This window comes from Pseudomonas sp. XP1 (assembly GCF_053557675.1).
Genome location: NZ_JBNRIJ010000003.1, coordinates 51,437 through 145,766, shown reverse-complemented (window position 1 = coordinate 145,766; position 94,330 = coordinate 51,437). Strand labels below are relative to the sequence as shown.

89 protein-coding genes and 1 pseudogene are annotated in these 94,330 nt (G+C 65.2%); 68 read left to right on the top strand and 22 right to left on the bottom strand.

Annotated features, from left to right (window positions below):
• Nucleotides 1-37 precede the first annotated feature (37 nt).
• Both ACK1U9_RS04555 and ACK1U9_RS04550 read right to left on the bottom strand, forming a co-directional pair.
• A complete protein-coding gene (locus ACK1U9_RS04555; RefSeq protein WP_449109728.1) occupies nucleotides 38-631 on the bottom strand; it encodes a hypothetical protein in 594 nt (197 codons plus the stop codon).
• A gap of 278 nt (nucleotides 632-909) precedes the next feature.
• Nucleotides 910-2,697 carry a thiamine pyrophosphate-requiring protein gene (locus ACK1U9_RS04550; protein WP_135002491.1) on the bottom strand — a complete coding sequence of 596 codons (1,788 nt, stop codon included), beginning with the start codon at nucleotides 2,695-2,697 and terminating at the stop codon, nucleotides 910-912.
• A gap of 314 nt (nucleotides 2,698-3,011) precedes the next feature.
• Between ACK1U9_RS04550 and ACK1U9_RS04545 the strand changes: the two genes are divergently transcribed.
• The 15 genes from ACK1U9_RS04545 to ACK1U9_RS04475 all read left to right on the top strand — a co-directional run bounded on the left by ACK1U9_RS04545 (nucleotide 3,012) and on the right by ACK1U9_RS04475 (nucleotide 14,705).
• Entirely contained in the window at nucleotides 3,012-3,302 is a 291-nt protein-coding gene (locus ACK1U9_RS04545) for a con-10 family general stress protein (RefSeq protein ID WP_085600893.1), read from the top strand.
• Nucleotides 3,303-3,360: 58 nt separating this feature from the next.
• A complete protein-coding gene (locus tag ACK1U9_RS04540; RefSeq protein WP_046614123.1) occupies nucleotides 3,361-4,239 on the top strand; it encodes a manganese catalase family protein in 879 nt (292 codons plus the stop codon).
• Nucleotides 4,240-4,449: 210 nt separating this feature from the next.
• Complete coding sequence (locus ACK1U9_RS04535) at nucleotides 4,450-4,668, top strand: hypothetical protein (RefSeq protein ID WP_449109727.1); 219 nt, start codon at nucleotides 4,450-4,452, stop codon at nucleotides 4,666-4,668.
• 18 nt (nucleotides 4,669-4,686) lie between these two features.
• Nucleotides 4,687-4,989 carry a hypothetical protein gene (locus tag ACK1U9_RS04530; protein WP_046614125.1) on the top strand — a complete coding sequence of 101 codons (303 nt, stop codon included), beginning with the start codon at nucleotides 4,687-4,689 and terminating at the stop codon, nucleotides 4,987-4,989.
• 58 nt (nucleotides 4,990-5,047) lie between these two features.
• On the top strand, nucleotides 5,048-5,761 hold the full coding sequence (locus tag ACK1U9_RS04525; RefSeq protein WP_135002492.1) for a DUF72 domain-containing protein: 714 nt from the start codon (nucleotides 5,048-5,050) through the stop codon (nucleotides 5,759-5,761).
• A 111-nt stretch (nucleotides 5,762-5,872) separates the two neighbouring features.
• The gene (locus ACK1U9_RS04520; RefSeq protein ID WP_046614127.1) at nucleotides 5,873-6,169 is read left to right on the top strand and encodes a DUF6555 family protein; all 297 of its coding nucleotides are present in this window, start codon (nucleotides 5,873-5,875) and stop codon (nucleotides 6,167-6,169) included.
• Nucleotides 6,170-6,276: 107 nt separating this feature from the next.
• On the top strand, nucleotides 6,277-6,801 hold the full coding sequence (locus ACK1U9_RS04515; RefSeq protein WP_046614128.1) for a hypothetical protein: 525 nt from the start codon (nucleotides 6,277-6,279) through the stop codon (nucleotides 6,799-6,801).
• 242 nt (nucleotides 6,802-7,043) lie between these two features.
• On the top strand, nucleotides 7,044-7,631 hold the full coding sequence (locus ACK1U9_RS04510) for a hypothetical protein (RefSeq protein WP_449109726.1): 588 nt from the start codon (nucleotides 7,044-7,046) through the stop codon (nucleotides 7,629-7,631).
• Complete coding sequence (locus ACK1U9_RS04505) at nucleotides 7,631-8,059, top strand: phage holin family protein (protein WP_449109725.1); 429 nt, start codon at nucleotides 7,631-7,633, stop codon at nucleotides 8,057-8,059. Before ACK1U9_RS04510 ends, ACK1U9_RS04505 begins: the two co-directional genes overlap by 1 nt.
• Complete coding sequence (locus ACK1U9_RS04500; RefSeq protein WP_135002495.1) at nucleotides 8,056-8,862, top strand: DUF3618 domain-containing protein; 807 nt, start codon at nucleotides 8,056-8,058, stop codon at nucleotides 8,860-8,862. The genes ACK1U9_RS04505 and ACK1U9_RS04500 overlap by 4 nt, the downstream gene beginning before the upstream one ends.
• A 305-nt stretch (nucleotides 8,863-9,167) precedes the next feature.
• A complete protein-coding gene (locus ACK1U9_RS04495) occupies nucleotides 9,168-11,219 on the top strand; it encodes an ATP-binding cassette domain-containing protein (protein WP_449109744.1) in 2,052 nt (683 codons plus the stop codon).
• An 8-nt stretch (nucleotides 11,220-11,227) separates the two neighbouring features.
• Nucleotides 11,228-12,274: an ABC transporter substrate-binding protein gene (locus ACK1U9_RS04490; protein WP_449109724.1), complete on the top strand. Its 1,047-nt coding sequence runs from the start codon at nucleotides 11,228-11,230 to the stop codon at nucleotides 12,272-12,274.
• Nucleotides 12,271-13,194, top strand: coding sequence for a homocysteine S-methyltransferase family protein (locus ACK1U9_RS04485; protein WP_342248068.1), 924 nt, complete (start codon nucleotides 12,271-12,273; stop codon nucleotides 13,192-13,194). Before ACK1U9_RS04490 ends, ACK1U9_RS04485 begins: the two co-directional genes overlap by 4 nt.
• The gene (msrA, locus tag ACK1U9_RS04480) at nucleotides 13,191-13,649 is read left to right on the top strand and encodes a peptide-methionine (S)-S-oxide reductase MsrA (protein WP_135002498.1); all 459 of its coding nucleotides are present in this window, start codon (nucleotides 13,191-13,193) and stop codon (nucleotides 13,647-13,649) included. The genes ACK1U9_RS04485 and msrA overlap by 4 nt, the downstream gene beginning before the upstream one ends.
• Entirely contained in the window at nucleotides 13,650-14,705 is a 1,056-nt protein-coding gene (locus ACK1U9_RS04475; protein WP_322492790.1) for a LysR family transcriptional regulator, read from the top strand. It abuts the gene before it with no gap.
• Between the two features lie 49 nt (nucleotides 14,706-14,754).
• Here ACK1U9_RS04475 and ACK1U9_RS04470 read toward each other — a convergent pair whose 3' ends face one another.
• Nucleotides 14,755-15,762 carry a zinc-binding alcohol dehydrogenase family protein gene (locus ACK1U9_RS04470; RefSeq protein WP_085600904.1) on the bottom strand — a complete coding sequence of 336 codons (1,008 nt, stop codon included), beginning with the start codon at nucleotides 15,760-15,762 and terminating at the stop codon, nucleotides 14,755-14,757.
• Between the two features lie 168 nt (nucleotides 15,763-15,930).
• The gene (locus tag ACK1U9_RS04465) at nucleotides 15,931-16,728 is read right to left on the bottom strand and encodes an SDR family NAD(P)-dependent oxidoreductase (protein ID WP_046614136.1); all 798 of its coding nucleotides are present in this window, start codon (nucleotides 16,726-16,728) and stop codon (nucleotides 15,931-15,933) included.
• 107 nt (nucleotides 16,729-16,835) lie between these two features.
• Here ACK1U9_RS04465 and ACK1U9_RS04460 point away from each other — a divergent pair, with 107 nt between their 5' ends.
• Nucleotides 16,836-17,789, top strand: coding sequence for a GlxA family transcriptional regulator (locus ACK1U9_RS04460; protein ID WP_108481064.1), 954 nt, complete (start codon nucleotides 16,836-16,838; stop codon nucleotides 17,787-17,789).
• Between the two features lie 60 nt (nucleotides 17,790-17,849).
• On the opposite strand, the gene ACK1U9_RS04455 is transcribed toward ACK1U9_RS04460, so the two are convergent.
• From ACK1U9_RS04455 to ACK1U9_RS04440, 4 genes and pseudogenes are all read right to left on the bottom strand, one after another.
• The gene (locus ACK1U9_RS04455) at nucleotides 17,850-18,227 is read right to left on the bottom strand and encodes an NUDIX domain-containing protein (protein WP_108481063.1); all 378 of its coding nucleotides are present in this window, start codon (nucleotides 18,225-18,227) and stop codon (nucleotides 17,850-17,852) included.
• A gap of 66 nt (nucleotides 18,228-18,293) precedes the next feature.
• Nucleotides 18,294-18,611, bottom strand: a complete 318-nt coding sequence (locus ACK1U9_RS04450; protein ID WP_108481062.1) for a hypothetical protein — start codon at nucleotides 18,609-18,611, stop codon at nucleotides 18,294-18,296.
• Between the two features lie 244 nt (nucleotides 18,612-18,855).
• Nucleotides 18,856-19,230: pseudogene (locus tag ACK1U9_RS04445) on the bottom strand (helix-turn-helix domain-containing protein); the annotation flags it as partial.
• A gap of 171 nt (nucleotides 19,231-19,401) precedes the next feature.
• Complete coding sequence (locus tag ACK1U9_RS04440; protein WP_003258732.1) at nucleotides 19,402-20,088, bottom strand: hydrolase; 687 nt, start codon at nucleotides 20,086-20,088, stop codon at nucleotides 19,402-19,404.
• Nucleotides 20,089-20,351: 263 nt separating this feature from the next.
• On the opposite strand from ACK1U9_RS04440, the gene ACK1U9_RS04435 reads away from it, so the two are divergent.
• On the top strand, nucleotides 20,352-20,813 hold the full coding sequence (locus ACK1U9_RS04435) for a Rid family hydrolase (RefSeq protein ID WP_196182611.1): 462 nt from the start codon (nucleotides 20,352-20,354) through the stop codon (nucleotides 20,811-20,813).
• Between the two features lie 20 nt (nucleotides 20,814-20,833).
• On the opposite strand, the gene ACK1U9_RS04430 is transcribed toward ACK1U9_RS04435, so the two are convergent.
• On the bottom strand, nucleotides 20,834-21,811 hold the full coding sequence (locus ACK1U9_RS04430) for a LysR family transcriptional regulator (protein ID WP_329604113.1): 978 nt from the start codon (nucleotides 21,809-21,811) through the stop codon (nucleotides 20,834-20,836).
• A 244-nt stretch (nucleotides 21,812-22,055) separates the two neighbouring features.
• On the opposite strand from ACK1U9_RS04430, the gene arfB reads away from it, so the two are divergent.
• A complete protein-coding gene (gene arfB / locus ACK1U9_RS04425; RefSeq protein WP_108481060.1) occupies nucleotides 22,056-22,469 on the top strand; it encodes an alternative ribosome rescue aminoacyl-tRNA hydrolase ArfB in 414 nt (137 codons plus the stop codon).
• A gap of 76 nt (nucleotides 22,470-22,545) precedes the next feature.
• On the opposite strand, the gene ACK1U9_RS04420 is transcribed toward arfB, so the two are convergent.
• Both ACK1U9_RS04420 and ACK1U9_RS04415 read right to left on the bottom strand, forming a co-directional pair.
• Nucleotides 22,546-23,865, bottom strand: coding sequence for a spinster family MFS transporter (locus tag ACK1U9_RS04420; RefSeq protein ID WP_173015098.1), 1,320 nt, complete (start codon nucleotides 23,863-23,865; stop codon nucleotides 22,546-22,548).
• Nucleotides 23,862-24,845: a flavin reductase family protein gene (locus ACK1U9_RS04415; protein WP_108481059.1), complete on the bottom strand. Its 984-nt coding sequence runs from the start codon at nucleotides 24,843-24,845 to the stop codon at nucleotides 23,862-23,864. Before ACK1U9_RS04415 ends, ACK1U9_RS04420 begins: the two co-directional genes overlap by 4 nt.
• Nucleotides 24,846-25,029: 184 nt before the next feature.
• Here ACK1U9_RS04415 and ACK1U9_RS04410 point away from each other — a divergent pair, with 184 nt between their 5' ends.
• From ACK1U9_RS04410 to ACK1U9_RS04390, 5 genes are all read left to right on the top strand, one after another.
• A complete protein-coding gene (locus ACK1U9_RS04410; protein WP_196172784.1) occupies nucleotides 25,030-26,466 on the top strand; it encodes a coniferyl aldehyde dehydrogenase in 1,437 nt (478 codons plus the stop codon).
• A 32-nt stretch (nucleotides 26,467-26,498) separates the two neighbouring features.
• Nucleotides 26,499-28,070 (top strand): amidase, encoded by a 1,572-nt coding sequence (locus tag ACK1U9_RS04405; RefSeq protein WP_230384990.1) that lies wholly within the window; start codon nucleotides 26,499-26,501, stop codon nucleotides 28,068-28,070.
• A gap of 123 nt (nucleotides 28,071-28,193) precedes the next feature.
• Nucleotides 28,194-29,915: an FAD-binding protein gene (locus ACK1U9_RS04400; protein WP_196172785.1), complete on the top strand. Its 1,722-nt coding sequence runs from the start codon at nucleotides 28,194-28,196 to the stop codon at nucleotides 29,913-29,915.
• Nucleotides 29,912-31,588: an FAD-binding protein gene (locus ACK1U9_RS04395; protein ID WP_108481055.1), complete on the top strand. Its 1,677-nt coding sequence runs from the start codon at nucleotides 29,912-29,914 to the stop codon at nucleotides 31,586-31,588. Before ACK1U9_RS04400 ends, ACK1U9_RS04395 begins: the two co-directional genes overlap by 4 nt.
• Nucleotides 31,585-32,352, top strand: a complete 768-nt coding sequence (locus ACK1U9_RS04390; protein WP_108481054.1) for an SDR family oxidoreductase — start codon at nucleotides 31,585-31,587, stop codon at nucleotides 32,350-32,352. The genes ACK1U9_RS04395 and ACK1U9_RS04390 overlap by 4 nt, the downstream gene beginning before the upstream one ends.
• A 23-nt stretch (nucleotides 32,353-32,375) precedes the next feature.
• On the opposite strand, the gene ACK1U9_RS04385 is transcribed toward ACK1U9_RS04390, so the two are convergent.
• Nucleotides 32,376-33,161 carry an enoyl-CoA hydratase gene (locus tag ACK1U9_RS04385; protein ID WP_108481053.1) on the bottom strand — a complete coding sequence of 262 codons (786 nt, stop codon included), beginning with the start codon at nucleotides 33,159-33,161 and terminating at the stop codon, nucleotides 32,376-32,378.
• A gap of 135 nt (nucleotides 33,162-33,296) precedes the next feature.
• Between ACK1U9_RS04385 and ACK1U9_RS04380 the strand changes: the two genes are divergently transcribed.
• From ACK1U9_RS04380 to ACK1U9_RS04335, 10 genes are all read left to right on the top strand, one after another.
• Nucleotides 33,297-34,070, top strand: a complete 774-nt coding sequence (locus tag ACK1U9_RS04380) for an SDR family oxidoreductase (RefSeq protein WP_108481052.1) — start codon at nucleotides 33,297-33,299, stop codon at nucleotides 34,068-34,070.
• Between the two features lie 57 nt (nucleotides 34,071-34,127).
• Nucleotides 34,128-35,096, top strand: coding sequence for an OB-fold domain-containing protein (locus ACK1U9_RS04375; protein WP_108481051.1), 969 nt, complete (start codon nucleotides 34,128-34,130; stop codon nucleotides 35,094-35,096).
• A 10-nt stretch (nucleotides 35,097-35,106) separates the two neighbouring features.
• Complete coding sequence (locus ACK1U9_RS04370; protein WP_108481050.1) at nucleotides 35,107-36,240, top strand: acyl-CoA dehydrogenase family protein; 1,134 nt, start codon at nucleotides 35,107-35,109, stop codon at nucleotides 36,238-36,240.
• Entirely contained in the window at nucleotides 36,212-36,631 is a 420-nt protein-coding gene (locus tag ACK1U9_RS04365) for a MaoC family dehydratase (RefSeq protein ID WP_108481049.1), read from the top strand. The genes ACK1U9_RS04370 and ACK1U9_RS04365 overlap by 29 nt, the downstream gene beginning before the upstream one ends.
• A gap of 14 nt (nucleotides 36,632-36,645) precedes the next feature.
• The gene (locus tag ACK1U9_RS04360; protein WP_449109723.1) at nucleotides 36,646-37,824 is read left to right on the top strand and encodes a lipid-transfer protein; all 1,179 of its coding nucleotides are present in this window, start codon (nucleotides 36,646-36,648) and stop codon (nucleotides 37,822-37,824) included.
• Between the two features lie 10 nt (nucleotides 37,825-37,834).
• On the top strand, nucleotides 37,835-39,004 hold the full coding sequence (locus ACK1U9_RS04355; RefSeq protein WP_196182608.1) for an acyl-CoA dehydrogenase family protein: 1,170 nt from the start codon (nucleotides 37,835-37,837) through the stop codon (nucleotides 39,002-39,004).
• An 86-nt stretch (nucleotides 39,005-39,090) separates the two neighbouring features.
• Entirely contained in the window at nucleotides 39,091-40,296 is a 1,206-nt protein-coding gene (locus ACK1U9_RS04350; protein ID WP_108481046.1) for an acyl-CoA dehydrogenase family protein, read from the top strand.
• Entirely contained in the window at nucleotides 40,293-41,447 is a 1,155-nt protein-coding gene (locus ACK1U9_RS04345) for an acyl-CoA dehydrogenase family protein (protein WP_196172788.1), read from the top strand. Before ACK1U9_RS04350 ends, ACK1U9_RS04345 begins: the two co-directional genes overlap by 4 nt.
• Nucleotides 41,448-41,469: 22 nt before the next feature.
• On the top strand, nucleotides 41,470-43,158 hold the full coding sequence (locus ACK1U9_RS04340) for a class I adenylate-forming enzyme family protein (protein WP_196172789.1): 1,689 nt from the start codon (nucleotides 41,470-41,472) through the stop codon (nucleotides 43,156-43,158).
• Nucleotides 43,159-43,265: 107 nt separating this feature from the next.
• Nucleotides 43,266-44,624 carry a DUF1329 domain-containing protein gene (locus ACK1U9_RS04335; RefSeq protein ID WP_108481043.1) on the top strand — a complete coding sequence of 453 codons (1,359 nt, stop codon included), beginning with the start codon at nucleotides 43,266-43,268 and terminating at the stop codon, nucleotides 44,622-44,624.
• 201 nt (nucleotides 44,625-44,825) lie between these two features.
• Here ACK1U9_RS04335 and ACK1U9_RS04330 read toward each other — a convergent pair whose 3' ends face one another.
• Nucleotides 44,826-46,151, bottom strand: coding sequence for a spinster family MFS transporter (locus ACK1U9_RS04330; RefSeq protein WP_108481101.1), 1,326 nt, complete (start codon nucleotides 46,149-46,151; stop codon nucleotides 44,826-44,828).
• A 239-nt stretch (nucleotides 46,152-46,390) separates the two neighbouring features.
• Here ACK1U9_RS04330 and ACK1U9_RS04325 point away from each other — a divergent pair, with 239 nt between their 5' ends.
• From ACK1U9_RS04325 to ACK1U9_RS04280, 10 genes are all read left to right on the top strand, one after another.
• A complete protein-coding gene (locus ACK1U9_RS04325; RefSeq protein WP_153670882.1) occupies nucleotides 46,391-47,473 on the top strand; it encodes an alkene reductase in 1,083 nt (360 codons plus the stop codon).
• Complete coding sequence (locus ACK1U9_RS04320) at nucleotides 47,470-49,323, top strand: long-chain-acyl-CoA synthetase (RefSeq protein WP_108481204.1); 1,854 nt, start codon at nucleotides 47,470-47,472, stop codon at nucleotides 49,321-49,323. Before ACK1U9_RS04325 ends, ACK1U9_RS04320 begins: the two co-directional genes overlap by 4 nt.
• Entirely contained in the window at nucleotides 49,316-50,464 is a 1,149-nt protein-coding gene (locus tag ACK1U9_RS04315) for an MBL fold metallo-hydrolase (RefSeq protein WP_108481208.1), read from the top strand. The genes ACK1U9_RS04320 and ACK1U9_RS04315 overlap by 8 nt, the downstream gene beginning before the upstream one ends.
• Nucleotides 50,442-52,109 carry a DUF1302 domain-containing protein gene (locus ACK1U9_RS04310; RefSeq protein ID WP_108481203.1) on the top strand — a complete coding sequence of 556 codons (1,668 nt, stop codon included), beginning with the start codon at nucleotides 50,442-50,444 and terminating at the stop codon, nucleotides 52,107-52,109. The genes ACK1U9_RS04315 and ACK1U9_RS04310 overlap by 23 nt, the downstream gene beginning before the upstream one ends.
• A 49-nt stretch (nucleotides 52,110-52,158) precedes the next feature.
• Nucleotides 52,159-53,370, top strand: coding sequence for a thiolase family protein (locus ACK1U9_RS04305; RefSeq protein ID WP_108481202.1), 1,212 nt, complete (start codon nucleotides 52,159-52,161; stop codon nucleotides 53,368-53,370).
• Between the two features lie 5 nt (nucleotides 53,371-53,375).
• Nucleotides 53,376-54,320 carry a bifunctional OB-fold nucleic acid binding domain-containing protein/MaoC family dehydratase gene (locus ACK1U9_RS04300; RefSeq protein ID WP_108481207.1) on the top strand — a complete coding sequence of 315 codons (945 nt, stop codon included), beginning with the start codon at nucleotides 53,376-53,378 and terminating at the stop codon, nucleotides 54,318-54,320.
• Nucleotides 54,321-54,553: 233 nt separating this feature from the next.
• Entirely contained in the window at nucleotides 54,554-56,956 is a 2,403-nt protein-coding gene (locus ACK1U9_RS04295) for an efflux RND transporter permease subunit (RefSeq protein WP_108481201.1), read from the top strand.
• Between the two features lie 123 nt (nucleotides 56,957-57,079).
• On the top strand, nucleotides 57,080-58,309 hold the full coding sequence (locus tag ACK1U9_RS04290) for a helix-turn-helix transcriptional regulator (protein ID WP_108481200.1): 1,230 nt from the start codon (nucleotides 57,080-57,082) through the stop codon (nucleotides 58,307-58,309).
• A gap of 93 nt (nucleotides 58,310-58,402) precedes the next feature.
• The gene (locus ACK1U9_RS04285) at nucleotides 58,403-59,170 is read left to right on the top strand and encodes an SDR family oxidoreductase (RefSeq protein WP_108481199.1); all 768 of its coding nucleotides are present in this window, start codon (nucleotides 58,403-58,405) and stop codon (nucleotides 59,168-59,170) included.
• A 12-nt stretch (nucleotides 59,171-59,182) separates the two neighbouring features.
• The gene (locus ACK1U9_RS04280) at nucleotides 59,183-60,016 is read left to right on the top strand and encodes an SDR family NAD(P)-dependent oxidoreductase (RefSeq protein ID WP_449109722.1); all 834 of its coding nucleotides are present in this window, start codon (nucleotides 59,183-59,185) and stop codon (nucleotides 60,014-60,016) included.
• Nucleotides 60,017-60,056: 40 nt separating this feature from the next.
• Here ACK1U9_RS04280 and dmpG read toward each other — a convergent pair whose 3' ends face one another.
• The 4 genes from dmpG to ACK1U9_RS04260 form a co-directional block, all read right to left on the bottom strand.
• Nucleotides 60,057-61,079: a 4-hydroxy-2-oxovalerate aldolase gene (dmpG, locus tag ACK1U9_RS04275; protein ID WP_108481197.1), complete on the bottom strand. Its 1,023-nt coding sequence runs from the start codon at nucleotides 61,077-61,079 to the stop codon at nucleotides 60,057-60,059.
• Between the two features lie 10 nt (nucleotides 61,080-61,089).
• A complete protein-coding gene (locus tag ACK1U9_RS04270) occupies nucleotides 61,090-62,010 on the bottom strand; it encodes an acetaldehyde dehydrogenase (acetylating) (protein WP_108481196.1) in 921 nt (306 codons plus the stop codon).
• 21 nt (nucleotides 62,011-62,031) lie between these two features.
• Nucleotides 62,032-62,823, bottom strand: a complete 792-nt coding sequence (locus ACK1U9_RS04265) for a fumarylacetoacetate hydrolase family protein (RefSeq protein ID WP_108481195.1) — start codon at nucleotides 62,821-62,823, stop codon at nucleotides 62,032-62,034.
• Between the two features lie 109 nt (nucleotides 62,824-62,932).
• Nucleotides 62,933-63,706, bottom strand: coding sequence for a glucose 1-dehydrogenase (locus tag ACK1U9_RS04260; RefSeq protein ID WP_085677279.1), 774 nt, complete (start codon nucleotides 63,704-63,706; stop codon nucleotides 62,933-62,935).
• A 192-nt stretch (nucleotides 63,707-63,898) separates the two neighbouring features.
• Between ACK1U9_RS04260 and ACK1U9_RS04255 the strand changes: the two genes are divergently transcribed.
• The 5 genes from ACK1U9_RS04255 to ACK1U9_RS04235 are packed head-to-tail and all read left to right on the top strand — an operon-like array spanning nucleotide 63,899 to nucleotide 70,707.
• Nucleotides 63,899-65,086: an acyl-CoA dehydrogenase family protein gene (locus ACK1U9_RS04255; protein WP_108481194.1), complete on the top strand. Its 1,188-nt coding sequence runs from the start codon at nucleotides 63,899-63,901 to the stop codon at nucleotides 65,084-65,086.
• Nucleotides 65,087-65,112: 26 nt separating this feature from the next.
• On the top strand, nucleotides 65,113-66,135 hold the full coding sequence (locus tag ACK1U9_RS04250; RefSeq protein WP_108481193.1) for a ferredoxin--NADP reductase: 1,023 nt from the start codon (nucleotides 65,113-65,115) through the stop codon (nucleotides 66,133-66,135).
• 20 nt (nucleotides 66,136-66,155) lie between these two features.
• A complete protein-coding gene (locus tag ACK1U9_RS04245; protein WP_108481192.1) occupies nucleotides 66,156-67,763 on the top strand; it encodes a FadD3 family acyl-CoA ligase in 1,608 nt (535 codons plus the stop codon).
• Between the two features lie 45 nt (nucleotides 67,764-67,808).
• Entirely contained in the window at nucleotides 67,809-69,449 is a 1,641-nt protein-coding gene (locus tag ACK1U9_RS04240; protein ID WP_153670886.1) for a DUF1302 domain-containing protein, read from the top strand.
• Between the two features lie 28 nt (nucleotides 69,450-69,477).
• Complete coding sequence (locus tag ACK1U9_RS04235) at nucleotides 69,478-70,707, top strand: NADH:flavin oxidoreductase (protein ID WP_108481190.1); 1,230 nt, start codon at nucleotides 69,478-69,480, stop codon at nucleotides 70,705-70,707.
• Nucleotides 70,708-70,785: 78 nt separating this feature from the next.
• On the opposite strand, the gene ACK1U9_RS04230 is transcribed toward ACK1U9_RS04235, so the two are convergent.
• Nucleotides 70,786-71,619 (bottom strand): alpha/beta fold hydrolase, encoded by an 834-nt coding sequence (locus tag ACK1U9_RS04230; RefSeq protein WP_108481189.1) that lies wholly within the window; start codon nucleotides 71,617-71,619, stop codon nucleotides 70,786-70,788.
• A gap of 175 nt (nucleotides 71,620-71,794) precedes the next feature.
• On the opposite strand from ACK1U9_RS04230, the gene ACK1U9_RS04225 reads away from it, so the two are divergent.
• The 3 genes from ACK1U9_RS04225 to ACK1U9_RS04215 are packed head-to-tail and all read left to right on the top strand — an operon-like array spanning nucleotide 71,795 to nucleotide 73,949.
• Nucleotides 71,795-72,529 carry an SDR family NAD(P)-dependent oxidoreductase gene (locus tag ACK1U9_RS04225; RefSeq protein ID WP_449109721.1) on the top strand — a complete coding sequence of 245 codons (735 nt, stop codon included), beginning with the start codon at nucleotides 71,795-71,797 and terminating at the stop codon, nucleotides 72,527-72,529.
• A 14-nt stretch (nucleotides 72,530-72,543) separates the two neighbouring features.
• Nucleotides 72,544-73,314 (top strand): SDR family NAD(P)-dependent oxidoreductase, encoded by a 771-nt coding sequence (locus tag ACK1U9_RS04220; RefSeq protein ID WP_108481187.1) that lies wholly within the window; start codon nucleotides 72,544-72,546, stop codon nucleotides 73,312-73,314.
• Nucleotides 73,311-73,949, top strand: a complete 639-nt coding sequence (locus ACK1U9_RS04215) for a nuclear transport factor 2 family protein (RefSeq protein WP_108481186.1) — start codon at nucleotides 73,311-73,313, stop codon at nucleotides 73,947-73,949. The genes ACK1U9_RS04220 and ACK1U9_RS04215 overlap by 4 nt, the downstream gene beginning before the upstream one ends.
• 131 nt (nucleotides 73,950-74,080) lie before the next feature.
• Here ACK1U9_RS04215 and ACK1U9_RS04210 read toward each other — a convergent pair whose 3' ends face one another.
• Both ACK1U9_RS04210 and ACK1U9_RS04205 read right to left on the bottom strand, forming a co-directional pair.
• Entirely contained in the window at nucleotides 74,081-75,271 is a 1,191-nt protein-coding gene (locus tag ACK1U9_RS04210) for an acyl-CoA dehydrogenase family protein (RefSeq protein WP_108481206.1), read from the bottom strand.
• Nucleotides 75,268-76,428 (bottom strand): acyl-CoA dehydrogenase family protein, encoded by a 1,161-nt coding sequence (locus ACK1U9_RS04205; protein WP_449109720.1) that lies wholly within the window; start codon nucleotides 76,426-76,428, stop codon nucleotides 75,268-75,270. Before ACK1U9_RS04205 ends, ACK1U9_RS04210 begins: the two co-directional genes overlap by 4 nt.
• A gap of 232 nt (nucleotides 76,429-76,660) precedes the next feature.
• Between ACK1U9_RS04205 and ACK1U9_RS04200 the strand changes: the two genes are divergently transcribed.
• From ACK1U9_RS04200 to ACK1U9_RS04120, 17 genes are all read left to right on the top strand, one after another.
• Complete coding sequence (locus ACK1U9_RS04200) at nucleotides 76,661-77,551, top strand: VOC family protein (RefSeq protein WP_108481205.1); 891 nt, start codon at nucleotides 76,661-76,663, stop codon at nucleotides 77,549-77,551.
• Nucleotides 77,552-77,564: 13 nt separating this feature from the next.
• On the top strand, nucleotides 77,565-78,440 hold the full coding sequence (locus ACK1U9_RS04195; protein WP_108481184.1) for a CoA transferase subunit A: 876 nt from the start codon (nucleotides 77,565-77,567) through the stop codon (nucleotides 78,438-78,440).
• Between the two features lie 11 nt (nucleotides 78,441-78,451).
• On the top strand, nucleotides 78,452-79,249 hold the full coding sequence (locus tag ACK1U9_RS04190; RefSeq protein WP_108481183.1) for a CoA-transferase subunit beta: 798 nt from the start codon (nucleotides 78,452-78,454) through the stop codon (nucleotides 79,247-79,249).
• Between the two features lie 10 nt (nucleotides 79,250-79,259).
• Entirely contained in the window at nucleotides 79,260-80,177 is a 918-nt protein-coding gene (locus ACK1U9_RS04185) for an enoyl-CoA hydratase (RefSeq protein WP_108481182.1), read from the top strand.
• The gene (locus ACK1U9_RS04180) at nucleotides 80,174-81,298 is read left to right on the top strand and encodes an NAD(P)H-dependent flavin oxidoreductase (RefSeq protein WP_258229938.1); all 1,125 of its coding nucleotides are present in this window, start codon (nucleotides 80,174-80,176) and stop codon (nucleotides 81,296-81,298) included. Before ACK1U9_RS04185 ends, ACK1U9_RS04180 begins: the two co-directional genes overlap by 4 nt.
• Entirely contained in the window at nucleotides 81,295-82,047 is a 753-nt protein-coding gene (locus ACK1U9_RS04175) for an enoyl-CoA hydratase family protein (protein WP_108481180.1), read from the top strand. Before ACK1U9_RS04180 ends, ACK1U9_RS04175 begins: the two co-directional genes overlap by 4 nt.
• Before the next feature lie 9 nt (nucleotides 82,048-82,056).
• Nucleotides 82,057-83,220, top strand: coding sequence for an acyl-CoA dehydrogenase family protein (locus ACK1U9_RS04170; protein WP_449109719.1), 1,164 nt, complete (start codon nucleotides 82,057-82,059; stop codon nucleotides 83,218-83,220).
• Between the two features lie 10 nt (nucleotides 83,221-83,230).
• The gene (locus ACK1U9_RS04165) at nucleotides 83,231-84,289 is read left to right on the top strand and encodes an acyl-CoA dehydrogenase family protein (RefSeq protein WP_153670887.1); all 1,059 of its coding nucleotides are present in this window, start codon (nucleotides 83,231-83,233) and stop codon (nucleotides 84,287-84,289) included.
• 3 nt (nucleotides 84,290-84,292) lie between these two features.
• Nucleotides 84,293-85,444, top strand: coding sequence for an acetyl-CoA C-acetyltransferase (locus ACK1U9_RS04160; protein ID WP_108481177.1), 1,152 nt, complete (start codon nucleotides 84,293-84,295; stop codon nucleotides 85,442-85,444).
• A gap of 35 nt (nucleotides 85,445-85,479) precedes the next feature.
• Nucleotides 85,480-86,358 carry an SDR family oxidoreductase gene (locus ACK1U9_RS04155; protein WP_108481176.1) on the top strand — a complete coding sequence of 293 codons (879 nt, stop codon included), beginning with the start codon at nucleotides 85,480-85,482 and terminating at the stop codon, nucleotides 86,356-86,358.
• A 39-nt stretch (nucleotides 86,359-86,397) separates the two neighbouring features.
• Entirely contained in the window at nucleotides 86,398-87,183 is a 786-nt protein-coding gene (locus ACK1U9_RS04150; RefSeq protein WP_108481175.1) for an SDR family oxidoreductase, read from the top strand.
• A gap of 10 nt (nucleotides 87,184-87,193) precedes the next feature.
• The gene (locus ACK1U9_RS04145) at nucleotides 87,194-87,664 is read left to right on the top strand and encodes a MaoC family dehydratase (protein ID WP_108481174.1); all 471 of its coding nucleotides are present in this window, start codon (nucleotides 87,194-87,196) and stop codon (nucleotides 87,662-87,664) included.
• Between the two features lie 6 nt (nucleotides 87,665-87,670).
• Nucleotides 87,671-88,879, top strand: coding sequence for an acetyl-CoA C-acyltransferase (locus tag ACK1U9_RS04140; RefSeq protein WP_153670888.1), 1,209 nt, complete (start codon nucleotides 87,671-87,673; stop codon nucleotides 88,877-88,879).
• 174 nt (nucleotides 88,880-89,053) lie between these two features.
• Nucleotides 89,054-90,049, top strand: coding sequence for a WD40/YVTN/BNR-like repeat-containing protein (locus ACK1U9_RS04135; protein WP_108481042.1), 996 nt, complete (start codon nucleotides 89,054-89,056; stop codon nucleotides 90,047-90,049).
• 192 nt (nucleotides 90,050-90,241) lie between these two features.
• A complete protein-coding gene (locus ACK1U9_RS04130; RefSeq protein ID WP_375136303.1) occupies nucleotides 90,242-91,570 on the top strand; it encodes a DUF1329 domain-containing protein in 1,329 nt (442 codons plus the stop codon).
• A gap of 129 nt (nucleotides 91,571-91,699) precedes the next feature.
• Nucleotides 91,700-92,740 carry a Rieske 2Fe-2S domain-containing protein gene (locus ACK1U9_RS04125; protein ID WP_108481040.1) on the top strand — a complete coding sequence of 347 codons (1,041 nt, stop codon included), beginning with the start codon at nucleotides 91,700-91,702 and terminating at the stop codon, nucleotides 92,738-92,740.
• A gap of 53 nt (nucleotides 92,741-92,793) precedes the next feature.
• Nucleotides 92,794-92,967, top strand: coding sequence for a hypothetical protein (locus ACK1U9_RS04120; RefSeq protein ID WP_153670889.1), 174 nt, complete (start codon nucleotides 92,794-92,796; stop codon nucleotides 92,965-92,967).
• A 62-nt stretch (nucleotides 92,968-93,029) separates the two neighbouring features.
• On the opposite strand, the gene ACK1U9_RS04115 is transcribed toward ACK1U9_RS04120, so the two are convergent.
• Both ACK1U9_RS04115 and ACK1U9_RS04110 read right to left on the bottom strand, forming a co-directional pair.
• Entirely contained in the window at nucleotides 93,030-93,986 is a 957-nt protein-coding gene (locus ACK1U9_RS04115) for an electron transfer flavoprotein subunit alpha/FixB family protein (protein ID WP_153670890.1), read from the bottom strand.
• Between the two features lies 1 nt (nucleotide 93,987).
• Nucleotides 93,988-94,330 (bottom strand): electron transfer flavoprotein subunit beta/FixA family protein (locus ACK1U9_RS04110; RefSeq protein ID WP_449109718.1); only part of this gene is annotated, 343 nt, incomplete at its 5' end.

The following is a 94,330-nucleotide window of genomic DNA, read 5'->3' as shown; positions in this document are numbered from 1 at the left end:
GCGGGTTCACCCGCGAAGAGGCCGTTACGGCAAACGGCTATTTCTCCTGCAATCGCCACACCTGGCTGGTCAGCACCATCGCCCGGGTTTCCTTGAGCGGCGTGTCATTGCTGGCCACCGCCTTGCCCAGTTCGGCAATGCTGGCCTTGACCCCCTCGTCCCCGGCCCAAGCCGGTAACCCGGTGATCTTGTAGGCATAGGTCACGTTCGAAATCTTCTGCCCGGTCACCTCGCTCGGCTTGCTGAACTGCTCGATGGCGGTGACCTGCGCCTTGCCGAAGCAGAGCCCGTTATCTGCCTTGTAATACCTGCGCCCTTCGTCGGTGAGCTCATAGGCGTAATAGATGTCCGTGCGTGCCGCTTGCCACAGGCGGGCAGGCACCTCGGTCCGCGAGATCTCCTTCTCGCTGACCACACCTACCCGGGCCAAGGCATGCAACGCCTTGTTGGTGCCATGCAGGTCGAAGTCCTGGGTCTTGGCAGGGAATGAACTGATGACGAAGCAGCGGGGGTACTGGGTATCGAGGTAGGCCTGGGCGGCCTTCTGGAAACTGGCCTCGCTGGTGTCCTCGCTGTTCGAGCAACCGGCCAGGGTTGCAAACAGCGCCAGCGGCACGATCTTCCTGTACATGGTGACACTTCCTTGAGTGACAAAGGCAAACGGGTCGTGCGCGATTAGAACCTACGGGCTAGAGCGGCGCAATCATGGCAAGACGGCATCTCCGTGTGGGCTGCTACGGCCCAATCGCCACTGGCGCCAGTTCCAGACATTTCGCTTTACCGTCGCTGCCTGCATACCCCGGAGGTAACTCATGGCTTCTGCACCTGAGGGCCGTGCGACCAGGTGATCTGTTGCGTTTGTCCACAACCATAAGGGCAGACGCGTAAAGCCCCGCTGCAGCGCACATCTCATTTCTTGCCCGGCAATACCGAACCGAGAACTTGCCTGGCCGTCTGCACGATGACCCCAGCCTGGTCCGGGTCGCCCTTGAGCAGGCTGCTGGCGAAGTTCTTCGCCTGCTCAAGCTTGATGTGCGGCGGCAAGGGCGGTACGTCCGGATCGGTCTTGAACTCGATCAACACCGGGCGGTCAGCCGCCAGGGCCCGCTCCCAGGCGTCGGCAATGTCCTCTTCGCGCTCTACATAGATGCCTTGCAAGCCGATGGAGATGGCGAACAGGTGGTAGGGCACATCAGGAATCGCCTGTGAGGCCTCGAATTTGGGGTCGCCCTCCATTACCCGTTGTTCCCAGGTCACCTGGTTGAGGTCTTCGTTGTTGAACACCGCGCAGATCCACTGGGGGTTCTCCCACAGCCGCCAATACTTGGCGACGGTGATCAGCTCGGCCAGATTGTTCATCTGCATCGCCCCGTCACCTACCAGTGCCACCACGCTGCGCTGCGGATGGGCGAACTTGGCGGCGATGGCATAGGGTACCGCCGCGCCCATGCTGGCCAAGCCGCCGGACAATGAGCATTGCATGCCCTGGCGTATCTGCAGGTCGCGGGCAAACCAGTTGGCGCAGGACCCTGAGTCACTGGTGATGATCGCGTGGTCGGGCAGGCGAGGGGATAGCTCGTGCACCACGCGCTGGGGGTTGATCGGGTCGGCCTTGGCCAGTGCGCGTTTCTGCAGCGTCTTGTCCCAGTGCGCGCGCCAGGCTTCGACCTTGTCGCGCCAACGGCGCTCGGTCTTGTGCTCGAGCAATGGCAGCAGGGCCCGCAGCGTTTCGCTGGCGTCGCCGACCAGGTTGACCTCCATGGGGTAGCGCAGGCTGAGCATGTCTGGCTGCAAATCGATCTGCACGCCACGGGCCTGGCCTTCCTGAGGCAGGAACTCGGCGTAGGGGAAACCGGAGCCGATCATCAGCAAGGTGTCGCATTCGCTCATCAACTGATAGCTCGGTTCGGTACCGAGAAGCCCGATGGCGCCGGTGACCCAGGGCAGGTCGTCTGGCACCACGGCCTTGCCCAACAGCGCCTTGGCCACGCCTGCACCAAGCGTTTCAGCTACCGCGATCACCTGTTCGGTGGCTTGCAATGCACCGGCACCGACCAGGATCGCCACTTTTCGTCCAGCGTTGAGTACCTCGGCGGCACGTTGCAGGTCCTGCTCGAAAGGTACCACCCTGGGCCTGCTGTAGCCGATGCCGGAATGCACCGTGCCATGGGCTTTTGGTGGTTCGTGGTAGGGCAGGTCCTGCAGGTCGTTGGGCAGGATGATGGCGGTGACCCGGCGTTCGCCGATGGCAGTACGTACTGCGCGGTCGAGCAAGTGGCGCACCTGCTCCGGGGTCGAAGCCTGCTGGACGAAGGCGCCTGCGACGTCCTTGAACATCGACAGCAAGTCCAGCTCCTGCTGGTAATGCCCGCCAAGCGCTGCTCGCGCCTGTTGGCCGACGATGGCCAGTACTGGCTGGTGATCCATGCGCGCGTCATACAGGCCGGTAAGCAGATGTGAAGCGCCGGGGCCGGAGGTGGCAATGCACACGCCCAATTCGCCGGTGAACTTGGCATGGGCGCTGGCCATGAAGGCCGCCATTTCCTCGTGGCGTGCCTGGATGAACTGGATCTTGCCCTCGGCCCGGCTCAACGCCCCGAATACGCCGTTTATGCCGTCGCCGGGGTAGCCGAAGATGCGCCGAACCCCCCATTGATACAAACGCTCCACCAGAAAGTCGCCTACCGTGCTGGTCATTGCCTTCTCCCATCCCGTGACCGATAGGGGTCTGGACTTGGCTCGGGTCGTGAAAGTTTCAAGCATGTGCGTATCGGTCTACCGACCGGAACCTTTGCAACAGCACAGCCCAAAAGGCTGGGCAATCACCTATGGAGGCGCCATGGACCGGGCGCAGGCAGGCACGACCTGTTCTTGTTTCGTCTGAATGTCTGGTGCCCATTTCCTTAAAGCATTTCGTCAGAGCGTGGGAAAACTTTTTCACTGCGCAACCTCTGCCGCAGGTCATCAATGAACACAGACCATCCTGTGTAAACGACCTGAGGTAAAAGATCATGGCCAATAACCAAGACCAGAACCGCGGCAACCAGGGCGGCAACGCCAACACCAATCCAGGCAACTTCGCCAACGACCGCGAGAAAGCGTCGGAAGCCGGCCACAAGGGAGGCCAGGCATCTGGTGGCAACTTCAAGAACGATCCGGAACGGGCCTCCGAAGCCGGGCAAAAAGGCGGCCAGGCATCCGGTGGCAACTTCGCCAACGACCGTGAAAAAGCCTCCGAGGCTGGTCGCAAGGGCGGCGAAAACAGCCATGGCGGCGGCCGCAAGAGCGATGACAACCGCTGATCAACGTTGAACCGACCGGGGCGGCTAACCGCCCCGGTTCGCTGATGAGGATTTGCCAATGTTCATGCACAACAAGCGATTGCAATATACCGTCCGTGTTGCAGAGCCTGACCCTGGGCTTGCAAACCTGCTGTTGGAGCAATTCGGTGGCCCGCAGGGCGAACTGGCTGCAGCGATGCGCTATTTCACCCAGGCCGTCACCGAGGATGATCCGGGGCGCAAGGACATGCTGTTCGACATTGCCACCGAAGAACTCAGCCACCTGGAAATCATCGGCTCGATCGTGGTCATGCTCAACAAAGGCGCCAGGGGGCGGCTTGCCGAAGGTGTCGAGGCTGAAGGCGAGCTGTATCGCTCGCTGACTGGCGCTGGCAACGATTCGCATATCACCAGCCTGTTGTATGGCGGCGGCGCGGCACTGGTAAATTCCGCAGGCATCCCCTGGACCGCAGCCTACATCGACACCATCGGCGAACCCACCGCTGACCTGCGCTCGAACATTGCCGCCGAAGCCAGGGCCAAGATCGTTTACGAGCGCCTGATCAACGTGACCGACGACCCGGGTATCAAGGATGCGTTGGGGTTCTTGATGAGCCGTGAAATCGCTCACCAGATGTCCTTCGAAAAAGCCCTGCATTCCATTCAGCCGAACTTCCCTCAAGGCAAGCTACCCGGCGACCCGGAACTCAACCGGACCTATTTCAACATGTCTCATGGCGGGGAAATGCGCGGGTCGTGGAACGAAGGACAGGACTGGATCTACGTCGATAAGCCTGAACCCGCCGTGGATGGTGGCGATGGCCTGGCGACTGTAGAGCTGGATAAAGCATCGGCCGCTGCTGCAGAGGCGATGAAGCTGAGAACCGAGTCCAACCCGCAGGCGCAGCCATTGACCGGCGCCGAACTGGGCAAGGTCAACGGTGACCAGCCGGCCTAGCAGAAGAGCCACAGCGGATCGGCGATCCGCTGTGGGGGCTGCAACTAATGTCGAAGTACCGCCGCCCAGCCGTTCGGTCATTCGAAGCGGACGTATGGCAGCTTCTCTCCTGCGCCAAGCCGGTCGTCGTCGCTGCTGAACGGCTGCAGGCAACCCAGGATCAATCGAGCTGAGTCGCCCGATTTCATTCAGCCAGCAGGAGTTACAGCGATGGCCAAGTACCTGTATCTGATCAGTTTCATCCTCGACAACCAACCCGGAACCTGCGAATTACGCAGCGACCAGGAAGACCTCAGCCGCGAAGCGGCGCGTGATTACCTGCAAGGCCTGCACCGCAACGAGGCGTCATCGTTCACCGATGTACAGGTGCAGCGCCTGGAACATGATCATGAACCAGGCACATCGCCGGGGCATTATCAGCAGCCATGAAAGGGGGAGGGCTGGCAGATGAAAAGAAGAGGTGAAACCTACAGGCAGTGGTGCGACCCGATTCTGCACCATCAAACCCATGAGGAAACGCTCGACAGCGGTACCTGCATCGATGTGCAGACGCGCCTGTCACGTACGGGGGCGACCCAGTTGTTCATCGGTGTCTATCGCAGCGACGGTTCAGTGGTGTGCGAACAAGCCTACGACCAGCGCGCCGGCGAAACCATGAGCCGGGCGCTGGTATGGGGGGTGAGGCATGCCAGGCGCGTGGCATGCGAGGATGAGGACGAGGCGTGCTGTGGCGAATCGGCCGGTAGCTGAACCGGGCGACGCAGACACTTGGTGAATACAGCTGCGACGGTTTGCGACGGGGGCGGTGATGATTTATCTGGGATGCGCTGGCTGGAGCTTGTCCAGCCATCATGCCGAGGCATTTGCGCAGCCCGGCAGCCACCTGCAACGCTACGCCAGCCGCTTCAATGCGGTGGAAATCAACAGTTCTTTCTACCGGCCCCATCGCCCCGAAACCTATGCCCGTTGGGCTGCGTCCGTGCCTGAGCATTTCCGCTTTGCGGTGAAGCTGCCCAAGGCCATCAGCCATGAGCAGCGGCTCATCGGGTGCGAGGACGCTCTGGACAGGTTTCTTGCCCAATGCGGGCAGTTGGGCGATCGCCTGGGTTGCCTGCTGCTACAACTGCCGCCATCGCTTGGCCATGAAACCGAGCACGCACGACGTTTCTTTGAAAGCCTGCGGCAACGGTATGAGGGGCCGGTAGCGCTGGAGCCCAGGCACGCCAGCTGGCAATCGGCGCAGCCGATGCTGGTCGATTTGCGCATCGCCCAGGTCGCGGCAAGCCCTGCGCGTTTCGTTACCGATGCGCACCCGGGTGGTTGGCCTGGGCTGGTCTACTGGCGTCTGCATGGCGAACCGAGGATCTACCACAGCGAGTATTCCGACGAGTATTTGCAGCGTCTGGCTGAACGCTTGCAGCACAGCCGTGCTTCTGGAGTGCCCACCTGGTGCATTTTCGACAACACCGCGTCCGGTGCTGCGATGGCCAACGCACTGGCTCTGCAGCGGCTTTTGCGCTGAGAAGGGTGCGGAAACAAAGCGATGGAAGAGAGCGATGACCAACCGGTCAAAATAAATGAATCTTTTCCAGGTCGCCGGCTCCATTGGTCTGAATCGCTGAAGGAGATAGCAATGGCGGGACAGCAGTTGTATGTGATCGAGTACGAGCTTCACGGGGAATTTCGCACCTTCATCATCCGGCTCGAGCGTATGGACAACGCCGAAGCCTGGCACTGGGCAAGTTGCGATGCGGGGGTGGGCATCATTCCACGGTTCGGCCAGCACAAGATCAAGAAGGTCAGCCGGCCGATGGCTGAGCGCTACGGCATCAACAATGTGCGCTGGCGGGCATCGGGCGATGGGCCGGAGTTCGTGGCACCGACCATTGATGTGAAGAAATTCTCCAATAGCGGTACCGGCAATACGTGACGCATGTTGTGCGCAAGGCCTGCGTGAAATCTTCAGGCAGGCCTTCGCTCTTGGGTTCGCTTCTCAAGTTTCGAGACACGATCATCCTCACTTTCAGGAGCCAGCACGTGCCGCGAATCATCACTCCAGCCACCCCTGAGCACGAAATCAATGCGCAGAACGCCCGCATGTTCGGCTCGCCAAAGGAGCGCCTGGATTTCTACCGCCGTGAAATCCAGTACGAGACCAGCATCCTTGCCAACCGCACTGATGCCTATCTGGCTGCCCAGTCGTTTCTGGTGATCGCCTTCGTGTCGTCGATGGGTAACCTCAACCAGAGCTGGGGCGAGATGTTCACCCTGGTGGTTCCGCCGTTTCTCGCCTTGCTGGGCGTTTTGAGTTCGCTCAATGCCTGGCCGGGCATTCGCGCGGCCTACAAGATCATCGAGCACTGGCAATTGAAACAGAGCCACCTTCTGCGCAGCGAGCCACTGATGGGGCTGGCGTATGATGAATCGCCACTGTTCAGCGAGGCGGAAACCTCACTGGCCGGGCACCGCAAGTCGTTGTTGTTCTCGCTGCGTACACCGTGGATCTTCCTGGTGTTCTGGATGATCCTTGGCATCTACGCGGTCTTCATCCAGCTGGCGTGAGCCGCACAGGTGCACCCATTCAAGAACAGGGTGCTCCAATGATTGTCGACGCTGATTACCGTCCCCGCCAAAGCCTTCGCTCCGGTACCAATAACCAGGGTTGATTGCGCTATATCCATTGGCGCGCCAGGCAAATGTCATAGATCACATATGCTGAACTCCTGCCACTTCAGCTGCGTCCCTCGAATGAATGCCCCAATAAAGGCGGCACTCACCCAGCAATCAGCTTCGAGGGCGAAACGATGGACAAGACCAATCAAAGTTCGACGTCTCCACCCGGTAGCACCCAGGAACATGCCTTGATCGATGACGCCGGTGCGCTGCTTGGCGAGGCCAGGCACAAAGGCACTGAGCAGTTCGAGCATTACCGCGATAACGCAGCCGATCAGCTTGACTCGCTCGAGGAAAGTGCCCGCTCTGCGGCGGCTGCGCTGCAAGGCAACGATAGCCTCGGGCTGTCGCATTACCTGAACCAGGCAGCAGAGTGCGTCGGCGAGTTTGCCGAGCAGGTACGCCATGAAAGCGCCGAGAGCCTGCTGCAGCGGGGCGCTCAGTTGGCCAGGAGCAACCCGGCGCTGTTCCTGGCCGGTAGCGTTGCCATCGGGTTCGCCGTGTCGCGTTTCATGCGGGCCAGCACCAGCCATGAATCCACCACCCCGACGTCTTCCGCTGATTGGAGCCAGCCGCAACCCGCGCCGCCCGTGCCTGATCGTGGTAGCGACGTTTCCACCCGCGAACCTTACACCCCCGTCGACCCGGTCGAGCCTGGTGCAGGCTCGCCGGTCAGTGGCAGCCCGTTCGAGCGCGACCCGCTCAAAGGAGGTGAATGATGAACAAAGACCCTTTGCATACCACCCCGGGCTTGCATACGGCAGAAGACGACGCCGTCGGTGTTGGCGGTTTGTTGCGCCAGCTTATGCGGGAAGTACCGGACCTGTTCACCAAGGAGCTGGCGCTGGCCAAGGCAGAGCTGCAGCAAAACCTCGCTACCCTCAAGGCCGGTACGGCTGCGGTTGCCGCGGGGGCGATCGTGATGCTGGCGGGCTTCGTCATCCTCCTGCTGGCGGCAGTCTACGCCTTGGCGATGGTGATCGAGCCTTGGCTGGCAGCCTTGATCGTGGGCGCCGTCACCTTGGTGATCGGGTTCATCATGTTGCAGTCGGGCAAGAAACAGTTCGAACCCACGCACCTGGCCCCTGACCGCACCTTGCACGCCATGCAGCAGGACAAGGACACGCTGAAGAGGAAACTGCCATGACCACTTCCTTCGAACACGAAGCGCACAAAGACCCTGACTTGCTAGAGCAGGAAATCAACGCCAAGCGCGAGCACATCAGCGATCTGGTGGATGCCCTCGAACAGCGCCTGAGCCCAGGCCAGATGGTCGACCGGGTCCTGGCCTACGCCAAGGGCAATGGCGGCGAGTTCTTCCAGAACCTGGGCATCACCCTCAAGAACAACCCCGTACCCGCTACCCTGACGGTACTGGGCCTGGCCTGGCTGGGCTTGAACCAGAACCGCCCCTTCAACCCCGGGCCTGCGCACCAGGGCCCGGGGTTGGGCGAAAAGCTCGGCGACGCGGTGGACACGGTGAAGGACGCTTTCGCACACGCGGGGGAGGCAATGCACGACGCCAGCCAGAAGGTGCGCATGAAAGCCCATGACATGCGCGACCGGGCCAGCGAACTGGGCAGCGGCACCCGCGACTCCGTGGGGGCTTCCGCGGATACCCTGCGCCATTCGGCACACAAGGCCGCAGATCAGGCCACGGCTCTGAAGGGCCAGTTCGATCATCTGCTTCAGGAGCAACCGCTGGTATTGGCCGCTTTGGGCATAGCACTGGGTGCGGCATTGGGGGCGGCGCTACCCACTACCCGCAAGGAAGATCAGCTGATGGGCGCCAGCAGCGATCGCGTGACCGACACACTCAAGGCCAAGGGCCGCGAGGTGAAGACATCGGTCGAAGAGTCGATCGATCAGGCGGGTGGTAAAGCGTCGACACAGGCAGAGCGCAGGCCAGGAGACTCCGACCTTTCCTCGGGGTTAGGCTTCAATTCCTGATCCTGTGGGATGTGCGTTGCCAGCCTTTTCTGCTTTGGCAGTGGGCTGGCATCTGGGCTTGGCCATTTTCGCCCTGGACAACAGGCTTGCTCCCTACTGTTGCCCGTCCGACAGCAGACGTACAGCGCTGCTGCTTCAGCAGCAGCGCTTTCCCGCTAGATAGCAGGCAGGCACGGAAATCCGTGAGGCTTGGCTGTGTGGCATGAAGTCTGCTCTGCCTCCCTGGAATCCAATGAACTCCAGGGGCTGATGTGAGCGTTGATGAATACCCACTGATTGCCAGTGACCAAGTGGAAGCCGCTGCCCTGGTCGAGGCGGATGGACGAGGTATTGCCTTTGGTTCTGTACCGACCGGCGATATCGCGCTGGAATTCCGCGCGGTGACCAAGTGCTACGAGGGGGACTGGGCAGCCCCGAAGAACGCAGTCGAACACGTGAGCCTGACAGTGCGACGTGGCGAAGTCCTCTGCCTTATGGGTACATCCGGTAGCGGCAAGTCGACTTTGCTGCGCCATGTCAATCGGCTGATAGAACCTAGCAGCGGTGACGTGCTGATCGATGGCGAGGTGTTGGGCGATTTGACCCCGGCTGCGCTGCGTCGATTGCGTTCGCAACGCATCGGCATGGTATTCCAGCACTTCGGATTGTTACCGCATCGCAGTGTGCGCGACAACGTTGCATTACCGTTGGAGCTGCGCGGTGAGCCGGAGGGTGCGCGGCACGCGGCGGCACAGCGGCAGTTGCAGGCTGTGGGGCTGGCAGAATGGGGCGAGCATTTTCCCCACCAGTTGTCTGGCGGCATGCAGCAACGCGTCGGGCTGGCTCGGGCGCTGGTTACCGATCCTGACATCCTGCTGATGGATGAACCATTCAGCGCGCTGGACCCAACGATCCGCCGCGACCTGCAGGGTCGCTTCCTGCAACTGGTGCGCGAGCGCGGTATCACGACTCTCCTGGTGACCCACGATCCTGGTGAAGCGTTGCGTCTGGGTGACCGTATCGCCGTGCTGCGCGCCGGGCGGCTGATTCAGGTCGGAACCCCTGGTGAACTGCTTCGACACCCGGTGGACGAGGGTGTGGCCGACTTCTTCGACGAAAGACCCCATATTCCTTCCACCGCTGCGTTGCCCGACGACCAGGCGGTCGGCACGTTACCGTCGGCGGTTCGGGAGCCTGCGGCAAACGGCTGGATCCGCCAAGCCCTGTTGGGGCCGGCGGCGCTGGCTGCTGCCGGACGAGGTGGTCTTTTCTGGCTGGCACTGCTGATCGAGTTGACATCCCTGGCAGTGTTCGCTGGTGCATGGCGCAAGGGTGCCGGATGGACGTTGGTCATCGCACTGGCGGCGCTTTTGCTGAACCGCACCGCCAGCGCCTGGCTGACCCTGCGCGGTCATGGCCGCGACTCTGAGGGCGCAGCAGTGCCCCTGGCGCTGCTACTGGTCAGCCAGGCACTGACACTGTGGCGTGCCGCGGCAGCAGATGCTGGCGGCGCACTGCTGGAGTTCCCCTCCGACCGCGACAGCATGCTGGCGGTAGCGGGTGCCATCGACCAGTTGATCGGCTGGTCTCAGGTGACCTTCGAGAGCGCCTTCGTCGGGGTGATCTTCGCGGTGCGTACTGTCATCGAGGGTGTTGAAGGCACGTTGGGCTGGATTCCGTGGCCGGTACCGGCCCTGGCCCTGGTCTACCTGGCCTGGCGCTCCGCTGGCATGCCCCTGGCGCTGACCAGTGCGCTGGCCCTCGGTTACATTGGCCTCTTCGGTTTCTGGGAACGCACGGTCTCTACCATCGCGTTGGTAGGCTCATCGGTGCTGCTGTCGCTGCTGATCGGCATTCCCACCGGCATCGTGCTGGCCAAGCGGCCGCTGGCGCGGCGCCTGATCACGCCGCTGCTCGATGTCATGCAAACTTTGCCGACCTTCGTCTATCTGATCCCGGCGGTAGCGTTCTTCTCCGTCGGCAAGACGCCGGCGGTGATTGCCACGGTGATATTTGCCCTCGCGCCGATGATCCGTCTCACCGCGCTGGGTATCCGCGAGGTGCCCAAGGCCGCCGTGGAAGCCGCAGTCGCCCATGGCGCGACGCCCTGGCAGACGCTCACTCGGGTCGAGTTGCCGCTGGCCTCCGGCTCCCTGTTGCTGGGGGTTAACCAGACCATCGTCATGAGCCTGTCCATGGTCGTCGTGGCGGCGCTGATCGGCGCCGGTGGCCTCGGCTACGACGTCATGACCGCGTTGCGCAACATCAAGGGTGGGGAAGGCGTCCTCGCCGGCATCGCCATTGTTTTCTGTGCCTTGGTGCCCGACCGGATCATCCAGGCATCCCTTCGCAAACGTCATCATTCCACTCAGGAGTAACCCCCTTCATGGCCAGTTTCCTTTCTCGTGCCCTCGCTGGCGTCGCGTTGCTGGGCGCGCTAGTGCCAGCCACGGCAAGCTTCGCCAAGGACAAGATCGTCATCGGCGAGCAGAACTGGACCGGCGCCATCGCCATCCAGCACATCCTCGGTAACATCATCACCAGCCGGCTCGACGGTGATGTGTCCTATCTGGCTGGTGATCTTCCTGTACTGCTCGCAGCCGCCGCCAAGGGCGATGGTTCGGTGGACGTGCTTACCGACATCTGGCTGCCGAACCAGTCTGCCGCCTGGGCCAGATACGTCACTGGCGGTACACATTCACTGATTCCCAACAAGCATCCCTACGTTGGTGAGCAAGGTTTTTATGTGCCCGGCTACATACAGGACAAGTACGCAGTGAAGTCGGTGTACGATCTCAAGAAGCCTGAAGTCGCCAAGCTGTTCGCTCCGCCAGGGGGCGGCAAGTCCCAGCTGTTGGTGGGCCCGGCGGGGTGGGAGTCGACTTATATCGGTCAGATAAAAGCCAAGGACTTTGGCTTCGACGGCAATTTCGAGTCTGTATCCACCGAAGCCTCGGTGACCTACGCCAAGCTCGACGCTGCCTACAAAGCCGAGCGCGGCGTGATCTTCTACGCCTACACACCGGACTGGATCTTCTCTGCCTATGACCTGCGCCGTCTCGATGAGCCACCGTTCGACGGCTATGCCCAGGACAACAAGAAGGGCGACCCCTTGTACAAGGCTGACGGCTGCTGGAAATTCATCAGCCCGACCGTCGATGCCGACTGGTTGAACAAGAGCCGAGTCACCTGCGCTTATCCGGATGCGAAGGTGCACATCCTCGCGTCTTCGGCGCTGCAGCAGCGCGCGCCCAGGATCGCCGCATTCCTGGAAAACGTGAGTATCGATCCTGCATCCCTAAACGATCTTATTCTCAAGATCGAGCGCGAGAAGCAGCCGGCGGACGCTGCCGCCAAGGCCTGGATTGCAGCCAACCAGGCGACCGTCGATCATTGGTTGGGTGCCGCTGGCACCAAGGTGGCCGCGCAATGACCAAGACCACCTGGACCCTTCTTGATGGCGGGATGGGACGAGAACTCAAGCGCATTGGCGCGCCGTTCCGGCAGCCGGAATGGTCTGCCCTGGCCCTGCTTGAGGCGCCTGAATACGTGGCGCAGGTACACCGTGCGTTCATTGCGGCCGGCGCCAGGGTGATCACCACCAACAGCTATGCGGTGGTGCCGTTTCATATTGGTGAAGAACGCTTTGCCCGTTCCGGTCAGGCCCTGGCCGGGCTTGCCGGGAAGCTTGCCCGAGGTGCCGCCGACGAGGCGGACGCTTCGGTGCTGGTAGCGGGTTCACTGCCGCCTGCGCTTGGATCGTATCGGCCGGACCTTTTCGATCCAGTCCGTTCCCATGCCATCCACCGTGAATTGATCTGCGGCCTGGCGCCGCATGTGGATTTCTGGCTGGCGGAAACCCAGAGTTCCCTGGCCGAAGCCCGGGCTGTGCGCGCCGCGCTGGACGGCGAGCGCAAGCCGCTCTGGCTATCCTTCACGCTGCTCGACCCCGATACTGAACAGGCGCAGCCTTTGTTGCGCTCGGGCGAAAGCGTGGAGCAGGCAGTTCTAGTGGCCCTTGAGCTGGAAGCCAGCGCCTTGCTGTTCAACTGCAGCCAGCCGGAAGTCATGGGCGCCGCGCTCTACAGTGCCCGGCAGGTGCTTGACAAGCACGCGTGCGAGTTGCCGCTCGGCGTCTATGCCAATGCCTTTCCTCCGGTGCGTGAAGACGCCCAGGCCAACGACACTCTGCTCGATATCCGCAGCGACCTTGGGCCAGAGGCCTACCTGCAGTGGACGCAGCAATGGATTGAAGAGGGTGCGACCATCGTCGGGGGCTGCTGCGGCATCGGTCCGGAGCACATCTCCCGACTCAACGAGCATCTGCAAGCCCGCGAAGAGGGAAGGGTATGAGCGAAACACAAAAGGCCACCTTTGGCGCGGGATGCTTTTGGGGTGCGGAGATGGCGTTGCGCAAGCTCGATGGGGTGCTCGACAGCCGCGTCGGTTACGCGCTGGAGGCTGGGCGGGATGCGCCGCTGATCGAAGTGGTGCAGGTGGATTTCGCCCCTGAGGAAATCAGCTATGCCTCTCTGGTCGATGCCTTCTGGGGACTGCATGATCCGACCTCGGTCGATCGCCAGGGCGAGCATGTGGGGGTGAAGTACCGCTCTGCGATCTTCACGCACACTAGCGCTCAGGCGGTGATAGCTGCCGCGGCGCGCACCCGACTTGACAGCTCGGGGCGCTATCGCCGGCCGGTTACCACAGTGGTGGTCGAACTAGGGCGCTTCGAGCTGGCGGACGAAGATCAGCAGCGCTACCTGGAAAAGAACGGTCTCGTGGCATGCGCCATCGGCGCTGAATAGGTGGCAGGCTGGCCGCGCTATTTTGCCTGGATGACGCGGCACGCCTGGCACGCTCCCATTTCCTGCAAGCCAACGCTGGGCACGTATCAGGATTGCCGCTACGCTTTGATCCTCGCGCCAGGTCAAGACATTTCCACAGTGAAGAAAACAGTTCGGTTTGATGACCTTCAGGTCTTCGTCACCACAGCCTCCGCCGGCAGCTTCTCGGCAGCAGCCAGGTTGTTGGATATTTCACCGGCCTTGGCCAGCGGGGCAGTCCAGCGCCTGGAAAGCAGCCTGGGGGCCAGGTTGTTCGTGCGTTCCACAAGGCGTTTGCGGCTTTCGGATGATGGCGAGCGATATCTGCCCCATGCCCGTCAGGCCTTGGAGGCACTGGGCAACGGCGAGGTGGCGCTGACCGAGGGGCGAGATGAGATCGCGGGTACACTTCGCCTGTCCATGCCTTCGGATATTGGCAGGAATCTGTTGCTGCCCTGGCTGGACGACTTCCAGCAATCGCACCCCAAGGTGAAGCTGCAACTGCGGGTCAGCGATCAGGTAGCCGACCTTGTCGGCCAACAATTGGATGCGAGTATCCGATATGGGCAGCTGGCAGATTCCGGCCTTGTTTCACTGATGCTTGCCCCTGGCAATCGCAGAACAGTCTGTGCCTCACCACATTACCTGGCACGGCATGGGGCACCAGACGCCTTGGAGGATCTGGTCAGGCACAATTGCCTGCGTTATGTGATGGGCGAGCAAACCTACGAGCGATGGAGCTTTCATTTGCCCGATGGCGTCAGGACCGTGCAAGTCACTGGTGACCGTGTGAGCGATGACGCCGATATCGTTCGGCGCTGGGGCGTCGAAGGGTTGGGGATCGTTTACAAATCCAGGCTGGATGTGCTGGCGGACATACGCGCCGGTCGGCTGATCGAGTTGTTTCCCGGGGATTACGGCCAACCTGCGCCATTGCAACTGGTGTGCGCTCATCGAACATCGCTCACACCGGCTGTGCAGGTGCTCAGAGCGTTTCTGGCGGAGCGTTTCGAGCAGCTCGTCGCTGCTGCTGAATAAGCTGACGGGGCGCATGGCCCCGCCTTCGTTGCCTTGGCTGGATCAGTGATCAGAAGCCTTCCAGGACAATCTTGCCTTTTGCCTTGCCACTTTCGATCAGGGCATGGGCGCGTTTGAGGTTGCTGGCGCTGATGCTGCCGAAGTGCTCGCCAACGGTGGTCTTGATGACCCCCTCGTCGACCAGCGCCGATACCTTTTCCAGCAAATGGTGCTGCTTGATCATGTCCTCGGTCTGGTACAGCGAGCGGGTGAACATGAGCTCCCAGTGCACCGACAGCGATTTGCGCTTGAACGGCACGATATCGAGATGCTGAGGGTCATCGATCAGCGCGAGCTTGCCCTGTGGCCGCAGCACTTCGACGATCTGCGCGAGGTACGCATCGGTGTGGGTCAGGCTGATGACGTAATCCACCGGGTTGAGCTGAAGTTGTTCCAGTTGCAGGGCAAAGGAAGCCGAATGGTCGATGACATGATGTGCCCCGAGTTCGCTGACCCAGGCTTGGGTTTCAGGCCGTGACGCGGTGCCGATCACCTTGAGCTGGGTACGCTTGCGTGCAAGCTGCACCAGGATCGAACCAACACCGCCGCCAGCGCCGATGACCAGCAGGCTCTTGCCAATGCCGCCATTTTCCTCCACACCCAGGCGGTCGAACAGCAGTTCCCAGGCGGTGATGGAGGTCAGCGGCAAGGCTGCGGCACTGGCATTGTCCAGAGTGCGGGGCTTGTGCCCGACGATGCGCTCGTCGACCAGGTGAAATTCGCTGTAACTGCCCGGGCGGTCGATTGCACCGGCGTAGAACACTTCGTCGCCAGGCTGGAACAACGACACCTCGGCGCCGACCTCGCGGACGATCCCGACGGCATCCCATCCCAACACTTGAGGGTGGTCACCGCTGCGGCTGGCTCTGACCTTGGTATCGACCGGGTTTACCGCGATGGCTTTGACTTCCACCAACAGGTCCCTGGCACCAGGTGTGGGCTTGGGCAGTTCATGCTCATACAAGGACCGGGGATCCTGTATCGGGAGGCCGGGCGTGTCGTAGACGATTGCTTTCATGTGGATGTGAACCTTCTGGTGAGCAGTGGTGACAGGTTAAGCACCCCGGGCTTCCAGAAAAACCCGGCTATTGCCGGAACACTTTCCGCGTTTCGCTGATAATCGGGTGGCTGTCGCCCTGGTCGACAGGCCGACAGCTACACCCGGTACTGGCGCTGGCAACCGTGATCAATTGGCGTTGTAACGTGGGGCCAGCCGATTGCTGGACAGTTGGCCGAACAGGGCTTGCCGGCTTGCCTCGTAACGTTCGAAGGACTGCAGGTCGTGCATTGAAGGGATGGAGATCAGTACTTCGTCGTCAAAGTCCTGCAGGGCCCCGTCCACCAGGTCCTGGGCCGACATCACGATGCCTGGGTCCAGGTTTTCGACCGGCAAGCCGCCGATCTGCCAGAAGTCGGTAGCGGTTGCCCCTGGCAGCACAGCCTGGATCCTGATGCCTTTTTCCGCAAGCTCCCTGTGCAGTGACTGGGTAAAGGCGGTGACATACGCCTTGCTGCCACCATACACACCGTTGAGCAACTCCGGCGCCAGGCTGACAATGGACGAGATGTTGATCACGGCGCCTTGCTTGCGGGCGACAAATCCTGGGATGGCGGCATAGGTAAGGCGGGTGAGGGCGGTGACGTTGAGGGTGATCATTTCAGCCATGCGCTCGACATCACTCTCCAGCAGGCTGGTGTGCGTGCCTATGCCCGCGTTGTTCACCAGCAGGCTGATGCTGGCGTCCTCGCGCAATTTGCGTTCTACCTTGGCCAGATCATCCGGGTTTGCCAGGTCTGCCGGAAATACCTCCACGTTCTGCCGGGTTTCTGTAGTCAGCCGGCTGGCCAGGGTGTTCAGGCGCTCCCGGTTGCGGGCCACCAGCACCAGGTCGTAACCCCGACGCGCCAGGCGGTCTGCGTAGATCGAACCGATGCCGGTGGAGGCGCCTGTGATGAGTGCAGTACCTTTGAATTGCTGTTTCATGGTCGTGCTCCGTTGTTGGGTGTGGAGCCCATGATGCAGAAGGTCGTCTTTGTCTCAAACGACCCATATGGTACGTTTTCAGGACATTGAACTGTGGAGCGTCAACCATGCACCGGGTCGGCTATCTCATCACCGAAGGTTTCCAGATCATGTCGCTGGCGACGCAAACCGTGTTCGAATTCGCGAACATCGTCGCGGGCGAAACGGTTTACAAGATCCAGAATTTTTCCGTCGGGGGCGGAACGGTGCGGTCTTCCCTGGGCATGTACATGGACACACTGCCATTGGGCGCTCCTGGTTTGGCTGATACCTGGATGATCACGGGCACTCTGACCCCGCTGACCCCGCCAGGCGATGACGTGCTGGCCAGCGTTCGCGGCTTTGTCGACGGCGCCCGCCGCATCGCCGGCCTGTGTACCGGCTGTTTCGTGCTGGCCCAGGCCGGAGTGTTGGATAACCGGCGCGCCACGACACACTGGGCCTATGCGAAAAAGCTGCGTGAACTGCACCCGAAAATAGAAGTGGAAGAAGACCGAATCTTCATTGTGGATGGGCCGATCTGGACATCCGCCGGGATGACCGCCGCCCTGGACATGGCGCTGGGCATGGTGGAAAAGGATCTGGGAACCGAGATGGCCAGATCGGTGGCACGAAAGCTGGTGATGCATCAGCGCCGCTCCGGTGGGCAATCGCAACATTCCGAACTGCTCACGCTTTCGCCGAAATCTGATCGGATTCAGAACGCCCTGGATTACGCCCGCAAGCATTTGAATCGTCCATTGAGTGTGGAGGAGCTCGCAGAGTCCGTACATCTGAGCCCTCGGCAATTTACCCGCGTATTCACTGCAGAGACAGGCCAGTCACCCGCAAAGGCTGTGGAGAGCCTGCGTCTTGAGGCTGCCCGCTTGATGATCGAGCAGAGCCGTCACAGCCTGGATGTGGTGGCGAAGGAGACAGGGTTCCGGGACCGTCGGCATATGCGGGAGGTGTTCATTCGTGGTTTCGGTGTCCCGCCCCAAGCTGTGCGAAGAGATGCCCGGCGGGTGGTATCGGCCGAATGACAAGCGCTGAATCGGGTTAATGCACACCAGGTCCATATGCGCTGTGCTGCCGATAAAGCACTACACAGGGAGCAGATGCTCTCGTTCAAGCAGCTCGATATTGGACGGTTTGACGTGCACTTTGTGAATTTCGGGCGCTGTAAACCAGCGGCACTCCACGATTTCGTGATTTGCAGCGGGTTGCGCGCCAGGTTCGACAGGCAGCTGATAGAGGTAGTGTTCCTCGGCTGCAAGCATGTAGTGATTGAGGAACCTGGCCCCGTCGAAGGATAGGCAAGTCTCCTCCATCAGCTCGCGCTGCGCAGCATCCAGGTGATGCTCGCCTGGATCGATTTTCCCACCTGGCAACGACCATTCAGCGCTTTGCTTGCGCACGAAAAGGATGCGTCCTGCTTGCAGGCAAATGACTGTCGAATGCCGCTCTCTGGAGTTGTTCATCAGGAGCCTCCCATACGATGGAGGTGGCATCAGGGCAGAACTCACCCTGATGCCCGCTGCGGATGGTCAGCGATCTTTATCCCACTGCTGTTCATCTGCCTGGTTTTGCTGACCGCCCATGCGGTCCTTGTCTGTCACGTTCTGGTTCTGGTTCTGCTTGTCAGTAGTACGCTGGCCGCCTTGGCTGCCTGTGTCACGGGAACGTTCCCAGTCCTTGTTCATCTTGTCCTCAGGTTTCTGGCCGGACTGGCTGCCACCTTGCTGCTGGCCGGGCATCCGACCGCCCGAACCCTGGCCGCCTTGCTGGCCGGTGCCGGCAGTGTTGTTACCCATGCCAGTGTCAGCATTGCCTTGGTTGCCACCCTTGTCTTGATTGTTTGCCATGATCGCTTACCTCAGGTCAGACACAGGAAGGTCTGTGTGTACTGTTATGACCCGGGCCCGTTCCCGCGGTGTGCAAAGAATGTCTGGGAAGCTGACTAAACGCATTAACTTCAGGGGTACGAAATTTTGGTGTGTGGCCAGGAACGTACCTGGGACCGCCAGGGGTGGACATTGGTCGATGTCCAGCGTCAGCGACAGAGTACAAATGTGCTCCCTGAGTGAGCAGAGGCTCAGTTCGAGTGGACGCTTGTCGCTGCCAGGCCTGCGGCGACATCCCCTCGGCCTTCACGAATGTGCGACAGAAGTGGGACTGATCGCAGAAACCGCACTCCAGTGCGATCTCGGCAAGCATCATTCCCGAGCTCCCCAGTAGTTCCTTGCTTTTGCGCAACCGTTGTTCACGCATCCACTGATGCGGGGGCACGTGCATGGTATCCCTGAACATTCGTGTGAAATGGCTACGCGACAGCGAGCAGGCTTGGGCGAGTTCCGTAACAGTTATGCCAGTGTCCAGGTTCTCCAGCATCAACTTCTTGGCAGTCGTGACCTGCCAGGGCTTGAGGAGCCCGGTTGTTTTCAGTGCGACAGTCGCCAGCACAGTGCAGTGATCGCTGTTCATACCAATCCATTAATCAATGAAGTGGGCACGCACGTTTCGAGGGGGCAGAGCAGGCCACTGCAGCCTTGGGCGGGCTACAGACGATAACGCTCGATTCGGTGGCCTGTCAGATAGCCGGCGTACCCATCAGCGGGTCAATGAACAGCCCCTGGATGCAGGGGCTGGCAATGGTCAGACAGCGGCAGCAACCGGGGCCAGGGTTGGGCCGTGCTGAACGCGCTCTGGTGCTTTGTGCACCATGGTGTAGGCATAGTCGACACCCATGCCGTACGCGCCGGAGTGTTCTTTCACCAGTTCCATGACGGCATCGTAGGTGTCGCGGTTTTTCCAGTCGCGTTGCCACTCCAGCAGCACTTGTTGCCAGGTCACCGGAATCACGCCTGCCTGAATCATGCGCTGCATGGCGTAGTCGTGGGCTTCCTTGGTGGTGCCACCGGAGGCGTCGGCAACCATGTAGATTTCATAGCCGGCATCGTTCATTGCAGACAGCGCGAACGTGGTGTTGCACACCTCCGTCCACAGGCCGGAAACGATGATCTTGTTGCGCCCGTTTTTCTTGAGCGCGTCACGCACCTTCTGGTCATCCCAGGAGTTCATGGAGGTTCGCTCCAGCAGCGGAGCGTCGGGGAAGACGGCGAGCAGCTCGGGGTAGGTGTGCCCAGAGAAGCTTTCAGTCTCGACCGTCGTGATGGTGGTGGGCACATTGAAGATCCTGGCTGCCTTGGCCAGGCCTACGGTGTTGTTTTTCAGCGTCTGGCGATCGATGCTCTGAACGCCAAAGGCCATCTGCGGCTGCTGATCGATGAAGATCAGTTGGCTGTTGAATGGGGTCAGGACTTCAGTTTTTGGATTGTTCATTGTTGTTCCCTGTCAGCTGGATGGTGGTCATCGCACAAGTCACGGCGCCTGCCTTCGGCAGACTGTGCTGAGGCACTGGATGACGTCCTCAGTGATGGCCGTTGCTTGAGTCCGAGCACAAGATAGCGAATCGCTGAGCGATGCGGTGGCGCACTTTTGCGCTCTCGGGAGCGCATTAATGCACCATCCGCTTGTTCGTCCTGCTGCTAGGATTCGCCCGCAAACGCGGATCTACCTGATCCGGTTTACGCCAGGAGAAAGCGATGGCAGCTTCACAACCACTCAACAGACAAACCGCCTATTGGGGCGTGCCGTGGGAGAGTTCCTATGGGTATCCGCAGGCTCGGCGGGTAGGGAACGAGATCTACGTATCGGGCCAGTTCAATCATGACGAAGAAGGGAACCTGGTCGCGCCGGCACCGCTGGATCGTGACGGCAGGCCCTGTGATTTCTCTTCGATGGGGGATCAGATGCGTGCCGCCTACGACAATATCGCCAAGCTGCTCGCGCTGTATGGAGCGACGCTTGAAGATGTCGTGGAAGAGACGCTTTACGTACTGGACATGGACGCGGCCTTTGCCGTGGTCGGCAAGGTACGCAAGGCCGCCTACGGCACGGAGCGGCCTCAATGCGCCAGCAACATCATCGGCGTTTCGAGGCTTGCCCAGCGCCCACAGCTGATCGAAATCGCCTGCAAAGCGGTACTTGCCCCACGCGCTGAGTGACCCGCACTCCCGGTTTCGCTCTACGTGACCGGGAGTACCAGTTGGCCCTCGATCAACGGCTTCTGATTGGCAACGGCAGCGGCACAGAATGTCATGAAGGCTTTGACCCGCCACGATTTGCGGATGTCCTGGTGCGTCAGCAGCCACAGCTCATCCTGCAGCTCCGGCACCACCGGGCCGACGCGTTCAAGCCCTGGTGTGATATCACCCAGCATGCAGGGCAGAAAACCCACCCCCAGGCCTGCCGCGATTGCAGCACTTGCCGCCGCAACCGAATCGGTGCGGTACGAGATGCACTCGGCAGCGACCCTGTTTTCGACATAGCTCGTTGCCTTGAGCCCGCGTAGCGCCGCGGAATAGGAAACCCATGCCTGGCCTTCTGTGAACAGAGGAGCAGGCGATGTGTGGTTGCTGCTGCCGTAGGGCGCCCAGGCGATTGTGGCCAGTTTGCGACCCACCAGGCTTTCGGCGGGTTTCCTGGTGGCTCGAACCGCAATATCCGATTCGTCTCGCGCAAGGCTCAGTGATTCGTTGCCCACCAGCACCTCGATCGTGATGCCTTCATTGAGGGCCTTGAAGTCCGCGATGATGGGGGTGAGGAAGTAAAGCAGCAGTGAGTCGCTGGTGGTGATACGAAGCTTTCCGAGTGGCCCTTGGCCGGCACGTGAGACACGTCGCGTCACGCTGACAATGTCCAGCTCCACGCGTTCGGCGAGAGCACGCAACTCCGCGCCCTCGATGGTGAGCAGATAGCCTGATTTGCGGTGGTCGAACAAGGCTACGCCCAGTGTTTTTTCAACCTGGGAGACCCTGCGGGAGACGGTGGACACGTTGATGCCGAGCTTCTTGGCCGTGGCAGCGCGATTGCCACACTCACTGAGCGTTTTGATGATCCGCAGGTCGTCCCATGAGAGCTGGTTGGCAGCCTCGCCCACGTTCCATTTCACGTCCTTGGGGGCAGCCGGGGCAGTTGGGGCATTTTCAGGTAACGACTTCACGAAATCCGTTCCAGATCAGATTTGCGACGATCATACGAGAAGGGGCTGCGTGAACCAAGGCAAAGAGATGTCGTACATGAGCACGTCAACACTTGTCGGGGTTATCCTGAACAGTAAGCCCGGGGCCTTTGGGGAACTACCATGCGCAAGCTGACACTCGCGACGGTCGCTTCTTCGAAGTCAGCCCGACTGGCATGATTGCCTGGCGAACCTGGATAATGGAGGGACTCACAAGGGCCATGCCATGCTGACCATCTCTGACAAGGTGCATCTGCCAGATGCCGACATCGAACTGACATACATCCGCGCGCAGGGCGCAGGTGGTCAGAATGTCAACAAAGTGTCCAGCGCCGTGCACCTGCGCTTCGACATTCCCGCCTCGTCGCTGCCTGAGTTCTACAAGGAGCGGCTGTTGGCGCTGCGTGACAGCCGCATCACCGGCGACGGTGTGTTGATCATCAAGGCACAGCAATACCGCACACAGGAACAGAACCGTGCTGACGCACTGGCGCGTCTTGCCGAGTTGATCATCACTGCCGGCAAGACCGAGAAGAAACGCCGCCCCACCAAGCCGACCCTCGGCTCGAAGACCCGTCGCCTCGAAGGAAAAGCCCGGCGCAGCACTGTCAAGGCGGGCCGGGGCAAGGTGGAATTCTAGGCTCCGTACGAAAAGAGATATCGCAGACACCGCATGGAACAAGCCAGTGGGTGCATGGCGGCGTATTATCCCGCGGTCAGCTGCGCTGTTCGCTGATATCGGCCTGCACATGCATCGAGGTGCGCAGTAATAGCAGCACCGCCCCGAGTACCGGAAGGCTCATCAACAACAGCGCGTAGCGCAGCGACTGCACGCCGAACAAGGGTTGCAGCAGGTCGCTGAGCAGGCCCGTCAACAGCGGGCCGGCCCCCACGCCCAGCAGAGTGCTGACGACGGTCTGCAGGGCCATGGCCGTGCCGCGTTGTTGTGGCGTCACCAGTTGCGTGACCAGGTTGTAGGACGGCGCCACCCACCACACAGCAAAGAAGCTGTACAACGCGCACCACAGCATGGCCACCGGTATCGGCAAAGCGCCCAGGTACATCAAGCGCTCGCTGGGCCACAGCAGGTAGCTGGCCAGTGCCGACAGCGCCGCCAGGTGCCCCAGCACCGGCAGTGACAGTTGCCAGTGTACGCCTCGGCGCGCCAGGCGGTCGCTCAGCCAGCCGCTGAACAGCCCGCCGATGCCGGCAGCGCTGCCGCAGACCACGCCGGCGAGCATGCCGGCTTCACGCAGCGACAGGCCGTGGGAGCGCACCAGGAAGCTGGTGTTCCACATGGCCACGGCATACGAGCCCAGGGTGGTCAGCCCACCCGCGAGAATCAGCCATCGGTACGGCGCCAGCGTCCACAGTGCACGGGCCTCGGCGCCAAGGCCGAGGCGCGGTGCCGGATGCGCATTCAGGTCCCAGCGGCCACGCACCGGCTCGCGCACCAGCAGCCCAAGGATGACGGCAAAGGCCAGGGCCGGCAGCCCCAGGGCGATGAACGCGGTCCGCCAGCCGTACTGCTCGACCACCCAGGCCCCGATGCTCAGGCCGATGATCGACGAGAAGGTTGGCGCGGCGGTGAAGCAGCTGATGGCGAACGAGCGCCGCTGCGGCGGATACAGGTCGGCGATCAGCGACAGCGACGCCGACGTGGTCGGCGCCTCGCTCACCGCCACCAGCATGCGCGCCAGGGCCAGCACCACGAAACTGCCCGCCAGCCCGCAGCTCATGGTGGCAAGCGCCCACAGCAGGCAGGCCAGCGCCAGCAGGCGCAGGCGCGGCACGCGGTCGACCAGGCGCCCGGCCGGCAAGCCGAGCAGCGCATACACCGCCGCGAAGGCCAGGCCCGAGATCAGGCCCAGCGAGCTGTCACCAACCTGGAACTCGGCCTTGATCGGCTCGAACATCACCGCCAGGATCTGCCTGCCGACAAAGTTGTCGGCGAACACCGCAGCCAGCAACAGCAGCAGGCCATGGCTGCGCCAGCCGACCGTGGTCGACGGCAGGGTAGGGGTGGCGCTACTCATCGCGGTGCCCAGAGGTCCGGCAGGCCGGGGTCGCTGACCACGATCAGGCGCTTGAGCAACACCTTCAGCGCCTGTGCATCGGCCTCGCCGAGCTTGCCGATAAGGTCTTCCTCGACCACCTTGGCCAGCGCTACCTGCTGCAACGACAGCTCGCGGCCGTTGGCGGTCAGCACGAAACGCAACTGTGCGGCATTGCCTTCTATGGCAACCAGGCCTTGGCGTTCGAGGAAGCGCATGCCGGCCAAGGTAACCACATGGCCGGTATAGCTGACGAAGGTGTTGAGCTCGTCCAGGCTCAGGTTGTCGCGGATCGACAGCACCGCCAGCACGAAGAACGCCTGTTCATCCAGTTGCTGGTTGCTGAGCAGCTGGCGCAACAGGTTGAGCACCTGGTAGTGACTGCGACCCAGCAGGTAGCCCAGCAGGTCTTCGGTGTAGCTGCACTCCGGTGGAGGCGGCGTGGTGGCCAGGCGCAGCTCGCTGCGCGGCTTGCGCGTGGCAAGGGCGTACTGGCCACTCTGGAAGGCCAGCGGTGCGCGGTCGCTGTGATCGAACGCCAGCACCTCGCCGACGAAGATCACATGGTCGCCGCCTTCGTACTGGAAGGCGGTGCGGCACTGGAAGCGTGCGGTGCAATCTTGCAGCAGCGGGGCATCGCTGATGCCGTTGTCGAGCTCGACTTCTGCGAACTTGTCCTCGCCCTGAGTGGCGAAGCGGCTCGACAGCTTCTCTTGCTCGATCGAAAGCACGTGCACGTTCCAGTGCTTGCCGTTGCTGAACACCGGCAGGCTGCGCGCCTGCTTGGACAGGCTCCATAGCACCAGCGGCGGGTTCAGCGACACCGAGTTGAAGCTGTTGGCGGTAATGCCCACCGGCGCGCCATCTTCGCCCTGGGATGTGATGATGGTGACACCGGTGGTGAAGGTGCCGAGTGCGGCACGGAAGGCCTGGGGGTCGAAACCGATCTGTTGGGTTGCCATGGCTGGCCTCATGCGGGGTGGCTTTTGTGCCGCCAGTATTGGCTTGCAGGCCTTGCCGAGCATCGTCTCAACGGACTAACGCAGTGGCTCGATCCTGGTCCGATCGGACGAGGCGCAGCCCCCGCGCCATGGCTAGTGTGGCGCCATGCGCATCGGGCGCAGTCAACAGCCAGAGGAGACACCCATGCCACCCGTTCCGTCATCGGTCCAGGCGCTCAGCGGCCTGTTATCGCGGCAGCAAAGCGCCTTCGTCGGCGAGGGCGCCGTCACGGCCGAGCGCCGTCGTCAGCGCCTGCAGCGGGTGATCGACCTGCTGGTGCGTCACCATCAGGGCCTGACCCAGGCCATTGACGAGGATTTCGGCGGCCGGCCCGCCGGTTTCACCCTGATGAACGATGTGCTCGGTGCCCTGGCCAGCCTCAAGCACGCCAGGGACCACCTGCAGCAGTGGATGGCCGATGACCCCAGGGCGCCATTCGCGCCGTACGACCAGCTCGGCGCCAAGGCCTGGGTGCGTTACCAGCCCAAGGGCACGGTGGGCATCATCGGCACCTGGAATGCCCCGCTGTACACCCTGTTCAGCCCGCTGGCGTCGGCCCTCGCCGCTGGCAACCGGGCCATTCTCAAGCCTTCAGAGGTGCTGCCGCGCACGGCGGCACTGGTCGCCGAACTGTGCGCAGCGCACCTCGACCCGCTAGAGGTGGCGGTGGTGACCGGTGGCCCGGACCTGGCCGATGCCTTTACCGCACAGCCGTTCGACCACCTGGTGTTCACCGGCAGCACGGCGGTGGGCCGGCGGGTAATGGCCAACGCCGCGCAGAACCTGGTGCCGGTGACCCTGGAGCTGGGCGGCAAGTCGCCGGTGATCGTGTCTGCCAGCGCCGACCTGGCCAAGGCCGCGCACAGTATTGCCGTGGCCAAGGCCACCAATGCCGGGCAGATCTGCATCAACCCGGACCTGGTCTACGTACCGCGGGCAGCGCTGGAGCGCTTCATCGCCGCGCTGCGCAGCGCCTACAGTGCGCTCAATCCAACCGTGGCCGGCAACCCGGATGTGGTGGCCGTGGTCAATGCCCGGCACCTGGCGCGTGTCGAGGCGTTGGTGCAGGATGCGCAGCAGCTTGGCGTGCGCGTCGAAACGATGCCCGAGGTGGCCCCGGGCGCCGCGGATGAACGCCGTCGGCCCTTGAGCGTGGTGGTCAACCCACCCGAGCAGGCGCAGATCCTGCACGAAGAAATCTTCGGCCCGGCGCTGGTGGTGCTGGCCTATGACGCACTGGACGAGGTCATTGCCCAGATCAACAGCCGGCCACGGCCGCTGGCGCTGTACCACTTTGGCGACGACCCGCAAGAACAGCAGCAGGTGCTCGACCACACGCTGTCTGGCGGGGTGACGCTCAACGACGTGATGATGCATGCCGCCCTGCACGATGCGCCGTTTGGTGGTGTCGGTGCCTCGGGCATGGGGCACTATCACGGCCGCGAGGGGTTCCTCCAGTTCAGCCACCTGCGCACGGTGTTCCAGGCCCCGGCACACGACCCGCGCCGCGAGTGGGGGCTGCTGCCACCCTATGGCGAGCACTACCTTGCCGCCATGCTGGCGCAGGTCACTGCAGACTGATGCGTACTCACAACAATGAAGAACAGGACGCCATGAGTAACCAGATCCAAGATCCACACCCAACCCCTGGCACCAGCTGGTCGCGCCGTAGCGTACTCAAGGCCGGCGCCGTCGGCCTGGGCGCCGGCCTGCTGGGGCGCTTTGCCGATGCGGCGACCACCGGCCTTTCGGCTACCGACTACCAAGGCCTGGACGCCTGGGCCATGGCCGAGGCGGTGCGCGCCGGCAGCCTCAGTGGTGAAGAGCTGCTGGCCGCCGCGCTGGCCCGGCATGCCGCCGTCAACCCCAGGGTCGGCGCCGTGAACATGCTGCACGAGGCCTACGCACGGGCTTTGCTGGCCCGCCGGCGTGCGGCCGGTGACAGCGCCAAGGGCGCGCTGGCCGGGGTGCCGCTGCTGCTCAAGGACCTCAACACCTACCTGCAAGGCACGCCGACCACCCATGGCTGCCGGCTGTTCCGCGATGCGCCGCCGGCCAGCGTCACCAGTACACTGATCGCCCGCTATGAGCACGCCGGCGCGGTGCCGTTCGGCAAGACCACGTGCCCGGAATTCGGCCTCACCACCACCACCGAATCGCTGCTCTGGGGCCAGACCCACAACCCGTGGAACCTGGCCATGAGCGCTGGTGGCTCCTCTGGTGGCGCCGCTGCGGCGGTGGCCGCCGGCATCGTCCCGGTGGCACATGCCACCGACGGCGGCGGCTCGATCCGCATCCCGGCGTCGTACTGCGGCCTGGTCGGGCTCAAGCCCAGCCGTTACCGTACACCCAGTGGCCCGCTGCACTTCGAGGGTTGGTTCGGTGCCAGCGTCGGCAATGTGGTGTCGCGCACGTTGCGTGACACCGCACTGTTCCTCGACGCCGGGCAGGGCCACGAAGCCGGCAGCGCCTACTGGAGCGCACCGCTGCAGCGCCCCTACGTGGATGAGTTGCAGCGTGCGCCGGGCAAGTTGCGCGTGGCCGTGGTGCGCCAGTCGTTGACCGGCGCCCCCCTCGACGCTGCAGTGGCCACCACCCTGGAGCAGGCCATCAAGCAGTTGCAGGGCCTGGGCCATGAGCTCGAAGAGTTGCAGCTGGCCGTAGACCCGCGCGAGCTGTTCGGTGCCCATGGCACCGTGATCGGCACGGCGCTGTCGAGCCTGGTGCACGAGCGCGAGCAGGCGCTGGGCCGTGCGGCAGGGCCGGGCGACCTGGAGCAGATCACCCGGGTGGTGCTGGAACGGGCCCGTGCCACCAACGGCGAGGCGATGTACCGTGCCCGGCAGAGCTTCGAGCGCATCGGCGCGGCGATGGAGCAGCCGTTCAGCCGCTTCGATGTGATCCTCTCGCCGGTCACCGCCAACCTCACCCCGGCCCTGGGCCAGCTCAGCCTCGACCAGTCATGGGACAGCTACGCTCACCGGGCGATGGGCAGCGCCGGCTTCACCGTGCTGGCCAACGTCAGTGGCCAGCCATCGCTCTCGCTGCCACTGGGGCAGAGCGACAGCGGCTTGCCGGTGGGGATGCTGTTTACCGCCCGGCTGGGTGGCGAAGACGTACTGCTGCGCCTGGCCAGCCAGCTGGAACAGGACCGCCCTTGGGCCGGGCGCCGGGCGCAGCTGTAACTGCCTAGTCCGCTTTGACGATGAGTGTCCGTCGGCCAGCGCCGATCATGGGATGCACGCCGCCAGCCGCACCGCGAGGGTGCTGGCGGCTTCTCCCTGACCTTAGCGAATGGCACAACAACAATGACGGCTCAAGATCAGTCTCAAACCCAGTACGACGTGATAGTGGTCGGCTCGGGGGCCGGCGCGATGACCTCGGCGGTGTTCCTCGCCGACCAGGGCTTCAGCGTGCTGGTTCTGGAAAAGAGCGACAAGTTCGGCGGCACCTCGGCCATCTCCGGGGGCGGCATCTGGATCCCCAACAACCACTACTTCGCCCGCCTGGGTGGTAACGACAGCATGGAGCAGGCGCGCCGCTACCTCGATGCCGCCGCCGGTGACCAGGTCGACCCGGCCCGCCTGCAGGCCTACCTGGACAATGCGCCGAAGATGATCGAGGCGCTAACCCGCTGCAGCCGCGTGCGCTATGCGGTGGCGGCAAAGTATCCGGATTACTACCCGCATCTGCCCGGTGCCTTGCCCGGCGGGCGTACCCTTGACCCGGAGCTGTTCGACAGCAGCCTGCTCGGCGCCGAGCTCGACAACCTGCGCAAGCCGTCACCTTCGACCCTGCTGATGGGCCGTATCGCCTGGACTGCACGGGATGCGCACAAGGCCATGGCCCGGGGTTTTGGCTGGCGCCTGCTGATTCTGCGGCTGATGCTGCGCTACAAGCTCGATTTCAAGTGGCGCCGCAGAAGCCGCTTCGACCGCCGCGCGGCGCTGGGCAGCTCGCTGGTGTGTTCGCTACGCCGCTCGCTGATGGATCGCGATGTGCCGCTGTGGCTGAACAGCGATTTCCGTGAACTGATCATGGAGCAGGGCCGGGTCAGTGGTGTGCGCATCTACCGTGAGGGCCGTGAGCTCGCATTGCAGGCCCGTCACGGCGTGATTCTGGCGTCTGGCGGCTTCGAGCAGAACCAGGCCTTGCGTGAACAGTACCTGCCCAAGCCGACGCGCATGGCCTGGAGTGCGACGCCACCGGGCAACAACACCGGCGCCGCCCTGCAGGCCGGCCTGGCCCAGGGCGCAGCCACCGCGCTGATGGACTGGGCCTGGTGGGCACCGACCATTGCCGTGCCTGGCGAAGACAAACCGCGGGGTATTTTCGCCGAACGCGCCTTCCCTGGTGCCATAGTGGTCAATGGCGAGGGCCGGCGCTTTGTCAACGAGGCCGCACCGTACCTGGAATTCGTCGACGCCATGCACCGCGACAACGCCCGCACCGGCGGTGGCTCGGTACCGGCCTGGGTGATCTTCGACGGGCACTTCCGTTTCAACTACGCCATGGGCCCGCTGATGCCGGCCCAGGTCATGCCCGACAGCCGCCTGCGCCCGGAGTGGAGCGACACCCTGTACTGGAAGGCCGACAGCCTGGAGGCCCTGGCCGGAAAGATCGGCGTCGATGCGCAGGGCCTGGCCAGCACCGTGGCCAAGGTCAACGACTATGCCCGCACAGGTGTCGATCTTGACTTCGGCCGCGGCGGCAATGTGTTCGACCGTTACTACGGCGACTGCAACATCAAGCCCAACCCGTGTCTGGCGCCGCTGCGCAAGGGGCCGTACTACGCCATGCGCCTGGATGCCGGCGACATCGGCACCAAGGGCGGCCTGCTGACCAATGCCCAGGCCCAGGTGCTGCGTGAAGACGGCTCGGTGATCGCCGGCCTGTATGCCATCGGCAACTGCTCGGCCTCGGTGATGGGCACCAGCTACCCCGGTGCCGGCGGCACCCTGGGTCCGGCCATGACCTTCGCCTACGTGGCCGCCAACCACCTGGCGGCCAAGCGCCGGGAGGTGGCATGAACAGCGCAGTCACCGCGATCCTCGAACCGTTGCAGGTGGCCGACGCGGCGGACCTGCAGTGGCAGGCGCAGTGCGATGTGCTGGTGATCGGCTGGGGCGCCGCCGGGGCTTGTGCAGCGCTGCAGGCGCGTGCCGAGGGTGCCGATGTGCTGGTCGCCGACCGCTTTACCGGCGGCGGTGCCAGCGCCCGCAGTGGTGGCGTGGTATACGCCGGCGGTGGTACCCGGCACCAGCAGGCGGCGGGTTTCGACGACAGCCCCGAGGCGATGTTCGACTACCTGCGGCATGAAACCCAGGGCGTGGTCAGTGACGAAACGCTGTGGCGCTTCTGTCGCGACAGCGTCGCCAACCTGCAATGGCTGGAAAGCCACGGCGTGCCGTTCGCCCATCAAATGCCACCTGGCGGCAAGACGTCGTACCCACCTGACGGCGCCTTTCTCTACTACTCGGGCAATGAACTGGTGCCGGCCTATACCGGCCAGCGGGCAGCGGCGCCGCGTGGCCACCGCACGGTCGGCAAGGGCCAGTGCGGCGCGGTGCTGTACAGCCACTTGCAGGCGGCCTGCCTGCGCGCCGGCGTGCGGCCGTTGCCGCAGTCGGCCGCCCGACGCCTGGTGCTCGACGGGCAGGGGCGGGTGATCGGTGCCGAGCTGTGGCGCCTGCCGCCGGGCAGCCAGGTGGCGTGCAAGCATGCGCGGCTGGCGGCCCGCGCCGAACGCCTGCAGAACTTCATGCCAGGCTACTGCGAACGCTTGCGCCGTCGATTGAGCGCGCTCGAACACAAGCACGCCCGGCCCTGGCTGGTGCGGGCGGTGCACGGGGTGGTCCTGAGCACTGGCGGCTTCATCTTCAACCGCGAGCTGATCAAGGCCCACGCACCGGCGTTCCGCCGCAATTTCAAGGTCGGCGCTACCGGCTGCGATGGCAGCGGCCTGCGCCTGGGTCTCAGCGTCGGTGCAGCCAGCGACCGCCTGCAGCGGGTATCGGCGTGGCGCTTCATCAACCCGCCGTACAGCTGGCACAAAGGCATCGTGGTCAATCGCGCTGGCGAGCGCTTCTGCAACGAAGAGGTGTATGGCGCCACCCTCGGCCAGCCATTGATGGAAGAGCAGGGCGGGCAGGCCTGGCTGGTGCTTGATGCGCCGTTGCGCAAGCAGGCCCTGCGCGAGGCGCTGTTTGGCGGCTATTGGTGGTTCCAGGCGTTACCTGCGCTGGTGTTGATGCTGTTGGGCGCCCGCAAGGGCAAGAGCCTGCAGCAGTTGGCGCAAGCCACCGGCATGGGGGCGCAAAGCCTGCGCCAGGCGTTGCTGGCCAACAATGCCGCGGCCCGAGGCCAGGCGCCGGACCCGTTCGGCAAGTCGGCGGCCGGGCGCCAGGTACTGGAGCAGGGGCCGTTCTATGCCTGCGATATATCGGTTGGTAACCCGATCTTCCCGCTGGGGGCGTTGACCCTCGGTGGCCTGCGCGTGGACGAGGGCAGCGGCGCCGTAGTGGACTGTGACGGCCAGGCGATTGGCGGCTTGTTCGCGGCTGGGCGTACGGCGCTGGGCATTCCTTCTCATCTTTATATAAGTGGCCTGTCCCTGGCCGACTGTGTGTTTTCCGGGCGTCGTGCCGGTGCCGCAGTGGTGCATGGGGCGCGCCTGAACACGGACTGCGAGGTAGGGTCATGAACCAGGGTAACGGGCGGGTAGCAGGCAAGGTCGCGCTGATCACCGGGGGCGCCAAGGGTATCGGCGCGGCGAGCGCACGCCTGCTGGTGGCGCAGGGCGCCCAAGTGCTGGTCAGCGATATTGACGAACGGGCCGGGCTGGCCCTGGTTGAAAGTTTGGGCTCGGCGGCCAGCTTCATCGTCCATGATGCGAGTGATGAAGCGCAGTGGCAGCAGGTGATGGCGGTCGTCGCCGAACGCCATGGCCGGCTGGACATCCTGCTCAACAACGCCGGCATGCTGCAGCCCGGCAACATTGAGGACACCGAACTGCGCGATTGGGAGCGGCTGATGCGGGTCAATGCCGCCAGTGTGTTCCTGGGTTGCCGTGCCGGTATCGCGTTGATGAAGGCGCAGGGCGGTTCGATCATCAACCTGTCGTCGGTGGCGGCCCTGGCCGGGCGTGATGATTACCTGGCCTACAGCGCTTCGAAAGGCGCGGTGGCGGCGTTGACCCGCTCGGTGGCGGCGTTCTGCCGGCGGCGGCGTTACCGCATTCGCTGCAATTCGTTGCACCCGGATGGTGTGCTGACCGACATGACCCGTGGCGGCTTTCCCGACGGTGTCGACCCGGCGCGGTTGACCATCGACAGCGACCCCATGAACCGCATGTGCCTACCCGAAGATGTGGCGGCCAGCGTGTTGTACCTGGCCAGTGATGAGGCGCGGGCGGTAAATGGGGTGGAGCTGCGGATCGACAGTGGGCAGTTGGTGATGTCGATCTGAATGCCCAATGGAAAGCCCGTAGATCACCACCCCTCAAAACGCGCCGGGCGCTTCTCGATAAACGCTTGCATCCCTTCCTTCTGGTCCCTCGATGCAAACAACAACGCATTGGCCTTGCGCTCCAGCGCCAAGGCCGCGTCCAGGGGCGCATCCATCCCCGCCAGGATCACCTCCTTGATCTGCTCGGCCGCCAGCGCCGGCATCCCCGCAATCACCCGCGCCAGCTCCAGCGCGCGGGCCTGCACCTGGTCGTCCTCGACCAGGTCGCTGACCAACCCCGCCACCCAGGCCTCTTCGGCACTGATCGGCTGCCCGGTCAGGGCCATGCGCATGGCCTTGGCCTTGCCCACTGCGCGCACCAGCCGCTGGGTGCCGCCGATGCCAGGCATGATGCCGATGCGGATCTCCGGCTGACAGAAGCGCGCATTGCGCCCGGCGACGATCAGGTCGGCGAGCATCGCCAGCTCGCAGCCGCCGCCATAGGCGTAACCGCAGACCGCAGCTATCACCGGTTTCGGGCAGTGCTGGATCGGCGCCCAGACTCGCTCGGTGTGGCGCTGGTAGATATCGATCGGGCCGACCCCGGCCATGCTGCCGATATCGCCGCCGGCGGCGAACACGTTGTCGCCACCGGTCAACAGGATGCAGCGTACCTGCGGGTCTGCGCCCAGCTCGGCAAAGTGCTGCGACAACAGCGCTTGCAGCTCCAGGCTCAGGGCATTGGTGGCGTGCGGGCGGTTCAGCCGCAGCAGCGCAACGCCAGCCAGCGGGCGTTCGAGCAGGACCGGTGGAGCAGCTGAATCAGGCATGGTGTTCCTCATGTACAGGGTGCAATGCCCGCCAGTGTTGCCCCGCACCTCTGGCCATTCATCGTCCGTTCAGACGAAGTACGACCGTCATCGAGCCTCTAGAGTCGGTTGCCATGGCAGAACGAGGAACAGGCTATGGTGTTTGATTACAGCGGCAAGGTGGTGCTCGTCACCGGCGGTAGCAAAGGGATCGGCGCGGGTATTGCCGAAGGTTTTCTCGCGGCCGGGGCGCAGGTGATCGTCTGCGCCCGCAGCCAGCCGGAGCAACTGCCCAGCGCCCGGGGCCGCAGCGCGGTGTTCATCGCCGCCGACGTGCGCGATGGCGAGTCGCTGCAGGCGCTGTTCGACACCATCGAACGCGACTTTGGCCGCCTCGATGTACTGGTCAACAATGCCGGTGGCAGCCCGTCGGCCGTGGCTGCCACCGCCTCGCCACGCTTTCACGAGGGCGTGCTGCGGCTCAACCTGATCGCACCGCTCAACGCCGCTCAACATGCCAACCGCCTGATGCAGGCGCAGGCGCAGGGCGGCTGCATCGTCTTCATCGGCAGCATCAGCGCCTTGCGTGCCTCGCCTGGCACCGCCGCCTATGGCGCGGCCAAGGCCGGGGTGCTCGCACTGGTGCAATCGCTGGCCGTGGAGTGGGCGCCGAAAGTACGTGTGGTCGCGGTGAGCCCCGGCCTGGTGCTGACCGACCAGGCCCACCTGCATTACGGCAGCGAGCACGGCATCGCTGCCGTCAGCGCCGGCATACCCGCCGGGCGCATGGCCTCTGCCTGCGACATCGCCAATGCCTGCCTGTACATAGCCTCACCCCTGGCCAGCTATGCCAGCGGTTGCAACCTGCTGCTGCACGGCGGTGGCGAACGCCCGGCGTTTCTCAGCGCAGCCCAGGCCCTACCGACTTGATCAACCACCTGGCGGCGGCCGCATCGGCCCGCCGCCCTCACGTTGCAGGAGACGACTTTGGCTGACCCACAATTGCTATCCAGCGTGCGCGCCCTGGTGGGCCGCGAATATGGCCGGGTGTATGCCTGGGATGCGGTGAATGCGCCGATGATCCGCCAATGGTGCGAGATCATGGGTGTCGACAACCCGCTCTACAGCGACCCCGACTTTGCCCAGAACAGCCCGTACCAGGCGATCGTCGCCCCGCCGGCCATGCTCCAGGTGTGGACCATGGAAGGGCTGCACGCCAACAACTACCCGCCGGGCTCCACCCAGCAGAACCCGTACGAAGTGCTCAAGCTGATCGAGGAATATGGCTACGCCTCGGTGGTGGCGGTGAACTCCGAGCTGAGCTTCACACGCCCTGTGCAGTTGGGTGAGCGACTGTACTACACCACTCGCCTGGACGCGGTGGGCGACGAGAAGACGACCGCCCTGGGCACCGGGTTCTTCGTCACCCTGGTGATGAGCCACTTCGTCGAAAAGCCCGAAGGCGACGAGCCAGTGGGCGAATTGCTGTTCCGCGTGTTCAAGTTCCGCCCGGCCAACCCGCAACCAGTGGCCAAGCCAGAGGCCGCACCGGCCAATGCCAAGCGCCCGTTGCCAGGGGTAAGCGACGACACCCGGTTCTTCTGGGAAGGCTGCGCCGAAGGCCGCCTGCTGATCCAGCGTTGCAGCGCCTGTGCCACTTTGCGCCACCCACCGGCCCCCGTATGCATGCACTGCCACAGCTTCGAGTGGGACAGCGTCCAGGCGAGCGGGCGCGGCAGCCTGTATTCCTTCGTGGTCATGCACTACCCCGAAGTGCCACCGTTCGACCACCCCAACCCGATCGGCCTCATCGAACTGGACGAGGGGGTGCGCCTGGTCGCGGGGCTGATCGGCGGGCAGCGCGAGCAATTGCAGATTGGCCAGCGCCTGCAGGTCGAGTTCCATCGTTTCGACGAGCAACAGACCCTGCCGTTGTTCCGGCCTGTAACTGAATAGGAGGGCGCCCATGGACTTTCAATTGAGCGAAGACCAGCGGGCAATCGAGCAGATGGCCGCGAGCCTGTTCAGCGACCACTGCCATGACGATGCCCTGCGCCAGTGGGATGTCAGCGGCGAGCAGCTGATGGTGTCACTCTGGGCGCTGTGCCAGGAAACCGGGCTGCACGCCCTGGCCATCCCCGAGCAACTGGGTGGCAGCGGCCTGGGCATGACCGAGCTGATGTTGGTGCTGCAGGCTCAGGGGCGCAGCCTCGGCCAGGTACCGCTGTGGCGGCACCAGTTGGCGGCGGCGGCCTTGGGGGCCTTCGGCCTGGGTGAACTGGCGCAGCTGGCGGCCAGCGCGGCTACGGGCGAGCGGTTGCTGAGCCTGTCGCTGGACGGCCTGCACGCCTCGAACGGCATCGCATTGCAGGCCACGGCCTGTGCCGAGGGCTGGCAGGTGAGCGGGCGGGTGGCCGCACTGCCACTGGGTGGGCAGGCCCACGCGGCGCTGTTGCTCGTGCTTGCCGACGGCCAGCCGCGGCTGCTGCTGCTAGAGCTCGACAACCCGGCGATCCGCCGTGTGCCGGGGCTGCTGACCCACGGTGAAGCGATCACCGACCTGCACATCGAGGGCCTGCGGGTCGGTGCCGACCGTGTATTGCCCGCCGCCGCGCTGACCTGGATCGAGCCCCGTGCCATCGCAGCCCTCGCGGCGCTGCAGCTGGGGGTCAGTGCCGAGCACATACAGCGCACCGTGGCCTATGTGGGCGAGCGTCAGCAGTTCGACCGGCGCATCGGCAGCTTCCAGGCAGTGCAGATGAGCATGGCCGATGCGCATATCGCCCTGGAGGCCCTGCGCAGCACCCTTTGGCAGCTGTGCTACCGGCTGGACGCCGGCTTGCCGGCACCGTCCGAGGCCCTGGCCACTGCCTACCTGGCCTGTGAAGCCGGCCACCGCATCGGCCATGTCGCCCAGCACGTGCACGGCGGTATTGGCGTCGACCTGACCTACCCGATTCATCGCTATCTGTACTGGAGCCGCGCCCTGGGCATAGCCCTGGGCGGTTCGGCGGCATGCCTGGAACGGCTCGGCGACTGGCTGAGCGACAACGACAAGCTGGGATGGAAATATGACCTCGAAGAACACCAAGCGCTTTGACGATGTGCGCCCCGGCGAAACCCTGCCAGCGCTGCAGGTGCCGATCACGGTGGCGCTGATCGCCGGCGGCGCGATTGCCACGCGCGACTACTTCCCCGGCCACCACGACCTGGATGCCGCCCGTGAACTGGGCTCGCCCCATGTATTCATGAACATCCTCACCACCAATGGCCTGGTGCAGCGCTTCGTCGAAGGCTGGGCCGGCCCGCTGGCGCGCTTCACCTCGCTGAAGATCAAGCTGGGCGTGCCCAACTACCCCGGCGACTGCATGACCTTCAGCGGCAGCGTGACCGGCCTTGACCCCGAGAGCCGCACGGTGGAAGTGACCCTGAGCGGCAAGAATTCCATGGGCAACCACGTGACCGGTACGGTCGCGCTGGTGCTGCCATGACCAGTGGAGGCAGCATGAACAACCTTTCGATTTCCGGGCGTGCCGCGATTGTCGGGCTGGGCGCCACCGAGTTTTCCAAGAACTCCGGGCGCACCGAACTGCGCCTGGCCCTTGAAGCCACCCTCGAGGCCTTGCGCGACGCGGGTATCGACCCGTCGGAAGTGGAGGGCTTCAGCTCCTATTCGGTGGACAAGGTCCCGGAGTACGAAATCGCTCGCCTGCTGGGCTGCAAGGACGTCAAGTTCTTCTCCCAGGTGCCCCACGGCGGCGGTGCCACCTGCGCGCCGGTGATGCATGCGGCCATGGCGGTGGCGACCGGCGTGGCCAAGGTGGTGGTGGTGTACCGGGCGATGAACGAACGTTCCTGGTACCGCTTCGGCAGCGGCAGCTACGGCTTTGCCGCCACGCCGATCTTCGACAACGTCAACTACGGCTGGTACATGCCCCACGGCTTACATACCCCGGCCGCCTGGGTCGGCATGTTCGCCCAGCGCTACATGCACACCTACGGCGCCACTTCGCAAGACTTCGGCCGCGTCGCCGTGGCTGCCCGGGACTTTGCGGCCACCAACCCCAAGGCGTTCTTCCACGGCAAGCCGATCACTCTCGAAGAGCACCAGGCCTCGCGCTGGATCTGCGAACCGTTGCACCTGCTCGACTGCTGCCAGGAGTCCGACGGGGCAGTGGCCATGGTCATCACCTCGGCCGAGCGTGCCCGTGACCTGCGGCAGAAACCGGTGACCATCAAGGCCGGCTCCCAGGGCATCACCCACGGCCAGCAGAGCATGACCTCGTTCTACCGCGACGACATTACCGGCCTGCCTGAAATGGGCGTGGTCGCCAAGGAGCTGTATCGCCAGTCCGGGCTCGGCCCCGAGGCGTTGCAGACGGCGGTGATCTACGACCACTTCACCCCGTTCGTGCTGCCACAACTGGAAGAGTTCGGCTTTGCCCGGCGTGGCGAGGCCAAGGAGTTCATCCGCGCCGGGCACCATGCCCGTGGCGGCAAGCTGCCGATCAATACCCACGGTGGGCAACTGGGCGAGGCCTACATCCACGGCATGAACGGCATCGCCGAGGCGGTGCGCCAGGTGCGTGGCACGGCAGTCAACCAGGTGGCAGATGTGGAAAACGTTCTGGTCACCGCCGGTACCGGCGTGCCCACCAGCGGCCTGATTCTGGGCGCGGCCTGAGGAGCACAGCATGTTCGTCGATCTTACCCCCGAGCAACATGCGCTGCGCCGCCAGGTGCGCGACTACTTCCAGGCGCTGATGACCCCCGAGCTGCGCGAGCGACTGCGCGGCCAGGAAGGTGGCGAGCTGTATCGCCAGACCGTCCGCCAGATGGGCCGTGACGGCTGGCTGGCGGTGGGCTGGCCGAAGGCCCATGGCGGCCAGGGCTATGCCGCCACCGAGCAGCTGATCTTCTTCGAAGAGGCCAACATCGCCGGCGCACCGCTGCCGTTCGTGACCATAAGCACGGTGGGCCCCGCCCTGATGGAGCACGGCAGCACGGCTCAGAAGGAACGCTTTCTGCCGGGCATCGCCGCTGGCGAAATCATGTTCGCCATTGGCTACTCCGAGCCCGATGCCGGCAGCGACCTGGCGGTGCTGCGCACCAGCGCGCGGCTGGATGGCGAGCATTTCGTGGTCAACGGCAACAAGCTGTGGACATCGGGCGCCGAGTCAGCCGACTACATCTGGCTGGCTGCGCGCACGGACCCGAGCCAGGCGCGGCACAAGGGCGTGTCGATCCTGATCCTCGATACCCGCCTGCCAGGGTTCTCCAGCACGGTGATCCCGACCACCAGCAACCCGACCGCCGCTACCTACTACGACAACGTGAAGGTGTCCAGGGACATGCTGGTCGGCGAGCTGCACGGCGGCTGGAAGCTGATCACCGCGCAGCTCAACCATGAACGCCTGGGCCTGGGCTCCTGGTCGGACAAGGTCGCCGGGCTGTTCCGCCGGGTCTACCTGTGGGCCAAGGCCCGCGACGAAAAGGGCCGACGGGCGATGGACAAGGCCTGGGTGCGCAGCTCGTTGGCCGAGTGCTATGCGCGCCTGGAAGCGATGCGCCTGATCAACCTGCGCATTGCCGCCAACCTTGAGCGCGAGCAGATGGACGTGGCGTTGAGCTCGACCACCAAGGTGTACGGCTCGGAATCGGCGATCGAGATCCTGCGCCGCCTTTCGGCCATCGTCGGCGCCAATGGCGTGGTGCGTGGCGGCTCGGCCGCAGCGGCGCTGCACGGTGACCTTGAATACGAGCTGCGCGCCTCGGTCACCGTGACCTTTGGCGGCGGCACCAATGAAATCCAGCGCGAGCTGATCGCCCAGTTCGGCCTGGGCATGCCGCGCACCCAGCGCTGAGCCGAGCGCGCTCGGTTCAGCCAACACAACCACAAGAAATGCCCCGCCCCGGCAGTGCCCGGGGCCTGGGCCGAGGGTTGCATCCGATGAGCACGATAGAGCAATTCAGGCACGAGACACGCGCCTGGCTGGAAGCCAACTGCCCGCAATCGATGCGCACCGCCATGGGCGAAGGCGATGTGGTGTGGGGGGCCAGCCAGCCGCAGTTCGCCAACGACGATGCGCGCCTGTGGTTCGAGCGCATGCGCGACAAGCGCTGGTTCTGCCCCGATTGGCCCGAAGCCTATGGCGGTGCCGGGCTGGATGCCGAGCAGCTGGCGGTACTGGAAAGCGAGATGCGCCGCCTGAAATGCCGGCCGCCGCAGATCAACCTGGGTATCTGGATGCTCGGGCCGGTGTTGCTGGCCCATGGCACCGAAGAGCAGAAGCGCAGCCTGTTGCCGCCCATGGCACGTGGTGAGGTGCGCTGGTGCCAGGGTTTCTCCGAACCCAATGCCGGCTCCGACCTTGCCAGCCTGAAGATGGCCGCCCGTGACGCCGGCGATCACTTCGTGGTCGATGGCAGCAAGATCTGGACCTCCTACGGCGACAAGTCCGACTGGATGTATGCGCTGGTGCGCACCGACAGCCAGGCGCCCAAGCATGAAGGTATCAGCCTGATCGTGCTGGACATGCGCAGCCCTGGGGTCAAGGCGGTACCGATCGACCTGATCAGCGGCAAGTCGGCGTTCTGCCAGGTGTTCTTCGATGGCGTAAAGGTACCCAAGAGCCAGCTGATCGGCCCGCTCAATGGTGGCTGGAACCTCGGCAAGTACCTGCTGCAGCACGAGCGCAAGGCCATGTCCAAGTTCGGCGAATTCAGCCTGCCGTCGCACTTCGACCTGTTGGCGCTGCTGCGCGAATACCTGCCGCAGCCGCGCAGCCAGGGCGAGCTGGCCTTGCAGGCGCGGGCGGTGGCCTGCGCCATGGACGAGCATGCCTACGGCCTGACGGTGCAGCGCATGGCCGAGGAGGGGCGTGCCGGTGACGACATCAGCGGCCTGATGATGATCATGAAGCTGCTGCACACCGAGCAGGAACGCGACAAGTTCGAGGTGCTGCTCGACGCCCTGGGCGGCCACGCCTTCGGCTGGCAGGCGCCGGGCTTCAGCGAGCGCGAGCTGGCCGTGACCCGCGCCTGGCTCAACAGCTATGCCCTGACCATTTCCGGGGGCGCATCGGAAGTGCAGCTCAACGTCATCGCCAAGCGTGTGCTTGGTTTGCCCGACGGCAAGAAAGGAGTGTCGGCATGAACCTGCGTTACAACGAAGAACAACGCCTGCTGGCTGACAGTGCCCGCGACTTTCTGGCCGCACGCAGCCCGGTTGCGGCGCAGCGGCGCTTGCGTGACCAGGGCGTGGCGCAAGGCTTCGATACCCAGCTATGGCGCGATGCCGTGGCGCTGGGCTGGAGTGCGATTCCGTTTGCCGAGCACCTCGGGGGGCTGGACTTCGGGTGCATGGGCCTGGGGCCGATCTTCGAAGCCAAGGGCCAGCACCTGTCGGCGACGCCATTGCTGTCCAGCGTTGTCCTGGCCGGCTCGCTGCTGGCCCTGGCCGGTTCGGCGCAACAGCACAGCGACTGGCTGCAGGCGGTGATCCAGGGAAAGCGGCGCCTGGCTCTGGCGCTGGAGGAGGGGCCCCGCCACCGCCCCAGTGACGTATCCGTGGCTGCGGTCGCCGAGGGCGAAGGTTTTCGCCTGAGCGGGGAAAAGTTCTGGGTCATCGATGGCGTCGGCGCTGATGCCTACGTGGTGGCGGCGCGTACCGCCGGCCAGCCGGGCGAAGCGCAGGGCATCAGCCTGTTCCTGGTGCCAGCCGACAGCCAAGGCGTGCAGTGCACGGCGCTGCCCCTGATCGATTCGCGCAACAGCGGGCGCCTGCGCCTGGACCAGGTGCGAGTGAGCCGCGAAGCGCTGCTGGGGGAACCCGGGGCAGCCTGGGAGGTGCTGGACGCAGTGCTCGACCGCGGCCGGGCGTGCCTGGCGGCGGAGTTGCTGGGCGCTGCGCAGCAGTTGTTCGAAACCACCGTGGAATACCTGAAGACCCGGGTCCAGTTCGATGTGCCGATCGGCTCGTTTCAGGCGCTGCAGCACCGCGCTGCGCACCTGTACACCGAGCTGGCCCTGGCGCGCAGTGCGGTGATGGCCGGCCTGGCCGCGCTGGACGACCCGCAACTGGACGCCCCACAGCGCGGGCGGCTGGTCAGCCTGGCCAAGTGGAAGGCTGGCGATACCGCACTGCAGGTTGCCAACGAAGCGGTGCAGATGCATGGCGGCATTGGTGTCACCGACGAACTGGATGTCGGCCTGTACCTCAAACGGGTGCGGGTGGCCCAGGCCTGCCTGGGTGATCGCGACTTCCATTGCGAACGTTATTCCGCCCTCGACGCGGCCTGTGCGTGAGCCCGGCGCCTGGAGAACCCTGATGAGCATTGACCATTGGCGGCACGCCTGGGAACAGTTGATAGCCCCCGGTGCACCATTTGAAGTGATGACCCCAGCCGCAGGTGGCCCGCGGTATTTTCGCCATGCACCGCGCAACCTGCTGCAGGTGATCGACGCCGCACGGGTACACGGCGACAAGGAATTTGTCGTCTGGCAGCAGCAGCGCCTGAGCTTTGCCGACTATTTCGACGCGGTCGACCGGCTGGCTGGCCAGCTGACAGGCCGCTTGGGCCTGCGCCCTGGCGAGCGGGTAGCGATTGCCATGCGCAACCAGCCGGCCTGGCTGGTGGCGTTTGCCGCCATTCAGCGCTGCGGTGCGGTGTGCGTGCCACTCAACAGTTGGGGCCTGCACGATGAGCTGTTGCATGGTGTGGAGGACAGCGGTGCGCGTGTGCTGATCGGCGATGATGCGCGCCTGTCCTTGCTTCAGGGCGACCTGGCAGCAGCCGGGCGCACCTTCATCGTGGTCGGGCGTGCCGCCGACGCCGAGCTGCCTGCGCATTGCCTGCGCTACGAGGAGCTGCTGGCTGCCGAACCGCTGCCGCTGGCAGCCGTGGAGCTGCCGCCTGAAGCCCCGGCGCTGATCCTTTACACCTCCGGCACCACCAGCCGTGCCAAGGGCGTGTTGTCCAGCCATGGGGCGATTTGCCAGGCGCTGACCGCGCTGGAGTTCCAGGGCGCGTTCTGTGCGCTGACTTCGCCCGAGCGGGTGGCGGGCATGCTCGGCAGTGGCTTCGCCTCGACCACCCTGATGGCGGTGCCGCTGTTCCATGTCAGCGGCCTGCACGCGCAGTTTCTCTCGGCGTTGCGAGGCGGTCGGCGCCTGCTGCTGATGTACAAGTGGGATGCCGAGCAGGCGCTGGACCTGATCCGTGACGAGCACTGCACCCAGTTCAATGGCGCCCCGGTGATGATGCAGCAGCTGCTGGCCTCGCCTCGCTATGACGGCGGCGATACCGCCAGCCTGTTTGGCCTGGGCCTCGGCGGTGGCGCCTCTTCGGCCGGGTTGCTGAACGAGATGCTGGTGCGCAAGCCCCAGGTGATCGCCGGCAGTGGCTACGGCCTGACCGAGAGCAACGGCATCGGTGCGGCGATTGGAGGTGACCTGTTCGCCTACTGCCCGGCCAGCGCCGGCTGGCCGTTGCCGATCGTCGAGGTGCGCATCGGCGACGCCCCTTCGCGGCCTTTGCCGGCTGGCCGCGAAGGGTTGATCTGGCTGCGTTCGCCGACCTTGATGCAGGGCTACTGGAACCTCCTCGAGGCCAGCCACCAGACCCTGTGCGAGGGTTGGCTCGACACCGGCGACCTCGGTTACCTCGACGACGAGGGCTTCCTGTTCATCAGTGGCCGGGTCAAAGACCTGATCAACCGTGGTGGCGAGAAGATTTCCGCGGCCGAGATCGAAACCTGTATCAGCGACATGCCTGGCGTGCTGGAGGCGGCAGCGTTTGCGGTCGCTGACCCGCTGCATGGGGAAGTGGTGGCGCTGGCGATTCACGGCATTGCGGGCAGCCTGCCGGCCGACGAGCAGGTGCGCGCGTTCATCGCCGAGCGCCTGGCTGCCTACAAGGTGCCGGCCCAGGTCTACCGCGTCGACCAGCCATTGCCACGCAACGCCACCGGCAAGGTGCTCAAGGGCGAGCTCAAGACGCGCCTGGTCAGCGCGTGATCTTAGTCCCTCCGGACGATGCCGTGCCGGCTGGAACCGGAACAATGAAGCCATACCACAAGCCTTATCAGCGAAGGAGGCAGTACATGAAAACAACAACAACTGTGATGCTCGCAGCCGCTCTGACCCTCAACAACGGGCTGCTGACCAGCGCCCACGCCGCCGTGCCGCCTGCGGAGGCCGCCCGCCTGGGCAAGGACCTGACCTGCGTTGGCGCAGAGCAGGCCGGCAATGCCGAGGGCACTATCCCGCCGTACACCGGCAAGTACCTGGGCGAGGTGCCGGGCTGGAACCACGTGAAGTTCTCCGGTGGCCAGCCGGTGGACCCCTATGCCAATGAAAAGCCGATCCTGGTGATCACAGCGCAGAACATGGACCAGTACGCCGCGCACCTGACCGACGGCCAGAAGGCGCTGCTGAAGAAGTACCCGACCACCTACAAGATGAACATCTACCCGGGGCATCGTGACTTCCGTTACCCCGACTATGTGTGCCGGCGGGTGATGGACAATGCCTTGCACGCCCAGCTGGTCAACGATGGGCAGGGGGTCGAGGGGCTGGGCCAGGTGCCGTTCCCGATCCCCAAGAACGGCATGGAGGTGCTGTGGAACCATCAGTTGCCGGCGCGTGCCTACACCGAGGAGAAGATTTCCGACCTTGCCTCGGTACTGCCCAACGGCAGCATCGGCTGGGGTCGCGCCCATGCGCGCAACCTGTCGCAGGCAAACTCGCCGACGGTGGAACCGAAGACCTCCGATTTGATTCAGGCGATGAGCTACAACACCACGCTCAAGCCAGCCCGTGACAATGGCGTGATCAGCATTGCCCACGAGCCTTACAACTTCGTCACCTCGTCGCGCCAGGCGTGGTCCTACAGCCCGTCGACCCGGCGTGTGCGGCAGATGCCGGGGTACGGTTATGACCAGCCCATGATCGGCACCAACGGCACCATGACGGTGGACGAGGACCGCCTGTTCAACGGCGCGCCGGAGCGTTACACCTGGAAGCTGCTGGGCAAGCGCGAGATCTACAGCCCGGCCAACGCCTTCAAGGCCAATGCCGGCACGGTGAAGTACGCCGAACTGCTGACGCCCAACCACCCCAACCCCGAGTTCATGCGTTATGAGCTGCGCCGGGTATGGGTGGTCGAGGCCGACCTGAAGGAAGGCTACCGCCATGTGTACGGCAAGCGCGTTCTGTTCATCGACGAGGACACCTGGAACGCGGTGATGGCCGACAACTACGATGCCCGTGGGCAGCTGTGGAAACACGCCATGGTCAACTACTACTACCATCCTGACATGAGTGGCTGGCAGGCCGGGTCGCAGTTCTTCATGGACTTGAACTCGGGGCAGTACACCGGGTACGGCATGACCAACGAGGCGAAGAAGGGGCCGATTCTCAACGAGAGCAAGTTTACGCCGGACATGTATACCGCGGATGCGGCGCGGGCTATCGGGCGTTGATGGGGTGATACCTCGCAAGTGAACAAGGCCTGGCAGGCTTACCCTGCCAGGCCTTTTGTTTGTGTGATGACTTTTCGGCAGATTGCGGGAGTGCTGCCTGGGGCCTGTTTCGGGATTTGCAGAGGGGGTACACATCAAGCGCCGCGCGGGCGGCGCTCGGTCTCAAGGGCGCTACATAAATAGAAGCAGGCACTCCAGCCCCTACACAGCTACCGCACCAACCACCTTGCCGCTTGCCAACCCCTTGATCTGCGCCCGATACCGTGGCAACGCCAGCGCCAGAAACACTGCCGCCAACACCAGCAACACCACCGAAGCCGCCAAGGCATACCGCAGCGACTCCCCCTGCAAGCGTGGCAGGAACAGGTCACTGAGCATTCCGATCAACAACGGCCCCAGACCAACGCCCAGCAAAGTCATGGCCATGACGAAGATCGCCGTAGCCTGAGCCAGACGATTGGCCGGGAACAGATGGGTGATTGCGCCCAGGCACGGCGTCGCCCACCACACCCCAAAGAAACCGAACGCACTGTAGAACAGGAATGCCTGGGGTACCGGCGTGTCGCCGATGTAGAAGGCAATGCCCTGCGGCCACAAAAAGTAGGCCAGGGCAAACGGAATGCTCAGCAGCGTGCCCAGCAGCGGCACGCCGATCTGCCAACCGACATCGCGCCGGGCCAGGCGGTCGGTGAGCATGCCACATACCAGTGTGCCGATGGTCGAACCGCTACCCCCGATCACTCCCACCAGGAAGCCTGCCTGCTGCATGTTCAGGCCGTGGGAGCGGATCAGGAAGCTCGGGCTCCAGGTGCCGATGGCATAGCCGGCGATCGCCGCTGCGCCACCGGTCAACACCAGCCACGGGAACGACGGCATGCGCAGCAATTCGCCCAAGGTGCGCAGCCAGCCTTCGGCCGGTGCGGCGTTGGCCTGCTGCAGGCGCACGGGCTTTGGTGCGCGCACGGTCAGCAATAGCAACAGGCCGAGCAGGATGCCGGGCGCACCGATCAGCAGGAACGCATAGCGCCAGCCGTGCTGCTGGGCAATCCAGCCACCCAGGCCCAGGCCGACGATGGCGCCCAGGCTTGAACCCAGCATCAGCACTGCCAAGGCAGTAGAGCGCCGCTGCGGCGGGTACAGGTCAGAGACCATCGCCACCGACGGCGCGGTGCCGCCGGCTTCGCCGATGGCCACGCCGATACGCGCCAGCACCAGGGTGAAGAAGCTGCCGGCCATGCCGCAGAGCATGGTCATCAGGCTCCAGGCCATGCAGCTGAAGGCGATCACCGGCTTGCGCCCGATGCGGTCCGACAGGCGCCCCAGGGGCAGGCCGAACACCGTGTAGAACACCGCGAAGGTTACCCCTGAAAGCAGCCCGATACCGGTGTCGGATATGCCGAATTCGAGCTTGACCGGCTCGATCAGGATCGCCATCAGCTGGCGGTCGATGTAGTTGAAAACATAGATGCTGGCCAGCACCAGCAAGGCGTAGTGAGTACGCCAGGTCACGGGAGGGGATGGGTTCACAGCACAGCTCCGCTTCTTGTTTTGGGTACGCCCGATGCTCGACGCATCGTGGCGCGATTTCATCGTCTGTTCAGACCAGTTTCGCTGCTGGACCAAGGCCTTGGCCAGCCTTGCAGCGAGCACTTAAGGACTAGTCTCGACGGACGATGTTTCGCACCTGGCCACGGTGAATCATTCAGCCCATCTCCGGTGTCGCGCGCCCCTTGCGCACCGGCAACAAAAAGAATGAAGGAGCTGAAATGAGCATCTTGTTCGAGCCTGTGCGGCTGGGTGACCTGCAGTTGGCCAACCGCATCGTCATGGCCCCGATGACCCGCAGCCGTGCCGACCGCCAAGGTGTGCCAGGCAGCGAAATGGTCGCCTACTACCGTCAGCGGGCCAGCGCCGGGCTGATCGTGGCCGAGGGCACCGCACCTTCGGCCAGCGGCCTGGGCTACTGCCGTACCCCAGCCATCTACAGCGCCGAACAGGTAGCCGGCTGGCGCCAGGTGACCCGCGCCGTGCATGGCGAAGGGGGGCGCATCGTGCTGCAATTGATGCACGTGGGGCGTGCTGCCAGCCACCACAACAAGCCGCTCGGTGCTGCCACGGTGGCACCCTCGGCGATCCGTGCCCGCACCCAAGTGTTCAGCGACACCGCCGGCATGGTCGACACCGAGTTGCCCGAGGCGCTGACCCTTGAGGGTATCGCCGGGGTGATCGACGACTATCGTCGGGCCGCGCTGAATGCTCGCGAGGCGGGTTTCGATGGCGTCGAGCTGCACTGCACCAGCGGTTACCTGCCCATGCAGTTCATGGCTGCCGGCAGCAACCAGCGTAGCGACGCCTACGGTGGCAACGCCCGCAACCGGGTGCGCTTCGCCGAAGAGGTGCTGGCGGCCATGGCGGGCGCCATTGGCGCGGGCAGGGTCGGCCTGCGCCTGTGCCCCGGCAACCCCTACAACGACATCGACGACCACGAGCCGGCCATCACCTGCGCGGCGCTGTGTGCGGCGGTGGCGCCATTGAACCTGGCCTATCTGCATGTCATGCGCTCGCCGGTACCAGGGCTCGATGCGTTCGCCGTGGCGCGCAGCAGCAGCCCCCTGGCGCTGATCCTCAACGATGGTTTCGACGGTGACTCGGCGCAGGCTGCGTTGGCGGCCGGCGAGGGCGCCGCAGTGTCCTTCGGCCGGCACTTCATCGGCAACCCGGACCTGGTCGAGCGCCTGCGCCACGGGCGGCCCCTGGCTGGCTTCGACCGCAAGACCCTGTACACCCCAGGGGCACGCGGCTACAGCGACTACCCCAGCTGGCAGGCCAGGGCAGAGGTGGCGCAATGAACTTGCCTCAACCCCTGCATGCGCCAGCGCAACGGCCGGTCAGCCGCGAACAGACCCAGGCCCTGCTGGACCTGCGCAGCGCTGCCAGCGCGCAGATCAAGCCACGTGACCTTTACACCTTGGCCGACCGCCTGGAAGCGCAGGCTGATCGACAAGGCGAACGCCCGTTCCTCATCGATGGCGAGCAGGTGCTCAGCTACGCCGAAGTCGACCGCCTTGCCGACCAGGTGGCCCATGCCTGCCAGGCGCGCGGGCTGCGCCCCGGTGACGTCTGCGCCCTGGCGATGGAAAACCGCCCGGCGTTCTTCGCCTGCTGGTTCGGCCTGGTCAAGCTCGGTGTGGTGGTGGCATTCATCAACACCCAGGTGGCCGGCAAACCCTTGGTGCATGCATTGCAAACAACCAGCGCCAAGGCCTTGCTGGTCGGTGAGGAGTGCCTGGGCAACCTGCAGGCGACCGAAGGTTTGCCGCAGCTGCCGATGTGGCTGGTCAACGACGCCGAACAGCCATGGTCGGGTGAGCTACCGGCCGGTATCGACACCACGTTCGCCCAGAACCTCGCCGCCGCGCCGCGAAGTCGCTTCCCGCGGGAGCTGCGTGCGCAGATCGAGGCCCAGGCGCCGACCCTGCTGATTTTCACCTCGGGTACCACCGGCTTGCCAAAGGCCGCGCGTTACAGCCACATGCGCTGGATGTCGTCCGGCGATGTGATGGAAGTCACCTTGCAGGCCACTCGCGCCGATGTCTTCTATTGCTGCTTGCCGCTGTACCACGGCGCGGCCGCCACCTCGGTCACCTCCACAGCCCTGCGCGTGGGTGCCAGCATCGTGGTACGGCGCAAGTTCAGCGTGCGCGAGTTCTGGAACGACGTGAGGCGCCATCGCATCAGCGTGTTCCAGTACATCGGCGAAATCTGCCGCTACCTGCTCAACCGCCCGGTCCAGGCCGGGGAACGCGAGCACAGCCTGCGCTGCATGCTCGGCGCCGGCCTGTCGGCAGAGGCCTGGCAACGCTGGATCGACCGGTTCGGCCCGATCCAGGTGTTCGAGGGCTGGGGTGCCACTGAAGCAAACACCAACCTGATCAACGTCGACAACTATCGCGGGTCCTGCGGCCGGGTGCCGGACTGGAACCGTACCAACCTGCGCCTGGTGCGCTACGACGTGGAAAACGACTGCCACCCGCGTGACGCGAACGGCTTCTACCAGCTGTGCGAAGTCGGTGAAGTGGGCGAGGCCATGGGCTTTATCGTCGACCATCCCGACATCGGCGGTGGCCGCTTCGAGGGCTATACCTGCGCGGCGGCCACCGAAAGCAAGATCCGCCGCGACGTCCTGCAAACGGGCGATGCCTGGTGGAGCTCGGGCGACCTGCTGCGCCAGGATGCCGATGGCTATTGCTACTTCGTCGACCGCATTGGCGACACCTTCCGCTGGAAAAGCGAAAACGTTTCCACCCAGGAAGTGGCTGACGCTCTCAGCGACCTGCCGGGCCTTGAGCTGATCAACGTGTACGGCGTGCAGGTGCCGGAGCACGAGGGCAGGGCGGGCATGGCAGCGGTGCTGATGCAGCCAGGGGCGGAATTCGACCCGCAGGCGTTCTACCAACTGACCGAGGCACGCCTGCCGCGCTATGCCGCGCCGCTGTTCGTGCGGGTGAGTGCGGCAGCCGACCTGACCAGTACCTTCAAGCTGCGCAAGGTCGATTTGCAGCGCCAGGGCTACTGCCCGCAAGCTTGCACCGATCCGCTGTTCATCCGCGATGAAGCCAGCGCCACCTATCAGCCCTATTCTTTGCAGGTGCTGGCCCAGGTCGGCCTGCCTCCCTTCATCGGTGGTCGGCATGGCTGAGCGCACCGGTAACGAACCCGCACGGGTGGACGGCCTGCGCTACCCCTGGGCGCAAGCACAGGGCAGTGGCGAGTGGCGCGAGGTGCTGGATGGCGTGTGGTGGCTGCGCATGCCGCTGCCGTACCGCCTCGACCACATCAACCTGTACCTGCTGCGCCATGGCGACGGCTGGGTCGTGGTGGACACCGGCATGAACACCGAACAGACCCGTAAAGCCTGGGAGCAGGTGATTGCCGGGCTGTTCGCCGGGCAGCCGGTGCTGGCGGTGATCTGTACCCACTACCATTCCGACCATGCCGGCGTCGCCGCCTGGCTCGCCGAACGCTACCGCTGTCCGATCTACATGACGGCCAGTGAGTACCGCTCGCTGTACGTGACGGTGCCCGCGGGGCAGTCACCGGGTTGGGATTTCCACGATTTCCATGCCAAGGCGGGCTTCAATGACGCGCAGATCGACGAGCTATACCGGCTGATTCAGAGCGGCCACTTCCGCCCCCTGCATTTCAACAGCTACCGGCGCCTGCGGGACGGCGATCGCCTGCCCATCGGCAACCGCCAGTGGCGCGTGGTGGTGGGGCGTGGCCATTCCCCCGAGCACGCGTGCCTGTTTGCCGAGGACGGCAGTGTGCTTATTGCCGGCGACCAGGTGCTGCCACGCATCACGCCGACGGTGGGCGTGCATGCCACCGAACCCGAGGCCGACCCGCTGCGTGACTGGCTGGCCTCGCTCGAACACCTGCGCACGCTGCCCGACAGCGTGCTGGTGCTGCCGGCTCACGAGCGGCCGTTCTACAACCTGCATGCGCGCCTGGACCAGTTGCAGACGCATCACCAGGCCCAGTTGTCGCGCCTGCTGGTCAGCTGTGACGAGCCGCGCAGCGCGCTCGAACTGATGGCCGCGCTGTTCCCCAGGCTGTCAGGTCGTTTCGACGAACTGATGGCGCTTGGCGAAACGTTGGCCCATGCCAACTACCTCATGACCGAAGGGCTGCTGGTGCGCGAGCTGCACCAGGCGCACTACCGCTACCGCCGTGGCGCGCCGGGGCAACCTGCGTCCGGCCCGACGGCAACGTTGACCATTCCAGGCAGCCAGCCGGTTGCCCTTCAGGAGAGTCCGTGTGATCGACAAGAACAACAATAACGATACTGGCCTTGCCAGCCGCGGCTTGCCGCTGGCCGGCCTGACGGCGGCGATTGCCCTGGCATCGGCGTCGGCCTGGGCGGGGGAGACCATCGAGTTCGACAATGGCGCCACCATCGACTGGTCGGTGACCACCAGCTACGGCATCGGCGTGCGCCTGGCCAAACCCAGCGACCGCCTGATGGGGGTCAACGCCGACGACGGTGACCGCAACTTCAACCAGGGCAGCCTGACCACCAACCGCCTGGGCGCACTGGGCGAGATGATCATGCGCATGGACAACTACGGCGCCGTGGTACGCGCCAGTACCTTCTACGACGACGTCTACCACCGCAAGAACGACAACAACTCGCCGGCCACCGTCAACAAGGACGGTGACAACGACGAATTCACCAGCGATGCCAAGTACTACAGCGGTGGCCGTACCCGCCTGCTGGATGCCTACGTGTTCGGTGGCTGGCGGTTCGACAACGACTCGATGCTCGACGTCAAGGCCGGCCGCCATATCGAATCCTGGGGCGAGAGCCTGTACTACCCCGGGGTCAACGGCGTGCAGAACCCCTCGGATGCGGTCAAGGCCGCGCAACCCGGTGTCGAGGTCAAGGAAGTGCTGCTGCCGGTGGGCCAGGTGTCGGCTTCGTACCGCTTTAACCCACAATTCACCTTCGGCGCCTACATGCAGTACGAGTGGAAGGGCACCGAGCTGGCCCCGGTGGGCAGCTACCTGTCGGGCACCGACGTGATCGGCCCAGGCCGAGAGTTTTTGATCACGCCGACCGGCAACGTGCCTTACCGCGGCACCGACGAGCCCCGCGACAGCGGCCAGTGGGGCGTGCAACTGCGCTACCGGCCGGTGTCGGCGCTGGAACTGTCGCTGTTCCACGTCAACTACCACGACAAGAACCCGGCCACCGCGCTGGTTGGCTACAGCCCGGTGCCGGTGGGTGGCGGCCTGTTTGCCTTCGCCGCCAACGGCTACCGGGTGAAGTACTTCGAAGACATCAGACTCACCGGCATCAGCGCCTCGACCAAGCTGGGCGAGACTCAGATCGGCGCTGAATGGTCGTACCGCGATGGTGCGCCAGTGATGGTCAACACCGGCCTCGGGCCGACCCCGGCGCGTGGCAAGGGCCAGCAGTTCCAGCTGTCGGCCATGCGCGTGCTGGGCGACCGGCCATGGGCCAGCCAGACCACCCTCACCGGCGAGATCATCCATGTCAAGGTCGACAGTGTCGACGCCACCTCTGCGGCCGGCAACCTGCAGGGCGTGGCGCTGCTGCCGAGCCTGGCACCCCTGGTCACGCCGTCCGACAACTACACCTACAAGACCGCGACCGGTTGGCGCTCGCGGGATGCCAGTGCCTACACGGTTGGCGCATCGTTCAGTTACCCGGGAGTGTTCCAGGGCTGGGACCTTGAGGTGCCGGTGCGCTTCTCCAATGTGTTCAGCGGCTCCACGCCGATGGCCGGGAGCATTTCCGGGGTGCAGGGTGACCGGCGGATCAGCGTGGGCACGACCTTCAAATACCTGGGCAACCTGGAAGCTGCGCTGACCTATGTCGGATACCTCGGCTCGCCCGACCCGATCAAACGGCCCTATGCCGACCGTGACTACGCCACCTTCTCGTTGAAATACACCTTCTGACCGATCACCTGACAACGCTGGTGCCCGCGGGCACCGGCATGGAGGCACAATGGGGCTCAAAGGCCATGCAGCAATAGTCGGTACCGCACAGTACAAGCCGGAAAAGTACGCCACGGCACCGAAGATGTTCCACCTCGAACAGGTCGCCGACCTGGCTGCCCAGGCCTTGCGCGATGCCGGCCTGCAGGCCTCGGACCTCGATGGCCTGGTGATCAACGGACCGCAGTTCCACGAAGCCTCGGTGTTCGTCCCGGCCATGGCCGCCGAATACCTGGGCCTGCGGCTCAACTTCGCCGAAGTGGTCGACCTGGGCGGATGCACCTCGGTCGGCATGGTCTGGCGCGCCGCTGCCGCCATCGAACTGGGCTTGTGCCAGGCGGTGTTGTGCGTGCTGCCGGCGCGGATGGCACCCTTGGGGCCGGATGAAGACCCCGGCTGGATGGCGCGTGCCATGCGCTTTGGCGGGCACAGCACGGCATTCGGTGCGCCGGAGGCGGAGTTCGACCTGCCTTACGGGCACATGGGCCAGAACACGGGCTACGCGATGATCGCCCAGCGCTACGCCGCCCAGTTCGGCTACGACCCACGGGCCCTGGCGAAAATCGCCGTGGACCAGCGTACCAACGCCCAGGCCAACCCGCAGGCGATGTTCCATGGCCAGCCGCTGACCGTGGAGCAGGTACTGGCCAGCCGCATGGTCGCCGACCCGCTGCACGTGCTGGAGATCGTCATGCCGGTGGCCGGCGGCGCGGCGCTGATCATCACCAACAAGGAACTGGCGGCGCGGGCTCGCAAACGCCCGGCGTTCATCACAGGCTTTGGCGAGCACCTGGCCTTCAAGTCGCCAACCTACGCCGAGGACATGGTGCACACGCCGATCGGCCCGGCCTCTCGCCGTGCCTTCGCCATGGCCGGGCTGAAACCGGCAGACGTCGATGCCGCGCAGATCTACGACTGCTACACAATCACCGCCTTGCTGACCCTTGAAGACGCCGGTTTCTGCGGCAAGGGCGAGGGCATGGCGTTCGTCCGCGAGCACGACCTGACCTGGCGTGGCGACTTCCCCATGAACACCCATGGTGGCCAGCTCAGCTTTGGCCAGGCCGGCTCGGCCGGCGGCATGTCCCAAGTCATCGAGGCGGTCACGCAGATCGCCGGGGCTGCGGGTGAACGCCAGTTGCAGCGCTGCGACAGCGTCTACGTCTCCGGTACCGGCGGCGTGATGAGCGAGCAGGGCGCATTGATTCTTCAGGGAGCATGACGATCATGTCTAACAACAAACCGATGCCCGTGGCGACCGAGATCTCCGCGCCGTTCTGGGAAGGGCTCAAGGCCCGTCGCCTGCTGATCCAGCAGTGTGGCGCCTGTGCCCAGTGGCTGTTCTACCCGCGTCGGCATTGCCCGGCCTGCCTGGCGCCGGACCCGGCGTGGCGTGAAGTGAGCGGCCAGGCGACGTTGTACAGCTACACCTTGACGCGCATTCCGACGCTGCCGGACTTCATCGATGAAATGCCTCAGAAGCTGGCGGTAGTCGAGTTGGCCGAAGGGGTGCGGATCAACACCACCCTGGTGGGCCTGGAGGAAGGCCAGATCAGCGTCGGCATGCCGTTGCAACCGGTGTTTGCCGAGGTCGATGCCAAGGGTACCCGGCTGCTGCGCTTCACCAGCCTTGAGCAGGACACCGCAGCGCTGGAAACGCCGCCGGTGGTCGAGGCGGTAGCGCCTGTCGAGGCGTCCGACAACCGCCTGAAGGTCGACTGCCAGGACCAGGCCGCGCTGCAGGCGCTGGTCAGCGAGCAGTACAGCGACTGGAGCAACAGCCTGCTGGTGGACCAGGCGCTGATCGATGCCTTTGCCGAACTCTCTGGTGATGACTACTGGATCCACACCGACCCTGAGCGGGCCCGGCGCAACAGCCCGTTTGGCGGCACCATCGCCCATGGCGCGCTGGTACAGGTGCTGCAATCGCGGCTGAAGCTGGCGCTGGGCTTCGAGATCACCGGCTTCACCACGCAGATCAACTACGGCTCCGACCGCTTGCGCTTCCCCGCGCCGGTGCCGGCCGGCTCGCGCATCCATGCCCGGGCCCGGCTCAAGGCGGTCGAGCTGAACCAGCGCGGCACGCAGCTGACCCTGGAGATCAATACCCATGTGGTCGGCCAGGAGCGACCGTCGGTGATCAACGACCTGGTGATCCTGTACCAGCGTTGAAGCCGGGCGCTGGATGGCACCGGCTTTGCCGGTGTTCGCCGCTAAAGCCGCTCCCACAGGATTATCTCGGCGTCCAGTCGTGCAATTTACCTGTGGGGCATGCCTACGCCGCGCCTGAAGGCGACAGGTCGATCGAGGCAAACCTTAGGCCATTTGGACGATGTTTCCCGATCGCCCCCGGCCGACTATCCCCATGCGCCCCGAAGTCGCGCTGGCCGAATGAGAGGCAAACCATGAAAAGAGCTGACTCCCGAACCGCGCGCTGTGTCGAGGCCACGGCCCAGGCGTTGATGAACGGGCGCAAAGGCCTGCTGTTGCTGTTCGTGCTGTTGACCCTGGGCCTGGGCTACAGCGCAACCCATACCCAGCTGGACCCGGGGTTCAACAAGCAGATCCCGGTACGACATGACTACATGGTCAATTTCCTGCGTTTCAGCCAGTACTTCACCGGTGCCAACCGTTTGCTCGTCAGCGTGCGCTGGAAAGGCGAGGGCGACCTGTACAACGCGCAATTCCTCGACACCCTGCGCAAGGTCACCGATGACGTGTTCTTCATTTCCGGGGTCAACCGGGCCAGCGTCACCTCGCTGTTCACTGCCAACGTGCGCTACATCGAGATCACCGAAGAAGGCTTCTACGGCGATGTGGTGGTGCCGCCACGCTTCAGTGGCAGCGCCGTCGACCTCGCCCAGGTACGCAGCAACGCCGCAGCCTCCGGGCAGATCGGCCGGCTGATCGCCAACGACCTGAAGTCGGCGATGGTGCGTGCCGACCTGCAGGACATCGACCCGCGGACCGGAAAGGCGGTCGACTATGTCGAAGTCGCCAGACGGCTCGAGGCCTTGCGCCAGAAATACGCCAGCGACGACATCGAAATCAGCGTGGTCGGTTTTGCCAAGCTGGTCGGCGATGTGGTCGAAGGCCTGAACACCGTGATCGGTTTTTTCGTCATTGCCTTCGCCATCACCGCGCTGCTGCTGTGGCTGTATGCCCGTTCCTGGCGCCTGACCTTGGTCGCACTGGTGGTGGCGCTGCTGCCGGTGGTGTGGCTGCTGGGCCTGTTGCCGCTGCTGGGGCTGGGCATCGACCCGATGTCGATCCTGGTGCCGTTCCTGATCTTCTCCATCGGCGTGTCCCATGCCGTGCAGATGACCAATGCCTGGAAGCAGGATGTGGTGGCAGGGGCCAGTGCCCGGCAGGCGGCGCAATCGGCGTTCTGCAAGATCTTCATCCCCGGTTCGCTGGCCTTGCTGATGAACGCCCTGGGGTTTGCCGTGATCATGCTGATCGACATCCCCATCGTGCATGAACTGGGGGTCACCGCCTGTATCGGGGTGATGCTGATGATCATTACCAACAAGCTGATGTTGCCGATCATCCTGTCCTGGCTGCGCTTGGAGCCTGCCACGCTGCAGAAGGCCCAGGCCAGCGAGGCCGGCCGCCATCGTTTGTGGTGGCGGCTGTCGGCGCTGGCCGAGCCGGGCCCGGCGCTGGTGGTGTTCGCCGTGAGCCTGGCCCTGCTGGTGGGCGGTGTCTGGAAGGCTCGCGAGCTGGCAGTGGGCGATATCGGCGCCGGGGCACCAGAGCTGCGCGGTGACTCGCGCTACAACCAGGACAATGCGCGGATCATCGGCAGTTACTCGATCGGCCTCGATGTGCTGTCCGTGTTCGTCGAGGTCAAGGGCGTGGAGGAAGGCTGCCTGTCGCCAGAAGTGATGCGCGCGGTCGAGGCCTTCGACTTCCGCATGCGTGCGGTCAGTGGCGTGCAGTCGGTGCAGAGCGTGGCCGGCATGGGCAAGCGGGTGATCGCCGGCAACAACGAAGGCAACCCGCGCTGGGCGGCCATCCCGGGTTCGGCACGCGGCCTGAGCCAGGGGGCGCGGGCCTACATGCCGGACGACGGGCTGGTCACCGAAGGCTGCCAGCAGATGCAGATCCTGGTGTTTCTTGCCGACCACGAAGGCGCCACGATCAGCCACGCCATCGGTGAAGCGCGGCGGATCATCGCCGATGTGCGCACGCCGAAGGTCGACTTCCTGCTGGCCGGTGGCAACGTCGGGGTCATGGCGGCCTCCAACGAGGCGGTCAAACGTGCAGAAGTGACCATGCTGGCGGCGCTGTTCGGCTCGGTAACGCTGTTCTGCTGGCTGACCTTCTTCTCGCTGCGGGCAGTGCTGTGCATCCTCGTGCCCCTGGCCATCGTGGCCATCCTGTGCAACGCGCTGATGGCGATGCTCGGTATCGGCCTCAAAGTCGCCACCTTGCCGGTGATGGCCCTGGGTGTCGGGGTCGGCGTGGACTATGGCATCTACCTGTACGAGCGCATCCAGCATGAGATGGCCGCCGGCGCGGACCTGCGCGAGGCGTTCTACCTGGCCATGTGCCAGCGCGGCACCGCGGCGGTGTTCACCGCCCTGACCATGTCGATCGGCGTGTGTACCTGGGGGTTCGCACCGTTGAAGTTCCAGGCCGACATGGGCGTGCTGCTGTCGTTCATGTTCCTGGTCAACGTGCTGGGGGCGATCTTCCTCCTCCCCGCGCTGGCGGCCTGGTTCAACCGCGGGCGACCGTTGGTCGCCCGGCAGGCGGCAACCAGGCCGGTGCTGGTGGGCGAAAGCGCAGGAGACATCCGGTAATAAAAAATAAACCCTGGCGCCCTATTGTCGGCGCCAGGGCGGCCAGCGAGACTGTGCCGCGGCCACATCGCCAAATAAAAATAAGAAGGGGAGGCCAATGCCTGCCCGAGCGAGGAGAAGACTGTGGAAAAAGCTGTCTTGACCCATGATGCGCTGGCCGGACTCGGCTGCGACCTGGCAACCTTCGATCGCCTGGTCGGTGAAGTCTATGAAGGCGCCCTCGACCCCAAGCTGATGGCCCGTGCGCTGACCAGCTTCCGCACTCTGTATGCCGCCAACTACGCAACCTTGATCCTGCGTGTGCCGGACCAGCCGGACATGGGCGTGATGATCATTTCCGGCGACATCGAAGGTGCCGGGGACGTCAGCTACATGACCTACCCGCAAACCAACACGCCCTTCACCAACCAGCCACCGGACCATGTGTTCACGGTCGACGACGTCATGACCCCGGCCGAGTGGGAGCGCAGCGCCTATTTCAAGATGTTCTGCAGCCAGCAGGATGTATACCACGTGATGGGCGCCGACATTTCCACGCCCGACGGCGGCAAGCTGCGCTTTCGCATCACCCGATCCAGGCGTGAACCGAACTTCTCTGCCGATGAGCGCGCCCTGTGCGGGATGTTCCTGCCGCACCTGCGCCGGGCCCTGCAGGTGCACAACCTGCTCGACCGCAGCGAATCGCTCAGCGAGCTCTATTCCCAGGCCATCAGCCGCCTGTCGGTGGCCACCCTGGTGCTGGACGAGAGCGGCAGCGTGCTGCGGGTCAACCCGGTGGCCCAGGAGATTCTCGCCAGCGCCGACGGCCTGAAGCTGGTGGGCGGGCGGTTGGAGGCGACCTACCCCAGCGACAACCGCGAACTGCAGCGGCTGATTCGCGCCGCATTTTCCCCGGATGCGCCCAAGGGCGCCGAAGCGATGTCGGTGACCCGCCCCTCGGGCCTGGTCAATCTGGGCCTTGTGGTCGAGTCGATCCCCTCGCTGGACTGGGCCGATGAACGCGGCAAGCCGGCGGCGCTGGTGTACATCCGTGATGCGGCCAGCAAGTCGCTGGCCAGCGAGGTGGTAACCAAGCAACTCTTCAACCTGACCCGCGCCGAAACCGCGCTGGCCATGGAACTGGCCAACGGCCTGTCGCTGGAGGAGGCTGCCGAGGAACTGAACATCCGCCGCAATACCGCGCGGGCGCACTTGCGCTCGATCTTCTCCAAGACCGGGGTGCGTCGGCAGACCGAGCTGGTGCGCATCCTGCTCAACAGCGTGGTCGCCCTTGGCAAGCCCAAGGTAGCGCTGAAGGCACCCGAGCGCCTCAAGGTGCCGCTGCCGCAGCTGGCCGTGGCGCGCCGCGCCTGAGGCGCATCCAGGGCGCCAGCCGTAGTCCGCAAGGACGATGCTGGCGCGCTGGCCTTCTGCCGATACTGTACCGACCTATCCTGGAGATCGATCATGTCTGTTACAGCTATCAGCGGCAGTGCCTCGGGTATTGGTGCCGCCGTCGCCGCGGCGTTGCGTGCGGCGGGTAATGAAGTCATCGGTATCGACCGTGCCGATGCCGAGGTGGTGGCCGACCTTTCTACCGAGCAAGGGCGCGCGGCGGCGATTGCCGGGGTGCTCGAACGCAGCGGCGGGGTGCTTGACGGCCTGGTCTGTTGCGCCGGGGTCGGCGTGACCGCGCCGTCCTGCGGGTTGATCCTGGCGGTCAACTACTTTGGCGTGAGCCAGTTGCTCGAAGGCCTGCAAGGTGCCCTGGCTCGCGGTCGCAACCCGGCTGCGCTGGTGATCGGCTCGGTGGCCGCCACCCAGCCTGGCGCCGAGCAGCAGCCGATGACCGGCGCCATGCTTGAAGGCGACGAAACACGGGCGCTGGACCTGGCCAATGACCTTGGCCAGCCCCATCTGGCCTACGCCTGTTCCAAATATGCCATCACCCACCATGCACGAAGCCTGGCATCGGGCTGGGGCCAGCGTGGCATGCGCCTGAACGTGGTGGCGCCCGGCGCGGTGCAGACCCCGTTGCATCAGGCGTCGCTGGAGGATGCGCGTTTCGGCAAGGCGGTGCGCGAGTTCGTCGCGCCGCTGGGGCGTGCCGGGCGCCCGGAAGAGATCGCTGCGCTGGTGACGTTCCTGCAGTCCGAGCAGGCGCGGTTCGTCCATGGCAGCGTGGTATTCATCGACGGCGGTATGGACGCGATGGTGCGTGCGCCGCGTTTCTGACAAGGATCACCCATGAACAAAGTGGCCTTCATTACCGGTGCCAGCCGTGGCATCGGCCGTTCGGCGGCGCTGGCGTTTGCCCGTGCCGGTTACGATGTGGCGATCAGCGCACGCACGCTGGAGGAGGGCGAGCAACATCAGCACGCCCTGCGCGATGCAGCGGGGGCACCGCTGTCCGGCAGCCTCAATGGTACTGCCGAGGCAATCCGGGCGCTGGGCGCACGCGCCCTGGTGGTGCCGATGGACCTGCTCGACAGTGCCACGGCCGAGCAGGCCTGTGCGGCCGTGCTGTCCGAATACGGGCGTATCGATGTGCTGGTGAACAATGCCATCTACCAGGGCAATGACCTCAACTCGACTTTCCTGGCGCTGCAGCCGGACACCCTGGAACGGATGTTCAAGGGCTATATCCTCACGCCCTTGCTGTTGACCCAGGCGGTGGTGCAGCGGATGCTCGGGCAGGGCGGAGGGGTGGTGATCAACGTCACCTCAGGCGCCGGCGAGAGCGATCCACCGGTGGCGGCGGACAAGGGCGGCTGGGGTTATGCCTATGGCGCCGGCAAGGCGGCGGTGTCGCGGCTGTCGGGCATTCTGTCGACCGAACTGGGCGAGCAGGGGATTCGTGCCTATACCCTGAACCCAGGTGTGGTGACCACCGAGGCGCTGAAGGTGACCATCGGCGAGAAGGGGGTGATTGCCCTGCGCGCAGGTAGCGCTCCACCCGAAGTGCCGGCGGCGGTGATGTTGTGGCTGGCCACTGACCCGCAGGCTCCGCAGTACCAAAGGCGGACCCTGGCGGCGCAGGCCTTGGCGCTGGAGCACGGGATCGTCGCCGATTGGCGCTGAGGCTGGCACCGGCTTCGCCGGTGCCATACTCCGCTTAGCCTCAGGCTCGGCGCTTGGCCAGGGTCATCGCCGTATCTTCAATCATGTCTTCCTGGCCGCCAACCATCCCGCGCCGGCCCATTTCCACCAGGATCTCTCGCGCCGACACGCCATACTTCTGCTCTGCACGCTTGGCAAACAGCAGGAACGAGCCATACACCCCGGCATAACCCATGGTCAGTGCATCGCGGTCACTGCGGATGGGGAAGTCCATGATCGGTACCACCAGGTCCTCGGCCACGTCCTGAATGGCGAACACATCCACCCCGGTCTCGATCCCCATGCGCTTGCACACCGCCACCAGCACCTCCATCGGCGTGTTGCCGGCACCGGCACCCAACCCCGCGCAGGCCGCGTCGATACGGTTGGCGCCCGCGGCGATCGCGGCAATCGAGTTGGCCACGCCCATCGACAGGTTGTGATGGCCATGGAAGCCAATCTCGGTCTCCGGGCGCAGCGCGGCACGCATCGCCGCCACCCGCTCGCTGACCTGGTGCGGCAGCAGGTAGCCCGCCGAATCGGTCAGGTAGATACAGTTGGCGCCGTAGCTTTCCATCAACTTGCCCTGGGTAGCCAGGCCTTCGGGGCTGTTCATGTGCGCCATCATCAGGAAGCCCACGGTGTCCATGCCCAGGTGGCGGGCGTGGGCGATGTGCTGTTCGCTGACATCGGCCTCGGTACAGTGGGTGGCCACCCGCAAGGTACTCACGCCCAGGCCGTGGGCCATCTTCAGGTGCTCGACCGTGCCGATGCCTGGCAGCAGCAACGCCGAGACCTTGGCCTGCTTCATCAGCGGAATCACCGCCGACAGGTAGGCCTCGTCACTGTGCGCTGGGAAGCCGTAGTTGACCGAGCTGCCGCCCAGGCCATCGCCGTGGGTGACTTCGATCAGCGGCACGCCGGCGGCATCCAGGCCGCAGGCGATGCGCTGCATTTCATCGAGGCTGATCTGGTGGCGCTTGGGGTGCATGCCGTCGCGCAGGCACATGTCATGTACGGTAATGCGTTTGCCGTTGAGGTCCATGGTCGGCTCCTTAGGCCAGGGCAGTGGGGGCAGGGCGCAGCGTCAGCTCGCCCTTGAGGATTTCTTCGGCGTACAGCTCGGCGGTACGCGCCGCTGCCGCCGTCATGATGTCGAGGTTGCCGGCATAGCGCGGCAGGTAGTCACCCAGGCCCTCCACCTCCATGAAGATCGATACGCGCTTGCCGTCGAACACCGGGCCGTTGACCAGCCGGTAGCCCGGCACGTAGCGCTGCACCTGTTCGATCATGGCCTCGATCGCGGCGCGGATCGCTGGCTGGTCCGGCTCGTCGTCGGTCAGGCAGTGCACGGTGTCACGCATGATCAGCGGCGGCTCGGCCGGGTTGATGATGATGATCGCCTTGCCTTGACGGGCGCCGCCGACCTGTTCCACGGCACTGGCGGTGGTGCGGGTGAATTCGTCGATGTTCTTGCGCGTACCCGGGCCCACCGATTTAGACGCGGCGGTGGCGATGATCTCGGCATATGCCACCGGCTGCACGCTGGTCACCGCCGCGACCAGCGGGATGGTCGCCTGGCCACCGCAGGTGACCATGTTGACGTTCATCACCCCCAGCCCGAGATTGGCCTTGAGGTTGACCGGCGGCACGCAGTAGGGTCCGATGGCCGCCGGCGTGAGGTCGATCATCAGCACGCCGAGCGCGTTGAGCTTCTGGCTGTTCTGCGCATGCACGTAGGCCGAGGTGGCGTCAAAGGCGATCTGGATGTTGTCTTCCAGCACGTGCGGCAACAGGCCGTCGACGCCGTCGGCGGTGGTTTTCAGGCCCAGCTCGCGGGCCCGTGCAAGGCCTTCGGAGCTGGCATCGATGCCGACCATCCAGACCGGCTCCAGCACCTCGCTGCGCTTGAGTTTGTACAGCAGGTCGGTGCCGATGTTGCCCGGCCCGATCAACGCACATCGGATTTTCTTCATTTTAAACGCTCCACGCAAAGGTCAGGGCACGAAGCGCAGGCTGGACTGGCCCAACCCGCTCATGCTCAGGCTGATACGGTCGCCGGCGGCCACCGGTACCAGTGGCGCCAGGGCGCCGGAAAGAATGATTTCGCCACGGCGGAACGGGATGCCCAGTTCGCCCAGGGTGTTGGCAAGCCAGGCCACCGCCGCGCAGGGGTGGCCTTGTACCGCCGAACCCAGGCCGCCGCCGGCCGGCTGGCCATTCTTCAGCAGCTGCATCTGCACCTTGGCCAGGTCCAGCGTGCGCGGGTCGAGGCGTTGCGTGCCGAGGGCGAACACGCCGCACGAGGCGTTGTCGGCCACAGTGTCCTGAATGCGGATCTGCCAGTTGTCGATGCGCGAGTCGACGATCTCGAAGCACGGCATCACCGACTGGGTCGCGGCGAGCACGTCCTCGGCGGAGATGCCGGGGCCGTGCAGGTCTTCGCCGAGGATGAAAGCGATCTCGCCTTCGGCACGCGGCTGGATCAACTGGTGCCGGGCCAGGCTGACATCGCCGCCGTCCGCGACCTGCATGGCGTCGGTGAGAAAGCCGAAATCCGGCTGGTGCACGTCGAGCATTTCCTGCACGGCGCGGCTGGTCACGCCGATCTTCTTGCCGACCACCCGCTCGCCCAAGGCCTCGCGGCGCTGCAGGAAGGCCAGCGAAATGCGGTAGGCCTGGTCGAGGGTCAGGTCAGGGTAGCGGCTGGTCAGCGGTTGCAGGGTATGGCGGCCACGCAGGGCAGCGAACAGCTCGTCGCCGAGCGCGGTGATCAGATGGGCATCCATGGCTGGGCTCTCATTTCATTTCAAGGGGCAGCGTTTCAAGGGGCAGCTGCTTTCGGGAATAAAAAAAGCCGGCCCGAGCAAAGGGGAGGCCGGCTGAGGAAGCGGTGTGTCAGCCAACCCAGACGCTGGAGTCGGCACCGCCGTCGACATCGATGATCTTGCCGGTGACCCAGGCCGAAGCCGGCGAGGCCAGGTACAGTGCGGCGGCGGCGATGTCTTCGGGGCTGCCCAGGCACTTGAGCGGGGTGTTGGCCTCCATGGCCTGGCGCATGGCGGCCGGCATCACGCTGTTCAGCGCGGCGGTGAGGGTAGGGCCAGGCGCCACCGCGTTGACCCGCACCTGCGGCGCGAAGTCCTGGGCCAGCAGGCGGGTCAGGTGGCTGAGCGCCGCCTTGGCCGTGCCGTAGGCGCTGAAGTGGCGCTGGGAGTAGCGCGCTGCCACGGAGCTGATGTTGACGATGTTGCCGCCACCCGCGTCGCGCATCAGAGGCACGCACAGCTGGCAGAACGCGTAGGCGCTGGACACGTTGAAGCGCAGGATCTCGTCGAACTGCTCCGGGCTCAGGCCCAGCGGGTCGTTGGGGCCACCGCCACCGACATTGTTGACCAGGTGGGTGATGCGCCCGAGGTGCTCGTGGCTCTGGCGCACCAACGCCTGGCGCTGCTCGGCGTCGTTGACATCGCAGGCGAAGGCCAGGCCGTTGCGGCCCAGCGCACGCACTTCCTCGGCCACCGCCTGGACATCGTCCAACGAACGGGCAGCGCACACCACATCGGCACCGGCTTCGGCATAGGCCAGGGCAATGGCACGGCCGATGCCCCGGCCGCTGCCGGTGACGATTGCCACGCCGCCATCGAGGCGGAATCGCTGCAGGATGCTCATGACGGTCTCTCCTCATCAGGGCTGTCGATGGCACCGACTATGGTCACGCCGGCGGCCACCGGCATCGTCTCAACGGACTAGCGCCCAGGGCGCGCCGGCACTAGTCCGCTTTGACGATGATCGATTGCCTGGCCACACCGATGATCGATCCCAGCTCGCGCAGTGGCGCAGCGAGACCGGGAGAGACCAGTGATGTACAGCTTGCGAGAAAAGACCCAGGAAGAAGTCGAACTGATCGAACGGGCGCGGCGCATGGTGCCGCAGCTCAAGGAACGTGCGGCGCAGGCCGAGCGCGACCTGCGCATCCCCGACCAGACCATTGCCGAACTGCAGTCGGCCGGCCTGCTGCGCGCCCTGCAACCGCGCGCCTTTGGCGGCTATGAAGTGGACCCGCGAACCTTCTTCGAGATCCAGATGACCCTTGGTGAAGGCTGCATGTCGACCGCTTGGGTCTATGGCGTGATGGGCGTGCACCCGTGGCAGGTGGCGCGCTACCCGGTCGAGGCGCAGCGCGAGGTCTGGGAGCAGGACCACGGTGCGTTGATTTCCTCGACCTACATGCCGGCAGCCAAGGTCAGCGTGGTGCCGGGCGGCTACCGCATCAGTGGGCGGTGGGGTTTCTCCAGTGGCAGCGAGCACTGCCAGTGGGTGCTGCTTGGCGGCATCCTGCCGGCCGATGGTGACTTTGCCAGCGAGCACGGCACCTTTCTGCTGCCGCGCGCCGACTACCGCATCGAGCCCAACTGGGATGTGCTCGGCCTGCGCGGCACCGGCAGCCACGACATCGTGGTGGAGGATGCCTTCGTTCCGGCCCATCGCGTGCAGCGCACCAACAACTGGCAGATCGAGGCGACCCCGGGGCGCCTGGTGAACACCAACCCGATCTACGCGATCCCGTTCGCCCAGGTGTTCTCCCGTGCGGTCTCGACCTCGGCTATCGGCGCCCTGCAAGGGGCGATCAATACCTTCCGCGAAAACGCCGCCCGGCATATCGGCAAGCACGGTGCGCGCACCGCCGATGACCCGGTCGCGCAAACGGCGGTGGCCGAGGCAGTGATCACCGTCGACAGCCTGAAGCTTGTGCTCGAACGCAACTACGAGCACCTGATGCAACTGGCCCGCGCCGGCGAGTACCCGGACACCGAAACGCGCCTGCTGTACCGCTACCAGTCCTCCTACGTGACCAACATCTGTGCCGAACGCATCAGCGACTTGTTGCGCAGCATGGCAGCGTCGGGCCTTTACAACAGCAACCCGGTGGCGCGGCTGTTCCGCGACCTGCACCAGGCGCGCGGGCACATCGCAAACAACTTCATGGCCTACGGGCGCAGCTTCGGCGCGGTGCAGCTGGGCCTGCCCAACCCGGACCCGTTCGTCTGAGCCAGGTGACAGCGAGTACCTGAACCATGAATGACTATCTTGCCTTGCGTGTGGCGCGGGTGATCGAGGAAACCGCCGATGCCCGGTCGCTGGTGTTCGATGTGCCCGCGTCGCTGGCCGAGCGTTTTCACTACAAACCCGGCCAGTTCCTGACCCTGCGCGTGCCTTATGAAGGTGGCTGGCTGCCACGCTGCTATTCGCTGTCGAGCACGCCGCTGCTCGACGAGCCGCTGCGGGTGACCGTGAAGCGGGTGCGTGACGGGCGCGCCTCGAACTGGTTGTGCGAAGAGCTGCAGGAAGGCCAGACCCTGCAGGTGCTGCCGCCGGCCGGGGTGTTTGTGCCCCGCGACCTGCAAGGCGACCTGCTGCTGTTTGGAGGCGGCAGCGGCGTCACGCCGGTGCTGTCGATCCTGCGCTCGGCGTTGCTGGCCGGGCAGGGGCGCATCCTGCTGATCTATGCCAACCGCGACGAACAGTCGGTGATCTTCCGCGACGAGTTGCGCTTTCTCGCGGCGGTTCACCCGCAGCGCCTGCAGGTGGTGCACTGGCTGGACTCGGTGCAGGGCGTGCCGGCCGTGGCGCAACTGGCCGAGCTGGCCCGGCCGATGGTCGATGCCCAGGCGTTCATCTGTGGCCCGGGGCCGTTCATGGATGCCGCCGTACAAGCCCTGGCCAGCCTCGGCATGCCCAGCGCCCGCGTGCAGGTGGAGCGTTTCGTTTCGCTGCCGGGCGAAGGCGAGCTGCCCCAGGCCAGCCACAGCGAGGCGGCGATGGCCGCGAAGCTGGCGGTGCGCCTGGACGGCGAGGACCACGCCCTGGACTGCGCCAGCGGCGAGACCCTGCTCGATGCCATGCAGCGCGCCGGCCTCGACCCGCCCAGCGCCTGCCGCGTGGGCGGTTGCGCCTCGTGCATGTGCACCCTGGAGAGCGGCGCGGTCGAGCTACTGCACAACGACGCCCTGGATGCCGACGAGCTGGCCGAAGGCTGGATCCTGGCGTGCCAGGCCGTGCCCACCAGCCCGGTGCTGCGTATCCGCTTTCCCGAGTGATGCCGATGAGTGAGCCTTGCATGAACCCGAACTCCGCTACCACCCACGAGCCGGCCGCTGCGCCGGCCACCATCGCCCGCCTTCTGTTCGACAGCGCGCAACGCTTTGCCGGCCATGTCGCCATCGAGGAGCATGGCGAATGCCTGGATTACGCCGACCTGCCAGAGCAGGTGTTGCAGGTGACCCGCGGGCTAATGGCGCTGGGCATCCAGCCGGGCGACCGGGTCGGCCTGTGGGCGCCCAACAGCCGCGAGTGGATCCTTGCCGCGCTGGGCATCCACTGCGCCGGCGCGGTACTGGTACCGGTCAACACCCGCATGAAAGGTGCCGAAGCCGCCGATGTGCTGGCCCGTAGTGGCTGCCGGGTGCTGTTCGTGCAACAGCGCTTCCTCGACGTCGACTACCCGGCGCTGCTCGCACCCCATCGCCCAGCGACCCTGGAGCACCAGGTGATCTTCGCCTGCGACCAGGCCGCCGTCGCCCAGGACCTGAGCCATGAGCGCTTTCTGCTCGGCGCCGCGACCATCGAGCGGCTGACAGCCAGGCGCCGCGCCCTGAGCATCCAGCCGGAGGCGATCTGCGACCTGCTGTTCACCTCGGGTACCACCGGCAAGCCCAAGGGCGTGATGAGCGCCCATGGCCAGAACCTGCGGGCTTTTGCCGAGTATGTGCGGGTCCTGGGGCTGGTGCCGGGCGACCGTTACCTGATCGTCAACCCGTTCTTCCATGCCTTTGGCTACAAGGCCGGCTGGCTGACCTGCCTGATCGCCGGGGCGACCATTCTGCCGCACGCGGTGTTCGATGCCGAGGCAGTGTTCCAGCGCATCGCCCGCGAGCGCATCAGCGTGCTACCCGGCGCGCCGACCCTGTACTTGTCGCTGCTGGCCCACCCGCGCCTGGCTGAAACCGACTTGTCCAGCCTGCGCGTTGCCGTGACCGGCTCGGCGAGCATCCCGCCCAGCCTGATCGAACGCATGCGCAGCGAGCTGGGCTTCAGCGTGGTGACCACCGCCTATGGCCTGACCGAATGCGGTGGCCTGGCCACCCTGTGCGACCCAAAGGCGCCGGCCGAGGTGATTGCCAGCACCAGCGGGCGGCCGTTGCCGGGCACCGAAGTGAGCATCCGCGATGCCGCCAACCGGGCCGTGGCCGAGGGTGAAACCGGGGAAATCTGCCTGCGCGGCTTCCACGTCATGCAGGGCTACTTCCAGGACCCGGCCGCCACCGCTGAGGCGATCGACGCCGAAGGCTGGTTGCACACCGGCGATGTCGGGCGCCTGGACCCGCAAGGCAACCTGGCCATCACCGACCGCCTCAAGGATATGTACATCGTCGGCGGCTTCAACTGCTACCCGGCGGAAATCGAAGCGGCACTGCTGGCCCACCCGGCCATTGCCCAGGTGGCGGTGATCGGCATTGCCGATGCACGCATGGGGGAGGTGGGTTGCGCCTGCGTGGTGCTGCGCGAGGGGCAACAGCTCGATGAGCAGGCGCTGATCGGCTGGAGCCGCGAGCGCATGGCCAACTACAAGGTGCCGCGCCAGGTGCGGTTTTTCACGGCGTTGCCGCTGAACCCGTCGAACAAGGTCGCCAAGAACGACCTCAGGCATGCCGTGGCCCAGGCCTGAATGTTCCGCCCACGGAGAAAAACAATAACAACAAAGGAGAACAGCATGTCTACCGCGAATACGGGCCTGGCCCGGCGCTGCTGGCTGGCCGTGGCCATCGGCCTGGCCAGCGCAAGTGCGAATGCCGGGCCGACCCTGGAGCTGGGCGAGGACACCACCTTGGACTCGTCGCTCACGGTCAACTACACGGCGTCGATGCGTACCGCCAAGCAGGCCAACCAATACCTCAACGACATCAACAATGACGACGGCACGCGTAACTTCAAGCGCGGTTCGCTGATCACCAACCGTCTCAGCCTGTTCGGCGAACTGCGCCTGCGCCATGACAATGTCGGCGCCGTGGTCCGTGGCAGCCACTTCTACGACGATGTCTACCACGAGCGCAACGCCAACGACTCACCGCTGACGGTGAACAAGGTCGGCCGCCCCGACGGCTTCGTCGAAGATACCCGTCGCCTGAGCGGCAGCAAGGCGCGCCTGCTCGATGCCTACGTGTACGGCAATTACACGCTGGGCGAAATCCAGTACCTGTCGCTCAAGGCCGGTCGCCACCTGGTGGCCTGGGGCGAGAGCCTGTTCTGGGCCAACATCAGCCAAGGCCAGGCACCGGTGGACGCGACCAAGTTCAACGTGCCGGGCACCGAGGCCAAGGACGCCTACCTGCCGGTGGGCCAGGTGTCGGCCTCGTGGTCGTTGAACGAAGACCTGGCGCTGGTCGGCTTCTACCAGTACGAGTGGGAGAAGACTCAGCTCAACCCGGTGGGCGACTACTTTGGCAGCGACTACTTCGGCCCGGGCGCGGAATTCTTCCGGCTCAATACCGGGGTCATCGACAGCCTGCCGGACAAGCGTTTCACCGGCGTCAACTATGCCGGCGAGGTCAAGCCGCGTGACGGCGGCCAGTGGGGCATGGGCGTGCGCTACCGGGTCACCGAGAACACCGAGCTGGGGCTGTTCCACTACCGCTACCACGAGCGGGTCGGCTCGCTGTACTTCGACTTCACCGGGCAGACCCAGTACTCGTCGAACTCGCGCATCAGCGCACGCGCCAACACCGGCGCGGCGCCGGCCTACCGCCTGGGCTACTTCGAGGATGTCGAGCTGACCGGGGTGAGCTTCAGCTCCAAGGTCGGCGATTCTGTGCAGTACGCCGGTGACCTGAGCTACCGCAACGGCGCCTCGGTGTACCTGAACAATGGCGCACCGACCACCGGGCAGATCTGGCAAGGCAACCTCAACGCCTCGTACATCCTCGGCCCGAGCTGGCTGGCCCAGCAGACCACCTTCATGGGTGAAGTGGTGCACCAGTACATCGAGGGCGTCGACACCCTGGTCATCACCGGGGGCGGTGCAGGCGTCGATGGCCGCTTCGACGACTTCCAGTCCAAGACCCAGAGCCGTGGCTCGACCCTGCTGGGCGTAGGCGCCTACATGGACTACCCGTCGATTGCCGACGGCCTGGACCTGACCACCCGCGTGGTCTGGCAGCAGAACGTCGACGGCAGCGCCTACCAGGGCCTGGGCCGTGCCGAGAAGCGCCTGACCGTCGGCGGCGACTTCAAGTACCTGGGCAACTTCCAGGTCGGCCTGACCTACGTGGCCTACCTGAGCTCCCCGGACGTCGCCCAGGGCCGCCTGCTGGCGGACCGCGACTACCTGTCGTTCAACGCCAAATACACCTTCTGAGCCCAGTAAAACCAGAACGAGGCCTGACATGCACCAGAACCCCGATCGATCGCCGTTCAGCCCGGTCAACATTGGCCCGCTTACCCTGAAAAACCGCTTCATCAAGGCCGCCACCAACGAGGGCATGAGCGCCCAGGGCGTGCCGTCCCGGCAACTGGCCAAGCTGCACGCGGGCCTGGCCAGTGGCGGCGTTGCGTTGACTACCGTGGCCTACTGCGCGGTCAGCCGCGACGGCCGCACGCTGCCCAACCAGCTGATCCTGGAACGTGACAGCCTGCCGCACTTCAAGGCCCTGACCGATGCGGTGCATCGCGAAGGCGGCAAGGCCAGCGCGCAGATTACCCATGGCGGCTGTTTCACCTTCATCCGCGAGCGCTCCACGCCCAGGCCGCTGTCGGCCAGTGGCGGGTTCAACAAGATCGGCATGATGAGCGGCATGTTCCTCAAGCAGGCGATGAACGAAGCTGACATGCAGCAGGTAGTGCGCGACTTTGCCCAAGGTGCACGGCTAGCCCGCGAAGCCGGTTTCGACGCTGTGGAAATCCACATGGGCCACGGCTACCTGCTCAGCCAGTTCATCTCGCCGCTGTACAACAAGCGCCGCGACCAGTACGGCGGCAGCCTGGAAAACCGCCTGCGCTTTCCGCGCCGGGTGCTGCGGGCGGTGCTGGATGCCGTGGGCCAGGACCTGGCGGTGGTGTGCAAGTACAGCATCACCGAGGGCGTGCGCGCCGGTAACAGTGCCGAGGACGGTGCACAGATCGCCCGCATGCTGGAGCAGGAGGGCGCCCACCTGCTGGTACTGAGCGCCGGGATGAACGCCGAGTCGATCACCACCATGTTCGGCTCGTCGTTTCCCAAGGAAAACCGCGTGCAGCAGAAGAACCCGGTGATTGCCCTGGCGATGGCGCTGCAACGGCGCATGGACCCGGTGGTGGAGTTTCGCGAGCTGTACCTGCTCGAACACGCGCGCAAGGTGCGGGCGGCGGTGAAAATGCCGCTGGCCTACCTGGGCGGGGCCAAGAGCCTGGCCAGCATCGAACAGGTGATGGCCGAGGGCTTCGACCTGGTGGCCATGGGGCGGGTGTTGATTGCCGAGCCGGATTACGTGAACAAGCTGGCCAGTGGCGCGAGCCGCAACTCGATCTGCACGGCGTGCAACCGCTGCGTGGCGATGATGTATACCCCCGGCGGGACCTCCTGTGTACTGGGGCAGCCGGGGGATGCCCAGCTCAACAGCCAGCGCGCTGCTGGCTGAGTACGAGCGAAATCTTGTGCGACCTCTGTGGGAGCCGGCAAGCGCGGCTCCCACACGTACAACGTAATCCTGTCCTTGTCAGCCGTGCTGCAGGAACTCCAGGCAGCTGCGGTTGAATAGCTCGCGGTGTTCCACCTGTACCCAGTGCCCGCAACGGTTGAGCACGATGAACCGTGCCTGGCGTGCGCCATCGATGATGTACCGGGCGCCACTGACCGGGTTGAAGTTGTCGTTGCTGCCCCAGAACCCGAGGATCGGGCACTCGATCTCCCCCAGGCGCGCACGCATGTTCGGCACCAACATTGTGCTGAACAGGTTCTTCGGCTGGGTCACCGCCACAGCCACCCGCTCCAGCAGCAGCTCTTCCGGCAGGATCGAGTCATCGAACAGCTGCAGGCGCATCATGCTGCGCATTTCCTCGAGGCCAATCGGGCCGGCATTGAACAGCCCGACCATGCGCTGGATGCCCGGCATCTGGAAGTAGGTTTCGCGCTCTTCGACGCCACCGGGTGCCAGCAGGATCAGGCGTTCCACCAGCTGTGGCCTGCGCAGGGCCAGGCCCAGGGCGATGGCGCCGCCCAGGGAGTTACCGAGCAGAGTGCAGCTGCTGATGCCGAGCTGGTCGAGCAAGGCGGCCACGCAATCGACAAAGAAATCCAGCTCGTAAAGCACATCTTCAGGTTTGTCCGAGCGGCCGAAGCCTGGAAGGTCGAGCAGGATGTTGCGATAGCCGGCCGTTACCAGTTGCGGGTAGTTGCCCTTGAAGTTGCTGAAACCGCTGGCACCCGGGCCGCTACCGTGCAGCCACAGCACCACCGGGCCTTGGCCTTCGTCCAGGTAATGCAGGCGCAGGCCGTTGGGCAGGGTGGCGTAATGGCCGGTGGGCAAGGGCAGGTCGACGGGTTGGTTCATGCCGGTTCTCCAGTTCGCGGATGGGGGAGGGTCGATCCTGTCCCGCCCGGGGCGTGCCGGCATCGTCCATCCGGACCAAGAGGTGCGCATGGCGCTAGTCCTATCGGACGATGTTCGGCACCGGCTGGCGCCCAATGATGGTGAAAACCAAAAAGCGTCAACCAAGGAGAACGCTATGAAACTGCAGAACAAGGTGGCCTTCGTCACCGGTGCCGGGCAGGGCATGGGCCAGGCCATCGTGCGCCGCTTCGTCACCGAAGGGGCCAAGGTGGTGGCGGTCGACCTCAACCAGGCTGCGCTTGCCGCCAGCCTTGCCGACCTGGGCGAACAGGTCCTGGCGCTGGGCTGCAACGTCGCCGATGCCGCGTCGGTGGCCGATGCCATGGGCCAGGTCGAAGCGCATTTCGGTGGGCTGGACATCGTCGTCAACAACGCTGGCGTCGGCGCCCTCGATGCCTTCCTCGACACGCCGGACGACAGCTGGGCACGGGTGATCGGGGTCAACCTGGGCGGCACCTTCCTGTGCTGCCGTGAAGGCGCCCGGCTCATGCTCAAGGGCAAGCGCCAGGGGGTGCTGATCAACCTGTCGAGCACCGCCGCGCTGACCGGCGAAGGGCCGAGCCACTACTGCGCCTCGAAGGCCGCAGTGATGGGCCTGACCCGCTCGATCGCCCGTGAACTGGCGGCGCAGGGCATCCGCGTCAATACCCTGGTACCGGGCCCGACCAACACGCCGATGATGGCTGGCATTCCTGATGATCACATGCAGGCGCTGCTGAAGAACGTGCCGCTGGGGCGCATGTGCGAAACCGACGAGATCGCCCGGGTGGCGGTGTTCCTGGCCAGTGATGATGCCAGCTTCATCACCGGGCAGAACATTGTCGTCAACGGCGGCATGGCCTTTATCTGACAGGAGAGCGACTGATGAGCAAACGTCTGCAAGGCAAGATCGCCTTTGTCACCGGGGCCGGCTCCGGCATAGGCGAGGCGACCGCACTGCGATTTGCCGAAGAAGGCGCCCTGGTGGTGCTGTGTGGGCGCCGCCGCGAGCCGCTGGAAGGGGTGCGCGAGCAGATCCTCGCCCGCGGCGGCTGCGCCGAGGTGGCGGTGGCCGACGTCAGTGACGAAAAGGCCTATGTTGCCGCACTGCAAGCCACCGCGCAGCGCCACGGTGGCCTCGACATCCTGGTCAACAACGCCATGGCTTACACCTGGGGCGGCATCGCCGGCATGAGCACCGCCGACTGGCATGCTAACTTCGCCACCACCGTGGATGGCACCTTCTGGGGCACGCGCACAGCGATGCAGCTGATGAAGGGCAAGGGCGGCTCGATCGTCAACATCGCCTCGATCTGCGGCCTCTTCGGCACCGCCTGGATGGCCGGTTACTCTGCCGCCAAGGCGGCGGTGATCAACTTCAGCCGGGCCGCGGCCAGTGAAGGCGCGGTGGACAATATCCGCTGCAACGTGATTATCCCCGGGGTGGTGGACACCCCGGCGACCGCGGGCATGCTTGGCGACGCCAGGGCGCGGGCCAATACCGAAAAGGTCATCCCGATGCGCCGGGTCGGCCTGCCGCAGGAACTGGCCAATGCCATCCTGTTCCTGGCCAGCGATGAGGCCTCGTACGTGACCGGGGCGAGCCTGGCGGTGGACGGCGGGCGCGGCTCGGACCTGTACACGGTGCTGGAATGACGGCCCTTGAAAGCACCGCGCTGCTGCAGCGCATCGACCGCCTGGAGTCGCTGGACGCGATCCGCCAACTGGCAGGCAAGTACGCGCTGGCTTTGGACATGCGCGACATGGACGCCATGGCCAATTGTTTTGCCGAGGACGTGAGGGTCGGCCGCGACAAGTTCGGCCGTGCGCACCTCAAGGCCTGGCTAGACGAAACCATGCGCAAGCAGTTCCACGGCACCTCGCACCACCTGGGCCAGCACATCATCGAATTCAGCGATGCCGACCACGCCACGGGCGTTGTTTATTCGAAGAACGAGCATGAGACCGGGCCGGAGTGGGTGATCATGCAGATGCTGTACTGGGACGATTACGAGCGCATCGATGGGCGCTGGTGCTTCCGCCGGCGGTTGCCGTGCTATTGGTACGCCACTGACCTGAACAAGCCGCCGATAGGTGGCTTGAAGATGCGCTGGCCGGGGCGCGAGCCATATGCCGGGAGTTTCCACGAGCTGTTCCCGTCGTGGGATGCGTTCTGGGCCCAGCGGCCCGACAAGGATGCCCTCCCGCAGATTGCCGAGCCGGCGCCGCTGGAGGGTTTTCTGCAGGCCATGCGGCGGGGGGCAGGGGACCCGAAGATTCGCGTTCGCTAACTGCAAAGGGGCTGCTGTGCAGCCCATCGCCGGCAAGCCGGCTGCCACAGGAACGCCACAGGTCTTGAATACTGTGCGGTGTCTGTGGGAGTTGGCTTGCCGGCGATGGGCCGCGAGGCGGCCCCAGGGTTTCAGCGCCCCTTCACCTCGCGCGGCATGCCCAGTGCCCGTTCGGCAATCACATTGCGCTGGATCTCGTTGCTGCCGCCATAGATCGTGTCAGCCCGGGTAAACAGGAACAGCGATTGCAACCGGCTCAACCCGTAAGGCGCGCTGTCCAGCACTTCGGCCGCATCCCCCAGCACATCCATGGCCAGCTTGCCCAGTTCGACATGCCAGTTCGACCAGGCCAGCTTGTAGATCATCGCTTCACGCGCCAGGCTGCCGTCCTGCGGCCCGGAGAGCATGCGCAGCGAGTTGTAACGCAGCACCTTGAGCCCCGACCAGGCTCGTGCCAGGCGCTGGCGCAGCAGCGGGTCGCGGGCGGCGCCATTGGCGCGGGCGATGCGCAACACCTCCTCGAGTTCGTTATGGAACTGCATCTGCTGGCCCAGGGTCGACACGCCACGTTCGAAGCCCAGCAGGGCCATGGCGATCTTCCAGCCTTCACCGGGCTGCCCGACCAGGTTGTTTGCCGCAGTTTCGGCCTGGTCGAAGAACACCTCGTTGAACTCGCTGGTGCCGGTCAGCTGCTGGATCGGCTGCACGCGGATGTTCGCCTGATCCATGGGCACCAACAGGAACGACAGGCCCTGGTGGCCGACGCTGCCCGGCTCGGTCCGAGCCAGCACGAAGCACCAGTCGGCCTCATGGGCCAGCGAGGTCCAGATCTTCTGCCCGCTGATCAGCCAGCGCTCGCCGCTGGCGTCGAGGCGGGCGCGGGTCTGGACGTTGGCCAGGTCCGAGCCCGCGCCAGGCTCGGAATAGCCCTGGCACCAGAACGCTTGGCCCTGAAGAATGCCCGGCAGCAGGCGCTGGCGTTGCTCGGGCGTGCCGAACGCGGCGAGGGTAGGGCCGACCAGCCCTTCGCCAATATGGCCCATGCGCCCGGGGCCGCCGGCGCGGGCATATTCCTCGTGGAAGATCACCTGCTGGCTGATGCTCAGGCCACGCCCACCGTCTTCCGCTCGCCAGCCCACCCCGACCCAGCCACCGCTCGCCAGTTCCCGCTCCCAGGCTTTGCGCTCGGCAGGGAAGCTGTGTTCGTCGCCAGGGCCACCACGAAAGCGCAGTTGCGCAAATTCACCCTGCAGGTGCGCCGCCAACCAGCCGGCGACCTCCTGGCGGAATGCTTCGTCTGATTTGCTGAAACCGATCTTCATGCGCATGCTCCCAGCAGTTCGGTGGCCAGGCATTCACGGTGCCAGGCCGGGTTGCCCAGCAGCTGTTCGCTGGCCCTGGCGCGTTTGAAGTACAGGTGCGGGTCGTATTCCCAGGTGAAACCGACCCCGCCGTGCAACTGGATGGACTCGGCCGCACAGTGGAAGAACGTCTCGCTGGCATGGGCCTTGGCGGTGGCTGCGGCGGCGAGCAGTTCGCCGCGCACCATCGGGTCACCATCTTCGGCCAGATATTCCCGGGCTACGCAGGCGGCGTACCACACCGCCGAACGGGTGCACTCGATGTGCAGCATCATGTCGGCGCAGCGGTGCTTGATGGCCTGGAAGCTGGCCACCGAGCGGCCGAACTGGTGACGTTCCGCGGTGTAGGCCAGGGTCAGGTCCAGCGCCTGCTGGGCACCGCCGAGCTGTTCGGCGGCCAGGCCAATGGCGGCGATACGCTGAGTGGCCTGCAGCAAGGGCCAGGCCTGGTCGATGGTGCTTACTCGCTGGGCCTCGCTGACAGGAACCTGTTGCAACTCGATGCGTGCCAGCCGGCGGGTCTGGTCGAGGGTATGTAACGTTGTACGTACCATGCCAGGCGTGTCGGCCGGTACGGCGAACACGCTGATTCCGTGTTCACCCGCACTGCCCGGGCGGCGGGCGGCGATCAGCAGCAAGTCGGCCTGGGCGCCATCGACGACCTGGGTGTGGCAGCCATCGAGGCGGTAGCCGTCGCCATCGGGGCGCACTTCAGCCTGCAGCTGCGCGGCCTCCAGTGGGCAGGCCAGGGTGGCGTGCAACTGGCCGCTGGCGATGGCCGGCAGCCAGCGGGCTTGCAACGCGGGGTTGTCGGCCAGCAGCAGGGCCGGGGTGGCCAGGCAAGTCGTGGTGAACAGTGGCGAGCCGAGCAGAAAGCGCCCGCATTGCTCCAGCAGCACGGCCAGTTCGACGAAGCCCAGGCCCATGCCACCGTAGGCCTCGGGCACCAGCAGCGCTGGCCAGTACAGTTCCTGGCCAATCTGCCGCCACAGTTCGGGGTCGTAATCGGCAGCACGGCTCATGCCCGCGCGTACCGCGTGTGAATCGCTGGCCTGGGCGAGGAAACGTTCGGCGCTGTCGCGAATCAGCAACTGTTCCTCGGTGAAAGCGAACTCCATAGGGGGCATCTCTAGGCTGGTGGGGCTGCAGCGCAGCCCCGGGGTTCAGGGAGACAACACCGCGAATCTAGGGCTGGGCCACGCACTGCGAATCATTGAAACGGACTAGGCTCAGCCCACTGCGGGCCCGCTGCGCCACGCATTGCGCTTAGTCTCAACGGACGATGAGCAAGGCGTGGGCGCTTTGCACAATGTTCGCCAGGCAACCCATCGAGCCTGGAGGAACATGGGCATGATCGACATACGTGGTTTGAGCTACTTCGTCGCGCAGATCGAAAACCTTGGCCAGTGGCAACGCTATGCCGAAGAGGTGCTCGGCATGCAGGTGCAGGCAGCCCCCGGCGGCGGCCTGTACGTGAAGATGGACGAGCGGCCCTACCGCATGCTGGTGGTCGAGGGCGATTCGCCGCGCTACCTGGCCAGTGGTTGGGAACTGCCCGGCGAGCTGGCCTTCGACCAGGCCCTGCAGCACCTGGAACGCTGCGGCGTGTCCTGGCAGGTCGGCAGCCGTGCTGCAGTCGAGCAGCGCGGCGTGCAGGCGCTGGTCACCATCAGCGACCCGTCCGGCAACCAGCACGAGCTGAGCTGGGGCCACCGCTCAGACTGCCAGCCGTTCATCTCGCCACAAGGGGTACCGCGTTTCGTCACCGGTGACATGGGCCTTGGCCACACCGTGCTGCCGGCGCCGGACTTCGATGCAACCCTGGCTTTTGCCAAGGACGTGCTCGGCTTCGGCCTGTCGGACATCTTCAACTTCCGCCCCGACCCGTCGGCGCCGCCGGTGCGTATCCACTTCCTGCACTGCGCCAATGCCCGCCACCACAGCCTGGCACTGGCCGAGTACCCGGTGCCGTCCGGCTGCGTCCACGTGATGGTCGAGGTGGACTCGATGACCGAGGTCGGCCGCGCCCATGACCGCCTGCAGGCCCACGGCGGGCAGCTGTCGGCAACGCTCGGCCAGCACCTGAACGACCGCATGACCAGTTTCTACATGAAGACACCGTCCGGCTTCGACCTGGAGTACGGCTATGGCGGGCTGCAGGTCGACTGGGCCGAGCACTCGGCCTTCGAGTTCACCCGCGTGAGTATCTGGGGCCACGACTTCTCGGTCGGCCGCCAGTAAGGAGCAGTTGAGCATGAACAAGCAAATGACCAGTGCCGATGCCGTCGCCCAGTTGCGCGACGGCATGACCATCGGTTTTGGTGGCTGGGGCCCGCGGCGCAAGCCGATGGCCATCGTCCGGGAAATCCTCCGCTCGCCGGTCAAGGACCTGACCGTGGTCGCCTACGGCGGCCCGGAGGTCGGCATGCTGTGTGCGGCCGGCAAGGTGCGCAAGCTGGTGTTCGGCTTTGTCACCCTCGATGCTATCCCGCTTGAACCCTACTACCGCAAGGCCCGTGAGGCGGGCGAGCTGGAGCTGATGGAACTGGACGAGGGCATGTTCCAGTGGGGCCTGCGCGCGGCGGGCATGCGCCTGCCGTTCCTGCCCACCCGTTGTGGCCTGGGCACCGATGTGACGCGGCTCAACCCGTCGCTGAAGACCGTGCGCTCGCCCTATGACGACGGTGAGGTGCTGCTGGCCATGCCGGCGCTGGAGCTGGACGTGGCGTTTCTGCATGTGAACGTCGCCGACCGCCTGGGCAATTGCCTGGTCACCGGCCCTGATCCGTACTTCGACCACCTGTTCGCCCGCGCCTCCAAGCAGTGTTTCGTCTCTTGCGAGCGCCTGGAAGAGCGCCTGCAACTCGACGCCGAGCAGGCCCGCGGCAACACCTTCGAGCGTTACCTGGTGACCGGCGTGGTGCATGCTCCGCTCGGTGCCCACCCGACCTCTTGCCCGTCGGACTACGGCTGGGACCTGGAGCACCTCAAGGGCTATGTCGCCAGCGCCCAGGAAGAGGGCGGCTGGCAACGCTATGTCGAGGCCTGCGTGGCCGGCGGCGAACAGGCCTACCAGGCGTACAACGGCGGCGCCGCGCGCATGGGCGCCTTGCCCCTTCCCGTGTTCTGAGGATTCCCTGTATGACAGCCACCCAAGAATTCACCCTTGCCGAACTGCTGATCGTCGCCGCCGCCGAAGCCTGGCGCGGCAATGGCGAGATCATTGCCTCGGGCCTGGGCGTGATTCCGCGCTTGGGCGCCAGCCTGGCCAAGCTCACCCACAGCCCTGAGCTGCTGATGACCGACAGCGAGGCGTTCCTGGTCGAGGAGCCTATCCCACTGGGCCCGCGTGGCGAGCAGGCGCCACGCTACAGCGGCTACCTGTCGTTCGAGCGGGTATTCGAATGCGTCTGGGGCGGCCGCCGCCACGCCATGATCGGGCCGACCCAGGTCGACCGTTGGGGCCAGACCAACCTGTCCTGCGTCGGCGACTACCACAAGCCGCGCACCGCGATGCTCGGCGTGCGTGGCTTGCCGGGCAACAGCATCAACCACCTGAACTCGTTCTTCGTGCCCAACCACAGCACCCGGGTGTTCGTCAGTGGCGAAGTGGACATGGTCTCTGGCGTTGGTTTCAAGGCAGAGCGCTGGCCTGAGGGCGCACGCCGCGACCTGATGGACATCCGCCATGTCATCACCGACCTGTGCACCCTGGACTTCGACGGCCCAGGCCGCGCCGTGCAGGTGCGCACCCTGCACCCGGGCGTGAGCTTCGATGAGGTGCAGGACAAGACCGGCTTCCCGTTGCTGCGCTCGGCGCAGTTGCGCGAGACCGTGCACCCGAATGCCGAGCAACTGGCGCTGATCCGCCGTCTCGACCCCCATGGCCTGCGTGCCAGCGCGATCAAAGGCAACCCGCCTGGCATCCGCGCCGCCTGAGGACTCGCACATGCACAGCAGCGACAGCCAATTCGTCAGCCGCGAGGACGTGGCCGTGTACGAGACCCAGGACCCGGTGCTGTATGCCGTGGCGGACGGGATCGCCACGCTCACCCTCAATCGCCCGACGTTCAACAACGCGCAGAACTCGCAGATGACCTACGCCCTGGACGCGGCCTTGCGCCAGGCAGTAGACGACGACAGCGTCAAGGTCATCGTGCTGTGCGGTGAGGGCCGGCACTTTTCCGCAGGCCACGACATCGGCACCCCCGGCCGCGACATCAACAAGCCGTTCGAACGTGCGCACCTGTGGTGGGACCACACCAACAAGCCCGGTGGCGAGCAACTGTATGCCCGAGAGCAGGAAGTCTACCTGGGCATGTGCCGACGCTGGCGCGAGCTGCCCAAGCCGACCATCGCCATGGTCCATGGCGCCTGCGTGGCCGGTGGGCTGATGCTGGCATGGGTGTGTGACCTGATCGTCGCCAGCGACGATGCGTTCTTCCAGGACCCGGTGGTGCGCATGGGCATCCCGGGGGTGGAGTACTTCGCCCACCCCTACGAGCTGAACCCACGCATCGCCAAGGAATTCCTGTTCTGTGGCGAGCGCATGAGCGCCGACCGTGCCTACCAGATGGGCATGGTCAACCGTGTGGTGCCGCGCGACCAGTTGCAGGAGGTGACCTACGCCCTGGCGGCGAGCATCGCCCGTCAGCCGCGCATGGGCCTGGCCCTGACCAAGCAGGCGATCAACCACGTTGAAGACCTGCAAGGCAAGCGCACGGCCATGGATGCTGCGTTCGCCTGGCACCATTTCGCCCATGCCCACAACGAGCTACTTTCGGGTGACAAGCTCGGCGGTTTTGATGCCAAAGGGATGGCCCAGGCCAACAAGCAGGCGCTGCGCGCCGAAGGGGGCGAACGGTGAGCCGCTGGATGAACACCGCGCTGACCGAGGCGCTGGGCTGCCGTTACCCGGTGGTGCAGACGGCCATGGGCTGGGTCTCCGATGCCAACCTGGTGATCGCCACCACCCAGGCCGGCGGCTTCGGCTTCCTGGCCGGCGCGACGATTGCCGCCGAGGCGCTGGAGAGCGAGATCCGCAAGGTGATCGACGCCACCGGCAGCAGCAACTTCGGCCTCAACTTCCACATGTTCCAGGACAACGCCGCGCAGTGCGTCGACCTGGCCATCCGTTATCGCCTGCGCGCCGTCAGCTACGGGCGCGGGCCGGATGCGCAGACCATCGCCCGCTTCAAGGCGGCCGGGGTGCTGTGCATTCCCACCGTCGGCGCTCTCAAGCATGCGCTTAAGGCCCAGCAGCTCGGCGCCGACCTGATCACCTTGCAGGCGGGCGAGGGTGGTGGCCATACCGGTGGCGTACCGGGCTCGATCCTGTTGCCGCAGGTGCTGGCAGCGGTAAGCGTGCCGGTGATCGCCGCGGGCGGGCATTCCACCGGGCGTGGCCTGGCCGCCGCACTTGCCGCCGGTGCCAGTGGCATCGCCATGGGCACGCGGTTCCTCATGACTCGCGAATCGCCGACCCCGGCCAGCACCCTGGCGCGCTACCTCAAGGTCGACGACCCGCAGCAGGTGCGGGTGACCACGGCGGTGGACGGCATGCGCCACCGCATGATCGAGAACCGCTTCATCAATCGCCTCGAGCAGGCCGGGCCGTTCGGTCGCCTGCGCATCGCCCTGGCGAGTGCCTGGCAATGGAAGCAACAGACCGGCATGAGCCTGGCGCACATGGGCACGGTGTTCGTCCGGGCCCTGCGCGAAGACCCGGCGGCGCTGTCGCAGGTGGTCATGGCCGCCAACCAGCCGGTGCTGCTGCAGCGCTCGATGGTCGATGGCGAACCGGACGCCGGCATCCTGCCCAGCGGCCAGGTGGCGGCGGTGATCAGCGAGCTGCTGAGCTGCCGCGAGGTCATCGACGGCATCGTCGCCGAGGCCAACCAGTGCCTGGAAACCTTGCTCGCCCGCTGCCCGGCCGAACCTTCGGCAACCCCCAACGACAGACTTGCCCACAGCGGAGAACGCTCATGAACCCGGCCTTCACCACCCAGATCGACCAGGGCATTGCCGAGCTGGTCATCGACAAACCACCGGTCAACGCCCTCGACAGCCAGCAATGGCGCGCCCTGGCCGCGCAAATCACGGCACTGGGCGCCGTCCCGGAGGTGCGCGTCATCGTTATCCGCGCCGAGGGCCGCGGCTTCTGTGCCGGCGTCGACATCAAGGAACTGGACGCCCACCCCGAGCGCATCGTCGAGGTCAACGCCGGCAACTACGAGACCTTCAAGGCCGTGCACCGCAACCCGGTGCCGGTGATCGTCGCCGTGCACGGCTTCGTGCTGGGCGGCGGTATCGGCATCACCGGTGCCGCCGACATCGTCGTGGCCGCCGACTGCACGCGCTTTGCCCTGCCGGAAGTGGACCGTGGCGCCATGGGCGGCGGCGCCCACCTGCAGCGACTGTTCCCGGTGCAGAAGGTGCGTTACCTGTTCTTCACCGGGGACAGCATCGACGCCACCCAGGCCCAGGCCTACGGCTTCATCGAGCGCGTGGTGCCCCGGGCGCAACTGCGGGAAACGGCGCTGGAGATTGCCGCACGCATCGCCGCCAAGAGCCCGGGGATGATCCGCATCGCCAAGGAGGCCTTGAACGGCATCGAGGACGGCAACCTGGAAGACAAGTACCGCTGGGAACAGGGCTTCACCCTGCAGGCCTACTCCAGCCCCGACTCGGCGGAAACCCGCCGGGCGTTTGTCGAAAAACGCGACGCCAAGTTCTGAGGGAACGCCATGCAACTGACCTATACCCCCAAGCAGCAGGCCTTTCGCGCCGAAGTGCGGGCATGGCTTGCCCACAACCTGCCCCGCGAGCCGCTGGCCAGCTACGACACCCGGGAAGGCTTCGAGCAGCACCGCGCCTGGGAAGCCAAGCTGTTCGAGAGCCGCTGGTCGATGGTGATGTGGCCCGCCGAGCTCGGTGGGCGCGGCTGCGACCTGATCGAATGGCTGATCTTCGAGGAAGAGTACTACGGCGCCGGGGCGCCGATGCGGGTCAACCAGAACGGCCAATTGTTGCTCGGCCCGACCCTGATGGAGTTCGGTACAGCCGAACAGAAGCGCCGCTTCCTGCCGCGCATGGCGGCCAGCGTCGACATGTGGGCGCAGGGCTGGTCGGAACCCAACGCCGGCTCCGACATGGCGGCGATCACCAGCAAGGCGCTGCTCGACGGTGACCACTACGTGCTCAATGGCCAGAAAACCTGGTCGACCCGGGCGATCTTCGCCGACTGGCTGTTTGGCCTGTTCCGCAGCGAACCCGGCTCCAGCCGCCATCATGGCCTGTCGTTCCTGATGGTGCCGCTCGACGCGCCCGGGGTCAGCATTCGCCCGATCAAGGCGCTCAACGGCAAGGATGCCTTCGCCGAAGTGTTCTTCGATGAGGTACGCGTGCCGGTGGCCAACCGCATCGGTGCCGAGGGCCAGGGCTGGCATGTGGCGATGGCCACCGCCGGTTTCGAGCGCGGGCTGTTGCTGCGCTCGCCGGCGCGCTTCCAGTACACCGCGCGCAAGCTGGTGGAGCTGTTCAACGCCCACCCTGAAAGCGCCGGGCGCGACCCGGCGCTGGGCGATGCGGTGATCGACTGCTGGATGGGCGCCGAAGCCTATGCCTTGTCGGCCTACCACACGGTCGGGCGGCTGGCCCGCGGCGAGCATATCGGTGCCGAGTCGAGCATCAACAAAATCATCTGGTCGGAGCTTGACCTGAAGATGCACGAAACCGCCATGCGCCTGCTGGGTGCCCGTGGCGAGCTGCTGGCCGGTGCACCGGCGGCGGGCGACGCCGCTGGCTGGCTGGAAGGCTTCCTGTTTGCCCAGGCCGGGCCGATCTACGCCGGTACCAACGAGATCCAGCGCAACATCATCGCCGAGCGCATGCTCGGCCTGCCCAAGTAAGGACCAGGCCATGGACTTCACCTTTACCGATGACCAGCTGTCGTTCCGCGAGGCCATCAGCCGTTTCCTGATGACCGAGGCCGCCCCGGAGATGCTCCGCGAAATCTGGGAAACCGACGCCGGCCGCTCGCCGGACCTGCGCAACCGCATCGCCGCCCAGGGCCTGACCGCATTGTCGGTGCCCGAAGCCGAGGGCGGGCTGGGCATGGACGACGTGGCCTGGGCCCTGATGACCCAGGAGCTGGGCTACTACGGCATCCCCGACTCGTTGGCTGACACTGCCTATGTGGCCACCGGCCTGCTGGCCAGCCTCGACCCCGGCCACCCGGCGCGGGCCGAGCTGCTGCCGCGCATTGCCGAGGGCAGCGTGCGCCTGGCGATCAGCCACGGCATCAACCCGCTGGTCAGCGATGCCCAGCTGGCCGAGGTGCTGATCCTGCCGGCGGGCGACGACCTGCACCTGGTGCCGCGTGCGGCGGTGGATGTGCAGGCCAACGCGAGTATCGATGCCTCGCGGCGCCTCGGCCAGGTCAGCTGGAACCCGACGCCGCAAACCCTGCTGGCCGCCGGCGAGCAAGGCCGGCGCCTGCAGGCGCAGATGCTCGACCGCGGCGCGCTGTCGGTGGCGGGGCAGTTGCTCGGCCTGGCCCAGCGCATGCTCGACCTGTCGGTGGACTACGTGGCCCAGCGCAAGCAGTTCGGCCGGCCGATCGGCAGCTTCCAGGCGGTCAAGCACCACCTGGCCGACGTGGCGCGCCAGATCGAGCAGGCCAAGCCGGTGCTGTACCGCGCCGCCCATGGCCTGGCCCAAGGCGAGGCGAGCGCCTCGGTGTGGGTCTCGCAGGCCCGCCTGGCGTGTTGCGAGGCTAGCTGGCTGGCGGCGCGTCAGGGCATCCAGGTACATGGGGCAATGGGGTACACCTGGGAAGTCGACCTGCAGATGTTCATGAAGCGGGCCTGGGCGCTGGATGCGTCCTGGGGCGAACGCGGTTTCCACAAGTCCCGTGTCGGCGCCTACCTGTTCGCCGACAACACCCGGCTCGGGCCGGGGCATACCTTCGAGGAGTAGCACATGGCAGAGGCATATATCGTCGATGCACTGCGCAGCCCTACCGGCAAGCGCAAGGGCGCGCTGGCCGAGGTGCACGCCATCGACCTGGGCGCGCATGTGCTCAAGGCCCTTGTGGCGCGCAACGCCATCCCGGCCGAGGATTACGACGACGTGATCTTCGGCTGTGTCGACACCATCGGTGCCCAGGCCGGCGACATCGCCCGCACCAGCTGGCTGGCCGCCGGCCTGCCGCTGTCGGTGCCGGGCACCACGGTCGACCGCCAGTGCGGTTCGTCTCAGCAGGCACTGCACTTTGCCGCCCAGGCGGTAATGAGCGGCACCCAGGATGTCGTCGCCGTCGGCGGCGTGCAGACCATGACCCGCATTCCGATCTCGTCGGCGATGCTCGCCGGGCAGCCGCTGGGCTTCGCCGACCCTTTCAGTGGCAGCGAGGGCTGGCGTGCACGTTTCGGCACGCAACCGGTCAACCAGTTCTATGCTGCCCAGCGTATCGCCGACCATTGGCAGATCAGCCGCGAGCAGATGGAGGTGTTCGCCCTGGAAAGCCACCGTCGGGCGTTGGCGGCCGCTGCCAGTGGGCGCTTCGCTCGCGAGATCGTTGGCTATCGGGGGCTGAGCGTAGATGAAACGCCGCGCCAGAGCAGCCTGGCGAAAATGGCCGAGCTGCAGCCGGTCGATCCGCGGTTTCCGTCCATCACGGCAGCGGTGTCGAGCCAGACCTGCGACGCCTCGGCGGCGCTACTGGTGGTTTCCGAGGCCGCGCTCAAGCGCTATGACTTGACCCCACGGGCGCGCATCCACCACCTGACGGTGCTTGGCGACGACCCGATCTGGCACCTCACCGCGCCGATCGCCGCCACCCGCCGGGCCTTGCAACGTACCGGCCTTCGCATGGCCGATATCGACCGGGTGGAAATCAACGAAGCGTTCGCCTCGGTGGTGATGGCCTGGGCCAAGGAACTCGACTACGACCCGGCACGCACCAACATCAATGGCGGTGCCATCGCCCTCGGCCACCCGCTTGGCGCGACCGGCGCCCGGCTGACCACGACGTTGCTCAACGAACTGGAATGCACCGGTGGCCGCTATGGCTTGCAGACCATGTGCGAGGGCGGCGGCCAGGCCAACGTGACGATCATCGAGCGCCTTTGAGCCGCGCTCTTCATTCCAAGCAAAAGGATTCTGACATGGCGATATGTGAAGGCCGCACCGTGATCATCACCGGTGCCGGCGGCGGACTGGGCCGCGCCTATGCACTGGCATTTGCCGCGCAGGGCGCGCAGGTAGTGGTCAACGACATCCGTGCCGACGCTGCCCAGGCGGTGGCCGACGAGATTTGTGCCAGCGGTGGCCAGGCCATTGGCAACAGCGACGACATCACCAGCCTGGCCAGCGCCCAGCGCATCATCGACGCGGCGCTTGCGGCGTTCGGCGAGGTACACGTACTGGTCAACAACGCCGGGGTACTGCGCGACCGCATGTTCATCAGCCTGGAGGAGGACGACTGGGATGTAGTGATGCGCGTGCATCTCAAGGGGCATTACTGCCTGGCCAACCTGCTCGGGCGCCGTTGGCGCGACCTGGCCAAGGCCGGCACGCCGGTGGCCGGGCGGATCATCAACACCAGCTCCGGGGCCGGGCTGCAGGGCTCGATCGGCCAGTCCAACTATGCCGCGGCCAAAGGCGGCATCGCCGCGCTGACGCTGGTGCAGGCGGCGGAGCTGGCGCGCTACGGGGTCACGGCCAATGCCCTGGCACCAGCCGCACGTACGGCGATGACCGAAAGCGCGATGCCCGATGTGGTCAAGGCGCCGGAGGACGGCAGTTTCGATGCCTGGGCGCCGGAGAACGTCGCGCCGCTGGTGGTGTGGCTGGGCAGTGTCGAGTCCGCCCAGGTGACCGGGCAGGTGTTCGAAAGCCAGGGTGGGCGGATCTCGCTGGCCGATGGCTGGCGCACCGGCACCACCCAGGACAAGGGCGGGCGCTGGCAGGTCGAGGAAATCGGCCCGGCCGTGGCGCAGATCCTGGCCGAGGCACCCGCTGCACAACGGGTCTGGGGCAGCTGATTCAGCGCCTGCAGACCATCGAACCGAGGAAAACCCCCAATGATACACGTTCCCCCTTATGTACCCGGCCACCAGCTGCTGGCTGGCAAGTCGGTGCTGATCACTGCTGCCGCCGGTGCGGGCATCGGTTATTCGGCAGCCCGGCGCAGCGCCGAGGAAGGCTGCCGAGCCTTGATGATTTCCGATGTGCACCCACGACGCCTGGAAGAGGCGGTGGAGCGCCTGAAGGTGGAAACCGGCCTGCACGCCATTTACGGCCAGCTGTGCGATGTCACCGTGGAGGCCGATGTGCAGGCCTTGGTCGACCGCGCCGAGAGCTTGCTGGGCGGCGTCGATGTGCTGATCAACAACGCCGGGCTCGGCGGCCAGAAGGCCGTGGTCGAGATGACCGACCAGGAGTGGTCTCGGGTGCTGGATGTGACCCTGACCGGCACCTTCCGCATGACCCGGGCGATGCTGCCGCACATGCAGCGACGCGGCGCCGGAGCAATTGTCAACAACGCCTCGGTGCTGGGCTGGCGGGCACAGAAGGAGCAGGCCCACTATGCCGCGGCCAAAGCCGGGGTAATGGCACTGACCCGCTGCAGCGCGCTGGAGGCGGCCGAGCATGGCGTGCGTATCAACGCGGTGTCGCCGTCGATTGCCTTGCACGACTTCCTCAAGAAGGCCTCCAGCGAAGCGTTGCTGGCCAGCCTTGCCAGCCGCGAGGCCTTTGGCCGTGCCGCCGAGGTCTGGGAGGTCGCCAACGTGATGATGTTCCTGGCCAGCGACTACGCGTCGTACATGGTCGGTGAAGTGTTGTCGGTCAGTTCGCAGCAAGCCTGAGGAGCGCACCATGAGCCATGTATTCGACAGCGCCCAGGCCTTGCTCGCCGCCGAGGGCATCGACCTGGGTCACACTGAATGGCTGACCATCGACCAGCCGCGCATCGACCTGTTTGCCGAAGCCACGGGTGACCACCAGTGGATTCATGTCGACCCGGAACGGGCCGCGCAAGGTCCATTCGGTGCCTGCATTGCCCACGGTTACCTGACTTTGTCGCTGGTCAACCTGTTCCTGCCGCAGCTGCTCACCATCGACAACCTGGCCATGGGGGTGAACTACGGTAGCGACCGGGTGCGCTTCCCGGCGCCGGTGCGCGTCGGTGCGCGAGTGCGGGGCCGTGGCCAGATCCTGCGCGCCGAGCAGCTGGCCGACAACGTGCAGCTGGTGGTGCGGGTCAGCGTCGAGATCGAGGGCGAAAGCCGCCCTGGTTGCGTGATCGACACCATCAGCCGTTACACCTTCAACCCCGTTACCGAGTGAGCCGTCATGGACCAGAATGAAGCCGTCATCGTTGCCACCGCCCGTACCGCGTTGGCCAAGTCGTTCCGTGGGTCGTTCAACGACACCGAGGCCCCTGTGCTGGGCGGGCACGTGGTGCGTGCCGTGGTCGAGCGCAGCGGGGTCGAGCCCGCGGCGATCGACGATGTGATCATGGGCGCCGCCGTGCAGCAGGGCACCCAGGCCTACAACATTGGCCGGCTGTGTGCCTATACCGCCGGGCTGCCACACAGTGTGCCGGGCATGGCGGTGGACCGCATGTGCGCCTCTGGCCTGATCAGCATCGGCATGGCCGCCAAGGGCATCGTCACTGGCGAACTGAACATTGCCGTCGGTGGGGGCGTGGAGTCGCTGTCGCTGACCCAGACCAAGCACAAGAACAGCTACCGGGCGCAGTCCCAGGCGGTGCAGGCAGTGATGCCGGACGCCTATATCCCGATGCTGGAAACCGCCGAGATCGTTTCGCGCCGTTATGGCATCAGCCGCGTGGCGCAGGACGAGTATTCACTGCAGAGCCAGCTGCGTACAGCGGCTGCCCAGCGTGACGGGTTGTTTGACGATGAACTGGTGCCGCTGGAGGTCGACAAGCTGCTGTTCGACCAGGACGGCCAGCCCGCCGGGCATCAGCGGGTGCGCGTCGAGCGTGACGAGTGCAACCGCCCGGGCACCCGCCTGGAGGACCTGGCCGCGCTCAAGCCGGTATGGAAGGAGGGCAGGTGGGTGAGCCACGGCGAATTCGTCACGGCGGGCAATGCCTCGCAGTTTTCCGATGGTGCGTCGGCCAGCCTGCTGATGAGCCGCGCCGAGGCGCGCAGGCGTGGTCTGACGCCCTTGGGCATCTATCGTGGCATCGCCCTGGCAGGGTGCGCGCCGCAGGAAATGGGCATCGGGCCAGTGCTGGCCGTGCCGAGGCTGCTCAAGCGCTTTGGCCTGGGCGTGGCGGATATCGGCCTGTGGGAGATCAACGAGGCGTTTGCCTGCCAGGTGCTGCATTGCCGGGATGCGCTGGAGATTCCGCCGGAGCGGTTGAATGTGAACGGCGGGGCGATTGCCATCGGGCATCCGTTTGGCATGTCGGGTGCGCGGATGGTGGGGCATGTGTTGCTGGAAGGGCGCCGGCGAGGGGTGCGCTATGTGGTGGTGGCGATGTGCATCGGGGGTGGAATGGGGGCGGCGGGGTTGTTCGAGTTGCCTTGAAGCGTGCCTGGGATTTTTGGTACCTGGGATTTTCTTGCCTTGAGTTTTCCAGCGCCTGTGAGATCGAGTGCCGCGGGGGCGGCGCTGATCCCACTCCCCGCTACCCCATTTGGACGATGTCCCCAGCCCCCCCCAGCCGGATGATCCAGGCACAATTCCAAGAGGGTCATCCTAATGAAGCCTGCCTCGCGCCAGCTGACCGGTTATGTCATGAGCGCCATCGTCATCGCCGCCGTGGTCTTTGCGTTCGCTCCCCGTCAACCCGCGCCGCTGGCCGTCACCGAGGTGCTGGCCGACCGGGTCCAGGTCAATGCGCTGATCAGCAGCGGGGACCGGCTGATTGCCGTCGGTGAGCGCGGCACGCTGCTGGCCAGCCGCGACAGCGGTCGCAGCTGGCGCGCCAGCCAGCCCGGCGCCGGGCGCGCGGTAACCCTGACCGGCGTGGCCGCCCTGAGCGATCAGGTCCTGGTTGCAGTGGGCCACGATGGCTGGATCCTGCGCTCGGGCGATGCGGGCCAGACCTGGCAGGAAAAACACTACGATGCCGACCTGGGGGAGCCATTGCTGGGCGTGTGGAGCGCAGACGGCAAGCGGGTGGTGGCCTACGGCAGCTATGGCAAGTTCCTGGTCTCCGACGATGCCGGTGAGCACTGGGCCGCGCGTGAGATGCCTGGCGACGGTGCCCACTTCAACGGCCTTGATGGCGACGCCGACGGCCGCCAGATGCTGGTCGGCGAGCAGGGCCTGGTGCTGCGCTCCAGCGATGGCGGCCAGCACTGGCAGCAGTTGGCTGCCTTCTACAATGGCTCGCTGTTCGGGGTGGTGCGCCTCTCGGCCAACTCCTGGCTGGCCTATGGCATGCGTGGCCATGTCTTCCGCAGCCGCGACTTTGGCGACAGCTGGGAGCGGGTAGAGGTCGGCAGCAGCCAGCCGATCTACGGTCACGCCCGCTTGCCAGGGCAGGCCGGGCTGGTGCTCGTGGGCGGCGGTAGCCGGCTGATTCACCTGGATGCCAAGGGTGACCTGCTCGGCATCGACCAGCTCAGTGGCCTGGGTACCCTGACATCGGCCGTGGGCCTGAGCGGTCGCCACCTGCTGGTAGCCGGCGAACGTGGCGTGTTCCAGGGGGCACAACCTGACGTGGCGCTGAGCCTGGAGGCGCGGCCATGAGCGGCGCGGTATTCCTGGTGCCGGCGCTGCTGGCCTGAACCCATCGCATCCGGCCGCTGCGTTAGTCCGTGCGGACGATGCTGCTGCTGCGAGGGCCTGCCGATACTTGGCCACCGCTATCGGTAACCAAGGAGAACAACAATGACCGAGACTACACTGGCGCGCCACGGCCTGGCCCTGAGCTTGCTGCTGATGGTTGCAGCGCCGGGTGTGGCGCTGGCCGAGCCTGCGGATGTCGAGCGCCTGGGCAAGGACCTGACCTGCGTCGGCGCCGACCCCAGCGGCAATGCCGACGGCAGCATCCCGCCATTCTCCGGCAAGTGGCTGGGCGTGCCGCCGCACGTTGCGTTCAAGGGTACCGGCCAGCATCCGGTCGACCCGTACCCGGACGAGAAGCCTTTGTTCGTGATCACTGCAGACAACCTGGGGCAATACGCCGATGCCCTGTCTGACGGGCAGAAGGCGCTGTTCAAGTTGTACCCGGCCACCTTCAGGATGCCGGTCTACCCCAGCCATCGGGATTTCCGCTTCGACGACGCGGTGTGCCAGGCGACCCGCGAGAACGCCAAGGTGGCCAGGCTGGTGGACGACGGTGAAGGCGTGGTCGGCAAGACCGGCGGCACGCCATTCCCGGTACCGCGCAGCGGCCTGGAACTGTTGAAGAACGCTTCGACCTTCACCTTGCGGGCCTGGACCGAGGAATACATCTCCGACAACGCCTACGTGCTCAGGGATGGCAACATCAACTGGGGCCGCGTGCATTCGCGCAACCTGGCGCCGGCACTGGAGCCGGGGAAGGTCGGCGACACGGTGGGCAACTCGTCGTTCTACCTGAACGAAACCCTGTTGCCGCAACGCGACAAGGGCGAGATCAACACTGGCACCGAGTTCTGGAACGACAAGGCCGAGCCGCGCCAGGCTTGGCGTTACGACCCAGGCACGCGGCGGGTGCGGCAGTCGCCTGGCTATGGCTTCGACATGTCGTTCCCGGGCAGTGGCGGCTCGATCACCGTCGATGAGGTACGCCTGTTCAACGGCTCGGGCCAGCGGTACGACTGGAAGATCGTCGGCAAACGGGAAATGTTCATCCCCTACAACGCATACCGCTTGCATGCGCCGGACCTCAAGTACGCCGATCTGCTGATGCCTGGGCACATCAACCCGCAGGCCATGCGCTACGAGCGCCACCGGGTATGGGAACTGGAAGGCACGCTGAAACCGGGTTACCGCCACTTGTATGGCAAGCGCAAGCTGTACATCGACGAAGACACCTGGTTCCCGATGCTGGCCGACAACTACGACAGCCGTGGCGAGCTGTGGCGGACCTCGATGGTCAACTACTTCTATGCCTACGAGTCGCAACGGCCCCAGGCCGGCGTCGGCCTGTACCACGACCTCAACGCCGGCAGCTACCTGGCGTTCAACCTGATCAACCAGCAGCGCACCGGCTACCTGCTCAACCGTCCAGGCTTCAGCCCGCGCGACTTTGGCCCGGAGGCGGCACGACGCTTTGGCCAATGAGTGCCGACCTAGTCCGAATGAAGGATGAGGGCCCGGCACGGCTGCTCAAAGATAGCTGCCAGGTAATCCCCTCCGCACCGCAGGGGTATTGCCGGTGATTGGCGTACCCCCTACAGGAATAACAAGAACATGACCAAACTCGCCGAACTCTCCATCGACAGCGCCCAGCGCACCCACCGCTACGCCCGCGGCTGGCATTGCCTGGGGGTCGCCGACGACTACCGTGATGGCAAGCTGCACACTCTGAACGTGTTCGGCACGCGCCTGGTGGCCTTTGCCAGCAGTACCGGTGCCATCAGCATTCTCGATGCGTTCTGCCCGCACATGGGCGCCGACCTGTCCCAGGGCACCATCGAGAACGACACCGTGGTCTGCCCGTTCCACCACTGGAAGTACGACACCAGCGGCAAGTGCGTGGAAATCCCTTACTGCAAACGCATCCCGCCCAAGGCCAAGACCCGCAGCTGGCTGACCTGTGAGGCAAACAACCTGCTGTTCATCTGGAACAACCCGGAAGGGCGCCCGCCGAAGGAGGGCGTGGTCATTCCGCGCCTGCCGGAGATGGACGACCCTGAGTGGATCCATGACTGGAACATCGACACCATGTTGATCGAGACCAACCCGCGCGAGCTGGTCGACAACCTGGTTGACGCCCAGCATTTCGGGCCTGTGCATGGCACCCCGACCAAGTATTTCGCCAACGAGTTCGAAGGGCATATCGGCCGGCAGATCTTCCATGGCGACTCGGAGCGCCTGGGCGGCGACCTGATTGCGCCGTCGGCGTACTACGGCCCGGCCACCCACTTCACCGAGCTCAGCTCGATGTTCGGCGAGGTGCGGGTGCATGCGATCCTGCTCAACAGCCACGTGCCGGTGACCCCGGACAGCTTCGTGCTGCGTTTTGGTTGCATGGTCAAGCGCGTGCCGGGCCTTACCGATGAGCAGAACGGCGAAATCGCCAAAGCCTACGTCAGGAGCAACCGCGAGTCATTCTACCAGGATGTGGACATCTGGAAGCACAAGGTGCGCATCGACAAGCCGGTACTGGCTGAAAACGACGGCCCGGTGTACCAGCTGCGCGAGTGGTACCAGCAATTTTTCACCGACGAAGACCAGGTACCGGCGAGCATGGCCGAGCTGCGCAGGATCGTCACGGTGGATGAACGCTGAGTGATTGCGCCCTGCCTGCCAGCCTGGCAGGGCGCCGGATCAAGAGGTTTGCCATGAAGATACAGCGCTTGCTGGCCTATTGCGTGCCGCTGTCGGTGATGTTGATCATCGGCCTGACGTTGCTGGCCTCGGCTGCACCGGAATCTGCCGGGGCCAGGGCTTGTCGGCAGATACCGGGTTGCATGAGCATTCTGCCGAGCTTCCAGGGGTTCCCTGGGGTTCGCTGAATGGTGCAGCCACAAAAAAGCCCGACCCTCGATTTGAAGGCCGGGCTTCTTGCATTGGTGGATCAGGCCAGTTGTTCAAGCTCCGGAACCGCTTCGAACAGGTCAGCGACCAGGCCGTAGTCGGCTACCTGGAAGATCGGTGCTTCTTCATCCTTGTTGATCGCCACGATCACCTTGGAGTCCTTCATGCCAGCCAGGTGCTGGATCGCGCCGGAGATACCGACGGCGATGTACAGCTGTGGCGCGACGATCTTGCCGGTCTGGCCGACCTGCATGTCGTTCGGCACGAAGCCGGCGTCGACTGCAGCGCGCGAAGCACCGACGGCAGCGCCGAGCTTGTCGGCCAGGCTGTACAGGTGCTTGAAGTTGTCACCATTGCCCATGCCACGGCCGCCGGAAACGACGATCCTGGCAGCGGTCAGCTCTGGGCGGTCGGACTTGGCCAGCTCTTCGCCCACGAAGGCCGAGATGCCAGCGTTATGCACAGCGCCGACCGCTTCGATGGCAGCCGAACCACCTTCGGCAGCCACGGCGTCGAAGCCGGTGGTACGCACGGTGATGACCTTGATGGCAGCGCTCGATTGTACGGTGGCAATGGCGTTACCGGCATAGATCGGGCGCTTGAAGGTGTCGGCGGACTCGACCGAGATGATCTCGGAAATCTGGTCCACGTCCAGCAGCGCGGCAACGCGCGGCAGGATGTTCTTGCCGTTGGTAGTGGCCGGGGCCAGCACGTGGCTGTAGCCCTTGGCCCCGCCTTGCTCAACAAGAGCAACGATCAGCGGCGCGACGTTTTCCGGCAGCACGTGGGCGTAGGCAGCGTTATCGGCAACCAGCACTTTGGCCACGCCAGCGATCCTGGCAGCGGACTCGGCAACGCCGCCCACGTTCTGGCCAGCGACCAGCACGTGCACATCACCACCGATCTTGGCGGCAGCGGCAACAGTGTTCAGGGTGGCCGGGGCTACGGCACCGTTTTCCAGACCTTGTGAAAGGTCAGCGACAACCAGGATAGTCATATCAGATTACCTTCGCTTCGTTCTTCAGCTTCTCGACCAGTTCGGCCACCGATTTGACCTTGATGCCAGCGCTACGGGCAGCCGGAGCTTCAACCTTCAGGGTCTTGTTGGTGGAGGCGAGGGAAACGCCCAGCGCGTCTGGAGTAACGGTCTCCAGCGGCTTCTTCTTGGCCTTCATGATGTTCGGCAGCGACGCGTAGCGTGGCTCGTTCAGGCGCAGGTCGGTAGTGACGATGGCCGGCAGGTTCAGTGCAACGGTCTGCAGGCCGCCGTCGATTTCACGGGTGACGTTCAGCTTGTCGCCAGCCACTTCGACCTTGGAGGCGAAGGTGCCCTGGGCGAAA

Coding starts and splice junctions, on each gene's coding strand:
- ACK1U9_RS04270 (WP_108481196.1), bottom strand. CDS start 62,010: ATGAAGAAAATCCGATGTGCGTTGATCGGGCCGGGCAACATCGGCACC.
- ACK1U9_RS04175 (WP_108481180.1), top strand. CDS start 81,295: ATGAACCCGGCCTTCACCACCCAGATCGACCAGGGCATTGCCGAGCTG.
- ACK1U9_RS04215 (WP_108481186.1), top strand. CDS start 73,311: ATGACGGCCCTTGAAAGCACCGCGCTGCTGCAGCGCATCGACCGCCTG.
- ACK1U9_RS04295 (WP_108481201.1), top strand. CDS start 54,554: ATGAAAAGAGCTGACTCCCGAACCGCGCGCTGTGTCGAGGCCACGGCC.
- ACK1U9_RS04400 (WP_196172785.1), top strand. CDS start 28,194: ATGACGGCTCAAGATCAGTCTCAAACCCAGTACGACGTGATAGTGGTC.
- ACK1U9_RS04140 (WP_153670888.1), top strand. CDS start 87,671: ATGGACCAGAATGAAGCCGTCATCGTTGCCACCGCCCGTACCGCGTTG.
- ACK1U9_RS04155 (WP_108481176.1), top strand. CDS start 85,480: ATGGCGATATGTGAAGGCCGCACCGTGATCATCACCGGTGCCGGCGGC.
- ACK1U9_RS04355 (WP_196182608.1), top strand. CDS start 37,835: ATGTTCGTCGATCTTACCCCCGAGCAACATGCGCTGCGCCGCCAGGTG.
- ACK1U9_RS04465 (WP_046614136.1), bottom strand. CDS start 16,728: ATGAAACAGCAATTCAAAGGTACTGCACTCATCACAGGCGCCTCCACC.
- ACK1U9_RS04540 (WP_046614123.1), top strand. CDS start 3,361: ATGTTCATGCACAACAAGCGATTGCAATATACCGTCCGTGTTGCAGAG.
- ACK1U9_RS04120 (WP_153670889.1), top strand. CDS start 92,794: ATGAAGATACAGCGCTTGCTGGCCTATTGCGTGCCGCTGTCGGTGATG.
- ACK1U9_RS04250 (WP_108481193.1), top strand. CDS start 65,113: ATGAATGACTATCTTGCCTTGCGTGTGGCGCGGGTGATCGAGGAAACC.
- ACK1U9_RS04245 (WP_108481192.1), top strand. CDS start 66,156: ATGAACCCGAACTCCGCTACCACCCACGAGCCGGCCGCTGCGCCGGCC.
- ACK1U9_RS04365 (WP_108481049.1), top strand. CDS start 36,212: ATGACCTCGAAGAACACCAAGCGCTTTGACGATGTGCGCCCCGGCGAA.
- arfB (WP_108481060.1), top strand. CDS start 22,056: ATGCTGACCATCTCTGACAAGGTGCATCTGCCAGATGCCGACATCGAA.
- ACK1U9_RS04500 (WP_135002495.1), top strand. CDS start 8,056: ATGACCACTTCCTTCGAACACGAAGCGCACAAAGACCCTGACTTGCTA.
- ACK1U9_RS04265 (WP_108481195.1), bottom strand. CDS start 62,823: ATGGATGCCCATCTGATCACCGCGCTCGGCGACGAGCTGTTCGCTGCC.
- ACK1U9_RS04435 (WP_196182611.1), top strand. CDS start 20,352: ATGGCAGCTTCACAACCACTCAACAGACAAACCGCCTATTGGGGCGTG.
- ACK1U9_RS04235 (WP_108481190.1), top strand. CDS start 69,478: ATGCACCAGAACCCCGATCGATCGCCGTTCAGCCCGGTCAACATTGGC.
- ACK1U9_RS04420 (WP_173015098.1), bottom strand. CDS start 23,865: ATGAGTAGCGCCACCCCTACCCTGCCGTCGACCACGGTCGGCTGGCGC.
- ACK1U9_RS04490 (WP_449109724.1), top strand. CDS start 11,228: ATGGCCAGTTTCCTTTCTCGTGCCCTCGCTGGCGTCGCGTTGCTGGGC.
- ACK1U9_RS04360 (WP_449109723.1), top strand. CDS start 36,646: ATGAACAACCTTTCGATTTCCGGGCGTGCCGCGATTGTCGGGCTGGGC.
- ACK1U9_RS04485 (WP_342248068.1), top strand. CDS start 12,271: ATGACCAAGACCACCTGGACCCTTCTTGATGGCGGGATGGGACGAGAA.
- ACK1U9_RS04300 (WP_108481207.1), top strand. CDS start 53,376: ATGTCTAACAACAAACCGATGCCCGTGGCGACCGAGATCTCCGCGCCG.
- ACK1U9_RS04505 (WP_449109725.1), top strand. CDS start 7,631: ATGAACAAAGACCCTTTGCATACCACCCCGGGCTTGCATACGGCAGAA.
- ACK1U9_RS04525 (WP_135002492.1), top strand. CDS start 5,048: ATGATTTATCTGGGATGCGCTGGCTGGAGCTTGTCCAGCCATCATGCC.
- ACK1U9_RS04460 (WP_108481064.1), top strand. CDS start 16,836: ATGCACCGGGTCGGCTATCTCATCACCGAAGGTTTCCAGATCATGTCG.
- ACK1U9_RS04225 (WP_449109721.1), top strand. CDS start 71,795: ATGAAACTGCAGAACAAGGTGGCCTTCGTCACCGGTGCCGGGCAGGGC.
- ACK1U9_RS04125 (WP_108481040.1), top strand. CDS start 91,700: ATGACCAAACTCGCCGAACTCTCCATCGACAGCGCCCAGCGCACCCAC.
- ACK1U9_RS04335 (WP_108481043.1), top strand. CDS start 43,266: ATGCTCGCAGCCGCTCTGACCCTCAACAACGGGCTGCTGACCAGCGCC.
- ACK1U9_RS04535 (WP_449109727.1), top strand. CDS start 4,450: ATGGCCAAGTACCTGTATCTGATCAGTTTCATCCTCGACAACCAACCC.
- ACK1U9_RS04240 (WP_153670886.1), top strand. CDS start 67,809: ATGTCTACCGCGAATACGGGCCTGGCCCGGCGCTGCTGGCTGGCCGTG.
- ACK1U9_RS04185 (WP_108481182.1), top strand. CDS start 79,260: ATGCACAGCAGCGACAGCCAATTCGTCAGCCGCGAGGACGTGGCCGTG.
- ACK1U9_RS04450 (WP_108481062.1), bottom strand. CDS start 18,611: ATGGCAAACAATCAAGACAAGGGTGGCAACCAAGGCAATGCTGACACT.
- ACK1U9_RS04345 (WP_196172788.1), top strand. CDS start 40,293: ATGAACCTGCGTTACAACGAAGAACAACGCCTGCTGGCTGACAGTGCC.
- ACK1U9_RS04210 (WP_108481206.1), bottom strand. CDS start 75,271: ATGAAGATCGGTTTCAGCAAATCAGACGAAGCATTCCGCCAGGAGGTC.
- ACK1U9_RS04530 (WP_046614125.1), top strand. CDS start 4,687: ATGAAAAGAAGAGGTGAAACCTACAGGCAGTGGTGCGACCCGATTCTG.
- ACK1U9_RS04520 (WP_046614127.1), top strand. CDS start 5,873: ATGGCGGGACAGCAGTTGTATGTGATCGAGTACGAGCTTCACGGGGAA.
- ACK1U9_RS04320 (WP_108481204.1), top strand. CDS start 47,470: ATGAACTTGCCTCAACCCCTGCATGCGCCAGCGCAACGGCCGGTCAGC.
- ACK1U9_RS04145 (WP_108481174.1), top strand. CDS start 87,194: ATGAGCCATGTATTCGACAGCGCCCAGGCCTTGCTCGCCGCCGAGGGC.
- ACK1U9_RS04405 (WP_230384990.1), top strand. CDS start 26,499: ATGAGTAACCAGATCCAAGATCCACACCCAACCCCTGGCACCAGCTGG.
- ACK1U9_RS04370 (WP_108481050.1), top strand. CDS start 35,107: ATGGACTTTCAATTGAGCGAAGACCAGCGGGCAATCGAGCAGATGGCC.
- ACK1U9_RS04440 (WP_003258732.1), bottom strand. CDS start 20,088: ATGAACAATCCAAAAACTGAAGTCCTGACCCCATTCAACAGCCAACTG.
- ACK1U9_RS04380 (WP_108481052.1), top strand. CDS start 33,297: ATGGTGTTTGATTACAGCGGCAAGGTGGTGCTCGTCACCGGCGGTAGC.
- ACK1U9_RS04470 (WP_085600904.1), bottom strand. CDS start 15,762: ATGAAAGCAATCGTCTACGACACGCCCGGCCTCCCGATACAGGATCCC.
- msrA (WP_135002498.1), top strand. CDS start 13,191: ATGAGCGAAACACAAAAGGCCACCTTTGGCGCGGGATGCTTTTGGGGT.
- dmpG (WP_108481197.1), bottom strand. CDS start 61,079: ATGGACCTCAACGGCAAACGCATTACCGTACATGACATGTGCCTGCGC.
- ACK1U9_RS04230 (WP_108481189.1), bottom strand. CDS start 71,619: ATGAACCAACCCGTCGACCTGCCCTTGCCCACCGGCCATTACGCCACC.
- ACK1U9_RS04455 (WP_108481063.1), bottom strand. CDS start 18,227: ATGAACAACTCCAGAGAGCGGCATTCGACAGTCATTTGCCTGCAAGCA.
- ACK1U9_RS04285 (WP_108481199.1), top strand. CDS start 58,403: ATGTCTGTTACAGCTATCAGCGGCAGTGCCTCGGGTATTGGTGCCGCC.
- ACK1U9_RS04350 (WP_108481046.1), top strand. CDS start 39,091: ATGAGCACGATAGAGCAATTCAGGCACGAGACACGCGCCTGGCTGGAA.
- ACK1U9_RS04305 (WP_108481202.1), top strand. CDS start 52,159: ATGGGGCTCAAAGGCCATGCAGCAATAGTCGGTACCGCACAGTACAAG.
- ACK1U9_RS04190 (WP_108481183.1), top strand. CDS start 78,452: ATGACAGCCACCCAAGAATTCACCCTTGCCGAACTGCTGATCGTCGCC.
- ACK1U9_RS04260 (WP_085677279.1), bottom strand. CDS start 63,706: ATGAGCATCCTGCAGCGATTCCGCCTCGATGGCGGCGTGGCAATCGTC.
- ACK1U9_RS04220 (WP_108481187.1), top strand. CDS start 72,544: ATGAGCAAACGTCTGCAAGGCAAGATCGCCTTTGTCACCGGGGCCGGC.
- ACK1U9_RS04115 (WP_153670890.1), bottom strand. CDS start 93,986: ATGACTATCCTGGTTGTCGCTGACCTTTCACAAGGTCTGGAAAACGGT.
- ACK1U9_RS04325 (WP_153670882.1), top strand. CDS start 46,391: ATGAGCATCTTGTTCGAGCCTGTGCGGCTGGGTGACCTGCAGTTGGCC.
- ACK1U9_RS04160 (WP_108481177.1), top strand. CDS start 84,293: ATGGCAGAGGCATATATCGTCGATGCACTGCGCAGCCCTACCGGCAAG.
- ACK1U9_RS04205 (WP_449109720.1), bottom strand. CDS start 76,428: ATGGAGTTCGCTTTCACCGAGGAACAGTTGCTGATTCGCGACAGCGCC.
- ACK1U9_RS04395 (WP_108481055.1), top strand. CDS start 29,912: ATGAACAGCGCAGTCACCGCGATCCTCGAACCGTTGCAGGTGGCCGAC.
- ACK1U9_RS04550 (WP_135002491.1), bottom strand. CDS start 2,697: ATGACCAGCACGGTAGGCGACTTTCTGGTGGAGCGTTTGTATCAATGG.
- ACK1U9_RS04510 (WP_449109726.1), top strand. CDS start 7,044: ATGGACAAGACCAATCAAAGTTCGACGTCTCCACCCGGTAGCACCCAG.
- ACK1U9_RS04150 (WP_108481175.1), top strand. CDS start 86,398: ATGATACACGTTCCCCCTTATGTACCCGGCCACCAGCTGCTGGCTGGC.
- ACK1U9_RS04130 (WP_375136303.1), top strand. CDS start 90,242: ATGGTTGCAGCGCCGGGTGTGGCGCTGGCCGAGCCTGCGGATGTCGAG.
- ACK1U9_RS04280 (WP_449109722.1), top strand. CDS start 59,183: ATGAACAAAGTGGCCTTCATTACCGGTGCCAGCCGTGGCATCGGCCGT.
- ACK1U9_RS04415 (WP_108481059.1), bottom strand. CDS start 24,845: ATGGCAACCCAACAGATCGGTTTCGACCCCCAGGCCTTCCGTGCCGCA.
- ACK1U9_RS04255 (WP_108481194.1), top strand. CDS start 63,899: ATGTACAGCTTGCGAGAAAAGACCCAGGAAGAAGTCGAACTGATCGAA.
- ACK1U9_RS04390 (WP_108481054.1), top strand. CDS start 31,585: ATGAACCAGGGTAACGGGCGGGTAGCAGGCAAGGTCGCGCTGATCACC.
- ACK1U9_RS04315 (WP_108481208.1), top strand. CDS start 49,316: ATGGCTGAGCGCACCGGTAACGAACCCGCACGGGTGGACGGCCTGCGC.
- ACK1U9_RS04135 (WP_108481042.1), top strand. CDS start 89,054: ATGAAGCCTGCCTCGCGCCAGCTGACCGGTTATGTCATGAGCGCCATC.
- ACK1U9_RS04195 (WP_108481184.1), top strand. CDS start 77,565: ATGAACAAGCAAATGACCAGTGCCGATGCCGTCGCCCAGTTGCGCGAC.
- ACK1U9_RS04385 (WP_108481053.1), bottom strand. CDS start 33,161: ATGCCTGATTCAGCTGCTCCACCGGTCCTGCTCGAACGCCCGCTGGCT.
- ACK1U9_RS04170 (WP_449109719.1), top strand. CDS start 82,057: ATGCAACTGACCTATACCCCCAAGCAGCAGGCCTTTCGCGCCGAAGTG.
- ACK1U9_RS04165 (WP_153670887.1), top strand. CDS start 83,231: ATGGACTTCACCTTTACCGATGACCAGCTGTCGTTCCGCGAGGCCATC.
- ACK1U9_RS04545 (WP_085600893.1), top strand. CDS start 3,012: ATGGCCAATAACCAAGACCAGAACCGCGGCAACCAGGGCGGCAACGCC.
- ACK1U9_RS04340 (WP_196172789.1), top strand. CDS start 41,470: ATGAGCATTGACCATTGGCGGCACGCCTGGGAACAGTTGATAGCCCCC.
- ACK1U9_RS04200 (WP_108481205.1), top strand. CDS start 76,661: ATGATCGACATACGTGGTTTGAGCTACTTCGTCGCGCAGATCGAAAAC.
- ACK1U9_RS04410 (WP_196172784.1), top strand. CDS start 25,030: ATGCCACCCGTTCCGTCATCGGTCCAGGCGCTCAGCGGCCTGTTATCG.
- ACK1U9_RS04555 (WP_449109728.1), bottom strand. CDS start 631: ATGTACAGGAAGATCGTGCCGCTGGCGCTGTTTGCAACCCTGGCCGGT.